The sequence below is a fragment of the Mesorhizobium sp. M0751 genome, assembly GCF_040320265.1.
Taxonomy (GTDB): Bacteria; Pseudomonadota; Alphaproteobacteria; order Rhizobiales; family Rhizobiaceae; genus Mesorhizobium.
Genome location: NZ_JAMYPH010000003.1, coordinates 107,537 through 216,164 on the forward strand (window position 1 = coordinate 107,537; position 108,628 = coordinate 216,164).

123 protein-coding genes and 2 pseudogenes (2 of these 125 cut by a window edge) are annotated in these 108,628 nt (G+C 63.0%); 77 read left to right on the forward strand and 48 right to left on the reverse strand.

The genetic code is table 11. The features are described from left to right. From NKI19_RS05780 to NKI19_RS05800, 5 genes are all read right to left on the reverse strand, one after another. On the reverse strand, positions 1–265 hold the 5' end (the start) of the coding sequence (locus NKI19_RS05780; protein WP_352490957.1) for a hypothetical protein. Its footprint begins 347 nt before the window's first position; only the first 265 of its 612 coding nucleotides appear in the window; the start codon lies at positions 263–265; its stop codon lies beyond the left edge, outside the window. A 43-nt stretch (positions 266–308) separates the two neighbouring features. Continuing rightward, complete coding sequence (locus NKI19_RS05785; protein ID WP_031211486.1) at positions 309–506, reverse strand: hypothetical protein; 198 nt, start codon at positions 504–506, stop codon at positions 309–311. A gap of 218 nt (positions 507–724) precedes the next feature. Continuing rightward, positions 725–907, reverse strand: a complete 183-nt coding sequence (locus NKI19_RS05790; RefSeq protein WP_352490958.1) for a DUF3606 domain-containing protein — start codon at positions 905–907, stop codon at positions 725–727. An 11-nt stretch (positions 908–918) separates the two neighbouring features. Continuing rightward, complete coding sequence (locus NKI19_RS05795; protein WP_352564252.1) at positions 919–1,227, reverse strand: hypothetical protein; 309 nt, start codon at positions 1,225–1,227, stop codon at positions 919–921. Then, positions 1,224–1,610 (reverse strand): hypothetical protein, encoded by a 387-nt coding sequence (locus NKI19_RS05800; protein WP_352490959.1) that lies wholly within the window; start codon positions 1,608–1,610, stop codon positions 1,224–1,226. Before NKI19_RS05800 ends, NKI19_RS05795 begins: the two co-directional genes overlap by 4 nt. Here NKI19_RS05800 and NKI19_RS05805 point away from each other — a divergent pair. After that, positions 1,609–1,770 carry a hypothetical protein gene (locus NKI19_RS05805; protein ID WP_352490960.1) on the forward strand — a complete coding sequence of 54 codons (162 nt, stop codon included), beginning with the start codon at positions 1,609–1,611 and terminating at the stop codon, positions 1,768–1,770. The genes NKI19_RS05800 and NKI19_RS05805 overlap by 2 nt on opposite strands. A 122-nt stretch (positions 1,771–1,892) precedes the next feature. Further along, positions 1,893–2,852, forward strand: a complete 960-nt coding sequence (locus NKI19_RS05810; RefSeq protein ID WP_352490961.1) for a prohibitin family protein — start codon at positions 1,893–1,895, stop codon at positions 2,850–2,852. 63 nt (positions 2,853–2,915) lie between these two features. On the opposite strand, the gene NKI19_RS05815 is transcribed toward NKI19_RS05810, so the two are convergent. Further along, complete coding sequence (locus NKI19_RS05815) at positions 2,916–3,482, reverse strand: RBBP9/YdeN family alpha/beta hydrolase (RefSeq protein ID WP_352564254.1); 567 nt, start codon at positions 3,480–3,482, stop codon at positions 2,916–2,918. A gap of 111 nt (positions 3,483–3,593) precedes the next feature. On the opposite strand from NKI19_RS05815, the gene NKI19_RS05820 reads away from it, so the two are divergent. Beyond that, a complete protein-coding gene (locus NKI19_RS05820; protein WP_352490963.1) occupies positions 3,594–4,067 on the forward strand; it encodes an Lrp/AsnC family transcriptional regulator in 474 nt (157 codons plus the stop codon). A gap of 5 nt (positions 4,068–4,072) precedes the next feature. Here the strand turns inward: NKI19_RS05820 and NKI19_RS05825 are convergent, their stop codons facing one another. Beyond that, positions 4,073–4,549 carry an Lrp/AsnC family transcriptional regulator gene (locus tag NKI19_RS05825; RefSeq protein ID WP_352490964.1) on the reverse strand — a complete coding sequence of 159 codons (477 nt, stop codon included), beginning with the start codon at positions 4,547–4,549 and terminating at the stop codon, positions 4,073–4,075. 157 nt (positions 4,550–4,706) lie between these two features. Between NKI19_RS05825 and NKI19_RS05830 the strand changes: the two genes are divergently transcribed. The 4 genes from NKI19_RS05830 to NKI19_RS05845 all read left to right on the forward strand — a co-directional run bounded on the left by NKI19_RS05830 (position 4,707) and on the right by NKI19_RS05845 (position 6,906). Continuing rightward, entirely contained in the window at positions 4,707–5,459 is a 753-nt protein-coding gene (locus NKI19_RS05830; protein ID WP_352490965.1) for a tryptophan 2,3-dioxygenase family protein, read from the forward strand. A gap of 361 nt (positions 5,460–5,820) precedes the next feature. Further along, on the forward strand, positions 5,821–6,252 hold the full coding sequence (locus tag NKI19_RS05835) for a DoxX family protein (RefSeq protein ID WP_254819626.1): 432 nt from the start codon (positions 5,821–5,823) through the stop codon (positions 6,250–6,252). Beyond that, positions 6,239–6,433, forward strand: a complete 195-nt coding sequence (locus tag NKI19_RS05840; RefSeq protein WP_352490966.1) for a hypothetical protein — start codon at positions 6,239–6,241, stop codon at positions 6,431–6,433. Before NKI19_RS05835 ends, NKI19_RS05840 begins: the two co-directional genes overlap by 14 nt. A 119-nt stretch (positions 6,434–6,552) precedes the next feature. After that, positions 6,553–6,906, forward strand: a complete 354-nt coding sequence (locus NKI19_RS05845; RefSeq protein WP_352490967.1) for a hypothetical protein — start codon at positions 6,553–6,555, stop codon at positions 6,904–6,906. A gap of 52 nt (positions 6,907–6,958) precedes the next feature. On the opposite strand, the gene NKI19_RS05850 is transcribed toward NKI19_RS05845, so the two are convergent. The 4 genes from NKI19_RS05850 to NKI19_RS05865 all read right to left on the reverse strand — a co-directional run bounded on the left by NKI19_RS05850 (position 6,959) and on the right by NKI19_RS05865 (position 8,912). Beyond that, entirely contained in the window at positions 6,959–7,264 is a 306-nt protein-coding gene (locus NKI19_RS05850; RefSeq protein ID WP_023675713.1) for a hypothetical protein, read from the reverse strand. Positions 7,265–7,337: 73 nt separating this feature from the next. Beyond that, complete coding sequence (locus NKI19_RS05855; protein WP_352490968.1) at positions 7,338–7,550, reverse strand: hypothetical protein; 213 nt, start codon at positions 7,548–7,550, stop codon at positions 7,338–7,340. Positions 7,551–8,083: 533 nt separating this feature from the next. Beyond that, a complete protein-coding gene (locus tag NKI19_RS05860) occupies positions 8,084–8,599 on the reverse strand; it encodes a class I SAM-dependent methyltransferase (protein WP_352564529.1) in 516 nt (171 codons plus the stop codon). Beyond that, positions 8,529–8,912, reverse strand: a complete 384-nt coding sequence (locus NKI19_RS05865) for an SAM-dependent methyltransferase (RefSeq protein ID WP_352564255.1) — start codon at positions 8,910–8,912, stop codon at positions 8,529–8,531. The genes NKI19_RS05860 and NKI19_RS05865 overlap by 71 nt, the downstream gene beginning before the upstream one ends. A 513-nt stretch (positions 8,913–9,425) precedes the next feature. On the opposite strand from NKI19_RS05865, the gene NKI19_RS05870 reads away from it, so the two are divergent. The 8 genes and pseudogenes from NKI19_RS05870 (at position 9,426) to NKI19_RS05905 (ending at position 14,550) form a co-directional block, all read left to right on the forward strand. Continuing rightward, positions 9,426–9,833 (forward strand): hypothetical protein, encoded by a 408-nt coding sequence (locus NKI19_RS05870; RefSeq protein ID WP_352490970.1) that lies wholly within the window; start codon positions 9,426–9,428, stop codon positions 9,831–9,833. 3 nt (positions 9,834–9,836) lie between these two features. Continuing rightward, positions 9,837–10,235 carry a hypothetical protein gene (locus NKI19_RS05875; RefSeq protein WP_352490971.1) on the forward strand — a complete coding sequence of 133 codons (399 nt, stop codon included), beginning with the start codon at positions 9,837–9,839 and terminating at the stop codon, positions 10,233–10,235. Then, positions 10,213–10,830, forward strand: a pseudogene (locus NKI19_RS05880) (terminase large subunit domain-containing protein); the annotation flags it as partial. The gene NKI19_RS05875 and the pseudogene NKI19_RS05880, both read left to right, overlap by 23 nt. 318 nt (positions 10,831–11,148) lie before the next feature. After that, positions 11,149–11,289, forward strand: a pseudogene (locus NKI19_RS05885) (terminase large subunit domain-containing protein); the annotation flags it as partial. Positions 11,290–11,346: 57 nt separating this feature from the next. After that, positions 11,347–11,544, forward strand: a complete 198-nt coding sequence (locus NKI19_RS05890) for a hypothetical protein (protein WP_352490972.1) — start codon at positions 11,347–11,349, stop codon at positions 11,542–11,544. Continuing rightward, positions 11,517–11,834 carry a hypothetical protein gene (locus tag NKI19_RS05895; RefSeq protein ID WP_352564256.1) on the forward strand — a complete coding sequence of 106 codons (318 nt, stop codon included), beginning with the start codon at positions 11,517–11,519 and terminating at the stop codon, positions 11,832–11,834. Before NKI19_RS05890 ends, NKI19_RS05895 begins: the two co-directional genes overlap by 28 nt. Before the next feature lie 122 nt (positions 11,835–11,956). Continuing rightward, the gene (locus tag NKI19_RS05900) at positions 11,957–12,712 is read left to right on the forward strand and encodes a phage terminase large subunit family protein (protein ID WP_352564257.1); all 756 of its coding nucleotides are present in this window, start codon (positions 11,957–11,959) and stop codon (positions 12,710–12,712) included. A gap of 260 nt (positions 12,713–12,972) precedes the next feature. Further along, a complete protein-coding gene (locus NKI19_RS05905; RefSeq protein ID WP_352564258.1) occupies positions 12,973–14,550 on the forward strand; it encodes a glycoside hydrolase family 73 protein in 1,578 nt (525 codons plus the stop codon). A gap of 97 nt (positions 14,551–14,647) precedes the next feature. On the opposite strand, the gene NKI19_RS05910 is transcribed toward NKI19_RS05905, so the two are convergent. Continuing rightward, positions 14,648–15,133 carry a hypothetical protein gene (locus NKI19_RS05910; protein ID WP_352490976.1) on the reverse strand — a complete coding sequence of 162 codons (486 nt, stop codon included), beginning with the start codon at positions 15,131–15,133 and terminating at the stop codon, positions 14,648–14,650. A 500-nt stretch (positions 15,134–15,633) separates the two neighbouring features. Here NKI19_RS05910 and NKI19_RS05915 point away from each other — a divergent pair, with 500 nt between their 5' ends. The 5 genes from NKI19_RS05915 (at position 15,634) to NKI19_RS05935 (ending at position 21,950) form a co-directional block, all read left to right on the forward strand. Beyond that, entirely contained in the window at positions 15,634–16,221 is a 588-nt protein-coding gene (locus NKI19_RS05915; RefSeq protein ID WP_352490977.1) for a hypothetical protein, read from the forward strand. A gap of 476 nt (positions 16,222–16,697) precedes the next feature. Beyond that, positions 16,698–17,849, forward strand: a complete 1,152-nt coding sequence (locus NKI19_RS05920; protein ID WP_352490978.1) for an acyltransferase family protein — start codon at positions 16,698–16,700, stop codon at positions 17,847–17,849. A 268-nt stretch (positions 17,850–18,117) separates the two neighbouring features. After that, positions 18,118–19,854 carry a portal protein gene (locus NKI19_RS05925; protein WP_352564259.1) on the forward strand — a complete coding sequence of 579 codons (1,737 nt, stop codon included), beginning with the start codon at positions 18,118–18,120 and terminating at the stop codon, positions 19,852–19,854. Continuing rightward, on the forward strand, positions 19,851–20,171 hold the full coding sequence (locus NKI19_RS05930) for a Bbp19 family protein (protein WP_352564261.1): 321 nt from the start codon (positions 19,851–19,853) through the stop codon (positions 20,169–20,171). The genes NKI19_RS05925 and NKI19_RS05930 overlap by 4 nt, the downstream gene beginning before the upstream one ends. A 261-nt stretch (positions 20,172–20,432) precedes the next feature. Further along, positions 20,433–21,950 (forward strand): hypothetical protein, encoded by a 1,518-nt coding sequence (locus NKI19_RS05935; protein ID WP_352564263.1) that lies wholly within the window; start codon positions 20,433–20,435, stop codon positions 21,948–21,950. A 755-nt stretch (positions 21,951–22,705) separates the two neighbouring features. Here NKI19_RS05935 and NKI19_RS05940 read toward each other — a convergent pair. From NKI19_RS05940 to NKI19_RS05960, 5 genes are all read right to left on the reverse strand, one after another. Further along, complete coding sequence (locus NKI19_RS05940; RefSeq protein WP_352490999.1) at positions 22,706–22,924, reverse strand: hypothetical protein; 219 nt, start codon at positions 22,922–22,924, stop codon at positions 22,706–22,708. Between the two features lie 246 nt (positions 22,925–23,170). After that, positions 23,171–23,344, reverse strand: a complete 174-nt coding sequence (locus NKI19_RS05945) for a hypothetical protein (protein WP_023675754.1) — start codon at positions 23,342–23,344, stop codon at positions 23,171–23,173. Positions 23,345–23,512: 168 nt separating this feature from the next. Further along, positions 23,513–23,680 (reverse strand): hypothetical protein, encoded by a 168-nt coding sequence (locus NKI19_RS05950; RefSeq protein WP_352564264.1) that lies wholly within the window; start codon positions 23,678–23,680, stop codon positions 23,513–23,515. Positions 23,681–23,855: 175 nt separating this feature from the next. Beyond that, the gene (locus NKI19_RS05955) at positions 23,856–24,005 is read right to left on the reverse strand and encodes a hypothetical protein (protein ID WP_352564266.1); all 150 of its coding nucleotides are present in this window, start codon (positions 24,003–24,005) and stop codon (positions 23,856–23,858) included. A 173-nt stretch (positions 24,006–24,178) separates the two neighbouring features. Further along, positions 24,179–24,364, reverse strand: a complete 186-nt coding sequence (locus NKI19_RS05960; protein ID WP_352564268.1) for a hypothetical protein — start codon at positions 24,362–24,364, stop codon at positions 24,179–24,181. A gap of 152 nt (positions 24,365–24,516) precedes the next feature. Here NKI19_RS05960 and NKI19_RS05965 point away from each other — a divergent pair, with 152 nt between their 5' ends. From NKI19_RS05965 to NKI19_RS05980, 4 genes are all read left to right on the forward strand, one after another. Further along, entirely contained in the window at positions 24,517–25,803 is a 1,287-nt protein-coding gene (locus NKI19_RS05965; protein ID WP_352564270.1) for an N-acetylmuramidase family protein, read from the forward strand. After that, positions 25,788–25,991, forward strand: coding sequence for a hypothetical protein (locus NKI19_RS05970; RefSeq protein ID WP_352564272.1), 204 nt, complete (start codon positions 25,788–25,790; stop codon positions 25,989–25,991). The genes NKI19_RS05965 and NKI19_RS05970 overlap by 16 nt, the downstream gene beginning before the upstream one ends. Next, positions 25,991–26,314 (forward strand): hypothetical protein, encoded by a 324-nt coding sequence (locus NKI19_RS05975; protein WP_352564531.1) that lies wholly within the window; start codon positions 25,991–25,993, stop codon positions 26,312–26,314. Before NKI19_RS05970 ends, NKI19_RS05975 begins: the two co-directional genes overlap by 1 nt. 175 nt (positions 26,315–26,489) lie before the next feature. Beyond that, on the forward strand, positions 26,490–26,789 hold the full coding sequence (locus NKI19_RS05980) for a hypothetical protein (RefSeq protein ID WP_352564274.1): 300 nt from the start codon (positions 26,490–26,492) through the stop codon (positions 26,787–26,789). 14 nt (positions 26,790–26,803) lie between these two features. On the opposite strand, the gene NKI19_RS05985 is transcribed toward NKI19_RS05980, so the two are convergent. Continuing rightward, entirely contained in the window at positions 26,804–27,079 is a 276-nt protein-coding gene (locus tag NKI19_RS05985; protein ID WP_352564276.1) for a hypothetical protein, read from the reverse strand. Between the two features lie 187 nt (positions 27,080–27,266). On the opposite strand from NKI19_RS05985, the gene NKI19_RS05990 reads away from it, so the two are divergent. The 6 genes from NKI19_RS05990 to NKI19_RS06015 all read left to right on the forward strand — a co-directional run bounded on the left by NKI19_RS05990 (position 27,267) and on the right by NKI19_RS06015 (position 30,442). After that, positions 27,267–27,563: a hypothetical protein gene (locus tag NKI19_RS05990; RefSeq protein ID WP_352564277.1), complete on the forward strand. Its 297-nt coding sequence runs from the start codon at positions 27,267–27,269 to the stop codon at positions 27,561–27,563. A 343-nt stretch (positions 27,564–27,906) separates the two neighbouring features. After that, positions 27,907–28,212 carry a DUF1236 domain-containing protein gene (locus tag NKI19_RS05995; protein ID WP_352564278.1) on the forward strand — a complete coding sequence of 102 codons (306 nt, stop codon included), beginning with the start codon at positions 27,907–27,909 and terminating at the stop codon, positions 28,210–28,212. 124 nt (positions 28,213–28,336) lie between these two features. Further along, entirely contained in the window at positions 28,337–28,549 is a 213-nt protein-coding gene (locus tag NKI19_RS06000) for a hypothetical protein (RefSeq protein WP_352452715.1), read from the forward strand. Between the two features lie 86 nt (positions 28,550–28,635). After that, on the forward strand, positions 28,636–28,869 hold the full coding sequence (locus NKI19_RS06005; RefSeq protein ID WP_352564280.1) for a DUF2934 domain-containing protein: 234 nt from the start codon (positions 28,636–28,638) through the stop codon (positions 28,867–28,869). A gap of 269 nt (positions 28,870–29,138) precedes the next feature. Continuing rightward, the gene (locus NKI19_RS06010; RefSeq protein ID WP_352564282.1) at positions 29,139–29,600 is read left to right on the forward strand and encodes a hypothetical protein; all 462 of its coding nucleotides are present in this window, start codon (positions 29,139–29,141) and stop codon (positions 29,598–29,600) included. A gap of 167 nt (positions 29,601–29,767) precedes the next feature. Continuing rightward, positions 29,768–30,442 (forward strand): hypothetical protein, encoded by a 675-nt coding sequence (locus NKI19_RS06015; RefSeq protein ID WP_352564532.1) that lies wholly within the window; start codon positions 29,768–29,770, stop codon positions 30,440–30,442. A gap of 142 nt (positions 30,443–30,584) precedes the next feature. On the opposite strand, the gene NKI19_RS06020 is transcribed toward NKI19_RS06015, so the two are convergent. Next, the gene (locus NKI19_RS06020; protein WP_352564284.1) at positions 30,585–30,917 is read right to left on the reverse strand and encodes a hypothetical protein; all 333 of its coding nucleotides are present in this window, start codon (positions 30,915–30,917) and stop codon (positions 30,585–30,587) included. Positions 30,918–31,192: 275 nt separating this feature from the next. On the opposite strand from NKI19_RS06020, the gene NKI19_RS06025 reads away from it, so the two are divergent. The 10 genes from NKI19_RS06025 to NKI19_RS06070 all read left to right on the forward strand — a co-directional run bounded on the left by NKI19_RS06025 (position 31,193) and on the right by NKI19_RS06070 (position 40,007). Then, positions 31,193–31,447, forward strand: a complete 255-nt coding sequence (locus NKI19_RS06025; RefSeq protein ID WP_352491007.1) for a hypothetical protein — start codon at positions 31,193–31,195, stop codon at positions 31,445–31,447. A gap of 166 nt (positions 31,448–31,613) precedes the next feature. Further along, positions 31,614–32,339 (forward strand): GntR family transcriptional regulator, encoded by a 726-nt coding sequence (locus NKI19_RS06030; protein WP_352491121.1) that lies wholly within the window; start codon positions 31,614–31,616, stop codon positions 32,337–32,339. 3 nt (positions 32,340–32,342) lie between these two features. Continuing rightward, a complete protein-coding gene (locus NKI19_RS06035) occupies positions 32,343–33,383 on the forward strand; it encodes an ADP-ribosylglycohydrolase family protein (RefSeq protein WP_352564286.1) in 1,041 nt (346 codons plus the stop codon). Next, entirely contained in the window at positions 33,380–34,366 is a 987-nt protein-coding gene (locus NKI19_RS06040; RefSeq protein ID WP_352491009.1) for a PfkB family carbohydrate kinase, read from the forward strand. The genes NKI19_RS06035 and NKI19_RS06040 overlap by 4 nt, the downstream gene beginning before the upstream one ends. 39 nt (positions 34,367–34,405) lie before the next feature. Then, the gene (locus tag NKI19_RS06045) at positions 34,406–35,467 is read left to right on the forward strand and encodes an ABC transporter substrate-binding protein (RefSeq protein ID WP_352491010.1); all 1,062 of its coding nucleotides are present in this window, start codon (positions 34,406–34,408) and stop codon (positions 35,465–35,467) included. Positions 35,468–35,533: 66 nt separating this feature from the next. After that, positions 35,534–36,403 carry an ABC transporter permease gene (locus NKI19_RS06050; RefSeq protein WP_352491011.1) on the forward strand — a complete coding sequence of 290 codons (870 nt, stop codon included), beginning with the start codon at positions 35,534–35,536 and terminating at the stop codon, positions 36,401–36,403. Continuing rightward, positions 36,403–37,191: an ABC transporter permease gene (locus tag NKI19_RS06055; protein ID WP_031194613.1), complete on the forward strand. Its 789-nt coding sequence runs from the start codon at positions 36,403–36,405 to the stop codon at positions 37,189–37,191. Before NKI19_RS06050 ends, NKI19_RS06055 begins: the two co-directional genes overlap by 1 nt. Further along, positions 37,191–38,258, forward strand: a complete 1,068-nt coding sequence (locus NKI19_RS06060; RefSeq protein WP_352491012.1) for an ABC transporter ATP-binding protein — start codon at positions 37,191–37,193, stop codon at positions 38,256–38,258. Before NKI19_RS06055 ends, NKI19_RS06060 begins: the two co-directional genes overlap by 1 nt. 79 nt (positions 38,259–38,337) lie before the next feature. Then, positions 38,338–39,588 carry an aconitase X gene (locus NKI19_RS06065; RefSeq protein WP_352491013.1) on the forward strand — a complete coding sequence of 417 codons (1,251 nt, stop codon included), beginning with the start codon at positions 38,338–38,340 and terminating at the stop codon, positions 39,586–39,588. After that, positions 39,585–40,007, forward strand: coding sequence for an aconitase X swivel domain-containing protein (locus NKI19_RS06070; protein ID WP_352564288.1), 423 nt, complete (start codon positions 39,585–39,587; stop codon positions 40,005–40,007). The genes NKI19_RS06065 and NKI19_RS06070 overlap by 4 nt, the downstream gene beginning before the upstream one ends. Here the strand turns inward: NKI19_RS06070 and NKI19_RS06075 are convergent. From NKI19_RS06075 to NKI19_RS06085, 3 genes are all read right to left on the reverse strand, one after another. Beyond that, positions 40,004–41,086 (reverse strand): SIP domain-containing protein, encoded by a 1,083-nt coding sequence (locus tag NKI19_RS06075; RefSeq protein WP_352491015.1) that lies wholly within the window; start codon positions 41,084–41,086, stop codon positions 40,004–40,006. The two genes, NKI19_RS06070 and NKI19_RS06075, sit on opposite strands and share 4 nt — an antisense overlap. 2 nt (positions 41,087–41,088) lie before the next feature. Beyond that, on the reverse strand, positions 41,089–43,221 hold the full coding sequence (locus tag NKI19_RS06080) for a TonB-dependent hemoglobin/transferrin/lactoferrin family receptor (protein WP_352491016.1): 2,133 nt from the start codon (positions 43,219–43,221) through the stop codon (positions 41,089–41,091). A gap of 236 nt (positions 43,222–43,457) precedes the next feature. After that, positions 43,458–44,489: a LacI family DNA-binding transcriptional regulator gene (locus NKI19_RS06085; RefSeq protein WP_352491017.1), complete on the reverse strand. Its 1,032-nt coding sequence runs from the start codon at positions 44,487–44,489 to the stop codon at positions 43,458–43,460. A gap of 371 nt (positions 44,490–44,860) precedes the next feature. Here NKI19_RS06085 and NKI19_RS06090 point away from each other — a divergent pair, with 371 nt between their 5' ends. The 21 genes from NKI19_RS06090 (at position 44,861) to NKI19_RS06190 (ending at position 68,598) form a co-directional block, all read left to right on the forward strand. Beyond that, positions 44,861–46,474, forward strand: a complete 1,614-nt coding sequence (locus tag NKI19_RS06090; RefSeq protein WP_352564290.1) for an extracellular solute-binding protein — start codon at positions 44,861–44,863, stop codon at positions 46,472–46,474. Between the two features lie 78 nt (positions 46,475–46,552). Then, on the forward strand, positions 46,553–47,413 hold the full coding sequence (locus tag NKI19_RS06095) for a carbohydrate ABC transporter permease (RefSeq protein WP_292661980.1): 861 nt from the start codon (positions 46,553–46,555) through the stop codon (positions 47,411–47,413). After that, entirely contained in the window at positions 47,410–48,369 is a 960-nt protein-coding gene (locus NKI19_RS06100) for a carbohydrate ABC transporter permease (RefSeq protein ID WP_352564292.1), read from the forward strand. The genes NKI19_RS06095 and NKI19_RS06100 overlap by 4 nt, the downstream gene beginning before the upstream one ends. Next, positions 48,366–49,457, forward strand: a complete 1,092-nt coding sequence (locus NKI19_RS06105; RefSeq protein WP_352564293.1) for an ABC transporter ATP-binding protein — start codon at positions 48,366–48,368, stop codon at positions 49,455–49,457. The genes NKI19_RS06100 and NKI19_RS06105 overlap by 4 nt, the downstream gene beginning before the upstream one ends. Position 49,458: 1 nt before the next feature. Further along, positions 49,459–50,520 carry an ABC transporter ATP-binding protein gene (locus NKI19_RS06110; protein ID WP_352491022.1) on the forward strand — a complete coding sequence of 354 codons (1,062 nt, stop codon included), beginning with the start codon at positions 49,459–49,461 and terminating at the stop codon, positions 50,518–50,520. Positions 50,521–50,555: 35 nt separating this feature from the next. After that, a complete protein-coding gene (locus NKI19_RS06115; protein WP_352491023.1) occupies positions 50,556–51,659 on the forward strand; it encodes a Gfo/Idh/MocA family protein in 1,104 nt (367 codons plus the stop codon). A 26-nt stretch (positions 51,660–51,685) separates the two neighbouring features. After that, positions 51,686–52,600: a sugar phosphate isomerase/epimerase family protein gene (locus tag NKI19_RS06120; protein ID WP_352564295.1), complete on the forward strand. Its 915-nt coding sequence runs from the start codon at positions 51,686–51,688 to the stop codon at positions 52,598–52,600. A gap of 37 nt (positions 52,601–52,637) precedes the next feature. After that, positions 52,638–53,579: a sugar ABC transporter substrate-binding protein gene (locus NKI19_RS06125; RefSeq protein WP_352491025.1), complete on the forward strand. Its 942-nt coding sequence runs from the start codon at positions 52,638–52,640 to the stop codon at positions 53,577–53,579. 61 nt (positions 53,580–53,640) lie between these two features. Beyond that, a complete protein-coding gene (locus NKI19_RS06130; protein ID WP_352491026.1) occupies positions 53,641–54,645 on the forward strand; it encodes an ABC transporter permease in 1,005 nt (334 codons plus the stop codon). Beyond that, positions 54,642–55,424: an ATP-binding cassette domain-containing protein gene (locus NKI19_RS06135; protein ID WP_352491122.1), complete on the forward strand. Its 783-nt coding sequence runs from the start codon at positions 54,642–54,644 to the stop codon at positions 55,422–55,424. The genes NKI19_RS06130 and NKI19_RS06135 overlap by 4 nt, the downstream gene beginning before the upstream one ends. A 52-nt stretch (positions 55,425–55,476) precedes the next feature. Further along, positions 55,477–56,658 carry an aldose 1-epimerase family protein gene (locus NKI19_RS06140; RefSeq protein ID WP_352564297.1) on the forward strand — a complete coding sequence of 394 codons (1,182 nt, stop codon included), beginning with the start codon at positions 55,477–55,479 and terminating at the stop codon, positions 56,656–56,658. A 91-nt stretch (positions 56,659–56,749) separates the two neighbouring features. After that, on the forward strand, positions 56,750–57,838 hold the full coding sequence (locus NKI19_RS06145; RefSeq protein ID WP_352564298.1) for a fatty acid desaturase family protein: 1,089 nt from the start codon (positions 56,750–56,752) through the stop codon (positions 57,836–57,838). A gap of 44 nt (positions 57,839–57,882) precedes the next feature. Continuing rightward, positions 57,883–58,197, forward strand: coding sequence for a MocE family 2Fe-2S type ferredoxin (locus NKI19_RS06150; protein ID WP_292167569.1), 315 nt, complete (start codon positions 57,883–57,885; stop codon positions 58,195–58,197). Between the two features lie 37 nt (positions 58,198–58,234). After that, complete coding sequence (locus tag NKI19_RS06155; RefSeq protein WP_023675787.1) at positions 58,235–59,035, forward strand: 3-methyl-2-oxobutanoate hydroxymethyltransferase; 801 nt, start codon at positions 58,235–58,237, stop codon at positions 59,033–59,035. Between the two features lie 225 nt (positions 59,036–59,260). After that, positions 59,261–60,703 (forward strand): DHA2 family efflux MFS transporter permease subunit, encoded by a 1,443-nt coding sequence (locus tag NKI19_RS06160; protein WP_352564300.1) that lies wholly within the window; start codon positions 59,261–59,263, stop codon positions 60,701–60,703. Positions 60,704–60,984: 281 nt separating this feature from the next. Further along, positions 60,985–61,971, forward strand: a complete 987-nt coding sequence (locus NKI19_RS06165; protein WP_023675789.1) for an ABC transporter permease — start codon at positions 60,985–60,987, stop codon at positions 61,969–61,971. A gap of 57 nt (positions 61,972–62,028) precedes the next feature. Continuing rightward, positions 62,029–63,054, forward strand: a complete 1,026-nt coding sequence (locus NKI19_RS06170) for a sugar ABC transporter substrate-binding protein (protein WP_352564301.1) — start codon at positions 62,029–62,031, stop codon at positions 63,052–63,054. An 84-nt stretch (positions 63,055–63,138) separates the two neighbouring features. Beyond that, a complete protein-coding gene (locus NKI19_RS06175; RefSeq protein ID WP_352564303.1) occupies positions 63,139–65,262 on the forward strand; it encodes an ABC transporter permease in 2,124 nt (707 codons plus the stop codon). Continuing rightward, entirely contained in the window at positions 65,259–66,317 is a 1,059-nt protein-coding gene (locus NKI19_RS06180) for an SMP-30/gluconolactonase/LRE family protein (RefSeq protein ID WP_352564305.1), read from the forward strand. The genes NKI19_RS06175 and NKI19_RS06180 overlap by 4 nt, the downstream gene beginning before the upstream one ends. After that, entirely contained in the window at positions 66,317–67,813 is a 1,497-nt protein-coding gene (locus NKI19_RS06185; protein ID WP_352564306.1) for a sugar ABC transporter ATP-binding protein, read from the forward strand. The genes NKI19_RS06180 and NKI19_RS06185 overlap by 1 nt, the downstream gene beginning before the upstream one ends. A 377-nt stretch (positions 67,814–68,190) precedes the next feature. Continuing rightward, on the forward strand, positions 68,191–68,598 hold the full coding sequence (locus NKI19_RS06190) for a carboxymuconolactone decarboxylase family protein (protein WP_352564307.1): 408 nt from the start codon (positions 68,191–68,193) through the stop codon (positions 68,596–68,598). A 215-nt stretch (positions 68,599–68,813) separates the two neighbouring features. Here the strand turns inward: NKI19_RS06190 and NKI19_RS06195 are convergent, their stop codons facing one another. The 11 genes from NKI19_RS06195 to NKI19_RS06245 all read right to left on the reverse strand — a co-directional run bounded on the left by NKI19_RS06195 (position 68,814) and on the right by NKI19_RS06245 (position 78,879). Continuing rightward, complete coding sequence (locus NKI19_RS06195) at positions 68,814–69,701, reverse strand: amidohydrolase family protein (RefSeq protein WP_352564534.1); 888 nt, start codon at positions 69,699–69,701, stop codon at positions 68,814–68,816. Further along, a complete protein-coding gene (locus NKI19_RS06200) occupies positions 69,701–70,834 on the reverse strand; it encodes a vWA domain-containing protein (RefSeq protein ID WP_352564309.1) in 1,134 nt (377 codons plus the stop codon). The genes NKI19_RS06195 and NKI19_RS06200 overlap by 1 nt, the downstream gene beginning before the upstream one ends. Beyond that, a complete protein-coding gene (locus NKI19_RS06205) occupies positions 70,831–71,712 on the reverse strand; it encodes an AAA family ATPase (protein ID WP_352564310.1) in 882 nt (293 codons plus the stop codon). Before NKI19_RS06205 ends, NKI19_RS06200 begins: the two co-directional genes overlap by 4 nt. Before the next feature lie 9 nt (positions 71,713–71,721). Next, entirely contained in the window at positions 71,722–72,726 is a 1,005-nt protein-coding gene (locus NKI19_RS06210) for a xanthine dehydrogenase family protein molybdopterin-binding subunit (RefSeq protein ID WP_254820526.1), read from the reverse strand. A 1-nt stretch (position 72,727) separates the two neighbouring features. Next, positions 72,728–74,095, reverse strand: coding sequence for a xanthine dehydrogenase family protein molybdopterin-binding subunit (locus NKI19_RS06215; RefSeq protein ID WP_352564312.1), 1,368 nt, complete (start codon positions 74,093–74,095; stop codon positions 72,728–72,730). Between the two features lie 14 nt (positions 74,096–74,109). Next, positions 74,110–74,592 carry a (2Fe-2S)-binding protein gene (locus NKI19_RS06220; protein WP_352564314.1) on the reverse strand — a complete coding sequence of 161 codons (483 nt, stop codon included), beginning with the start codon at positions 74,590–74,592 and terminating at the stop codon, positions 74,110–74,112. 31 nt (positions 74,593–74,623) lie between these two features. Continuing rightward, positions 74,624–75,418, reverse strand: a complete 795-nt coding sequence (locus NKI19_RS06225; RefSeq protein ID WP_352564316.1) for an FAD binding domain-containing protein — start codon at positions 75,416–75,418, stop codon at positions 74,624–74,626. A 21-nt stretch (positions 75,419–75,439) separates the two neighbouring features. Further along, positions 75,440–75,892 (reverse strand): SRPBCC family protein, encoded by a 453-nt coding sequence (locus NKI19_RS06230; protein ID WP_352564317.1) that lies wholly within the window; start codon positions 75,890–75,892, stop codon positions 75,440–75,442. A gap of 107 nt (positions 75,893–75,999) precedes the next feature. Then, positions 76,000–76,827, reverse strand: a complete 828-nt coding sequence (locus NKI19_RS06235; protein ID WP_352564319.1) for a helix-turn-helix domain-containing protein — start codon at positions 76,825–76,827, stop codon at positions 76,000–76,002. A 279-nt stretch (positions 76,828–77,106) separates the two neighbouring features. After that, positions 77,107–78,105 carry an ABC transporter permease gene (locus NKI19_RS06240; RefSeq protein WP_254820532.1) on the reverse strand — a complete coding sequence of 333 codons (999 nt, stop codon included), beginning with the start codon at positions 78,103–78,105 and terminating at the stop codon, positions 77,107–77,109. 33 nt (positions 78,106–78,138) lie between these two features. Continuing rightward, entirely contained in the window at positions 78,139–78,879 is a 741-nt protein-coding gene (locus NKI19_RS06245; RefSeq protein ID WP_023675804.1) for an ATP-binding cassette domain-containing protein, read from the reverse strand. Between the two features lie 427 nt (positions 78,880–79,306). Between NKI19_RS06245 and NKI19_RS06250 the strand changes: the two genes are divergently transcribed. The 3 genes from NKI19_RS06250 to NKI19_RS06260 all read left to right on the forward strand — a co-directional run bounded on the left by NKI19_RS06250 (position 79,307) and on the right by NKI19_RS06260 (position 81,729). Beyond that, positions 79,307–80,296, forward strand: coding sequence for a sugar-binding protein (locus NKI19_RS06250; protein ID WP_023675805.1), 990 nt, complete (start codon positions 79,307–79,309; stop codon positions 80,294–80,296). A gap of 149 nt (positions 80,297–80,445) precedes the next feature. Further along, positions 80,446–81,225 (forward strand): FadR/GntR family transcriptional regulator, encoded by a 780-nt coding sequence (locus NKI19_RS06255; protein ID WP_352564321.1) that lies wholly within the window; start codon positions 80,446–80,448, stop codon positions 81,223–81,225. A gap of 285 nt (positions 81,226–81,510) precedes the next feature. Continuing rightward, the gene (locus tag NKI19_RS06260; RefSeq protein ID WP_352564323.1) at positions 81,511–81,729 is read left to right on the forward strand and encodes a hypothetical protein; all 219 of its coding nucleotides are present in this window, start codon (positions 81,511–81,513) and stop codon (positions 81,727–81,729) included. A gap of 250 nt (positions 81,730–81,979) precedes the next feature. On the opposite strand, the gene NKI19_RS06265 is transcribed toward NKI19_RS06260, so the two are convergent. Then, on the reverse strand, positions 81,980–82,918 hold the full coding sequence (locus NKI19_RS06265; RefSeq protein WP_352564324.1) for an NAD(P)-dependent oxidoreductase: 939 nt from the start codon (positions 82,916–82,918) through the stop codon (positions 81,980–81,982). A gap of 146 nt (positions 82,919–83,064) precedes the next feature. Here NKI19_RS06265 and NKI19_RS06270 point away from each other — a divergent pair, with 146 nt between their 5' ends. Beyond that, on the forward strand, positions 83,065–83,961 hold the full coding sequence (locus tag NKI19_RS06270) for an NAD-dependent epimerase/dehydratase family protein (protein WP_352564326.1): 897 nt from the start codon (positions 83,065–83,067) through the stop codon (positions 83,959–83,961). Positions 83,962–84,062: 101 nt separating this feature from the next. Here NKI19_RS06270 and NKI19_RS06275 read toward each other — a convergent pair whose 3' ends face one another. Then, positions 84,063–84,467 (reverse strand): VOC family protein, encoded by a 405-nt coding sequence (locus NKI19_RS06275; RefSeq protein WP_352564328.1) that lies wholly within the window; start codon positions 84,465–84,467, stop codon positions 84,063–84,065. A gap of 108 nt (positions 84,468–84,575) precedes the next feature. Between NKI19_RS06275 and NKI19_RS06280 the strand changes: the two genes are divergently transcribed. Next, a complete protein-coding gene (locus NKI19_RS06280) occupies positions 84,576–85,058 on the forward strand; it encodes a MarR family winged helix-turn-helix transcriptional regulator (protein WP_352564330.1) in 483 nt (160 codons plus the stop codon). Between the two features lie 152 nt (positions 85,059–85,210). On the opposite strand, the gene NKI19_RS06285 is transcribed toward NKI19_RS06280, so the two are convergent. The 3 genes from NKI19_RS06285 to NKI19_RS06295 all read right to left on the reverse strand — a co-directional run bounded on the left by NKI19_RS06285 (position 85,211) and on the right by NKI19_RS06295 (position 87,332). After that, on the reverse strand, positions 85,211–85,699 hold the full coding sequence (locus NKI19_RS06285) for a nucleoside deaminase (RefSeq protein ID WP_352564331.1): 489 nt from the start codon (positions 85,697–85,699) through the stop codon (positions 85,211–85,213). Positions 85,700–85,863: 164 nt separating this feature from the next. Beyond that, the gene (locus tag NKI19_RS06290) at positions 85,864–86,721 is read right to left on the reverse strand and encodes an EamA family transporter (protein WP_352564333.1); all 858 of its coding nucleotides are present in this window, start codon (positions 86,719–86,721) and stop codon (positions 85,864–85,866) included. Continuing rightward, positions 86,718–87,332 (reverse strand): nitroreductase family protein, encoded by a 615-nt coding sequence (locus NKI19_RS06295; RefSeq protein WP_352564335.1) that lies wholly within the window; start codon positions 87,330–87,332, stop codon positions 86,718–86,720. The genes NKI19_RS06290 and NKI19_RS06295 overlap by 4 nt, the downstream gene beginning before the upstream one ends. A gap of 110 nt (positions 87,333–87,442) precedes the next feature. On the opposite strand from NKI19_RS06295, the gene NKI19_RS06300 reads away from it, so the two are divergent. Together NKI19_RS06300 and NKI19_RS06305 are read left to right on the forward strand one after the other, a co-directional pair. Continuing rightward, entirely contained in the window at positions 87,443–88,444 is a 1,002-nt protein-coding gene (locus NKI19_RS06300; RefSeq protein WP_352564337.1) for a LysR family transcriptional regulator, read from the forward strand. A 30-nt stretch (positions 88,445–88,474) separates the two neighbouring features. Continuing rightward, entirely contained in the window at positions 88,475–89,248 is a 774-nt protein-coding gene (locus NKI19_RS06305; RefSeq protein WP_352564339.1) for a FadR/GntR family transcriptional regulator, read from the forward strand. Between the two features lie 21 nt (positions 89,249–89,269). Here the strand turns inward: NKI19_RS06305 and NKI19_RS06310 are convergent, their stop codons facing one another. The 5 genes from NKI19_RS06310 to NKI19_RS06330 form a co-directional block, all read right to left on the reverse strand. After that, complete coding sequence (locus NKI19_RS06310) at positions 89,270–90,376, reverse strand: Gfo/Idh/MocA family protein (protein WP_352564340.1); 1,107 nt, start codon at positions 90,374–90,376, stop codon at positions 89,270–89,272. 32 nt (positions 90,377–90,408) lie between these two features. Then, a complete protein-coding gene (locus NKI19_RS06315; protein WP_352564536.1) occupies positions 90,409–91,239 on the reverse strand; it encodes an ATP-binding cassette domain-containing protein in 831 nt (276 codons plus the stop codon). A gap of 14 nt (positions 91,240–91,253) precedes the next feature. Next, the gene (locus NKI19_RS06320; RefSeq protein ID WP_352456268.1) at positions 91,254–92,369 is read right to left on the reverse strand and encodes an ABC transporter permease; all 1,116 of its coding nucleotides are present in this window, start codon (positions 92,367–92,369) and stop codon (positions 91,254–91,256) included. A 148-nt stretch (positions 92,370–92,517) separates the two neighbouring features. After that, entirely contained in the window at positions 92,518–93,486 is a 969-nt protein-coding gene (locus NKI19_RS06325; protein ID WP_352516737.1) for a rhizopine catabolism ABC transporter substrate-binding protein, read from the reverse strand. Positions 93,487–93,566: 80 nt separating this feature from the next. Beyond that, positions 93,567–94,541, reverse strand: coding sequence for a polysaccharide deacetylase family protein (locus NKI19_RS06330; RefSeq protein WP_352564341.1), 975 nt, complete (start codon positions 94,539–94,541; stop codon positions 93,567–93,569). A gap of 363 nt (positions 94,542–94,904) precedes the next feature. Here NKI19_RS06330 and NKI19_RS06335 point away from each other — a divergent pair, with 363 nt between their 5' ends. Both NKI19_RS06335 and NKI19_RS06340 read left to right on the forward strand, forming a co-directional pair. Continuing rightward, entirely contained in the window at positions 94,905–96,149 is a 1,245-nt protein-coding gene (locus tag NKI19_RS06335; protein ID WP_352564343.1) for a DegT/DnrJ/EryC1/StrS family aminotransferase, read from the forward strand. Positions 96,150–96,318: 169 nt separating this feature from the next. Continuing rightward, positions 96,319–96,762 (forward strand): SRPBCC family protein, encoded by a 444-nt coding sequence (locus tag NKI19_RS06340; RefSeq protein ID WP_352564345.1) that lies wholly within the window; start codon positions 96,319–96,321, stop codon positions 96,760–96,762. Between the two features lie 29 nt (positions 96,763–96,791). Here the strand turns inward: NKI19_RS06340 and NKI19_RS06345 are convergent, their stop codons facing one another. The 5 genes from NKI19_RS06345 to NKI19_RS06365 all read right to left on the reverse strand — a co-directional run bounded on the left by NKI19_RS06345 (position 96,792) and on the right by NKI19_RS06365 (position 100,536). Then, a complete protein-coding gene (locus NKI19_RS06345) occupies positions 96,792–97,157 on the reverse strand; it encodes a GFA family protein (RefSeq protein WP_352564346.1) in 366 nt (121 codons plus the stop codon). Positions 97,158–97,347: 190 nt separating this feature from the next. Next, complete coding sequence (gene mocR / locus NKI19_RS06350; protein ID WP_352564348.1) at positions 97,348–98,814, reverse strand: rhizopine catabolism transcriptional regulator MocR; 1,467 nt, start codon at positions 98,812–98,814, stop codon at positions 97,348–97,350. Between the two features lie 4 nt (positions 98,815–98,818). Further along, positions 98,819–99,025 (reverse strand): LacI family DNA-binding transcriptional regulator, encoded by a 207-nt coding sequence (locus tag NKI19_RS06355; RefSeq protein ID WP_352453276.1) that lies wholly within the window; start codon positions 99,023–99,025, stop codon positions 98,819–98,821. A gap of 200 nt (positions 99,026–99,225) precedes the next feature. Next, a complete protein-coding gene (gene iolE / locus NKI19_RS06360; RefSeq protein ID WP_352564350.1) occupies positions 99,226–100,137 on the reverse strand; it encodes a myo-inosose-2 dehydratase in 912 nt (303 codons plus the stop codon). Positions 100,138–100,248: 111 nt separating this feature from the next. Continuing rightward, positions 100,249–100,536 carry a DUF3175 domain-containing protein gene (locus NKI19_RS06365; RefSeq protein ID WP_023675825.1) on the reverse strand — a complete coding sequence of 96 codons (288 nt, stop codon included), beginning with the start codon at positions 100,534–100,536 and terminating at the stop codon, positions 100,249–100,251. Positions 100,537–100,711: 175 nt separating this feature from the next. On the opposite strand from NKI19_RS06365, the gene NKI19_RS06370 reads away from it, so the two are divergent. The 7 genes from NKI19_RS06370 to NKI19_RS06400 all read left to right on the forward strand — a co-directional run. Beyond that, positions 100,712–101,944 carry an MFS transporter gene (locus NKI19_RS06370; RefSeq protein WP_352564351.1) on the forward strand — a complete coding sequence of 411 codons (1,233 nt, stop codon included), beginning with the start codon at positions 100,712–100,714 and terminating at the stop codon, positions 101,942–101,944. A 177-nt stretch (positions 101,945–102,121) separates the two neighbouring features. After that, positions 102,122–103,150 (forward strand): HTH-type transcriptional regulator GntR, encoded by a 1,029-nt coding sequence (gene gntR, locus NKI19_RS06375; RefSeq protein ID WP_352564353.1) that lies wholly within the window; start codon positions 102,122–102,124, stop codon positions 103,148–103,150. 297 nt (positions 103,151–103,447) lie between these two features. After that, positions 103,448–104,572, forward strand: a complete 1,125-nt coding sequence (locus NKI19_RS06380; RefSeq protein ID WP_352564355.1) for a sugar ABC transporter substrate-binding protein — start codon at positions 103,448–103,450, stop codon at positions 104,570–104,572. An 80-nt stretch (positions 104,573–104,652) separates the two neighbouring features. After that, on the forward strand, positions 104,653–106,194 hold the full coding sequence (locus tag NKI19_RS06385; RefSeq protein WP_352564357.1) for a sugar ABC transporter ATP-binding protein: 1,542 nt from the start codon (positions 104,653–104,655) through the stop codon (positions 106,192–106,194). Further along, positions 106,191–107,171 carry an ABC transporter permease gene (locus NKI19_RS06390; protein ID WP_352564358.1) on the forward strand — a complete coding sequence of 327 codons (981 nt, stop codon included), beginning with the start codon at positions 106,191–106,193 and terminating at the stop codon, positions 107,169–107,171. Before NKI19_RS06385 ends, NKI19_RS06390 begins: the two co-directional genes overlap by 4 nt. Continuing rightward, complete coding sequence (locus tag NKI19_RS06395) at positions 107,168–108,154, forward strand: ABC transporter permease (RefSeq protein ID WP_352564360.1); 987 nt, start codon at positions 107,168–107,170, stop codon at positions 108,152–108,154. The genes NKI19_RS06390 and NKI19_RS06395 overlap by 4 nt, the downstream gene beginning before the upstream one ends. A gap of 5 nt (positions 108,155–108,159) precedes the next feature. Further along, positions 108,160–108,628 carry the 5' portion of a gluconokinase gene (locus NKI19_RS06400; protein ID WP_352564362.1) on the forward strand. Its footprint extends 77 nt past the window's final position, so the window shows 469 of its 546 coding nt (coding positions 1–469); it begins with the start codon at positions 108,160–108,162; its stop codon lies off the right edge, out of view.

The window sequence follows — 108,628 nt, forward strand, 5'->3', positions numbered from 1 at the left end:
CTGGCCGGTCGTAGTTCTTCCATTCACCGTAAATCTGTTCATGCACGACCCCGGCAGGTCTGAGAAAATCGCCGTCGCGGTCCCTGAGGAACAAATGCAGGTCCATGGGATGGCCGGGCTCGGTCTCGACGATCATCGCCAGATCGGCGGCACCGTCGCCGTTCCAGTCGCCGGTCGCCGCCGTGATGATCTTCTGCGTCTCGATCGGCTCCGCCAGGGCGGCGGCCGGCAGCAGCAGGACCAGACCGAATATTGTCGATCGCATGTAAATCCCCCGAGCTTGGGCAGGCCTGAGACGCAAGCGCTTCTCAGGAGGCCCGGCTCTGCCGCGTCTCGGAACGGCTCGTCTCGTTGAGCAGCCGGCAGAGCGAAACCGCTTCACGACGGCTCAGGCCGATCAGCGCGATTTCCGAAAATTGCGCCGGCAGATCATGAACGATGTCCCACACCATCCATCGGCCGTTCGGCTCCATGACACATTCGTAGCGCAATAGTTGTTCCTGCATCCGACCCCCCGGCTTTGCTCACCGGACTGGTACAGTGTCGAGGTAAATGAGTTGTTGCGCCGCGAGAGTATTCCGCGGCTGTCAAAACCAGGCGTTGAATCCCGCAGCCGCGACGCGACGAGCAGCGGCCGGCACCGGGCCGATGGTGCCGATACGCTCGACAAGGCGGCAGGGCAGGGACACTTCTGGCGTGAACGGCGGCCGCCGCCAAAATTGGATCAGGCGTTGCGGCTAGCCATATGCGCGTCGAGCTTCCTCCTCGAGGGGCCGTAACGCTTGATGATGGTTGCGGCCTCGCTTTGCGGTATGCCGTATTTGCGGGCAAAGGCGGCGACCTCGTAAGGCTCTTCGCTGGAGACCAGTTTGCGATCCTGCTTGGTCTTGGATTTGTCGTCGGCCATGGCGTCCTCCATCACATCTGGTCGTTATAGGGCTCCTTGGTCCGGCCGACCATCCTGGCCAGTTCGGCAAAGGACGGCATGCCGGTTTCGCCCTGGGCATTGTTGGCCGCCTGCAGCAGCCTGAGCGGAAAGCAGACGGCGTCGCGGTTGGATGGCGACATGTCTTCATAGAGACGCTCGTCGCTGGTCATCGCCGCCTCGGCCCGGCGCAACGCCATGTCGACCTCGTCGACCGACAGCAGGCCCTTGTGGACCAGCGCGTTGTTGACGGCCGCGATCGCCATCATCAATCCTTCGAGCTGTAGATTGGCGACGTTCATCGTCTTGCGTCCTTGCCGGGCTTTTTGGCGGTGGGCTTGCCGTCTGGCCGGATCGCTGCGCGCGGCGGGTTCTGGCCCTCCGAATGCCGGGTCTTGTCGTCGAAATCGTCAGCCGGCCTGGTCAATCCCATGCCGCCGGGCGGTGGCTTGTTGCCGGCCGCGTCCTGCGAGAATTCGTCGGCCGCGTCGGGGCTCGTCTTTGCCGGATATTTCCTCGCTCCGGTCTCGTAGCGGTTCGGGTCGTCGGCCATGTCCTGTGCTCCGGTTGCAATGAGCAGATAACTTTCATGCGGCAGCAGCGGTTCCGTGGCGAAATCGACCTTGCCGGTGCGCAAGCCTTCGCAATCTGTCGGGTTTAGTGCATTCTTGTGCATGCCAACCATGCTTCGCTCCGACGCGCCGGCAAAATGCTGCTCCTACTGCGGCGGGCGCGACCACGACTACGAGGATTGCCCGAAGCGCAAAAGCGATGCCGAACGGCAGAAGGAGACGCCAGGCAACGCGCACCTGCCCGCTGCCGCGGCTGCAGGGGAAATCCGCTAGCCAGCCTGAACCACCCCGCCGGTCCGGCCGGCCGGCGCGAAGGTCCTTCCGTATCCAGAGGATTGCAATGCCGCCACTATTGTGGGCAAAAGCAGCACGGGCAATCAGGTTGGGGTGGGGCAATGACCGAAACGCAAGGCAGTTCAAGCCGTCCGCAGGGCAAGCCGGGGGCGGCATCGGGGTCGATCGGTTCCGGCCTGATCGCACTCGTCATCGTAGCGCTCGGCGTCTTTGCGCTGTTTGGGTCCTGGTATACGATCGACCAGGGCGACCGCGGCGTGCTCTTGACCAACGGAGCGCTGAGTTCGGTCGTCGATCCCGGACTGCATTTTAAGCTGCCGTGGTTGCAGCGCGTCGAGAAGATCAGCCTGCGCCAGCAGGTGCTCAAATGGGGCTGCGAGAACCAGAACGATTGCAGCGGCCTGCCGGCCATGCAGGCCTATTCGCGCGACCAGCAGCCGGCCGACATGCGCGTCACCGTCAACTTCCACGTGCCGGCCGCCGAAGTCAGCAACGTCTACACCAATTACGGGTCGATCGAGGCACTGGCCGACCGTGTCATTGCCAGGAAAGCACCGCAGGAGATCAAGACGGTGTTCGGCCAGTACGACGCGGTGTCGGTGATCCAGAACCGGGCGAAGTTCAACAAGGATGTCGCCGAGGCCATCGCGGCGGTAACCGACGGGCCGGTGATGATCGACAGCGTGCAGGTCGAGAACATCGACTTCTCCGACGCCTACGAGCAAGCGGTCGAAGCCAGGATGACGGCGCAGGTCGAGGTGCAGAAGCAGGAACAGAACCTGCAGCAGGAAAAGATCAAGGCCGACATCGCCGTCACCCAGGCCAAGGGCCGCGCCGACAGCGTCAAAGCCGAAGCCGAGGCCAGCGCCTACAAGACCAGGGTCGAAGGCGATGCGACCGCGGAAGCCATCAAAGCCCGCGCCGCGGCACTTGCCAACAATCCGCTGCTGGTCGAACTGACCAAAGCCGAGAAGTGGGACGGGGAGTTGCCGAAGTCGATGATCCCGGGTTCGACAGTGCCGTTCCTCGAACTCAGCACGCCCGCCGCAGCATCGAACTGAGGCGCGGCGTCGCGGCGCACAAACCAGGTCAGGGCGGCGGCGCGGTAGCCGTTCCCGGTGCGGTCACGGCTGAAGCACGGCGCCTTGGGCGATTGCTTGCGTTTTCCTGAGAAAAGCCGCCAGCAGTTCCGTCCCCGCCGGCCAGTCGCCGAGACCGCTGTCGCCATTGATGTGGCCAAGCGGCCCAGCGATATGGAGATCGCTGCCCCAGCGCTCGGAGTTCGCCCTGACATAGTCCAGCGAGCCGTAGGGATCGTTGGTGCTGGCGACAATCAGCGACGGAAAGCGAAGCCGTTGCTGCGGCGCGTCGGCGAAGGCCAGGGCGGAGGAGGGGAAGGCCGGCGACGCCGGGTCCGGAACCGCGACCAGCAACGCGCCGCTGATCTCGCGGGTGGAGATCCGCTGCCAGTGTACGACGAGCAGACAGCCGAGGCTATGGGCGACGAGCACGGGTGGTGTCTTTGCCAGGCCTACAGCGGTGTCCAGCGCAGCCACCCAGTCGTCGAAATCCGGCGCGTCCCAACTCGCCGGGTTGAACCGACGAATCGCCGGGTTTGCCTGCTGCCAATGCGTCTGCCAATGGGCTTTGCCCGATCCGCCGATGCCCGGCACAATGATGAAGTCGGTCATGCGAAGCCCTTCTTTCCTGATGCGGCGCGTGCAATTCTAGGTCTTCTCCCGGGCGGCGGAATGAGAGGTCATCGGAAAGCAGCGAAGAAATCCGATGGATTAAAGGCGATCATGCGAAACAGCGATTATCGGCCAAGGCTCGATCCTACCGATCTGGCGATCATCGAGATCATGCAGGAGGACGGCCGCATCGGCATCTCCGAGCTTGGCCGCCGCGTCGGCCTGTCCCAGCCCGCCACCTCGGAACGGGTGAAGCGGCTGGAGGAGCGCGGCGTCATCACCGGCTACAAGGCGGTGATCAATTCGGCAGCGCTCGGGCTCGGCACCATGGCGGTCATCCGCCTGCGCACCACGCATGTGCATATCCAGGCCTGCCTGAAGAAGTTCGCCCAATTGCCGGAGGTGGTCGAGGTGCTGCGGGTGACCGGCGAGGACTGTTTTCTGGTCAAGGTCGTGGTCCCGTCACCGCCCGATCTTGAAAGCATCGTCGACAGCATCGGCCACTACGGCACGGTGACGACAAATGTGGTTCTGCGCGCCGAGCAACCGAAGCGACTGGGACGCGAATTGATGACCAGGGCCTGACCGGTCTATCGCTTGGTCTGCGTATGCCCGACGGCATTGGCGAACGAGATGCCGCCCTTGATCTCGCGCATCGCCATCGAGGTGATCGTGCGCCGCACGCCGGGCAGCCGGCTGAGCTCCTCGCGCAGCATCCTGTCGAGCGCCATCATGTCGACGGTGACGATCTGCAGGAGATAGTCGGCCTCGCCAGTCGTGGCATGGCAGCGGCGGATCAGCGGATGCGTTTTGACCGCCGCCTCGAAGGCGTCCGACAGTTCGAAATCGATCGACACCTGGATGAAGGCCTCGATGCCGAAGCCGAGCTTGGCCGGGTCGATGCGGGTCGAGTAGCCGCGGATGACGCCGGCGTCCTCAAGCGCCTTGACCCGCTTCCAGCACGGCGTCTTGCTCAGGCCGACCTCATCGGCGAGCGCGGCAAAGGAGATGCGGGCCTCGCGTTCGAGCGCCGCGACGATCTTCCGGTCGACCGCATCCAGCATCATTCGTTCTTCCAATCTGCTTCAGAAACAATTTTCGTCCTTCGTTTCCCGCCAATCGAATAACAGAAAGGGACAATGTTCGGCAAGAAAGCGATTAGACTCAGGGGACCGGGATCCAATAAACGCCTGCGGTCCAACGGCCGCGGCAAGGAGCATGGCCATGGATAAGCAGGACTATTATGCCCGCATCGAAACGCCTGAGATGCGCGACTATGGCGTCTACCTCAAATGCGACAGGCTGCTCGCCTGCCAGAAGCCGTTGGCCGAGATGGTCAATGCCGACGAGCTGCAGTTCCAGATCGTGCACCAGGTCGAGGAGCTGTGGATGAAGCTCATCGCCTACACGCTGGTCGATGTCGTCGATTTCCTAGAAAGGCAGGACACGCACCGCATCGTCACGCTGATGGGGCGCGTGCACCGGCTGATGCGCATGATGACGGCGCAGCTCGACCTGCTCGAAACCATGTCGCCCAAGGAGTACCAGCAGATCCGGCTGCAGCTCGGCAATGGCAGCGGCCAGGAATCACCGGGCTTCAAGCAGCTGCTGCGCCTGCCGCCCGATCTGTGGCGGGCCTTCAAGGCGTCATACCTCGACGGCCGCGGCCTCTCGGTCGAGGACGTCTACGATGCCGGCTACGATCACGGCGACAGCTATGTCGTTGCCGAAGCGCTGGTCGAGTTCGACGAGCTGTTCCAGAAATTCCGTGCCAACCACCTCTATCTCATCCACCGCACGATCGGGCTCGGCGCGAAATCGCTGAAGGGCCGGCCGGTCGAATTGCTGGAGGCCGGCGCCCGCCACCGCTTCTTCCCGGAACTCTGGGACATACGCTGGGCGATGACCGACCGCTGGGGCAGCCAGTATGGAACGGTACGGGAGCCGATCAGCCAGCCAGGGGCCAAGGTGAGGTAGTCCTGAACCTGGTTGCTCGCCCCAATAGAGGCAGGCAATCGCATAGGGGATCCCCCTCATCCGGCCGCTTCGCGGCCACCTTCTCCCCGCTGGGGAGAAGAGCCTGGCACCAACGCAGGCGACCTCCTCTCCCCTCGGGGAGAGGTCGGATTGCCCCGAATTGCCGTTCGCAATTCGGTTGGCAATCCGGGTGAGGGGGCACTTGCCCATATGCGCCCTGCCTCCACTGGGCGAGGAACCCAATCCTGCAAGGCCTTCTCGCCCCGCGCTTGTATCTCTCAGGTTTTTCGGGGGATGATGTCGGGCTTGCGGCCGGTGGTGCGTCCTTGGGGCACAACCATCGCAACTCTGGGAGGACATCATGACCTTGGAAACCGCTCAATCAACCGTTCAGTCGCCGTGGCAGACCGCGGCAATCCTTATCGCCCGCCTGATCTTCGCTGCCGTCTTCCTGATGGCCGTGATCTTCAAATTCGTCGATATCGGCGCCACCGCCGGCTATATCGCGGCGGCCGGGTTTCCATTCCCGCTGTTCCTGGCCTGGTGCGCAGCCCTGCTCGAGGTCGTCCTCGTCCTATGCTTCCTGACCGGCGCCTTCTTCTCCTGGGCAGCACTCGTCGCCGGCGCCTATGTGTTGTTCCTGGGCTTCGCCTTCCATGGGCCGTCGCACTGGGCCGGCAACCAGGCGGAGTTCGGCTTCTTCGTCGATCACTTCACCTTCCTGGCCGGGCTGCTGTTCGCCGCCGTGCACGGGCCGGGCCGCGTCCTGGCGCTGAGGCTTGGCAGGGGGTGATCCGGAATTTCGCATCCGGCGTTCCCGCAAAGGCGCTCAGAAGGGTGGCTGCGACAATGGCGGTCGGGTCTATGACCGCGACCAGGGCCAGATCGGCAGCACGATCCGCACCAGCATCGTCGTGACGATCGAGAGCGGCCGGGTACCGCCATTCCGGCCATCCGCAGGTCGAGCGCAATAAAAGCGACAGCTAAAGTACGAGCGTTCGAGGTTTATGCTTTTAGTAGATGCGCCTGCATTCCCCTCTGTACTTCCAACTTTCCGCGGGCTAAGCAAGACACGGGTCTTGAGGGGGAATTCATGAACATCGCCACGCGTTTTGCTGCCGCCATGATCGGCGCGTCACTGCTTGCCGGCTGCACAACGTTGACCGAAGGCGAATTCAACACGATGCATGCCACGCTTGAAGGCAGCCCTGTCACCAAGCGCACGGCGATCAACGAATGCATTGCACGCGAGAGGTCCACCCCGCTCGCCGAAAGAAAGACTTTCGCGGCGTTCATGAATGTCAGTGTCGCCAAGCACGATAGCGCATTCTGTAATCGGCTCTATAATGCCGTTGCAAATGGCAGGCTAACTTATGCGGACTACCGCAGGCTGTCCTCACCGACCGCCGACAACAGCAAGGTGATCAAGATCCTGCAGGGGCGCTAGCCTGCCGGCCTGGCGCGTCGTTCCGATAGCGGCGGCAGTTCTGATCGCTGCGTCACATCTGGTCGTTGTAAGGTTCCTTGATCTGGCCGACCATGCGCGCCAGTTTCGAGAAGGACGGCATGTCCGTCTCCGGCTGACATTGATTGGCCAACTCCAGCAGTCGGATCGGGAAGTTGACGGCGTCGCGGCTCGACGCCGACATGCCCTCGGACCTTTCCTCGTTGGTCTCGCTGGCTTCGGCCTTGCGCAAGGCGATGTCTATCTCCTCGACGGAGAGCACGCCCTTGCGGACCAGGACCTGATTGATCGATGCGATGGCCATAAGCAGGCCTTCGAGTTGCAGATTGGCGACGTTCATGGCTTTGCTCCCATTGGCTAGGGTTCAAACGCGCCAGCGCGCGTTGCGATCCAGTGTGGGACGGCGGGCAGGTCTACGACCGGTCGGGTGGCGATGGCTCCGCGGCGTTCTTGGCCAGGCGAGCGTCCATGTCGCTCAGCTTCTGCGCAATGGCCTCGATAGCCGCGACTGACCCGCGCTGAACGCGAACGAGTTTCATGACGAAATAGCCGAACACCCCGAGCGTCAGAACCATCGGGAGCCAACTGATAATAATGCCGAGCAGAGAGCCCGAACCGTCTTCCATGTCGCGACCTTGATTCCCTGCCCTCAACCAAGGCGTGCAGCAAAGCATTGAATTGACCACGCAACAAGCCGGTTCCGGCCAAAATTTCTATTGCCGGTCGAAGGAACGAATTCAAAATGGTCCGCGCGGCGCCACCAAAGCGAGCAGGCGAGGGGTATTCTCACATTTTTTCGCGTCTTAGGTGAATTTTGTTCTTGCTTTGTGCCGGCAGCTATGCTACTAATCTGGGTATGGTGCTAATTGGCTCCAACGATCCGCCCGCCGAGGCGGGTTTTTTGTTTCAGGCTCCTTTTCGACCGAAACGTTGCGTGAGCTGCCGGCTGTGAAGTCGGCGCGAAGGAACACCACCTTGGCGACCGTCTTTTGAGCACAACCTCGCGGCGCGCAAAGGAAATCGCATTTTTTTGCCACCGCGCCACATTTTGTTCTTGCTTTGTGCCGGCAGCTATGCTACTAATTTGGGTATGGTGCCAATTGGCTCCAACGACCCGCCCGCCGAGGCGGGTTTTTTGTTTCAGGCCGGTTTGGAGGTTTCAGGCCGGTTTGGAGACGATCACGGCGAGTGAGGCGAGCTTTCCGTCACTCAGGCTTCGGATGTAGTTGCGGCGGCGCTGCAGGAATTCCGTGCCCATGACGATTTCATTTGCCTGCTGCTGGGCCGGCGAGGGCACGATGCCGGAATTGGCTCTCTTCAGCGCCAGCTCAACATGTTCGCCGGTTTCGTCGACGATTTCGTCGATGCGAAATCCGGCATCGACAAACAGGGTTTTCAAGGTTTCCCGATCGGCGAGGTGACTGGTCGCGGGTGAAACCGCCCAGGGCACGGGATAGTATGGCTCGCCACCCGCGAGCACGGCTTCGGTCCAGATCAGCCTGCCTCGCGGTTTCAGCACGCGCCGGGCCTCGTCGATGACCGCGGCCTTATTCTCGATGTTCATGCCGACATAGAAGCAGATCGCCGCATCGAAGGTGCTGTCGTCAAAAGGCAGTTTCGTCGCGTCGGCCTGATGGAAGCGAACCTTGTCTGCCAGTCCGCTGAGTGCGGTCAGTCGGCTCGACGCGGCGACAAAAGGCTGGAGTCAGGTCGATGCCGTCGACCTCGCAGCCATAGGTCGAGGCCAGAAACCTTGCCGGCCCGCCAATGCCGCTGCCGATATCCAGGATTCGATCTGTCGGCGAAGGGGCAAGACGGGCCGCATGCTCCTGCGTGGCGATCAGTTCGCGGCCATGGAACTGATCGAACGGATAGAGTTGCGCGGCCGCGAGTTTGCCGGCCGGGTCGGCGTCCGGGATCGCGGCCAATATGCGATCGACGATGCCGTCGCTGCCCTCGCTGCCGTAGTGACTGGTGACATTGCCCATGACGCGTTCCCCTCAAGCGCAATCACCATCCCATCAACGCAAGTCTCACGCAATGGCCCACCTTTTTCGCCCCTCCTTCCAGCCGTTCACCGACGAGGGTGCGAGGCCGTCAGTGCATTTTTTTCCGCCGGTGCCACATTTTGTTCTTGCTTTGTGCCGGCAGCTATGCTACTAATCTGGGTATGGTGCTAATTGGCTCCAACGACTCGCCCGCCGAGGCGGGTTTTTTGTTTCAGGCTCCTTTTCGATCGAATGATGTGCGTGCTGCCGGCTGTAAGTCGGCGGGACAGCGCCCCCCTCTGTCCTGCCGGACATCTCCCCCACGAGTGGGGAGATCGGCAGCTTGGGCGACAGCACTTTTTTGCATCCTACAAAATTGGCGAAAGCGGTGATGACAGCCAATCTCCCTCCTTGTGGGGGAGATGTCCGGCAGGACAGAGGGGGCGCGACGGAACGCGACCCCGACGATCCTCAGATTAACGCGCCCCGTGCGCCCACTTCAGAGAAGCCCCCATGTCCAACCGTTACGCCACCATCATCACCGACGATGACGGCCGAGAGGTCGTCAGTGCCATCGGCGAGTTCGCCGGCGCCGCACCCTATGCCCGCCATGGCCGCTTCGAGCAGGTCGCAGCCGGCGTGCGGATCGGCATGATGCGTGGCGGTACCGTTGATGCGGTCGGCGGCTTCGGCTTCCCGTCGGGAGCACCCGACAGCAAGGCGGCGGCAATTCTCAGGGCAAGGCTGAATGCCTTGCCCGACGCCGGTGCGATGAAGCCCGGCACGACCACTGATGCGAAACCGGCAAGCCAGCTGCGGAAGCCGAAGTCGGCACGCGTCGGCAAGAAGGCCAAGCCGCGCAAGCGCATCGTGCGGCCAGCCAACAAAAAGCCGGCGATCTCCGCCGGGAAGGCGGAGTAGGGCATGGCCAAGGCTCCCTCCACCGGCGATCCGCAGCAGCACGATCAGGCACCCGGCAAGCGAACCAGGCGGGCGAAGAAGACGCTGGCCGACGGTTTCCTCGAAGCGATCCGCGCCGATTTTCGCGCCCACGGCGCCGGCGTCATCGCCGAGGTGCGCGCCGAAAAGCCCGACCAGTACCTGAAGCTCGTGCTGTCGGTGCTGCCCAAGGATCTGAGTGTCAACATCAACAATCTGGATGCATTGAGCGATGACGAAATCAGGCAGCGCATCCGCGGCCTCGAGGCCGTCCTCCGGCCGTTTCTCGAAAGGCCGGGCGCCGCAAAAGGCCTCGCACAGCCGGGCGGCAAGGAAGGAATATCTCAGCCTGCTGGCGGAGCTGGACCGGAGGCGCCGCACTAACCAGCTTGCCGCCTATCGGCCTTATCCCCGACAGGCCGAGTTCCACGCCGCCGGCGCGACCAATCGCGAGCGCCTGTTCATGGCCGGCAACCAGCTCGGCAAGACCAGGGCCGGCGGCGCCGAATGGGCGATGCACCTCACCGGCCGCTATCCCGATTGGTGGCAAGGCAAGGTTTTCGATTGTCCGGTCCGGATGTGGGCGGCCGGCGTCACCGGCGAAAGCACGCGCGACAACCCGCAGCGCATCCTGATCGGCCCGCCGCAGCAGCAGGCGGCCTGGGGCACCGGCATGATCCCGGCCGACGCGATCCTCAACACGATGGCGGGACGGGCGCCGGGCGCGCTCGACAGCGTCGTGGTGCGCTGGGGCGGCGGTGGCGACGTCCAGGCCGACGAATCGGTGCTGTCGTTCAAGAGCTACGAGAAGGGCCGCGAGAAATGGCAGGGCGAAACGCTGCACGGCGTCTGGTTCGACGAGGAGCCGCCGCTCGACATCTATTCCGAAGGGCTGACCCGCACCAACGCCACCGGCGGCATCACCATCGTCACCTTCACGCCGCTGCTCGGCATGAGCGATGTGGTGCTGCTGTTTTTGTCGGCGGAGGAGGTGGGCGGGATGGGGAAGGGGTGACAGGGCTGCGAACTCGCACAACTCGCGTTCCTTCGCGCCCCCCTCTGTCCTGCCGGACATCTCCCCCACTTGGGGGGAGATTGGCAGTTTCCGCGTCCCGCCTGCCTGCAACCGTTGAAGATTGGCGAAGACCAGGATGACATCCAATCTCCCCCCTCGTGGGGGAGATGTCCGGCAGGACAGAGGGGGGGGCGCTGTCCCGCCATCATAAAAATCTTACCGAACAACAGCATACGTCCAGCGCCTGCCATCACGATTCAATGCCGCGAGGGTGAAACAATGACCCGACACGTCACCTTCATGACCATCGACGACGCCGAACACTATACGCCGCAGCAGCGCGCCGAGATCATTGCCGCCTATCCGGCGCATGAGCGCGAGGCGCCGGCCAAGGGCAGTCCGGTGCTCGGCTCCGGCCGCATTGCCAAGCCATGATCCGGAACTAGACTGACTGTCGTATCGCCAGAAGGCAACGTCGGCATGTCAGCAACTTTTCCTCCTGTCCCGAAATGGCGGCCATCGTTTTCGCAGCCCATCGATCGCATCGAGGAGCGCATTGGCTATTACTTCAACCAGGAGCGTGACTTTGCCATCCTTGAAAACGGCACCTGCGTGCTGCTGAGGCTGGCCTTGCCGATGGCGCTGCATCCTTGGCAGCCATCCAGACGCTTGCCATGATCTACAATTGCCACCCGGACATGGAACCGTCCGACATGGACGACGGCAACGTGTTGGTCAGTTACAACCATCCTGCCTTCAACGTCGTGCTGACCGATATTGCCAAGGCGCATTGGCCAGAGATCGAGGCTCGTCACCAGGACGGACTGACGGCCGATGAGGTGCTGATCACGCCGCTCGGGCAGAACGTGTTCGATGATTTTGGCAAAAAGGCGCTGCTCGGCAGGTGCTACATGTTCATGGATGCGCAGGCGCCGAAAGTCGTTCGCATCAAACGTCGGGCGATCTGACCACGATTTTTGGATCCGGGCTCGGTGGGCTGGCTGCCCCGGAGCGATGCAAAATTGACCCGCAAGGCAGGGCGCTGGAACCGCGCTTGCCAAAACCATTCAGGCTGCGAAGGTGAGAAACAATGACCCGACACGTCACCTTCATGACCATCGACGACGCCGAGCATTATACGCCGCAGCAGCGCGCCGAGATCATTGCCGCCTATCCGGCGCATGAGCGCGAGGCGCGGGCCAAGGGCATTCCGGTGCTCGGCTCCGGCCGCATCTTTCCGGTGGCCGAGGAGCTGATCGCCTGCGAGCCGTTCCCGCTGCCGCGCTATTGGCCGAGGCTGGGCGCACTCGATTTCGGCTGGGACCATCCCTCGGCGGCGGTTGAGCTCGCCTGGGATACGGGGGCCGATGTCGTCTATGTCACAAAGGCCTGCCGCGCTTCGCAGCAGACGCCGGCCATGCAGGCGCTGACGTTGAAACCATGGGGCGAATGGCTGCCATGGGCATGGCCGCGCGACGGCCGCCGCGAGACGCTGGAGGGTGCCGGCACCGCGCTTGCCAGGCAATATTCAGCGCACGGGCTGAACATGCTCGCCAGCCATGCGCAGTTCGCCGACGGTTCGGTCTCGGTCGAGGCCGGGCTGATGGAAATGCTCGACCGCATGCAGAGCGGCCGCTTCAAGGTGTTCTCGACGCTTCTGCCGTGGTTCGAGGAGTTCCGCCTCTATCACCGCAGGGACGGCCAGGTGGTGAAGCTGCGCGACGATCTGATGGCGGCCACACGCTACGGCGTGATGATGCTGAGGGAAGCCGTGGTCGACCCGGCGGTGTTCAAGGCGGCGCGGCGGAAGGCCGGGCAGGCCGATCCGCTAGGGGCGTTCAGGTGAAGGGCTGAGCGCCTATCGCGTCGTCATCCTCGGGCTTGACCCGAGGATCCATGCCGTAACTTCGGAGCGCTGCTGCGTGCGGAATTCTTCGACGCGGCACCGCGGCGCTTCTGGCGGCGGGATCCGCAATACCGGCAACCCCGCTGTCTCGCCAAAAATCTTCGATCCGACAAAGCGCGCGAATACGGCGGCCGGCATGCGATGCGATCAGCCGTGCCGTGATCTCCGTCGGAGGGCCCCTCATGACAGGAAACAACTAAATGGCGACCATACCTCTCCAGCTTGCGCAGCGCCGGCTCGATACCGGCAACGCGGCGCAATATCCGCAGGGATTGCCAATTGGGGGCGCCATGCAAGACCTGGGCGGCGAGCTTTCGGCCGTCGCCGAGCGCTTTCAGCAGCGCAAAGAGCAGCAGGAGGCGTTCGACATCGAAATTGCGCGCCGCAGGATGATGGATCAGATCGTTCAAGCCGAGGCCGATGTGGCAGCCAACGCAGCGCCCGATGGCGCCGGGCTGCATGACGCGATGTATGGCCAGGTCGATCCACGCAACGGCCGGGTGGTGAAGCCCGGTCTGTTCGACACGCTGTTCGACGATGCCCTGCCGAAAATACCGGAAAGCCAACGCGCCGATTTCGCCAGGCAGAAGAAAACGCTGCGCGAAACCGGCTCGTTGCGCATGGCGGCACGGCAGCTTCAACGGCGCAAGGACTATGAGCAGAATCAGTGGTCCGAGGTTCAACGGGTCGAACTCGACGCTATTGCTCAGAGCAATCCGAACGATGCTGTTGCCTTTGAGGCCGCTCGCCGGCGCGGCCTTGATATTCTCGACAGGATGGGCCTCGAGCCACAGGGCAAGTTGCAGGCCGAAGCCGCTTGGCGCGAAAGCACGGCAAAGACGCGCATTGAGGCAGTGATAGCCGCAAATCCGATCAAGGCTCTCAACCTGCTGAACAGGACTGCGTTTGCAGCGGATGCAAACAGCGGGACCGAGCACAATACGGACGGCATTTCTAGCGGCTCTGCTGCCCCGGCTAGTGGTTCTGATGGGCTGACGACAAAGGATGACCTCGCCAAAAGGCTCACACCAGATGAACGGGTGGGACAAGCATTTCAGGATGACTTGCCGACCGACGCTCTGCTTGCCGATCTCTCACCCAGTGCTGTTGATGACCTTGTCCAAGGGGCGCACGCCGCAAATGCGGAAAGTCTAGTCAACGCCGGCGTCAACGTCGACATTGCATCCCAGAACGCGCGAGCGGCCGTCGCCGATAGGGCTACCTATTCCGGCGGCAGGCCTGGTCCTGAGCAGTTCGCTGCCGTCTTTGGTGTTGAAGAGGCTGGAAAGCAGTTCGAGACATTTAAAGGGGGGGCTGGCAACTTCGGCGCGGACCTTCTCGCCGCCAAAGGTAATCGCAAGAAGTTCGTTAACGCCTTCTATCAAGCTGGCAAGAGTGCGGGCCTGACCGACACGCAAGCCCGCCTGATGGCCACTCAGGCAGCGCACGAAAGCGGCAGCGGCAAGCATGCCCCTGGCTTCAACTATTTTGGCATCAAAGCTGGGAAATCGTGGAAAGGTGAGACGCAACGCCTTTGGACGCATGAGGAAATCAATGGTCGCAGTGTGAGAGTTAAACAAGTTTTTCGCAAATACGCCACTCCTGACGAAGGCATTCGCGATCGCATCGCCTTCATGCAACGCAGATTCGGCAAGGCTAACGACGCCACGGACATCGACAGCGCCCTTGCCGAACTTCAGCATGGCAAGTTCGGGGCGTATGCAACCGATTCAAACTACGCCGGGAAGCTTCGGCCTTATCTGAAGGAATTACGGTGAGGACTCACAATATCACTCGCCAGCGCCGCAAAGTGGCTGCTTAGAGCGCGACAAGCGAATTGTTTTCGCAGGTTTAGTCGCCGAAGAGATATCCGGATCACCGATTTTTTCGGAATGACCGGGCGATGCGCTCGGCAATTGGCCCAAACATCGCCTGGTCTTCCTTGTCCCAGTGCATATCAAAACAGGTGACGATGACGTGTTTTTGACACATGCCATAGAAGATTCCTGTGCCATCCGCCGAGGTGCCGGAAATCGCGGCAAACGATGGCTTGTCAAGCTTGTATGTCACCTTTTCAGTATCTCCTACGAGCTCCTCCTTGAGGTACTCGAACGGGCGCTTGTTAGTGGTATCGGCTCGGTACTGACGAAGCTGGACGCCCGGATACTCTTCCGGTTCAAACGCTGTGCCGAAGTTTCCAGCGAATCCACCAAGCAATCGAGCATCGCCGTCAGCAAAGAAAACGGGAATCTCGATTTCGCTTCCGCCGCTGATGGAAACGGTCCATTCGCTGGCTTTCCCGGCGACGGCAAGCGGCGCCGACAACATCAATAGGCCAAGTGCAAAGCCAACTGCTCTCATGAGAAAGGATCGCCTCGTTATTAGGCAGCGTTAAGTTATGAAAACCACTCATCACCCTTCAACTACGGCGCGCAGCCAACATCAACAAAATTGAGTAGCGCTTCGACACCTTCATCGTCGCGGAGGGTATAGAATGCATCTAGATGAATGCGCGCTCGCCTTCATTTTCGCCCTTTAGCTCCGCCGCGGTGCCTGCCTGCAAGTGATCTCTTTCTTTCGTGAAGTAGGCTTTGCCGGAGCCTTGTCGAATAACGGTTGTGAGTGCTCCCGACTCAAGCGATTTGAAGAGCACCCCCTTCTGGAGATCTCCGACCGAGCCGGACCAAATGGCAACGCGCACACCGCTGCCACGGCGAGAATGAAAGGCCTCATGGTACCCTCTAAGGTTGTATTGTATTACTATCGCGTCAGCTTGGTTGTGGCAAGCACTGCGGAATCGGATGGCAGGATCCCGAGAGTCTCCGCCGCGCCGCCTCGCACCGGGATGACAAAGGATACGCATGACACTCCGCATCATTCCCGCCACATTGCGCGATCTCAGCTACATCGCCGCCAATCTGCGGCCCGAGGACCGGGCCGAGATCGATTGCCAGTTCGATGACTGGTCGCCGGCTTTGCTGGCGCTGACAGCGCTGCAGGGATTTGCCTATGTCGCCGAGCTCGACGGCAATCCGGAGGCCGGGTTCGGCGCCGCCGAGCAGCGCAGCGGGCTGTGGATCGCCTGGAGCTGGGGCACGCGCCGCACGAGGCGCTGCGTGCCTGGGATTACGGAATTCTTTCACGCCGTGCTCGGGCCTGAAGTTGCCGCGCGTGGCGCATGGCGGGTCGAGGCGCGAGCGCTGGCCGCCAATGATTTGGCGCTGCGCTGGCTTGCCCGGCTTGGCGCGACGCAACGTTGCCGTCTGCCGGGCTACGGCCGGAACGGCGAGGATTTTCTGCTCTACGACTGGACAAGAACCCTTGGAGAAAACCATGTGCCTTTTTCAAAAGCCGCCGGCGCTGAAGCCGTTGCCGCCGACGCCTACCATTGCCGACAAGGACGTGCAGGCGCGCGAAGCAGCGTTGCGGGCCCAGCTGGCGGCCAATGACGGCACCGCCGGAACCGTGAAGACCGATCTGTCGCCCGGCGATCTGAGCGGCCAGCGCCGCGTGCTGCTGGGGGTGTGACATGGGCGCGATGAGAAGAGTGTTCCGCAACCGGGTGCTGGCCTGGTGGTACTGGCGCCGGCATGCAAGGCTGGTGAAGAAGCGAGGCGGGTGATGCCGCCAATCTCCCCCCTCGTGGGGGAGATGCCCGGCAGGGCAGAGGGGGGCGCTGTCCCGCCGGCCTTGGTGATCAATTTGTAGTTGGAAACATCGGCTCATTCCGGTGGGAAACGAAAACAGAGGCTGGCGTTCCTTCGCGCCCCCCTCTGGCCTGCCGGCCATCTCCCCCACGAGGGGGGAGATCGCAGCTGCGGGGTTTTCCGTTACAACCAAGCGCAATTCGTGTTCCCTCCGCACGGTTGACATTCCTCCCTCAGCCGCCATGCTGCATTGCAACATGGCCATCGAGAAGTTCGGCATGACGGAAGCATCGCGCATCGAGTGCCTTGACGGGCTTCGGGCGCTCGCCGCGATCTGGGTGCTGATAGGCCATTGCCTGCTGTTGACCGGCTGGCAGATTCCTATCCTCGGCGAACCGGATCTCGGCGTCGATCTGTTCATCATGCTGTCCGGCTTCCTGATGGTGTTTCATTACCAGTTGCGCCAGGCCAAGGAGCCCTGGCAAAGGCCGGAAACCTGGCTGAAATTCTGGACCCGCCGCTATTTCAGGATAGCGCCGCTGTTCTACGTCATGCTGTTCGCTGCCCTGGCGCTTGGCCCCTATCTCTACCAGTCCAGGATGGTCATCGACGAGTTCCTGCTGCGGTCGCCGCAGGCGCCCGAACGTTATCTCGACAGCGGCCTGAAGAATATCGGCGCCCATCTGCTGTTCCTGTTCGGCCTAGTGCCGAATTTCGCCTATCGCACGCCGCTGCCGGACTGGAGCCTGGGGCTGGAGATGCAGTTCTACGCACTATTCCCGGCGGTTATGCTGGTGGTGCGCAGGCTTGATTGGATATGGAGCGGTATCCTGGTCGCGGCGATAGGCAGTGCGATCGTGTTCTTGATGGGACAATTGTCGGTTCATTTTCCGATGCCGTCGTTCCTGCCGCTGAAGATGCAGATTTTCCTGTGTGGGATGCTGCTGGCGGGCGTCGTCCATCAAAGGCAGAAGCGGCCTTTCGTGCATCTGGCATTCGCCATGGCTCTGGCCGCGCTGCCCTTCGGCGGCGGCTACGGGCTTGGCAAGTTTTTGATGCGCGAAGCGCTCGTCGTGGGTTTCTTTGCCCTGGTTCTCTACCGGATGCTGCCGGGAATGATGGGCATCGTGGCCAGAAAGATCGCCATGACGCTCGCCAACAGGTTCTTTCATTTGATGGGTGAGCTTTCCTTCAGCATCTATCTGATCCATCTGCTGGTTCTCCAGCCGGTTGCGGCTCTGGTCATTACCCAATTCGGCAACGAATTGTCGGCGCCGGTGCGCTTTGCGATTGTTGTTGCCGTCGTCTTGCCGGTGGTCTGCCTGCTGTCCTGGATCACCTACACGCTGATCGAAGTGCCCGGCCAGAAGATGGGCCGTTTCGTGGTGCAGCGCTTTGGCCGGAGCCCGGCGCTCGAGCCCAGCGCATGAAGAGCCGCCGGTGAAGCTGCCGATCTCCCCCCAAGTGGGGGAGACGCCCGGCAGGCCAGAGGGGGGCGCGAAGGATCGCCGCCCTTTGAGAATGCCTGCTTGAGTATTTCCTGCCGGCGGTGAGCCGGAACGCGCTGTTGTACTGAGAAGTCGGCTGGACAGCGCCCCCCTCTGTCCTGCCGGACATCTCCCCCTCAAGGGGGGAGATCGGCGGCTTCGGCGTCCCGCCGTTTTCCTTTTTAATCAAATCCATCAAGCGAGGCTGACCATGAGCGATTCCCGTGCTCGCGATATTCTGTCGCGACAGGCTGAACTGGAGAGCGAGCGCAGCCAGTACGAGCATGTCTGGGAGGCGGTGTCCGAATTCTGCGATCCCGATGCGCCCCATATGTGGAGCGGCGGCCGAAAGGCCGGCGCCGATTCGCAGGCCGAGCGGCAGGAGCGGCGCGGTGCGCGTGTCTATGCCAACACCATCAACTCGGCCGCCAACCGGCTGGCCGCCGGGCTGGAAAGCCTGATCATCCCGCAGTCGGAGAAATGGCATGGGCTGTCGACCGCGGCAATCAACGACGAGGAGACCGACGAGGAAAGGGAATGGGCGGAAGCGCTGCGCGACTTCCTGTTTTCGCTGCGCTACTCCGCCAGTTCGAACTTCGTGCCGGCGACGCAGGCCTGCCTGCGCAATGTCGTGCGCTACGGCCCGGCCTATCTCTATGCCGAGGAAGGTTTTGGCGGCACGCTGATGCGCTATGCCTCTATTCCCGTGGTCGAGGGCTATCTCTCGCGCAACCGCTGGGGCCAGGTCGATATCTTCCACCGCCGCTACGAGCGCACGGCGCGGCAGGCGGCGCAATTGCTCGGTTATGACAGACTGCCGGTGCGGATCAAAATACTGGTCGACGACCCCGCCAAATGCGAGACAAGAATCTCGCTGATCCAGTGTATCCAGCCGCGCGACGAGCGCAAGATGTACAGTCTGAGCGGCACCTACCAGTATCTCGATACGGCATTCGCGTCCTATCACGTCATCGAGGACGAGGAGGTGATCGTCAGGGAAAGCGGTTTTCGCTCCTTCCCGGTGTCGTGCTTCAACTGGCGCCGCTACGAGGGCGATCCCTATGGCATCTCGCCGACCATCGAGGCGCTGACGACGGTGCGCGAGGAGAACGCCGTGCGGCGCTCCGGCCTGCGCGCCCTGCAGCAGATCACCGATCCGGCGACCGCCTCCAAGGCCAGGCTCGACTATGTGCCGGTGCTCAATCCCGGCGAGAACTATCCCGGCCTCATCGACGATGCGGGCCGGCCGCTGATCGCGCCGATCGTCACCGGCCAGAACCCGACCTATGCCTTCAACTATGCCGACAGCCGGGCCGAGGAGATCCGCGACATGATGTTCGTCAATTTGTTCCAGACGCTGGTGCAGAACCCGCAGATGACGGCGACCGAAGCGCTGATCCGGCAGGAGGAAAAAGGCGCCCTGCTCGGGCCGTCCGGCTCGATCATCCAGGCCGGCTTTGCCTCGAATCTCGACCGCGAGTTGGGCATCCTCGAAGACAAGGGGCTTTACGAGGAAGACAGCCGCTTCCTGCCGCCGGCGAGCCTTGCCGGCAAGGCGCTGCGGCCGACCTTCACCGGGCCGCTCGACGTGCTGCGCCGTTCGGCGGAAGCGCGCGACACCATCCAGGTGGTCACCACCGCCATGCAGATGGCGCAGTTCGACCCCGGCGTCATGGACAATATCGACGGCGACGAGGCGCTGAAGATCGTGCAGGGCGCCGGCCGCAGCCCGCAGCGCATCTTCCGCCGCCAGGACGAGGTGGCGGGCATCCGCGATGCCAGAGCCAAGGCGCAGCAGGCCCAGGCCGGCATGGCGGCGGTTGCGGCCGCCGGCAAAGTGGCCAAGGATGCGGTGCCGGCGGCAGTGCAGGCGCGCGATAGCGGCCTGCTCGATGGGCTCGGCGGGCTGATGCCGCAGGGCGGCGACGTACAGGGTGGCGGGGCATGAGCCAAAAACGCTTCGCCCATTCCAGCCAGGCCGGCGGCCCGGCCAAGGCGCGGGACGCGCTGGCCAAGGCCTATCTCAGGGTATTCTCGGGCCAGGACGGCGAGATGGTGCTGGCCGACCTGACCGCTGCGACCGGCTATTACCGCCGGCCGTCCTATGGCGAGTGGCTGGCAAAGACCAAGACGCCGAACGGCTTCGAGCTGCACAGCGCGCTCAGCAACGCCCGGGCCGAAGTGGTGCAGCACATTATGGGGTTTTTGACGCTTGACGAGGCGCAGCTGGCGGCGCTGGAGAAGGCGGCGAGGGCGGAGGGGTAGGGCTTGGGAGCGCCGGCCTTGCCACAGTCACAGCCTGCTCCGACCGATCATTCCGGCGACCTCGGCCAGTTCACAGCAGGATCACTATAGGTTGCCGCGACCGAGCCCCGTTTAGCCGACGCCCGTCGGCCTTGAGCATCATTACTGCCGGCCAATCCTCATTGGCGACCTCTCCAAATTCATGACCCGACGAAGGGGGCCGGATCGCCGGTGCGGCGCACGACCGCGCGGTGATCTCGGCAGTTCGAGTCTGCGGGCTCCTTGGGCAAGGAATATCAAATGGCGACCATACCTCTCCAGCTTGCTCAGCGCCGGCTCGATACCGGCAATGTGCTCTCCTATCCCGAAGGATCGCCGGTCGGCAGGGCGATGCAGGGTTTTGGCGACGAGCTCTCTGCCGTCGCCGAACGCTACCAGCAGCAGAAGCAGCAGCAGGAAGCGTTCGACGCCGAACTCGCGCGGCATCGGTTCAACGGCCAGATCGCGCAAGCGGAAGACGAGGTGACGGCGAATGCGCCGGCCGACGGCAGCGGCCTGCATGACACGATGTATGGCCAAGTCGATCCGCGCACCGGCCGGATGATCGAAACCGGCCTTTTCGACACGCTGTTCGACGGCGCCCTGCCGAAAATGCCCGAAAGCCAACGCGCCGCGTTCGCCAGGCAGAAGGAGGCAATGCGCGATGCCGGCTCACTGCGGATGGCGGCGAGACAGCTTCAGCGGCGCGACGAGTATGAGCAGGCCGAGTGGACCAAGATCGATAACGTCTCAACCAGTGCCATCGCGCAAAGCAACCCGAACGACACCGAGAACTTCGAGGCGATCCGGCAGAACGGTTTCGACCTGATTGCCAAGATCGGCAACCCGCTTGCCCGGCAAGCGGCGGAAGTCGCCTGGCGCGGCAACACGGCCAAGGCACTGGTTCAAGCGATGATCGCCCAGGACCCGAAACGTGCCGCAGAGATGCTGGGTGCGGCGCAGGCGGAGAACCAAACCAAGGACGACACCGCCGAGGCCGTTGGTGGTTCCAGTGCCTCTGGTGCGCCGTATGCCGCGGCAGCGAAGGGTGACCGCGTCGGCAAACAGACGCCTGATGAAATGGTGGCGCAGGCGTTCAGGGACGACCTCTCGCAAGAAGAACAGGCAGCGCTAACCCGACAGGCGGAGGCGGCCAGAACCGCTCAGCAGATCGAGCTTCGTACCAACATCGGTCTCGCCGAGCAAAACGCGCCCGACGCCATCGCAAGCACTGGCGCCTATTCCGGCAAGATGCCTGGCCGGGACGCATTCAGGATCGTCTTTGGGCTCGACGAGGGCGACAAGCGCTTCAGGGATTTCGAGTGGCGGGCCGATGTTGGCAGGCAGGTTTTCGACATGCGCATCATGCCGAACCGGGCGATCCATGCCGCACTTCGCGACGCCGAACTTAGTCCTGCAGGTTCCCGAGGGGAGCAGGCGCGGTATCACGTCACGGCCGCCGCCGCGCTTCAGACGCTGGAAGCCAGACGGATAGATCCTGCCGGATACGTTCGCAAGGTTTTTCCGAGCGTCGATCACCACTCCCGACAGCGAGTCATGGAATCGTCGAGGAGAGCCGGACACTTACGACCCAGGAGCTTATGGCCGAGCAATCGCCGCTTCAGTTGCAGCACAAAAGCAATTGGGCATCGAGAACTATCAACCTTTGCCACAGCTTGTTCTGAAGAACATCGCCACGATATTCAAAGACAGGAGCGTGCCACAGGCGGACAAGCACACCATCCTGTACAGCCTCTTTGATGGGGCGTCCGATCCAGAGGTCCGAGCAGCCTTATCCCAACAGCTCTTCCAAGCCGGGCTTCCTCAATCTGTCGAAAGCCAACCGGCCAGGCCCGTTGTTGCACCAGTGATCGCCGGGAAGCAGAATCAACCGTCTGCTCCTTCAAGCCCTAGGGAACCTCAATCGAAACTGGAACACGCCGCGGAGGACTTCGGCAACTATCTCAGCGAAGGTTTCGAGGCCTTGGGGCGAGCCCCGCATGACATTGGGCTGGCCCTCCAGGATCTGCACGATTCTCCTTGGGATTTCCTTGAGCAACTGCCCGTCACCCCTGGCTCGGGGGCAGTTGCCGAAGGGCGCTTAGCATTAGAGACAGCTGGCGAGGCTGTTGCAAAAGGACTGGCCATTGTCCGTGGCGGGACGGGCAAGCTTGCTAAGCCACTCGAGAAGTTTGCCACTGGTGGTTCGCGCGCCGCATCAGAGCTCGCCGCTGAGCGTGCGGTGACTCGCCAAGCCGTCGAGACGAAGTCTCTAGTCAAAAGCGGCAGAGGATGCCGCCTACCGCTTGGGCACAGGCGCCAAGCCCGACAAGGCTGAGCTTCTTGAGATAATAAAGTCGATCGCCAGAGACCCCTCTAAGATTAGGTATCCGGCGCCAAGGGCCTCCGCCGCCCAACCGGCCGAGTCATGCTGGAAGGTAAAGCCCATGTCCTTCGTCGCGGGACCGGAGTTGATGCCGGCTAGGCGGTAGAGGAATGATGGAACGAATGGCATATCAGTTACGGTCGAAGTGCGGCTTTGACAACGTCTCAGCGAAAGGCTTTGCTTGCTCAAAGAATCTGAAATGCTTCCAATGCTGGTGTGCCCCTTCGAATAATGCCGGCGCTGCGTCTTCGATGTCCGTATCAATGATTTTGCGTGGGATTAGTTGCCCTTCGGCTAACTGAGCCGACAACCGAAATTGGTTCGCAATAAGCAGGTCAGTCTCTATCATCCATGCGACTCCTCACGGCCTAGGTATTGCGACAAGCGGCGGCGGTTTGCAAGCTTGCAGAGCGCCTGCGCCGCCAGTCTGGACGCCGCTTGAAAATCGCCGAAAAACGTCAGAAGAATTGCTCTGCGAGGCGTGATGCTGTCCGCACCAACATGGCACAGCGGGCCGACCAGAAATCCTACAACTGGGGCAGTATTTCGGAATTGTCAGGGTTCATCGCCGACGCAGACCGGCAGCGGCGGGCCGCTACCGTCTGCTGTCCTGCGGCTTCTGGTGAGGTTCCTGGCTTTTCGACCACCAGACAAAATATAGCGAGCCCATCTTCATCACAGGCACGCGGCGGTCGCGTTCCCGGGCTCGCAACTCACGATAGGTCTTCATCTTCAGAGTGCCGCCAGGCAACCTGATACGCACTGCCATCGGTCCAACTCCCGTTGTGCAACGCAGCAATTTTCGTGCAATGCGGTAAGTAGAGACCTTCCGTTGCGGAAGAGTCAACAGCACCCTCATCAACTTATTTTGCAAGCTGGCCTGCGGAGGCCGGGGCGGGCTTTCCCAGGCGCATCCCAGGCCGAAAGAATAAAGGCGTCACCCTGGCGACTGATCGTCAACCAGGCGCTGGCGGTTCGACCACCAGGTGAAATAGACCCGGCCGATCTTGACGACGGGTATGCGGCGGGCGCGCTCGCGATCGCGCAATTCGCGGTACACTTTCACCTTCAGCGTGCCGCCCGGCATTCTGATACGCACTGCCATCGGCCCGCCTCATTGTGCAATGCAGCATCAAAGACCTTCCGTGGCGGAAGAGTCAACGACTGCCGCTGACTTTTTCTGGGATTTGTCGAGCGGTCTCGGAAGTTTTGGCGCGCACGGCGGTTCCTGATCCTGCATGGAAGCGTCAATGCCCAGTCGGGATCGTCGGGTGCGCGGGCTACTTCCTGGGCGAGGATTTGTTGGGCGAGGATGGACGATCGGACATCCCGCTCGGCCACCAGATGACGAAGTAATTGCCGACCTGCCAAACCGGCACCTCGCGCTTCTGCTCGCGACGCCGCAGCTCGACCCTTTTCTTGATCTTCAAAGTCCCGCCTGGAAGCCTGATTCTTATTGTCACGTGTCCTCCCGTACCCGCTACAGGTACGAACGATAGACGGGAACAGTTTCATCCCGGCTAAGCAATTTCATCCAGGTCGAGCAATTTCGGGGCCGGTAAACGCAACGTGCCGGGCCGGCGCGAAATCGCCGGAACCGGCTTCATTTGAAGAAATCCGCAATGCCGTTGATGGCCAGCACCGCATAGACGATCGGTCCGGCGATAAACGCACAATAGAGGCAGAGGATCGCCGCCAGCACCGCGAGCAGCGGCTTGTCGCGGCCGACGGCGCGGAGTTCGGACTTCACCGACCAGCGCGCCGCGGCGGTTTGTTCATCATCAGACATGTGCACCATCCCGCGGCCATTTCACACGGCGGGTCGAAAACATCAACCTTCCTTGCCACATCGGCGCGCGCTGCCGCCCAATTCTGCTTTGCCGCCACGCATCTGTTTTTTCAACTTCAAAACCTTGCCCGCAAGGGCGGAAAGGACTGCCCATGGACATAACGTTCAAGGGCGCCGCCAGGCGCCTCGATGACATAGACTTGCCGAAACTCGGCGCCCGGATCGGCGTCGGCGAGGACGAGATGCACGCGTTCCTCGATGTTGAAACCAGCGGGCACGGCTTCGACGCCGTTGGCCGGCCGGTCATCCTGTTCGAACCGCACGTCTTCTACCGCAATCTGTCGGGTGCCAAGCGGGCTACAGCGGTAGCCGCCGGCCTCGCTTATCCGAAGTGGGGCGAGAAGCCCTATCCCAGGGATAGCTACCCACGGCTCAGGGCAGCTTGTGCGATCGATGAAACCGCGGCGCTCAAATCCGCTTCGTGGGGGCTGGGCCAGGTTCTCGGCGAGAATTTCAAGGCGGCCGGCTTCCTTACCGTGGAGGCGATGGCCGAGGCGATGATGGCGGACGAGGCGCTGCAGCTCGGCGCGGCGATCGACTTCATCGTCGAGAACCGGCTCGACGACAATCTGCGCAACCATGACTGGGCTGCTTTTGCCAAGGGCTACAACGGCGCCGGCTACCGCAAGAACGCCTACGATACCAGGCTTGCCGAGGCCTATCGCAAATGGTCGCGCATCAAGGATACGCCTTGGCCGTCTGCCGGCCCGGCGTCATCGGCGGTCGTCCCTGCAGCCCCGCCAGATCCCGCGAAGCCAATTGCCGTTCCACAACCGACCGCCACGCCTGCGCCCTCTGCGCCTCGTGTGCCTGCCGCCAGGCGCGGCCTCTGGGCAGCGCTGATCGCAGCCATCCTCAAAATATCAGCCATCCTCAATCTGTTCGGAAGGAAACGACATGTGGACCCGGATCAAGAGCTTCTTCCGCGACAGCGAGACAATATTCTGGGCGCGGCTTCAGACGGCCATCGGCATCGCTGCGACCATCGTCACCTATGTCGACCCGCAGGTGCTTTCGCCGATCATTCCGGGGGAATGGTTCCCCTGGTTTCTTGTAATCAACGGCGTTTTGACCGAGTTCCTGCGCCGCCGCCGCGCCGAGGATTTGTGATGGCAGCGCTTCTCAGCATTCTCAGCGCCATCATCGGCAACAAGGTCGTCATGACACTATTCGCTGCCGTGGCGGGCGGCATCGGCCTCTACGTTGCCGGCGGCATCAACCGGGCGAAGAAGGAGGCGGTCAAACAGGCAGAGGCAAAAGTCGCGGCCGCCGAAGACCGCCTCGAAATGAGGCGCGAGGCCGCCGCCGAAGCGCGCAAGGCTGCCGGCATGCCCGATGCGGCAGCAAGAGCGGAGGCTGCGAAATGGGCAAAGCGCTGATCCTGTGCCTGGTGCTCGCCGGCTGCACGACAACCGCGCCGGCCGGCAATCCGCGGCAAGTCTGGTGCGACCACAACCAGCCGCGCCGGCCATCCGCCCCGGTCGTCGCCGCCATGAGCCGGCCCGAGCTCGACGAGATGAACGCCTTCAACGGGCAGGGCGCCAGATGGTGCGGGTGGACGCCATGATGCACGAGCTGCTCCACGTCCTGGGCATCAAGGCGCCGGTGTTGGTCGCCGGCCTGTCCGGCGGCATTTTGCGGGCCTTGTCGCGCCATCGCTACAAGGTCCGCGAAATGGTGGCCTCGCCGATCTGCGGCGCGCTGGCGGCGGCCTATCTGACGCTGCCGGTCGTGCATTATTTCCGCGCCGCCGGGCTGCCCATTCCTTCTCCCGACGACGACACCACGACGCTGGCCGCGGCGTTCCTAATCGGCGTCTCGGCCATGTGGATCTCAGACATCGTCTTCGAAATGATGGTGCGCCGGTTCGGGCCGGTGAAGGAGGAGTAAGCCGCCCAAGCCCGACGAAATAGTGACGTTCAGTTGGAGCCCGCCGCGCCGAAAGGTGCGGCGGGCTTTTTGCATTTTTCCTCGCATTCTGTACGATCTTTCTTTCGCGACAGGGCGGCTCGATCCGGCGTTTGCCAGATCAAGATGCGCGTTAGGCTTCACGGGAGGTGGTTTCATGCTTGCCAGAGTCCTGACAAAAGCGGCAGTCCTGACAGCCGGGGCGCTTGTGTTTGCCGCGACGGCCGACGCCCGGCCGGACAGCCGCGCGATGACATGCGAACAGACACAGCTTCTGATCCAGAGGCATCGCTCGGTGGTGCTCACCACCGGCCAGAACACCTACGACCGTTACGTCCGCCAATTCGGCAATGAATGCGACTGGCCGCAGGTGCCGCGCGCCGCGTATATCAAGACGCGTGACGGCCAATGTCTGGTCTATCGCTGCCAGGAGCCGGTCTTCGACCTCCCGAATTGAAAGCAGGCGGCGGCTCATTCCTCGTCGAAAGAACCACCCTCGCTTGCAAGGTCGCGCGAAATGACGCGTTCGTCGGCATCGTCCGGCAAGGCCTCGTCGCTTTCCTGATAAGCGTTATCGTCATCTTCCTCCGGCAGTTCGCCGTCTTTCTCGACGTCATAGCGAATATCGCCGTTTTGCGGCACGCCGCCAGGGAGGATTCTCCCGCTCCCGATGGCATCCCAGTCCTGTTGCTGGATCGTCGGGCTCTCGGTCTCGTCGTCGGTTCGTTCTTTCCTGCGCGGTTCCATCGCCGGTTCTCCATAATGTCAGCGGCCCTGAATTGGCTCAGTGGTTGAACTCATAAGTCTGGCGGCCGGTTCCGGGCCGCTGCGGTCCGGGCGCGTTGCCGCACGACGGAACCAATCGCGCCCGCCTGCCTTCACATTCAGAAGATCTTGGCACATTCAGAAGATCTTGGCGCGAAAGGAGCTTGACATGAGACCGCTCATTTTCTTGCCGTATATGCTAGGTGCGCTGGTGCTGGCGGTGCCGGCGGCTGCGCAGCCGGGCGAACAGGCGCAATCCGACCGCTGCAAAGTCGAGCCGCCCGACAAGAACAGCCAGCAGCAGAAGCCGGCCGGCAACAATTTGTCCGATACGCTCGAGCCATGCGGTGGGGTCCTGAAGCCGCCGCCGACGGGCGATCAGGGCATGGCGGCGCCACCGCCGGATGAGGGCAGGACCCCGGTGATCAAGCCCGGCGAGGTGCCGCCACAGCCGCCAAAGCAGTAGCAGCGACGAGCGGCAACTTCGCGCCGCTTGCGCCGGCAGGTTTGTTGCACTCGCTTAGGAACATTAGCTTGTCCTAAATGTTATTTTAGACGCAGTAGATATCACCCCCCCTCCGGTATCGCTGCTGATCGGGAAACCGATCGGCCCGCGTCTTGCGACGCGGGCCACCGCCGTTCATTTGCAGTGCATTCGCCGCATCGCGCGGGCACTTCACCGTTATTCGATTAGCCGCCACTTACGGAACAACAAGGTGGCGTGGGCGTTTGCCTAGAGGGTTCGCCGCTTCGACCGGAATGCCGTGTCGCAATTGTAAGGGCGAGGCCCGTAACAACAGGAGTAGACGATGAAAATCCACCTCGTTCCTGCTGCGGCGGGATTGGCGTTGCTTGCCGGCGTCGGCGTGGCCACCGCGGACCAGGTGATTGTCACGCCCGAACAGCAGACAGTCATCCGCGAATACGTCCACAAGCACCCGCTGGCGTCGATCAATCTTCTGGGGGTGGAGCTCAATATCGGTTCCACGTTGCCCGATACGGTCGAGCTGCAGCCGATCGATGTTCCCGACGTACATTACAGATACGTTGTCGTCGGCAATCGCACCGTGCTCGTCGACCCAGGCACCCGCAAGATCGTGCAGGTCATCGAGTGATCGGCGTTCCCAAACCGCGAACCGGGTTTGGAAAGGTCACGGTCTAATAACCAAATCAGAGCTCCATCCCGAGCGATCGGGATGGAGCCGCTGTCGTCTCGAAACAAGGAAAGGAGCCATTCCCATGCTGCCGCATGTCGAGCCGGTCAACGTGGCCGCAGCCGTCGACAAACTGCTTGCTGAACGAGGCGATGGCCTGCTGTCGATGAAGGCGGCGATAGCACTGTTGCGCGAACGCACCGGAACCGAGCGCTCGGACGCCGACCTTGAAGGGCTAATCATCAAAAAGGCGGCGCTCCTCGGCGTCGCGGTCCTGTGTGACAGAGAGGTTCAATGACGCTGTTGCCTGCCACTCAAGACGCCGGTCGAAATTTCAGCTAAAACAAAGTTGTTTACGCATGAACCGAGTCGACGGAGGTATCAGTGACGGACAGGCAGGAACGGATTCGCCAGCGAGCACACGCGATCTGGGAACAGGCAGGCAGGCCCGACGGGGCGCATCAGCAGCATTGGGATCAGGCTACCGCCGAAATCGACGCAGAAATCGCCACGAAAGAGAAGACCGCCAGCCGGCCGAAGCCGACACCACGTCAGCCTAAAACGGCGCCCGCCACCAAGGACGGAAGCAAACCCAAGGCGCGACCACGTAATGCGTGAACTCGAGCGGATTTGATTCCAACGCTGGATCTCGCGGTTGGTTGGCCCATCAACTTGGCGCACGTCGTTCCGTGACCGGCAGCGGAACCAGTCCTGACCGGTCCGCTGCCGCAAGCCCACCTGCGATGGTAAGCCCGATTGGTGCGGGTAACTACTTACCGCAATTGTTGTCGTTGACAGTCGGTGAAACCGTCCCGGTAGGTTTGTTGGACGCATCGGGTTGAGCTCCTTGCGGGGTTGCAGGGCAGTTTTCATCCGCATTGGAGTTCATGGCACCTGTCGTACCCATCGTGCTGCTGGTCGTGCCAGGGTCAATACTGTTCGGCTTGGGCTGGACGACGATGCTCTTCTCGCTGCCAGGCGCGTTGTTGTCCGATCCGGCGTTCTGGGCCATCGCCGCGGTCGCCAGACCGGCTGCAAGTATGGAAGCTGTGAGGATTTTCATAAGCATGTTGATCTCCATCATTCGGCTATCATCATGTGGCGACTACAGAGAAAACAACCCGGGTGATGGAAAGGTTCCGGCAAAAATGACGCAGCAGGTGAAGCAAACCGGCGCAGCGCGGACCTTCTCGGCCCATTGTTCTATTGCCATGGGTCGGTTTGATGTTGTGGTTTGCAGATTAGGAATTCGCCTTCTTTTGGCCGCCGACCGTCGCGACGTTCGTCTGTTGCGGCGCTATCAGCTGATTCTCGCATCGCTTCAATCGGTAGAGGCCACCTCGAAGTAAAACTTTCGGAAAATTTCACTACAAATTTCACGCGGCTGTTTTTTGAAAATATACCATGAGGCCAGCGAGTTGATCGGCAAAGAAACCGATCATCTTCTTGCAAATTAGTAGGTATGCAACCGGCGACGTCGCGGGCTGTTCAGCGCAACTACAGCAAGGAGAGTGTTATGACCACCATAATCAAAACAATCACCGATGCAGTGGCAGGCAGCGCAGTTATTTTCATGCTCTCGATGCCCGTGAATGCCGCAGACGGAATTGCCGTTGGTGTTGGAACATCCATCGGCGACAACGGCGGCATCAAAGCCGGCCTCGGCGCGATGGTTGGCGGTCGCGGCGGCCTCAACGCCGGTGCCAGCGCAACGGTTGGTGGCAGCGGCGGCATCAAGGCAGGCCTCGGTGCCTCGGTTGGCGGCAGCGCCGGCATTAACACCGGTGCCGGCGCAACGATTGGCGGTTCCAGTGGCATCGCCGCGGGCGCCGGCGCATCGGTCGGGGGCAGAAGCGGCATCAACGCCGGTGCCGGCGCGACGATCGGCGGTCCAAGTGGCATCGCGGCGGGCGCCGGGTTAGGTATCGGCAGCGGCATTAACGCGGGCGCCGGGGTCAGGGTCGGCAGTGGCATCAATGTCGGCGCCGGTGTCGGGATCGGTGGGGGAAGCAATCCGGACAATCCGTCCAACCCGGGCAGCCCGTCCAATCCCAGCTTGCCCCAGGTCGTAGCCGACATGTCGGGCGACAAGTTGGCCAGAATGAAAAAGCGCTGCGTTGACGTGCTCAGCAGCGAAGGCACTTACGACAGCGATCTGCGCCAATTGTGCCTGCTTATCGCCCGCCGCTAAGGCGAATACATCGGATGAAATGTCGGACCGGGCCGAGAGGCCTTCGTCCACCAAACCTCCAGTAGTCCAAAGCCCGCCATTGCGGCGGGCTTTTTGCCGAGCACGTGGCGGTAGCATGGCTGGGCTCACAAGAGCACGCGCCTCAATGCGTTTGACGGCCAAGATCCGGCGAAGCGGACGCTCCGTCTTCCAGGGAGTCCCAGCCCACTGCGGGGCTGCTTTGCGTTGGCTGAGGGCACGCAAATTCCGCCAGATCGGTTTCCGCGAAGCCGTCGAACTCAATAGCCGCCCCGTAGAGCTGGGCTGCTTGCATGACGAGCCATTCGATGTCTTCGCGCGCAACATTCTCGGCGAGGTTCTGCAGTCGCGCGGCTTCGGCGACAGCAGTCAGATTGATAGCAATCCCGGACCGCAATGTAGCCCGAACTCGGGAACTGACGTCTTCGTGCAGGCGAACCGAAAATCCGTAGCGCATGGAAAAACCTTCCCTTCAGGAGCGGTTTGTCCCTCGTGTTCTACCATGCGCCCAGGTTCCGCGATTGGCAAGCGAAATCCTCAAAAACTCTTTTTATGTCAAATAGTTAGCGTATTTTGTTGATTACCCATTTGATGCTTGGTCCGCTTCATCTGACTTCTGCATGACTCGCTCATCTGAAGGCCTTGACGCATTCTGCTCACGTACCTAATTCTACAGAAAATTAGGAACATACTAACTCAGCTGCATTTAGGCTGGTATGACTGGAGGCCGAGATGTCCGAACTGGAACGCCCGGAACGATTGCAGATCATGCTGACCGTCGATGAACTGGCGGCGTTGGAGAACTGGCGCTTCGACAAGCACATGCCGAGCCGGTCGGCCGCGGTACGTGAGCTTTTGAGGCGAGGTCTCACAGCCGATGGTTTCCTGACGGCGGCGCATGGGACCAAGTCGCGCGACTTCGGCATTCTGCCGCATTCTGCAGATGGTGACGGGGCAGTCGACGGGTCTTCCAGCAGCGAACAGTGACATCTCCAGCGATCCGTTCGCCCGCCGCACCTCGCATGGCCTCATGGCCACTGGGTATCATCAAGTGGCTTGGTTATCTGTGTGGCCCCTCCCGCTGTTGGTTGACAGAGCTGGCTTTGCAGATACATTGCACAGGATTATACAGGTGCAATGAACAGGTATGCTTATGGTCCGCCGCGTGGTTCCATCGTCTCCCGGCACGGGCAAGCCCGAACAGATCGCCACCGTTCTCGAACAGGAAATCCGCTCCGGTGTCCTCGGCTTCGGCGACCGGCTGCAAAGCGAGAACGAGCTCGTCCAGCGTTTCTCCGTCAGCCGCAACACCGTCCGTAAGGGCCTCGAGGAACTGTCCAGCCGCGGGCTGATCACCACGAAAGTCGGCATCGGCTCTTTCGTCACCTTCGATGGCAAGCCCGTTGATGACTCAATCGGTTGGTCGCGGGCGCTCGCCAACGCCGGCGCCAATGCCGAGACGCGGACGCTGCGGCTCGAGGTGATCGAGGACCCTGATCTTGCCGCACTGCTTGGTATAGAAAACCCGTTTTTCATCGCTGTCGATCGGGTGCGCACCAATGCCAGCGACGGCCACGCTATCTCCATTGAGCGCAGCCGCCTGCCATTGTCACCCGAACTGGAGGACGTGCCGTTACGCGGTCTGCGCGAAGGCTCGCTCCACCAGACGCTCCGCGGCGCCGGTCTCATTCCAGACCATGGCGAGGAATGGGTCGGCATCGAAATGCTCAACCCAGAGGACGCCGCCATCCTCGGCTGCCCGCAAGGCACGCCGTTCCTGCGCGGTTGCCGCTTGACCCGCGCCGCCGATGACCGGCCGATCGAATATGTGACCAGCCTGCTCAACCCGGCGCATTTTGCGCTGCATATGAGGTTCTGAGTGATGCCGGACGACACCGGGAGCATAACCGATCGGGCCATGGGAGCGCTTGTGGGCGGGGCACTGGGAGATGCGCTGGGAATGCCGACGCAGCTTTTGTCGCCGGCACGGATTGCCGAACTCTACGGTCATGTCGAGGACTTCATTGCTCCTTTCGCTGACCATCCGGTGTCGAAGGGACTTCCGGCCGGGACGATCACCGACGACACAGAACAGGCGCTTCTGCTTGGCCGTATCCTGGTCGAATCCGGTAACCGGTTCGACCATGCGCGGTGGGTCAACGCGCTGCTCGACTGGGAACGCGATGTCATGGCGCGCGGCAGCTACGACCTGCTGGGACCATCAACCAAACGCGCCATCGACGCCATCAAAAGTGGCGTGGCGCCGGAGGAAGCGGGGCGCGGCGGCGACACAAATGGTGCGGCCATGCGCATCGCGCCAGTCGGCATCATGATGCCGCCGGAGCCGCTGGAAGCGCTGGTCGCCAAAGTTGCCGAGACCTGCCGTGCGACGCACAACACCTCGATTGCCATTGCGTCCGCAGCTGCAGTTGCGGCCGCCGTCAGTTGCGGCGTCGCCGGCGGCGACTGGCGCGCCGCTTCCGACAGCGCCATCGCCGCGGCGAGACACGGGGCAACGCTCGGCCATTGGGTGACCGGCGGTGACATCGCCGCGCGCATTGGGTGGGCGCAGAAGCTCGTACGAGGCAAGGAGACGAGCGACGCGATCCGGCTGATCACCGATCTGGTCGGCACCGGCGTCGCCAGTCAGGAGTCCGTTCCGGCTGCATTCGCGGTGCTGGAAGTCGTCGGCGGCGATCCCTGGCAAGCGGCAGTCATCAGCGCCAATCTCGGTGGCGATACCGACACGATCGGCGCCATCGCGGCCGGCATGGCCGGTGCCTACACCGGCCTTTCCCTATTGCCACAGAAACACATCACCCGGATCAAAGGCCTAGACATTGGGCGGGTGCGCGCGCTCGCCGCCGACTTGGTCGCCCTGCGGACGGCGAAGAGCAGGTCCGGCAAGGATACGGCGGCATGAAGGGGCGTCTCGTCCATGTCGGCAGCGCGGTGGTCGACTATGTTTACCGCATCGATGCCTTGCCGGCACCGGGCACGGAGAAGACTGCGTCGAGCTATGCGCGAGTCGCCGGCGGCGGCTTCAACATGATGGTCGCGGCCAGCCGCACCGGCATGAAGGTGGTGTTCGGCGGCCAACTCGGCAGCGGACCCAATGGCGACTTCCTGCGCAGCGCCTTCAACGCCGAGGGTATCAGTACTCTGACCCCGCCATCGCCCATGATGGACAGCGGCCATTGCGTCGCCATGATCTCGAGCGATGCCGAACGCACTTTCGTGTCTTGGCCGGGTGCTGAAAGCGTGCTCAGCCTCGACATGCTGGCGCCCGTGGTGGTCGCTGCAGACGACTGGGTGTTCACGTCAGGCTATACGCTGAGCTATCCCAAGAGCCACGACGCGCTCACCGACTGGATCGAGGCGCTTCCGGCCGACACACCGCTTGTCCTCGACCCTACACCTGTCATCACCGACATTCCCCGCCCTATCCTGTCGCGGATACTCGCCCGTACTACCTGGTTGAGCTGCAACACGACGGAAGCGGCCGCGATTGCCGGTCCGGGCGCCGTCGAGACACTCGCGTCACGGCTGCTAAGCGACCACTCCCCTAAGGCCATTGGCGTCGTCATTCGTGCCGGCGCGAAAGGCTGCCATGTGCGGCTGGCCGACGGCTCGGCGCAAACGATCGCCGGCTTCGAGGTCGACGCTATCGACACCAATGGCGCCGGCGACACTCATATCGGCGCTTTCGTCAGCGCGCTGGCGCGCGGCGTGTCGCCTTTTGAGGCGGCGCGCTACGCCAATGCGGCGGCGGCCATTTCCGTTACCCGCCACGGTGGTTCATCAGCGCCGACCGTCCACGAGATCCAGACATTTCTAAGCCATGCCGGCGGTCCGCCGATCGGCCTCCATGGCCCGAAGCAAGAGGCCAAACGCCCGACAGCCTGACAAAGCCCGGGAAGCGGGCAAACACAGAGAGGAACGAACATGCGCATGCCCGACTTGACTGCCCTGCTGACGGCGACCGCCGTCCTCACCTCCGCACTTGCATTTGCCGCCAGGGCCGACGAGGTGCACGTACTCAACTGGAAGGGCTATGGCGCCGACGAGCCCTGGGCCATAGCCGCCTTCGAAAAGGCGACCGGCAACAAGGTCGTCAACGACTTCTTCAATTCCGAACAGGAAATGCTGACCAAGCTCAGGACCAATCCCGGCCTCTACGACGTCGTTATGATCAACGCCGCCTTCAACAACCAGGCAATGGCGGAAAAGCTGATCCAGCCGATCGACACATCCAAGCTGCCGAACTATGCCGACATCAGCAAAGACAAGGCGAGTTCGCCGATGCTCGTCCATGACGGCAAGGTCTATGGGGTACCTTGGGTCTGGGGACTGACTGCGCTCGCCATCAACGACAAGTCCTTCGACAAGCCGCCAACGAGCATCGCCGAAATGTGGGATCCCGACCACAAGGGCCGCGTTACCATCCGTGACGATGCCGTCGAGGCCGTGCAGTTCGGCGCCATCGCTACCGGCCAGAACATCAACGACGTCAAGGACATGGAGGCGGTCAAGGCGAAGCTGACCTCGCTGATGCCGCAGATCAAGACGTTCTGGAGCTCGGAGAACGACTGGAACCAGATGGTTGCCTCCAACCAGATCGACATCGGCACCTATTGGAGCGGCTCGGCCGACCGCGCCAAGACGCATTTCAAGCTGCCGGTCTCGCTGGTCATTCCCCAGGAGGGTGCCGTCGCCTGGCTTGACGCCTTTTCCATTCCGGTCGGTTCCAAGAACGTCGCCGGGGCGCAAGCCTTCATCAACTACATGATCGACCCGAAGTTCTATGTCGAATGGGTCACCAAGGTCGGCGCGCCGGTGTCGGCCAACACCAAGGCGGTCGAAGCGCTGCCAGAGGGTTCCTTCAACCGCAAGGTGATGGGCGACCCGGCAGTCGCCAAGCGCATCCAGTTCCAGGCGCCGATTACTGACGCGCAGCGCGAGACCTATCTGGCGCTCTGGCAGCAGCTCAAGGTCGACGTGAAGTAACAGCAGAAGCCGCGATCAGCCGACCATCAATGTCGGCTGATCCTTCCTATCTTGGGAGGAGATGTCATGGCAGTACAGATCGCAGCCGCGTCGCGCAGCGGGCTGAGATCGGCCTTGCCGCTGCTGGCGCCTGCCTATCTCTGGCTGACGGTTGCAATTTTCCTGCCGCTCTCGGCCATGGTCTTCTTCTCCTTCATCACCGACCTGCCGCTGTCGGGCAAGCCGTGGGCGTTCACGCTCGAAAACTATGCCGCCTTCTTCTCGCAGAGCCTCTACCTGACGCTTCTGCTCACCTCGCTGCGCCTCGGCCTCGAGGTGACGCTGTGGTGCATCATCATCGGTTATCCTGCCGCTTATGTGCTGGCCAAGGTGCTGAAAGGCCGCAGCCGCGAGGCGATTTTCCTCCTCGTCATCCTGCCGTTCTGGTCAAACGGGCTTGTGCGCATCTTCTCCTGGGCGATGGTGCTGCGCGAAGGAGGCATTCTCGACACCGCGCTCAACGCCGTGCTGCCGTTCAAGATCAGTATCGACCTGATGTATTCTTATCCGGCCGTCATCATCGGGCTAGTGCACTCCTACGTGCCTTACATGGTGCTGACCTGCTATCTGACCCTGCAGGCCATCGATGACTCGCTGATCGAGGCCGGGCGCTCGCTCGGCGCCTCGCGGCTGCAGGTGCTGAAGCGGGTCATCATTCCGCTGTCGATGCCGGGGCTAGTGGCGGGCGCAGTACTCATCTTCGTGCCGGTCGTTGGCTCGTTCATGGAACCGCGCATCCTCGGCGGCCGCACCGGCACCTTCTACGGCACTGTCATCGAGGACCAGTTCGTTGCCGTGTTCAACTGGCCGCTGGGTGCCGCACTGTCCTTCATCCTGCTGGCTGTGGTGCTGGTCATCCTGGCGGTTACTTCGCCGGTGCTTCGGAGGGCCGCTTAGTGGCGACGACCCGAATCCTGGAATGGCTCGGCCGGGTCTACATTCTGATGCTGCTCGCCTTCCTGTACCTGCCCATCATTATCATGGCGCTGATGTCATTCAACGTCTCGCCCTTTTACCAGCTGCCGTTCGAGTGGACGACGGAATGGTATGCCTCGCTCTGGCAGAACAATCAGCTGATCGCGGCCACGCGAAACAGCGTCGAGATCGCCGTCATCACTACCATCATCTGCACCGCGCTCGGCACCGCGGCGTCGCTAGGGCTCTATCGCTACGACTTCCGCGGTAAGAAATTCCTGCAGGCGCTGCTGTTTCCGCCGATCGCCATACCGTGGCTGATCACTGGCACGGCGATGCTGATTTTCTTTTTCGGCGTTGGCATCGGCCGCGGGCTGCATGCCATCCTGCTCGGCCACGTGGCGTTGGCACTGCCCTATGTCATCGTCGTCGTCTCGGCCCGGCTGCAGACATTTGCGCCGGAGCTGGAAGAGGCGGCGCGCTCGCTCGGCGCCAATCAATGGCAGGTGACGAACCGCGTCACGCTGCCCTGGATCATGCCGGGCGTCATTGCTGGCGGGCTGTTCGCCTTCGCCGTGTCCTTCGACCAGTTCGTCGTCTCCTACTTTCTGTCGACGCCCGGCCAAACGACGCTGCCGGTCGAAATCTACGCGGCGATCCGCAAGGGTTTCACGCCCGAGATCAATGCTGTCTCGACGATCATCATTGTCGTGTCGATGGCGCTGATGCTGCTGACAGCGCGCTTCTTCAAATTCGGCGGAGAGAAATAATGGCGGGCGTGCAGGTATCGAATGTGTCGCGCAGTTTTGGCGCGCACAAGGCGCTGGACGATGTCTCGATCGATTTCGCCGACGGCGGCTTCTACGCCCTGCTCGGTCCCTCCGGCAGCGGCAAGACCACGCTGCTGCGCCAGATCGCAGGCTTCGACTTTCCCGACTCTGGTCGCATCTCCATAGGCGGCGAAAGTGTTGAGCGGGTGCCGGTGGAGAAGCGGCGCATCGGCATGGTGTTCCAGAACTACGCGCTCTTTCCCAATATGAGCGTCGCCGACAATGTCGCCTTCGGACTGTCGGTGCGCGGCGAGCCCAAGGCGGTGATTGCCAGCGAGGTGCAGCGCGCACTCGACCTCGTGCAACTCGGCACGCTCGGTGGTCGCCGGCCGCACCAGCTCTCCGGCGGCCAGCGCCAACGGGTGGCGCTCGCTCGCGCGATCGTCACCACGCCGCGCGTGCTTCTCCTCGACGAGCCGCTCGGCGCGCTCGACAAGGCGCTGCGCGTGGACATGCAAATCGAATTGAAGCGTATTCAGCGCGAGATCGGCATCACCACGATCTTCGTCACCCACGACCAGGAAGAAGCGCTGACGATGAGCGACCGCATCGGCATTCTGCGCGATGGCAAGCTGGTGCAGGAAGGCCCTCCCGAGGAGATCTACGATCGGCCGAAGAGTGAGTTTGCCGCCACCTTCCTAGGCGACGCCAACATCCTTCGCGGCAACGCCACTGGTACGGGCATCCGGCTGCCTGACGGAACGGGGATTGCCGCAGGCGCGGGGGTTACGCTTGTCGCCGGCATGAAGGCGAGCTGCGCCGTGCGGCCTGAACGAATCCGCATCGCCACCAATGCCGGCAATCCGGACCGAGCCCATGCCAACATGCTCACGGGGCGGGTTTCCAAGCGCATCTTCGCCGGCAACAACAGCACGTATTTTGTCGATCGCGATGGCCAGACAATCAAGGTCATCGTGCAGAACACCGGCATCGAAAAGCTGGCGGAAGGACAACAGGTGGTGCTGCGCTGGTCGTCGGAGAGTACGGTGCTGATCGACGCGAGCTAGCAGATCCAATCCTTCAGTCTTGCCAGGCGGTCCGCAATCGGGGAAAGCATGGTCGGGCAAAGTGTGAGCGGAATACTCGATGTCGCTTGAATTGAATGCGGGCGACCAGTCGATGCTGCAGGGCGAGCAGGGTCCGGCCGTGGCCGCTGCGATGAAGATCCTGGTTGCCTTTTCGAAGGCGGTCGGCGCGCACAAATTGTTGGATATTGCCGGTGCCCATATCGACGGCTGCCTCTATCACGGCCAGGCCAGCCTCGATTTCGTCGAAAGGCTGATCGAGGGCGGCGGCCGCGTTCGGGTGCCGACGACGCTGAATGTCGGTTCGTTCGACCTCATCCATCCCGGATTGGTGAAGATGCCGGTGTCGCAAGAAGCGCCGGCGCGACGCCTGATGAAGGCGCATCTGGAACTCGGCTGTCAGGCGACCTTCACCTGCGCACCCTATCAGACTCGGTTCCGGCCAAGGTTCGGCGAGCAGATCGCCTGGGGTGAATCCAACGCCATCGTCTTTGCCAATTCGGTGATCGGCGCGCGGACCAACCGCTATGGCGATTTCATCGATTTGTGCTGCGCAATCACCGGGCGCGCGCCGGCCTGGGGGCTGCATCTGAGTGAAAATCGACGAGGCCAGATCCTGTTTGAGCTGATTGACGCTGCTTTCGAGCCTACCGACGCCCTGTTTGTCGGCGTCGGGCTGATCGTCGGGCAAAGGGCTGGCGACCGCATCCCTGTCATATCGGGCCTGCCGCAGCCGCGCGACGAAGACCAACTGAAGGCGCTGGGGGCGGCGGCGGCAACGACGGGTGCGGTGGCGCTATTTCATGCCGTCGGCATCACGCCGGAGGCGGAGACGCTGGATGAGGCCTTGCACGGCCTGGTGCCGGAGGAAAAAATCCGGATCTCTCGGGCTGACATCCACCATGCGCTGGTCAGGCTGTCGAGCGTCCCCGACGGCGTGCAGCTTGCAGCCGTGTCGTTAGGCACGCCGCATTTCTCCCATGAAGAGTGGATGCGCCTGTTGCCGCTGCTGCGCGAAGTTGCGCCGGGCAGGGGCGTCCCGATCTACGTCAACACAGGGCGTGCCACGCTGACGCGACTGCAGGACGAAGGCGCACTGGCCGGCATGGAAGAGTTCGGCCTCGTTCCGGTCACCGACACATGCACCTATGTCACGTCGATCCTCGAGCGTCTCGATGGCGTGGTGATGACCAATTCGGGCAAATGGGCGCATTACGCACCTGGCAATATCGGTGTCTCGGTGGCCTTCGGTGACATGGAGGACTGCGTCCGCTCGGCTGCGGCCGCCCGCGTCGTGCGAGCCGCGCCATGAAGGCGCCGGCCAGAACCGGTACATTCCACCTTTCCGGCCCGGCACAAGGCCCGGCGCTGGTGCTTTCGCAGGCGCTCAGCTTCTGGGGCGGGATCGACGTCGAAACGGGCGACATCATCGACTATTCGCATCCGGACCTGGGCGGCAATATCGCCGGCAAGATCCTGGTGATGCCGAGCGGGCGGGGGTCGTCGTCCTCGTCTTCGGTTCTGGCCGAAGCGATCCGCAGGGGCACGGCGCCGGCCGGCATTATCCTGGAGCGGCCGGACCCGATCCTTGCCGTCGGCGCCATCGTTGCCGAATTCCTCTACGACATCAGCATGCCGCTGGTCGTCTGCGACACATCAGGCATTGTCTCCGGCGACCGGATCGCCATCGGTCTGGGCAAAGATGCGCAAGCGATGGTAAGCAAGCTCTAGCCGGCCATCAGTCCCGCCGCGCCCCGCCGCCAGTAGGCTGCCGCCAGTGTTTCGTTGCGGCCGAGCGCCAGTGTACCGCGCCAATGTTCGCGCACCGTCCTGGCGGCGGCTGCTTCGGCGGCGAACCAGCCGAATGCCGAACCGGTCGGCCATGCGACCGACCGGATGGCGCGCGCCAGCCTGTCGTCGGTGCCGGCCTGCACGCCATTTCTCGGCAGCCAGTGCAGCTCAATACCGGTCGCGTTGTCGATGACTAGCCGTTCGCCATCGTCGGCGATCTCGACGAAGGCCATGCCTTTGGTTTCGGCGGGCAGCGTTCCCAGCATGCGGGCCAGCGCCGGCAAGCCGGTTTCGTCGGCGCCCATGAGATACCAGGACGCCGGACGCACCGGACGGCCGACCGGCCCCATGATGCCGATCTTCATGCCGGGCGCCGCCTGCATGGCCCAGCGGGCGCCGACGCTGTCGCTGGGATGGATGAGGAAGTCGACCTCGATGATGCCGTTTTCGACGTCGAGGGCCCGGATGGTGTAGACGCGCGCTACCGGGCGCCTGTCGTCCGAGGGCCAGGCCGGCAAGCCATTGCTGCCGAGCACCGGCCAGAGCGGATCGGGGACGTCCCTGGTCGGAAACAGCATGCGGATATGCATGCCGCCGAATTTCGCAAAACGAAAGAGATCCTCGCCGGCGAAGCGGATGCGGCGCATGTGCGGCGTCAGGTCGCCGACCTGGGTGACGACCATCTCACGGAACTGCGCGAGGCGGGTTTCTTCGGCGAGATCGCCGGTCCATACAATCTCGGGACTTTCTTCCTTGGCATATACGTCTACGGCGGTGGCCAGCAGGTCCTTGATGCGGGCCAGCCCATCGCGGTCGGCGGCGTTGGCCCGCATGACCAGCCGCTCCATGTAAAGAGACGCGTCGCCGAAGGCGAAGCGGAAGTCGAGCCGCTGCCCCTCCCGCGAGGCATCGGCATCGAAGCTCTGCAGCCTGTCGCTGATGCGGTCGATGTAATGCGGCAGGTTGCGCAGGTTCAAGCGCGCTTCGCAGGCCAGTCCGCTCGCCGATGGGTCCCTCATTCTCAACCTCCGATCCTGCCTGTGAGCGCCACCTTGAAGGTGCGGCCCTTGCCCTGTTCCGTCGCCGCCGTCGTCGACCAGGCGCTTTGCGGGTCGGTGTAGGCGGTGTTGAAGACGTTATCGACACTGAAATCGAGTTTGGCGTGGTCGTTGATGCGCCAGTTGGCAAAGACGTTGACGAGGTCGAAGCCGTCGTCGATCACTGTCGGCGCGTCGGGATTGGTGCGGCTTGTCCGGGTGATCTTGCCGACGCTGAGATATTGCGCACCGACTGTGAGCTGGTCTTCCAGCATGCGGAAGCCGACGGTCGCCGAGAAGCGGTCGAGCGGCGTGTTATTTAGCGCCTGGCCGGAATAGACGCCGGTGACGACCTTGGCGTCGATCAGGGCGCCGGCGAAGTTCGCGAACCCCCAGCCATAGTCATAGACGGCTTCGGCCTCGATGCCCTTCAGCCGCGCGTCGCCGATGTTGATCGCCATACACGGCAACACGGTGAGGTCGACGTCGATATAGCCTTCGACGGCGGTGTGGAAGACGTTGACCTTGGCACGAACCAGGTCGCCCGCGGCCAGCACATCGTCATATCTCAGATTGACGCCGGCTTCCCAGCTCTTCGCCGTTTCGGGCTGCAGAAGCAGGTTAGGCTGGTAACTGTCGCCACCGCCATGCGCGCCGCCGCCGCGATAGACGTCCTGCAGGCCCGGTGCCCGGTAGCCTTCGGAATAGGTGCCGTAGAGCTGGAAGCCATCCAACGGCGTTACGCCGACGGTGAGGCGAGGCGACCAGCGATCGCCCGAAATCGAGGTTTCCGCCGGCGGCACGGTCTTCGTTTCGCCGTCGAGCTGGTAGCCGTCATAGCGGACGGCGGCGATGAGCTGCAGCCAGTCGCTGTAGTCGCCCTGCCATTGCAGGAAGCCGCCATAACCCTGCTGCTCGCCCGAACCGAAATGCGCGGCCTCCGACGAGGCCTCCAGACAGTAGTAATCGAGGCCGTAGGTGAGGGTGTGAGCGATCTCCCAGGCATCGAAGCGCGAGGAATTCTTCAGGTTGAAGCCGGTCGTGGCGACGTCGTAGTAGCGGAAGTTGCGGATCGCCGTTGCCGGCCAGACCTGCGTCTGCTCGGCGCGCGTGCGGTTGTGATAGGCGTTGACACTGAGGTCGATCAGCTCGTTGTCGTCCGGCCTCCACGTATAGGCAGCCGTGTAGGTCTGGTTGGTGGTGTCGGTGTCGTAGCGGCTCAGCGTCGGTGAGGTCGAGCCGCTCGATCCGGTGATCTGGTCGTTGTAGCGCTGCAGGATCGCGCCGAGCTTGAGCTCGTGGCCGTCGGAGGGCCGCAGCGTCGCCTTCATGTAGCCGCTAGTGATGCGCTCGCCGGTCCATGGCACGGTATCGCCATTGCCATCGGCGTAGCTGTCGCGGTCGCGATAGATGAGGTTGCCGATGATATCTGCGTCGTCGCTGAAACGGTATGCGCCGGTGGCGCTGGTGGTGAAGCCGTCGCCATTGGTCTCATAGCCGAGCTTCTCGCTCAGCGCCCAGCGTTCCTCCTGCTTGAGGAAATCGCCGGCACCCCTGCTTTCGAAGGAGACGACGCCGCCGATGCCGCCCGAGCCATAGGCGTTCGAGACCGGGCCGCGAATGACGGTTGCTTCCTTGATCAGTTCCGGCTCGACATAGAACGAGCCTGAGCCGTGGCCGACGCGCCAGTAATCCTGGCGGGCGCCGTCGAGCGTCACCACCACGCGGCCATACTGCTCCAGTCCGCGAATGTTGATGGCGGTTGCCGGATCGTCGCCGTTCATCGAAGCGGCAACGCCGGGGGTGGTGCGGAAAATGTCGGCAGCGCTGTCAGGCTGGATGCGTTCGAGCTCTTCCTGATCGACGGCGCTGATGGCGGCCATCGATTCGATGATCGCGGTCTTGATCATCGTCGCCGAGATGGTGATCAGGTCAAGCACGGTCGGCTCGTTCTGCCCAGTTCTAGCCTGCTGGGGAGGCTTGACCGCCCGGTCGGCCTCGGCGGCGATACCCTTCTTCTCCGGCTCCTGCGCGGCGGCTAGCGGCGCGGCGCACAGGCCGAGCGCGAAGGCGAGCGCGGTGCTCGCCATCAAGGTCTTGTTGCTTGTCAGTTTCATGCGTGCAGCCCCCGGAAAAGCAAAGATTGCTGGCGGCGGCCGTTGGCGCTGGCTGGCATGATGGAGAAGCCTCGACACACGGGCCGGGCAGGGGTACTTATTAAAACATGATGACAATAGTCAACTTAATTTTGCAGGCCTGAGCCGGATCGAAGATTCTCAGTCGGCCCCTTGATCTGGCCGCCAAGATCTCGCCCGGGCGATCATGAATTTGTGACGCATCTGCTTCACCTGGTTCAGATCTCCGGGATGCTCTCCCTGAAGATCACCTGCAGCCGTGGCTGGTGCAGTTCGTAAGGCAACCCCCTGACCGCATGGCTCAAGGTGTTGAGCGCCTCGCGGGCTTCGACGCGCGGGTTCTGGTCGATGACCGCGTCGAGCGTGCCGTCGAGCAGAAGCTCCTTGGTGCCTTCCGTCACCTCATGGCCGAGAAAGACCGTCGACAGCGCGCGCCCGCGCTCCTTGAGTGCGCGGGCGATGCCGGTGTTGCCGGCGCCGACATTGTAGATGGCGGCCAGGTCCGGGTGCCGATCCAGCAGGGCGGAGGCCTCAGAATAGGCTTTTTCGCGGTCATCGAGCATTTCGCGCATCTCCACGATCTGCAGATTGGGCGATTCTTCCGTCAGTATGTGGCGGAAGCCCATCTCGCGCTCTTCGTGGCCGCGATAGGAGAGCGAACCGGCGAACAGCGCGACCTTGCCCGGACGCCCGGCGCCCATGAAGCGGTTGAGCAGGTAGCCGGCGAGCCGGCCGGCGGCGCGGTTGTCGATGCCGATATAGGCAACCCTCGGCACATGCAGGATGTCGGAAGCGATGGTGACGACCTTGACGCCGCTGGCCGAAAGCGAGCGGATCGCCTCACGCACCGTTGGATGGTCGAGCGCGATCACACCGACGCCTTGAGTCTGCCCGTGCAGTTCCTGCAGCAGACGCGCAAGCCGGTCCGGATTGAAACCTTCGATGGTAGCGACGCGGACGTCGAGGTCCGGCCGCGCCTGCGCCTGAGCCTCAATCTGGCGGTGCAGCATCTTGATGAAGGAATTGGTGCCGGCGGGCAGGGCGAAATCGAGCCGCATTACCTCACCGCGCAGCGCGTTGAGCGAGCTCGGATTATTCGAATTTTCAGCGATATAGCCAAGCCGCTGTGCCGTTTCGAGCACGACCTCGCGGGTGCGCGCCCTGACCCCGGCGCGGTTGTTGAGCACACGGTCGACCGTGGCGGCGGAAACGCCGGCTTCCCGGGCTATGTCTGTCAGGGTGGACCGCACTGTCGATCACCTCATTCCAAAATGCACCAACGGCGCATCGAGATTACGCATTTCATGGGTCCGATGTCGCAGAGCGGCTTCATCGCCGCCCATGATTCTGATGGGAAATGATGTAACCGGCCTTGGCCGATGCGCAAGCCGCTGCGCTACACCAAAATGCCGAAGCGGACCAAAGCCGGGAGGTGGGCAGCCGGGCTCCCTCAAATTCAAGCACCGGCTTCAGTGTGAGAGCCTTCACAAACGCCATTCCTCCCCTCCCATGAGATGTTATGATGTATCTTGATTATTTATGATGTTGACAGCCTTCGTATAGTGCCGTCAATATCCATCATAGGGCCGTGGAGGAACAAGGCCCTGAGGGAGGAGTTCCAATGTCGAATTTGATCCGCGTGTCGCGGCGCCGTTTGCTGGCGTCCGGTGGAAAGGCGGCAGTCCTTGTTGCCGCCGCAGGTATTGCACCGAAATTCATTCGCCCGAGCCGTGCCTATGCGGCCGATGCCCTGGCGCCCGGCATGATCGGTGGCCCAACGGGCTTCGACGGCTCGGAGCGCTATCAGTATGGCGCCGATACGCCGGAGGGCCGCGCCATCGAGGCGGCCAAGGCGATGAAGGGCGCCGGCAAGGCGCCGGCCAAGATCGTACTTGGCCTGTCCGACGGCTCGATCGGCCAGCTAACCCAGCCGTTTCCGGCCGGCGCGCCGTCGATCAAGGATCTCTGGGAGAAGGAAACCGGCATTCCGCTAGAGATCGTCGGTGTGCCGAACGGCCAGGAATTCACCAAGACGATGCAGGACATCTCCACCAAGGGTGGGGCGTATGACATCTACGCGGTCGAATGGAACCGCCTTGGCGACCTCGCCGAAACCGGCGGCATCCTCAAGCTCGACGACTTCGTCGCGCAATACAAGCCGGAATGGGACGATCCCGAGCGCGGCTATGTCGACGGCGCCAAGGGCGTCTCGCTGCTCAATCAGTATCGCGGCTCGACCTATGGCGTGTCGCTGGATGGCGACTTTCAGACCTGGGTCTACCGTACCGATCTGTTCGGCGACGCAAACGAGAAGAAGGCCTTCTCCGACAAATACGGTTATGAACTGGCGGCGCCGAAGACCTGGAAGCAGCATGACGAGATCGCGGCCTTCTTCCAGCGCCCGGATAAGGGCTTGTTCGGCTCGACCGATCTGCGCAACCAGGGTTGGGGCTACACCAACTGGTATCAGCGTTATGTCTCAATGGCTTCGCCCAATCAGTTCTTGTTCGACGATACCGGCAAGCCGCTGATCAATTCGGAGCAAGGTATCGCGGCGACCAACGAGTACATTGCGTCGCTTTCGCATCATTCGCCGGATGCGATCTCCTGGGGCTGGCCGGAGCAGTACGGCAATTTCGCCAAGGGCGGTGCGGCCATGACCTGCGCCTTCTCCAATTTGCCGAAATTCCTCGACAATGCCGGCAACAAGGATTCAGCCGTCACCGGCAAGATCGGCTCGATGCTGCCACCCGGCCGCGAGATCGACGGCAAGCTGGTCAGCCGGTCGGTGCTGTGGCTCAATTTATCGGCGTCGGTGTCCTCGCAAGCCAAGAACCCGGAGGCCTGCTACCTGTTCCTGCAGTGGCTGGGTTCAAGCCGCATCTACGCCTGGATGACTGCCAATCCGGGCGGCTACTTCGATCCGTTCCGGCTATCGGATTTCTCGGATCCGCTGGTTCGCCAGACCTATCATGCTTACCACATGGACGTGGTGCGAGAGACGGTCGCCCGCACCGTGCCCACCATCAACTATCCCGGCGCCACCGCCTTCCACAATGCGCTGGACGAGAACCTCGTCGCCGCGCTGACCAAGGCCAAGACAGCCGAGCAGGCGATGGCCGACACCGAGGCCGAGTGGAAGAAGATTGCCCGCCGCACCGGCGAGGAGAAGCTTCTCGAGGCCATCAAAACCAACAAGGAGGCCTGGCCGACCGTCCTCGACCCGATCGCCTGATCCTTGCAGGATCTTACCAAGAAGGGGAGGAGCGGTCGCCCTTCCCCTCGGCAACGAAGGACCCAGCAAAGCCGCAAGATGAAGCGTTCAGTTCCTTTCGAGATATTCCGCTATGCCGCGATCTTTGCGGCGATGGCGGTGACGCTGGTGCCGATCCTGTGGATGGTGTCGATGGCGTTCAAGCCGATCGCCGAATGGTCGGCGACCGGCGCCGACCTGACATGGTGGCCGAAGAACCCGACACTCAGCAATTTCCGCTTCGTCTTCGGTGAATCGACCAACAATCTGATCGTCGCGCTCGACCGCACAGCTTTGAAGCCGATCCTGTCGTCGCTGCTGTCGGCCACATTCGGCACGGCAATCGCCATGTCGGCGGGCACAGCGGCGGCCTATGGGCTGTCGCGCTTCGGCTCGGGCCAGAACCTGCCGCTGGCACTGATCCAGCTTCGCCTGTTTCCGCCGATGGCGGTCATGACCCCGGTGATGATCATGTGGGCCTTCCTCAACTTCACCGACAGCTGGTGGGGGCTGTCGCTGATCTATGGCATCGTCACGCTGCCTTTCGCCTTCTGGCTGATGAAGACCTTCTTCGACGACATGCCGCGCGAGATCGAGGAGGCGGCACTGGTCGAGGGCTGTTCGCGGTGGCGCGTCTTTACCCGCATCACGCTGCCGATGATGCGCGCGCCGCTGGCCAGTGCCGCGCTGTTCGTCTTCATCCTCAACTGGTCGGACTATCTGATTGCATTGCTTCTGACGACGCGCGAATGGGTGACGGTCCCCGTCTACATGGCCTCGCTGTCCTCCTCGATGACCGGACAGCTTTACGGCGCCAAGGCAGCGCTCGGCCTGATCGCCGCCGTGCCGCCTGTCATCATGGGGATCGCCATCCAGCGCCACCTGGTTCGCGGGCTGACCTTCGGGGCGCTCAAGCAATGAGCGCGGTGACAGCCACGATTTCGGAGGGCGACATGCAGGCCTCTAAAGCGACGTCGGTGTTGCCGGACGAGGGCGCACGGCTCGGCTTCCGGCTGACCCTACCGGCGCAGATCCTGGTGCTGTTCATCGCCGTCTTCCCGTTGTTGATGCAGCTCTATATCAGCCTCACCGACTGGTCGCCGCTGTCGGGCACCGGCTGGTGGAACGCCTGGTCGATGTGGAACAGTTTCGCCAACTACACCGACCTTGCCGCCGATGCGCGCTTCTGGAGTGCGCTGAAGCGCACGGCCATCGTCATGATCGTCTGCGTGCCGGCGGAGTTCCTGCTCGGCCTCGCGCTCGCGACACTGTTTGCCGACGAGTTTCCCGGCAAGCGGATATTCTACTCGATCCTCTTGATGCCGATGATGGTGGTGCCGGCGGTGGCCGGCTATATGTTCTTCATGCTGTTTCAGTCAGGCGGACCGGTCAACGACATCCTGTCGGCGATCTCAGGCTCTCCCGTCACCATCGCCTGGCTGTCGGACCCGACGCTGGCGCTCATCGCGGTCATGGTCGCCGACATCTGGCAGTGGACACCGCTGATGTTCCTGATCCTGCTTGCCGGCCTGGTCGGCGTGCCCGAGGACCAGATCAAGGCGGCGACGCTGCTCGGCGCCAACCCGTGGCAGCGCTTCGTCACCATCGTGCTGCCGAAGATGAAGACGATCATCATCATCGCGCTGGCTATCAGGGTGATCGAGAACTTCAAGATCTTCGACACGCTTTATATCATGACAGGCGGCGGTCCCGGCGTCGCTACCGAAACCATCTCCGTCTACATCTACAAGCTCACCACTCAGGACCTGATCTGGGGCTATGTGGCGGCAATCGCGCTGGCCATACTGATCGTGCTGTCCATTGCCGCGGTGTTTGCCATGAAACGCATGGCCCGGGTGCGCGAGGTGGCGGCATGAGCACCATCCATCTGCAGAACCTGGTCAAGAAATTCGGCGACTTCACCGCGCTGAAGACGATGGACCTGGCCATTGCCGACGGCGAGTTCATGGCGCTGCTCGGGCCGTCTGGCTGCGGCAAGTCGACGACGATGAACATGATCGCCGGCATGGAAGAGCCGACCAGCGGCAAGATCCTGTTTGGCGAGCGCGACATGGCCGGCGTGCCGATGGGGCGGCGCGGCGTCGGCTTCGTCTTCCAGAACTATGCGATCTTCACTCATATGAGCGTGCGGCAGAACCTCGCCTACGGGCCGAAAATGCGCGGCGCAGCAAAGGCCGAGATCGACCGCCGTGTCGGCGCCATTGCCGAGATGCTGCAGCTGACGCCGCTGCTCGACCGCAAGGCGGACAGGCTGTCGGTCAACATATTGCAGCGGGTGGCGATCGGCCGCTCGGCGATCATGGAGCCGGCGATCTTCCTGCTCGACGAGCCGCTTTCCAATGTCGATGCCGCCTTCCGGGCGGTGATGCGGACCGAACTGAAGCAGCTGCAGCGGCAGTTCCGGCAGACCATGGTCTATGTCACCCACGATCAGCTCGAAGCGATGACCATGGCCGATCGCATCGCGGTGATGGACCATGGCGTGCTGCAGCAGGTCGGCACGCCACTGGAAGTCTACAACAACCCGGCCAATGTCTTCGTCGCCCGCTTCATCGGCGCGCCGGGCATGAACCTGCTCAAGGGCAGGCCGGCGGAAAGCGACCGTGGCCTGGTCATCGATCTTGGCCCACTCGGGGCGACGCCGCCGCTGCCGGTCGAGATCGCCGATGCCGCACGCCGGATGCGCGGCGAGGTGTTTTATGGCTTTCGACCGGAGCAGGTGACGCTGACTGAAGGCGGCCGTGGCCTCTCCATGCCGGTGAGTTTCGTCGAGCGGATCGGCGCGCGCACCATCATCCATCTTGGCGAGGGCGAGACTGCGGTGAAGGCGGTGTTCGACAATGATGTCGGGCTGGCGATCGGGCAGACAGCCGTCGTCGCGCCTGCGGCGGAGGCGGTGCGCGTCTTCGACGCCGCCACTGGCGTTGCGTTGAGAGCAGCTTGAGATGGCCGATATCGTCTTTCGCAATGTCACAAAGCGCTACGGCAACACGCTGGCCGTCGACGATGCGTCGTTTGCGGTGAACGACAACGAGTTCTTCTGCTTCTTCGGGCCGCCGCTGTCTGGCAAGTCGACGATACTACGCCTGGTACTCGGCCTGGAAACGCCCGACATGGGCGAGATCCTGATTGGCGGCAAGCCGGTCAACACAGTGTCGCCGGCGGAGCGCAATGTCGCCATGGTGTTCCAGAATTTGGCGCTGTTTCCGCATATGAGCGCGCGCGACAATATCCGCTTTCCGCTGGTCGAACGCCGGGTCGCCGAAGCCGAGATCGAAAAGCGCGTCGCCGACGTCGCGGCCAAGCTGCATATCGGCCATATCCTGCACAAGCCGCCGGCACAGCTTTCGGGCGGCGAGCGGCAGCGCGTCGCGATTGCCCGCGCGCTGGTACGGGATCCCGCCGCCTATCTGATGGACGACCCGATCTCGGCACTCGACGCCCGGCTGCGCGAGGAGACGCGGGTCGAGCTTAAGCGCATCCAGCGCGAGCTCGGCAAGACGCTGATCTATGTCACGCACGACCAGGAAGAAGCGATGTCGGTCGCCGACCGAATGGCTATACTGGAGAACGGCAAGATCAGGCAGATCGGCGCGCCGGCCGAGATCTATGACCGGCCGGTCAGCACCTATGTGGCGCGGCTGCTCGGCTCGCCGATGATGAATATATTGAAGTCGGTGCACGGCGCTGAAGTCGTGGAGGCGGCGGAAGGCACGATCCGCATCGCGGATACCGGCGCCCCGGCCGATGCCGTGGAAATTGGACTCAGGCCGGAAGACATCAAGGTTAGGGCCTGGGCGGAGGGGGGCGCGGGCCGCCCGGCGCGAGTGTTCGAGGTCGAGCCGCTCGGCGGCTACACCGTTGTGACGCTCGCCGCCGGGCAGGCGCGTCTGCGGGCGCTGTTGCGCGGCCAGCCGGACATCAGGCCGGACGCGATGGTGGCGATATCCTGCGAGCCGGGCAGGGTGCATTATTTCGGGCAAAGCGGGGGAGCGCTGGCAAGATGACGTCGGCTGCAAGGAACGAGCTTCGGGAGGAACATATGGCAGGCGAAGAAATAGCGGGCAACGGCTTCCAGCCGGACGTCAAAGTCCGCACCAGGGAATACAGGATCGGCTGCGTCGGCGCCGGCATGATCATGGCCGAATGTCACCTTGCCGCTTACAAGGAAGCCGGTTTCCCCGTGGTGGCGATTGCCTCGCGGACCAAGGCCAGTGCCGAGAAGGTCGCCAAACGCTGGGGTATCCCGACCGTCCACGACACGCCGGAACAGCTCATCGAGGACAAAAACGTCGAGATCATCGATCTTGCCTTTCCGCCCGACCAGCAGCCGGCGCTGATCCGCCATGCTCTGAAGCAGGCACATATCAAGGCGATCCTGGCGCAGAAGCCATTGGCGCTGTCCCTCGAAGAGGCCGTCAAGCTTCGCGACGACGCGGCCAAGGCAGGCAAGATCCTCTCGGTCAACCAGAACATGCGCTACGACCAGTCGATGCGCGTCTTGAAGCAGATCATCGACAGCGGCGCGCTCGGCGACATCGTCTTCGCCCAGATCGACATGCATGCGATCCCGCACTGGCAGAGCTTCCTCGAGGACTATGACCGGCTGACGCTCGCCAATATGAGCGTCCACCATCTCGACGTACTGCGCTTCCTGTTCGGCGATCCCCTGGAGATCACTACCCTGACCCGCAGGGATCCGCGCACCCGCTTCGATCATTCGGACGGCATCATCGTGTCGACGCTGCGGTTCCCGTCCGGCGTGCTCGCCGTATCGCTGGAGGATGTCTGGTCCGGTCCGCGCCAGGAGGGCTACAAGGACGACCAGCACATCAACTGGCGCGTCGACGGCACCAAGGGCGTCGCCAAGGGCACCATCGGCTGGCCGACTGGCGCTGCCTCGACACTGACCTATGCCTCGACCGAGACAACCGGCGGTGAATGGGTGACGCCAAGCTGGGACACGATGTGGTTCCCGCATGCCTTCATCGGCGTCATGGAGCAGCTTCAGCACGCGGTCAAGACGGGCGAGCCGCCGGCGCTGTCCGTCGCCGATAACGTCAAGACCATGGCGCTGGTCGAAGCGGGCTACCGCTCGATCGATAAGGGCCGGACAGTCAAGCTTTCCGAAATATCAACAGACTGAATCACTTACAGGGAGGAATTCACACCATGATGCAGGCAGGTATCTTCACGGGTTATTTCCCGTATGGCCTCAAGGAAACCGCGCAGAAGATCCGTGCGCTCGATTTCAACACCGTGCAGCTCGACCTGCATTTCAGGGACATCGACATGTCCGCCGGGCAGATCACCAGGGACAAGGCCAAGACCGTCCGCGATACGTTTCGCGACCACAATCTGCCGATCTGCTGCGTATCGGGCTACACCAACATCATCCATCCGGACCTGGGCGAGCGCGAGAGGCGCGTCGGCTATTTGAAGGAGATCATCCGCAACGCACGCCATTTCGGCACCCCTTACGTGATCTCGGAAACCGGTACCTACAACACCGAGTCCGACTGGGTGCATCATCCGAAGAACAAGACCGAGGAAGGTTTTGAGGAATGCCGCAAGGTCATCGCCGACCTTGCCCAGACCGCCTATGACCACGGCGCGGTCTTCCTGCTCGAAACCTATGTCAACAATGTCGTCGGCTCGGTCGAAGAGACGGTGAGGATGTTCGCGCAGGTCGACCACCCAGGCCTCGGCCTGCTGATGGACCCGACCAACTATTTCGAAACCCACAACATCGACAGGATGGACCAGATCCTGAACCAGGTGTTCGACACGCTGACCGACAAGATCAAGATCGCCCACGCCAAGGACGTCAAGCGTTCCGGTGGCGACAAGTCGGAGAAGCACGCAGACATCGGCGACGAGGACGCGCTGGAGAGCCACACTTTCCGCGGCGTCGGTGAGATCGAGCTGCCGGCGCCCGGCCTCGGTTCGCTGAACTACGACCTCTATCTCAAGCGGCTGGCCGAAAAGCATCCGAACATTCCGGTCATTATCGAGCACCTTTCGGAAGACGACGTGCCGCGCGCCAAGAAATTCCTGGACGGAAAATTCCGCGCCAACGGTCTGTGATGGCACGGTTCAGCTACGAAACAAGGGAGGAAGAGAAATGTTGAAATTCGCGTTGAAAATCGCGGCCGCGGCGACGGTTCTCGCCGGTGTTGCGCTGGGTACGCCGGCGCTGGCCCAGGACGCCCAGAAGACGTTCTACCTGTTGTCGCATGGCGGCCCGTCGGATGCCTTCTGGATCGACTGGAATGCCGGCGCGACCAAGGCCTGCGACCAGCTCAAGGTGACTTGCAAGATCTCGTTCAGCGGTGGCGACATGGCGGCGCAGAAGGAAGCCTTCAACTCGGCTCTTGCCGCCAAGCCGGACGGCATTGCCACCACGTCAGCGCAGCCCGGCCTGTGGACCGAGGAGGTCAAGGCAGCGAAGGCCGCCGGTATCCCGATCGTGTTCTTCAACACCGACGATCCGGCGACCGGCCGGCAGGCCTATGTCGGCGCCGATCTTAGGGAAGCCGGTGTCATCTGGGCGAAGTATCTGGTCGACCACAAAATGGTGAAGCAGGGCGATAAGGTGTTCCTGCCGGTCGAAGTGCCGGGCGCCAGCTATCAGCAGCTCGAGACCGAAGGCATCGCCAGCGTCTTCGATCCGCTCGGCATCAAATATGACGTGGTCGATTGCGGCACCGATCCGGCCGGCATCATCGCCAAGATGACCGACTACATGGTGGCCAACAACCCGCCGGCGATCATCGCGCTCGGCGATTCCGTTGCGGCCAGCGTCAAGCGGGTGTTCGACGGCGCCGGCGTGCCGGCCGGCAAAATCCCGGTCGTCGGCTGGGGCAATTCGAAGGAAACGGCCGAGTCCGTCAAGGCCGGTTTCGTCAACGCGGCTGCCTGGCAGTTCCCGTCAGCGCAGGGCTTCATGCCGGTGGCGCTGCTCGGGTTGGCCGCCGCTGGCGAACCGATCGGCTACGACATTCACACGTTCAGCCTCTACGACGCCTCGAGCGTCGAACCGATCCTGAAACTCTACAACAAGTGATTGGAACTGACGTTCGCCGCGCAGGCGGCGGGCGTCACCCTGAGATATGGTCGAAACAGTCATGACAATTGCCGCGGAAGAGGAAATGCCGCATGCCAAACGCAGGTCGAGCCTGATCCGCTCGCCGCAGTTCTCTTCGCTCGTCATCCTGATCGTCCTGCTGGCGGTGTTCGCGATCGCCGACGCGAATTTCCTGTCGCCGCTCAACATCTCCAACATGATGGCGTTCCTGCCCGAGCTCGGCATCATCGCGCTCGGCATGACGCTGCTTCTGACGGCGGGCGAGTTCGACCTTTCGGTCGGTGCCGTATTCGGACTGGCGCCGGTCGTCGTCATGCTTCTGGTCCAGAACGGCGGGTTTGATATCGGCGTCGCGCTGCTGGCCGGCCTGCTGCTCTGCATAGCGATCGGTGCGATCAACGGGCTGATCGTCACCAAGATCGGCATCTCCTCCTTCCTGGTGACGCTGTCGATGCTGCTGGTGGTGCGCGGGGCAGCGCTTTACATCACCCAAGGCTTTCCGCTGAAATCCTGGAACCAGCCAGGCTTCTTCGTGACGCTGCTGGCCGGCAGCTTCAATATCGGAACGTTCCGTTTCTATACCTCGCTGTGGTGGTTCATCGGCCTGTCGCTACTGGCGATCTATGTGCTGCGCTACGCCAAGCTCGGCAACTGGATCAGCGCTATCGGGTCGAACCGTAACGCCGCCGTGGCGCGTGGTGTGCCGGCCGATGCGGTCAAGATCTGGCTGTTCATCCTGACCTCGGTGCTGGCCGGTCTCGCCGGCATGATCAGCGCCTTCCGCATCTCTGCGGCCTCGCCGGTAGCAGGCACCGGCTACGAACTCGAAGTGATCGCCATGGTGGTGGTCGGCGGCACCGCGCTGACCGGTGGGCGAGGCACCATTTTAGGCACCATCGTCGGTGCGCTGATGCTGCGCAGCATCCGCAACGGCATCGTGCTGATCGGCGTGCCCGGGCTCGCCTACAACATCTTCGTCGGCGTCATCATACTTGCCATGCTCATCCTGCACGCTTTGCTGCAGAAGAACGCTGCCAGGAGCTGATCATGGAAGTGCTTCGGCTGCAGAACCTGCAAAAGTCCTTCGGCAGCGTCCGCGCCCTGAAGAGCGCCTCCTTCACGCTCAACGAGGGTGAAGTGGTGGCCTTGCTCGGCGACAACGGCGCCGGCAAATCGACGCTGATCAAGGCGATCTCCGGGGTCTTTCAGGTCGATCGCGGCGACATCTATGTGCGCGGACAGAAGGTCTCCATCCACTCGACCCGCGACGCGATGGATCTCGGCATCGAGACCATCCACCAGGACACCTCGCTGGCTCCCGACCTCAGCATCGCGCGCAATCTTTTCCTCGGCCGCGAGCCGGTCAACCTCAAATGGCTGGGTGTGTTCGCGCCGCTCGATCTCGCCCAATTGCGCGATGCTGCCTCGGCACTTTTGAAGCGCGTCGGCATTTCGAAAAAACTCGACGCCGATGCGCTGGTCAGCACGCTGTCGGGCGGCGAGCGCCAGTCGATCGCCATTTCGCGCGCCATGCAGTTCGCCGCCAAGGTCATCATCCTCGACGAGCCGACCAACAATCTCGGCGTCGAGGAAACGCACGGCGTGCTGCGCTTCGTCAAGGAGGTGCGCGATGCCGGTCACTCGGTGCTTTTGATCACCCACAACATCCATCACGTATTCCAGGTCGCCGACCGCATCATCGTTATGCGCCGCGGCGAGATCGTCGCCGAGCAGACGGTCGCCGATACCGATCTGCTGACCGTGGAAAGCATCATCACCGGCGCCGACATGTCGGCCCTGCTCAAGGAGACGAGAGCGAAGTGAAGGACAGGAGCAAAGTGAAGGACAGGAGCAAAGTGAAGGAGCTGGCCGTCACATGGTAGAGCTCTACGGCAAGACGCTGTCGCGCCGGCAGGTCTCGGAGCGCTCCGGCATGTTGTCGCAATTCGCCGGCGTGCGGCTGATGACGCTTGGCGACGGGGTCGAGCGCGGCATCCGCATGCTCGAATTCCGCACCGGCTCCGGCCTGCGCTTCACCGCGCTGGTCGACCGGGCGCTCGATATCGCCGATTGCGATTTCAAGGGCCAGGCGATCGGCTGGCATTCGCCGAGCGGCTTTCGCCATCCCGGCCTGCACGAATACGAAGGCGAGGAGGGATTGGCCTGGGCGCGGTCGTTTTCCGGTCTTCTGCTGACCTGCGGCCTCGACCATATATTGTTCATGAACGAGGTACCCGCCGACACCTACAACTACCCGCCGAAGAAGACGGTGCGCCATTCGCTGCATGGCCGCATCAGCACCATCCCGGCGCGGCTGACCGGCTACGGCGAGACCTGGGACGGCGACCGCTGCGTATTGTGGGCCGAAGGCATCGTCCAGCAATCGACCGTATTCGGCGAGGATCTGCATCTGCTGCGGCGGATCGAGGCCGATGTCGGCAGCAACGAGATCCGGCTTTCGGACCGTGTCGTCAATCACGGTTTCAACCGGACGCCGCATATGTATTTCTACCACATCAATGTCAGCCATCCGGTGCTCGACGAGGGTTCGCGCTACCTGGCGCCGATCCGCGACGTCGTCTGGGCCGGGCATGCCGGCGAGCACTATGAAGCGCAGAAGGTCGGCTACCGCACGGTGCCGGCGCCGCAACCGGGATTCACGGAACAGGTCTGGCAGCACGAGCTCGGTGCCGACAGCACCGGCGAAGTCCCTGTGGCGGTGGTCAACGACAGTCTCGGTCTCGGCTTCGAGGTGGTCACGCGCAAGGACCAATTGCCTTGCGCCTATCAATGGCAGAATTTCCAGGCCGGGCAGTACGCGCTTGGGATCGAGCCGTCGACGCATCATGTGCTTGGCAATCTGGCGGCGCGCGAACGCGGCGAGATGATCTGGCTGGAGCATGGCGAGAGCCGCTCCTACAATGCCGTTTTCCGGGTTCTCGACGGCGCTGGCGAGATCGCCGCCGCCGAAAGCCGGATCGCGGCGATTGCCAGACAGCCGCGAGAGGACTACCCGCGGCCGTCGGGCCATTTTCCTGTTCTTGGAGGCAGGTCGTGATAATGGCGAAGAGGATACGGGACACCAGTTGGGAGGCTGGCTCAGGCCGGAGCGGGGAGGGCTCGCGGTCGAGCTGGAATTGGAGGTCACAATGGCTGGCACGGTAAAGCGCGATTACAGCCTGGTCGGCGAGAGCACGCGCAGGGCGATCGAGACGGGACTGGCCTCAGCGGAGTGGTACCACACGGATGTCCCCCGCAAGGCGATCAAGGAGTTGATGCAGCGCTCAGACGGTCCGGCGATCCGCGACACGATCATCTGGATCGTCGCCATCCTCGGCTCCGCCGCCGGCGCCGTCTACTTCTGGGGCACCTGGTGGTGCGTGCCGTTCTTCTTCGTCTACGGCGTGCTCTACGGCTCGTCCAGCGACTCGCGCTGGCACGAATGCGGCCACGGCACGGCCTTCCGCACGCGCTGGATGAGCGATGTCGTCTATCAGATCGCCAGCTTCATGCTGATGCGCAATCCGGTGACCTGGCGCTGGAGCCATGCCCGGCACCATACAGACACCATCATCGTCGGCCGCGACGCCGAGATCGCCGTGATGCGCCCGCCGGATCTTTTGCGTGCCGCGCTGGCCTTCACCGGTATCCTCGATTTCCGCTATTCGCTTCCGGCGCTGGTACGCCAGGCGTTCGGTAAGCTGACGCCCGACGAGAAAAGCTACGTTCCCGAGATGGAACAGCACAAGGCCGTCATCGCGGCGCGCTGGCATATCGCCATCTACATCGCGACGGTCGCGCTCGCCGTTTTCATGCGGTCGTGGATACCGGTGGTGCTCATCGGCGTGCCGCGCCTCTACGGCACCTGGCACATGGTGCTGACCGGCCTGCTGCAACATATCGGCCTGGCCGACAATGTCGTCGACCACCGGCTCAACACCAGGACCGTGTACATGAACCCAATCAGCCGGTTCATCTACTGGAACATGAACTACCACGTCGAGCATCACATGTTTCCGATGGTGCCTTACCACGCGCTGCCCAGGCTGCATGAACTGATCAAGCACGATCTGCCGGAGCCGAATCCATCGATGTGGCATGCCTATCGCGAGGTCTGGCCTGTCCTGCTCAGGCAGCTCAAATACGAGGATTATTTCCTCAAGCGCGAACTGCCACCAACGGCGAGGCCCTATCGTGGCGAGTTCCACGAAGTGAACATGTCGGCGGCGGCTGAGTAGGTACTGCGCATCAGCGCAACGCAGAAATTTCAGGAGAGATAGAAATGGCCGATTGGGTCGAAGCGTGCGCCGTGGACGATGTCGAAGAGGAAGATGTCATCCGCTTCGACCATGGCGGCCGCACCTTCGCTATCTACCGTTCGCCGGACGATGAATTCTTCGCCACCGATGGGTTTTGTACGCATGAGAAGGCGCATCTGGCCGATGGGCTTGTGATGGACGACATCATCGAATGCCCAAAGCACAATGGCCGCTTCAATTACAAGACCGGCCAGGCCAAAGGGGCTCCCGTCTGTGTCAATCTGCAGACCTATCCGGTCAAGGTGGAAGCTGGCAAGGTGATGATCCAGATCGCCTGACCGGCCTTCTGTCACGTAGCAAAGGGGACCAAAATCCATGAGCCGGAAAAGACCGACCGTCGCAGACCTGCGCGCCATGAAGGGCAAGCGGCAGCTGACCATGCTGCGCGTGCTGACGATGGACGAGGCCGAGGCCGCCGAACGCGCCGGCGTCGATATCGTCTCGGTGCCGCCGGAGCTGGTGCTCAATCCGCAATACCGCGATGCGGCACCCAGCCTGTTTACCATGCCGGGTGAGAATTTCTTCGAGATCGGCACCGCCGATGATTTCGTCCGCTGGGCGTTCCGGCTCTACAAGGCCAGTGCCGATGCGGTCTATTGCAGCGCCGGCTACGCCACCATCAAGCGGATGGCCGACGACGCCATTCCGGTGATCGGCCATGTCGGCCTCATCCCGTCACGTGCCACCTGGACAGGCGGATTCAAGGCCGTCGGCAAGACCGCCGACACCGCCATGCAGGTGTTCGAGGCGGTGAAGCAACTGGAGGCCGCCGGCGCGATCGGCGCCGAGATCGAGGTGGTGCCGGTCGAGGTGGCCAAGGCGATTTCGGAACGCACGTCGCTGATCATGTTGTCGATGGGAGCGGGCACCGGCTGCGACGCGCAGTATCTGTTCGCCGACGACATTCTTGGCCAGAACCGTGGCCACATGCCTCGCCATTCCAAGGTCTATCGCAATTTCGCCGCCGAATACGATCGGCTGCAGGCCGAACGCATCGCCGCCTTTTCCGAATATGTCGCCGATGTAAACAGCCTGGCGTATCCCGAAGATAGGCACGTCGTGCACATGGACCCGGACCAGCTTAGCCTGTTCCTGGAGAAGATCGAAGCCGCATGAGACACGCCTGCAACAGCGCCAAGCGCCATGGCGAATCGTAGAAGGCCGGATCGGCGGCAGGGCCGGGTCATCGCGTAGCCGGCTGCGATGCCACACGAAAGTTTGTTGGTCCATGTCTGGACGGCACCGGCCAGATGCTGTTGAAACCGGTGCGTCATCGGTTTGCCGGACAATTGTGCGGTTGCCGATGGAGCGGGTGGAAATTCCCTTCGGATAGTTCTGCGCATGACCGCCATTCCCGAAAACCAAGCCTTGCCCGAAACCGCGACGGCGGCGCCGCAAGCCCGGCGGGTGGCGCTGATCGTCGCCGTCGCCTTCTTCATGCAGCTTCTGGATTCGACGATCATCTCGACCTCGCTGCCGCAGATGGGAGAATCCTTCGGCGTGCCGGCGGTGGCGATGAGCATCGGCATCACCGTTTATATGCTGACCTTGGCGGTGTTCGTGCCGCTGTCCGGCTGGCTCGCCGACCGTTTCGGCGCGCGCAACATCTTCCTTGTGGCGATTGCCCTGTTCACCCTGGCCTCGCTCGTTTGCGGCATCTCGCAGAACCTGAGCCAGTTCGTTGCGGCGCGTGCGGTGCAGGGCTTGGGCAGCGCGCTGATGACGCCGGTCGGCCGCATCCTGGTGCTGCGCAATGCGCCGAAATCCGAGCTTCTCAACGCCACGGCGCTGATCACCTGGCCGGCGCTGTTTGCGCCGGTGGTCGGGCCGGTGCTTGGCGGCTTCATCACCACTTATCTCTCCTGGCACTGGAATTTCTTCATCAACATTCCGCTTGGGGTTGCCGGTTTGGCGCTGGTCGCCCGCTTCATTCCCGGCGACCGCGAAGCCGGGGCCAAGCCGCTCGACTGGCCGGGCTTCCTGCTGACCTCGGTGGGGCTCGCCGCGATGCTCTACGGCCTCGAGCGCATCGCACATCCGCAAGAGGGTATGTTGCCGACCGTGGCACTGCTCGGCACGGGCATTTTGGTCGGCTGGCTGGCGGTGCGGCATCTGCGACGCACCAACCATCCGCTGCTCGATCTCACAGCTTTCAAGGTGCAGACCTTCGCCATTTCGACGCTGTCGGCCGGCACGATTTTCCGCATCGCCATCAACGCCACGCCATTCCTGCTGCCGCTTTTGTTCCAGGTCGGCTTCGGCCTGAGCCCGGTCGATGCGGGCATGATGATCCTGGCCTATTTCCTCGGTAATCTCGGCATGAAGGCGGTGACGACGCCGACGCTGAGGCGCTTCGGCTTCCGTTCGGTGCTGATCGTCAACGGGGTGATCGCTTCCTTGTCGATCATGGCCTGCGCGGCGCTTTCGCCGCAGACGCCGCAAGCGTTGGTGGTGGTGCTGATGCTGATCGCCGGCCTTTCGCGCTCGATGCAGTTCACCGCGCTGAACACGCTGGCCTTCGCCGATGTGGCCTCACAGCAGCGCAGCTCGGCGGCGACGTTGTCCAGCATGCTGCAGCAGGTGGCGATGCTGTTCGGCGTGGCTGTTGCGGCGGCACTGCTCAACCTGTCGCAGATCGCCAGAGGCGCGGAAGCGCTCGATCTCGTCGACTTCCGCCTTGCCTTCCTGGTGATCGGCGCAATCGGTCTCGTCGCCTCGTGCCGCTTTCTGGCGTTGCCGAACGCTGCCGGCGCCGAGGTCTCGGGCCATGTTTTGCGGATTTGACGCAGGAACTCCGCGGCGAGCGAAGACATAAATTTCTGCCGGCTCCGCTCGTCCTGGAACAAACTTTTGCCAGCGGTTCGATCGGCGCAATCAGTTGCAAAAGTGCTTGAGTTCCAGGCATTGCGCCAGCCTCGCCAATCGGTGCGTCCAACCGCAGAATTTCCTCGCAAGCCGGCCTCCAATGCACGGATTCATTTGACGAATTGGTCTTGAGCCGATTAGCTTTCGTTCCGATGGCCGCAGAGGGAGCAGGGCGTAGCCATCGCGGGTGAAAGCGGGCAATGAACGCGACCGGCTGGCTAAACTGGAGAAGCCTGAACCAGGAGGGCATTGTCTTTGCCATCGCGGTTGTGCTGTTCATTGCCGCCGCCATCGGACTGCCCGGGTTTATCAACTCGAACAATCTCGTTGCCATCGTCCGCTCGGTCTCGGTGCTGGGCATATTGGCGCTCGGCATGGCGGTCGTCATAATCGGCAGGGGCATCGACCTGTCGGCGGTGGCGATCATGGCGATGTCGGTCGCCTGGTATCTGCAACTGCTGAATTCGGGAACATCCGACGGGCTGGCCTTCGCCTACGTGCTCGCCGGCGTCCTCGCCATCGGGCTGTTGAACGGAATCCTGGTCGCCTACGCCGAGGTTCCAGCGATCTTCGTGACGCTGGCGACCGCGTCCTTCGTCTTCGGTTATGTGCGTTCACAACTGATCACGCAGGACGCCGTGCCGGTGCCGCCCGGCCATTGGGTCGAGCTTCTTGGCGGGCTGCGCTTCCTCGACATCCCGGTCGAGGTTTTTGTCTTCGCCGGGCTGGCTTTCGCCTTCTTCCTATTCCTGCGCTACACCAAATGGGGCCGCTACGTCTATTTCGCCGGCGACAACCCGGTCGCGGCGCGCAATATCGGCATTCCAGTGCGCCCGATGCTGGTGCTGCGCTACGTGTTGTCGGCCCTGGTCTCGCTGGTGGCCGGCCTGCTCACCGCCGCCAGCCTGCATTCGATCAACACCCGCATCGTCAATTCCACGCTGCTCTACGACATCGTCCTGGTGGCGGTGATCGGCGGCATCGGTCTGTCGGGCGGGCGGGGCGGGGTGCGCAACGTGCTGGTGGGTGCCGCGCTAATCGGCATCCTGCTCAACGCGATGACCATCATCGACATTCCGCTGCTCTATCAGAACCTGATCAAGGCAGCGATCCTGCTGGCGGCGATCATCGTCGATGGGTTCATCAATCCGCGCGACGAGCAGACTGCGCAGCAAGGCGATATCTAGACTGACGCGAACGGTTGGGGCCGGCCGCGAACGACATACCAAACCAGAGGATGTGACATGAAAATCATCAGGACATTTATGGCTGCCGCGACAGCGCTTGCCGTCTCCGCCTTCGTGGCGCCAAGCTTCGCTGCCGAAGATCCGGGTCCGGCCGCCTATTCGCAAGCGCTCAAGGGCAAGCGGGTGATGCTGGTGCCGATGGCGATGGGCTTCGACCTGGCACAGGGCTGGGCGCATTACCTGAAGACGGAGGTCGAGGCCTGGGGCGGCGTGTTCGAGACGCGTGACCCGAACTGGGTGGTCGACGCCGGCGCGCAGGCGATAACCGACGCAATCTCGTCGGACACCAGGCCGGACGTGCTGATCATCCACTCGCCGGACCTCAACTCCTATGCCAAGCTGATGAAGAAGGCGCAGGCGGCCGGCACCTATGTGCTTTTGGTCGACAATCCGGCGAACTTCCCGGCCGATGCCTTTGTCGGCAGCGACTGGGATCGGCTCGGCCAGCTGGAAGCCGAAGCGGCGATCAAGGGTTGTGGGCCGAATTCTTCCAAGAAGATCGGGCTGGTGCAGGGCGACCAGGCCAATTCGTCGAGCCTCTACCAGTATGCCGGCATCATGAAGGTGCTGGACAAGAACCCCGACTTCAAGGTCGTGGCCAAGCCTGACTCCAACTGGGATGCGACGACCTCGCGCAATGTGACGACGACGATGCTGCAGCAGAACCCCGACATCTGCGCCATCATCGATTTCTGGGACGGCGACGCGACGGGCGCATCGGCTGCGATCCGCGATGCCAAGCTCGAGGGCAAGGTGTTCCTGGTCACCACCGGTGGCGGCGAGAAAACCGCCGACTGCGACAAGCTGCAGGACGGCACCTATGGCGCGGTGGTGATGACCGACCTTGCCCGCCAGTCCGGCGACATGAACGCCGTCATCAAGTTCCTGCTGCAGAGTGGCCAGCCGGCCGGCACCTCGCACACCTACATCTACACGCTGGAGAAGGCGACGACCAAGGCCGACCTCAAGCCAGACAGCTGCTGGGACTTGAAAGCACTGCAAGCCCAAGCTGCGGCCAAGTAAACCGCAGGTCCGTTCCAAGCATCGACGAGGTGGCCGGACCGGGTTCGGCCGCCTCTTTCTCTCTTTGAGTGGCAGCAGCAACCGATGTCCTTTCGCGAACGCCTTCAATCCTGGCGCTACAATCTCGTGCCCGACCACCTCGTCGGCGAGATCCTGAGCAAACGCTGGACTGACAACGCCATTCCGTTCCTGGCGCTAGTGGCGACGCTTGGCGTGTTCGGTTCGATCATTCCCGGCTTCTTCAAGCCGATGTCGCTGCAGGAATCGACCCGCCAGCTCGGCGAGTTCTCGCTGGTCGTCACCGGCATGACCGTGGTCATGCTTGGCGGTGGCATCGACCTTTCGGTCGGCTCGATCTTCGCGCTGTCCTGCTTTTCCGCCGTGTTCGTCTTTTTCATCCTCGAACAATCGGTGTGGCTGGCGCTGGCCGCCTCGATCGCCACCGGCCTGCTGTTCGGCGCGATCAACGGTTATCTGATCGGCTATTTCAGGCTGCGCGCTTTCCTGACGACACTGGTCACCTTCATCTTCGGTCGGGCGCTGTTCGACATTTTGGTCACCACCTATGCCGCCGACGTCCAGCTTTCCGATGCCACGTCGGATGTGCTGGACTTCATCGGCGACGACACCTTCTGGGGCCTCTCGGTTGCGGTGTGGGCGGCGATTATCCTGGCCATCATTACCCATGTCGCGCTGACACGCTCGCGGCCCGGCTGGCATGTGCAGGCGGTGGGCGGGTCGCGGCGATCGGCCCACAATGCCGGCATTCGCGTGCGCCGCACCGTGTTTATGACCTATGTGTTCTCCGGTTTCTGCGCCTCGCTCGGCGGCTTCCTCATCGCCTGCCGGCTGAGCGGGGCGGGGCCGGGCACAGGCCTCAACCTCGAGGTCATGGCACTGACAGCGGCGGTCGTCGGCGGCGTCAGCCTGGGCGGCGGCCGAGGCTCGGTGATCAAGGGGCTAATGGGCGCGATCATCGTGCTGACCATGACCAACGGGCTGATCCGGCTGGGCTATGGCACCGGCACCAACCAGATGGTGCTGGGCATCATGCTGGCCGTTGCCGTCACCATCGACATTCGCTGGCTGAAGAACCGCCACAAGGTTCTGGACGAGGTCTATGTCGCACCGGTCTATTTGAAGATGGGCGCGACACAGTCGGCTGCACCGAGCTCGGGCACCCCTTACGAACTCGACAATCGGCTATCGGAGGCTGACCATATCGGGCTCGGCGAGTTGGAAGGGCCGGAAGACGTCATCCTCGATCGCGACGACCATCTCTATTGCGGCACTAGGCATGGCGAGATCGTCCGTTTCTTGGCGCCGGACTACAAGCGCTCGGAGGTCTTTGCGCATATTGGCGGCTTTCCGCTCGGCCTGGCGTTCGACAAAACAGGCAATCTGATCAGCTGCGTCGGCGCGATGGGCCTCTATTCGGTCTCGCCGCAGCGCGAGGTGAAGCGGCTTTCCGCGGAAACGTCGCGCTCCTGGACCTCGATCGTTGACGATGCGCGGCTGCGCGATCCCAATGATTGCGACATCGCGCCGGACGGCCGCATCTACTTCACCGATTCCACCAAGCGTTATGACGCGCACGATTGGGCGCTGGACTCGATCGAGAACCGTGCCACCGGGCGGCTGCTCGTCTATGACCCCAAGGACGGTTCGACGAAGACATTGCTCGACGGCTACCGCTATACCAACGGCGTCTGCATGGCGCATGACGGCAAGTCGCTGTTCTTCGCCGAAAGCTGGGCCTGCCGCGTGCATCGCTATTGGCTGGAAGGGCCGAAAGCAGGCACCGCCGAATGCGTCATCCGCGACATGCCGGGCTACCCCGACAACATCAACCGTGCCTCCGACGGCAATTACTGGATGGCTTGGTTAGGCATGCGCACGCCGAGCTTCGACCTGTCGCTGCGGCATCCCGACATGCGCAAGCGCATGACGCGGCGGCTGCCGCAGGACGAATGGCTGTTCCCCAACATCAACACCGGCGGTGTGGTGAAATTCAACGAGAAGGGCGGCATTGTCGAAGCGATGGGCGACCTGTCGGGCGCCGCGCATCCGATGGTCACTTCGATGCGCGAGCACAAGGGTTTTCTGTTCGTCGGCGGTATCCTCAACAATCGGATCGGCCGCTACAGGATTGCCAGCGCCGACCCGAACTGGACCAGCCCCGCTTCCTACTGGGGAGCGAAGCCTTGATGCTGGATCCTATCCTCGACATCTTTCGCGGCAAGGCGGTGACCATCCCGCCGCTCGACGGTGCCTTCAGGCCGAATACCCTGCTGGACGATGTTGCGGCCTTCGCCGAACTGCCCGAGCCCGATAATCTGCTGGTCGCCGACGGCCGGCTGCTGGTTTCCAGTGCCAATGCCGTCTACGCGGTCACCGCCGGTGCCGCCCCTGTTCTGGTCGAGACATTTCCGGCCGCGGTCACCGCGCTCGCGCGCTCGCCCGCCGGCGAACTGACCGTCGGGCTCGAAAGCGGCAAGCTGTTAGTCGCGGGCAAGGAGGCCGCCCTGCCGGCCGAGATACGCTGCATAACAGCACTCGCCTACGCAGAAGATGGCACGCTTTGGCTGGCTAATGGCTCGGCCGACCACGGGCCGTCGCAATGGGCCGCCGATCTGATGAAGAAGGGTGCGTCGGGTTCGTTGTGGAAGCGCGATCCGGCAGGCAGCGAATTCCGCAAGGTCGCCGGTGACATCGCCTTTCCCTATGGGCTGCATCCAACTGGCAAGGATGTGCTGGTCAGCGAGAGCTGGCGGCACCAACTTATCCGCTTCGATGGCGCGACGGGCAGCCGCTCGACGGTGCTGGCGCATCTGCCCGGCTATCCCTCTCGCCTGTCGCCTGCCGCCGGTGGCGGTGCCTGGCTGGCGCTGTTTGCGCCCCGCAACCGGCTGATCGAATTCGTGCTGCAGGAAAAGCACTATCGAAACGACATGCTGGCGCAAGTGCCGCCGCAGCACTGGATCGCGCCGGCGCTCGCCTCGAATCGAAGCTTCCTCGAGCCGCTGCAATGCGGTGGCATCCGCACCATGGGCATCCACAAGCCGTGGTCGCCGAGCCGCTCCTACGGGCTGGTCGTCAGGCTCGATCGGGAGATGCGGCCGCAGTACAGCCTGCACAGCCGCGCCAACGGCACGCGTCATGGCATCTGCAGCGTGGCGGAGAAAGACGGTCGCCTGTTCATTGCCTCGAAAGGCGGCGATTGCCTGCTGGCCATCGACCTGGCTCCAGAAGGGCATCGCTGATGGAACCGATCGTCCGCCTGGAGAACGTAACCAAGACCTATCGCGGCGTGCCCGCGGTGAAGAAGGTCAGCTTCGAGCTGCGCAAGGGCGAGATCCACGCGCTGCTCGGCGAGAACGGCGCGGGAAAATCGACGCTGACCAAGATCATCGCCGGCGTCGTCGACGCGACATCGGGAAAGATGTTCCACAACGGGCAGGAGATCGCCTACCCCTCGCCGCACGCCGCCCTTGAAGCCGGCATCGCCATGGTATTCCAGGAGACCAGCCTGGTGCCGTCGATGACGGTGGCGCAGAACCTCTATCTCGGCACCGAGCGCTTTCTCAACCGGCTGCGCGGCACCTACATCTCGGCGCAGCAGTTCCTGCAGTCGTTGAACTTTCCGGTCGACCCGAACGCCATGGTGGCGACGCTTGGCGCGGCCAAACGGCAGATGGTCGAGATCGCGCGCGCCGTCCACCACAATGCCGAGATCATCATCTTCGACGAGCCGACGGCGACGCTGACGCCGGAGGAGAAGCGGCACTTCTTCGCACTGATCCGCCGGCTCAAGGCAAGGGGCGTGTCGATCGTCTTCATCAGCCATGCGCTCGAGGAAGCGCTTGATATCGCCGACCGCATCACCATCCTGCGCGACGGCGAACTGGTGATCACCGACGACACAGCCGCCTTCGATCGCGACAGGATCGTCGCCGCCATGGTCGGGCGCACGCTGTCGGGGCAGCTCTACAGCCAGCGCGACGAGGCCAGGCTGCGCAAGCCCGGCAAGAAGGTGCTGTCGGTGCAGGACATCTCGATGAGCAATGTCGTGCGCAACAATTCTTTCTCGATCTTCGAGGGCCAGATCACCGGCGTCTTCGGGCTGATCGGCTCGGGCCGCACCGAGACGTTCAAGATCGTCTCCGGCATCTACAAGCGCGACTTCCTGCGCGGCGGCACCATCGAGCTGGACGACCGGCCGGTGCGTTATCTCGTGCCCAGCGAGGCGGTGGCGGACGGCATCGTCTATGTCACCGAAGACCGCAAGAGCGAGGGGATTTTCGAGACGATGGACGTTGCCGAGAACCTGTTCGGCGGCTTCCTGGCGGCTGGACGGGAAAAGAGCTGGGTGATCGATGCGCAGGAGATGCGGGCGCTGTCGGCGGAGTGGACGAAGACGCTGAACGTCAAGGCGATCAACGACAATGCCCGGGTGGTCGAGCTTTCCGGCGGCAACCAGCAGAAGGTGGTGATCGGCAAGGGGCTGGTGCAGAAACCGCGCATCGTCATCTTCGACGAACCGACGCGCGGCGTCGATGTCGGCGCCATCGCCGAGATCCACCAGATCATCAACCGGCTGGCCGACGAGGGCCTGGCCGTCGTCGTCATCTCGTCGTACCTGCCGGAGATCATGAACCTGTCCGACCGCATCCTGGTCTGCCGGCAAGGCCGCATCGTCGAGGAGTTCTCGCCGGTGGAGGCGACGGAGGAGAAGATCATGTATGCGGCGGTTCATTAGGGCTTGGCTTAGAGGGTCGACATGTCCGATGGTCGTTGGTGCATACTTTGGAGATTGGCAGAAACGTCCACCGCTTCGTCATCCTGGGGCGAAGCAAGGAGCGAAGCGACGCGGCGCAGACCCCAGGATCCATGCCGTGACTTTCAAGCGTTGCGACGGTCCGGAATTCTGCTCCGCTGCACCCCTCGCGAGAGGTCACGGCATGGATCCCAGGGTCTTCGCGACGCCGCTTCGCGGCTGCTCCGCCCTGGGATGACGACGCTGAGGTGCTTCGGCCAACCTCCACGATTCTACGCTACTCCGCGGTAGAAACTGAATCGGTCGAACCGGTTAGCCGCCTTTGCTCAAAACCTGATTCAAACGAAAGGAGCCTGCCCATGGCCACCACAAGACTTCTGACCGATGCCGAGGTCGAGGCGATTCCCGCCGTGAAGGCCGTGTTCGACGACATCCGCGCGACGCGCAAATCCGATTTCGTCAACAATTTCTGGCGAGGGCTGGCCAATGATCCGGCATCGCTGAAGCGGGTGTGGGAGCAGCTCAAGGCGGTGATGGTCGCCGACAGCGCCATCGACCCGCTGACCAAGGAGATGATCTACATCGCCGTCTCCACAGCCAATGGCTGCTCCTACTGCGTCCACTCACACACGGCGGCAGCACGGGCCAAGGGCATGACCGAGGCGCAGCATGGCGAGCTGGTCGCGATCATCGGCCTGGCCGGACAGACCAACCAGATGGTCACGGCGATGCAGATCCCGGTCGATCGAGAGTTCGAGGTGAGGTGAGGCGTGGCGCCTTCCCTTCTCCCCTTGTGGGAGAAGGTGGCCGAGCGAAGCTCGGTCGGATGAGGGGTGCTGGAAGGGTCGCTACCTTGGAGACGTAAGTGCTTCAAATCGCCGAGATTTCCTCCACCGAGTTTCTTCCAGCACCCCTCATCCGTCTCGGCGCTACGCGCCGATCCACCTTCTCCCACAGGGGGAGAAGGGAAGGTCTGCGCGCCTCACACCGGCCGGTAGACCCGCTCCGCCGTGTTCCAGAAAATATCCGCCTCGGCGGTCGCGCCGTGTTTTGCCACGGCCTGCCGGTGCGTCCTGATCAGCTCGGCATGGCTGGTCCACAGCTTCTCGATCGGGAAGTTCGAGCCGAACATCAAATGGTCGCTGCCCAAAATAGCGATCGCGGCGTCGACGATATAGCTGATCAGCGCCGGGTCGTTGCGGTGGACGAAGGTGCCGAGCCCGGAGAGCTTCGCATAGAGGTTGGGTGCCGCTGACAGCGTGCGCAGGCCGGTCTTCCACGCCTCGGTGGTCTCCGGCTCCATGTCGGTCAGCATGCCGGCATGGGTGAGAACGAAATTCGTCTCGGGGTTGTCGCCGACAAGCGTCAGCCCATCCTTCATCTGGGCGGGGAAAAGCTGCAGGTCGAAGGACAGGCCGTAATCCTTCAGCCGGGCGATATTGGCCCGCACCTTTGGGTCGATGACCTGATCGGCCGAGGCGGCGAAGCGGAAGGCCGGCGTTTGGTGCCAGTGCAGCTGCATACGCACGCCGCGCAACAGCGGATATTTTTTCAGCCGGTCGATCTGGGGACGCACATCGTCGACCGTCATGTCGGCATAGCCGACGATGGCGTGCGGCCAACCGGTTTCTTCGGCGGTCTTCTGCAGGAAGGCGACCTCTTTCTCGAAATCCTCCTTGGCCCAGTTGGTCTGGACATAGACCGCCTTCTCGACGCCTGAACTTTGCTGGTCGGCGAGGAATTCCTCGATCGGATAATCGCGGCGGATCGGCTCGTAGGGGCCAAAGATGCGTGGCACCATCGGTCCGACAAGCCAGGGCTGGTCCTTTTGGCGCCAGATGTGGAAATGCGCGTCGATCGCCTTCTGCATCACGAAACCCTTTTCCAGATTGCCGCGGCCGCCGGAGCGGGGCGGGCGAGCGACAGGATGAACTCGGTGAGACTGGCAATTGAAGAGCCGTCGATCAGATCGTCGAGCACCGGCAGGATCGCGCGAAGTGCCGCCGTTGCCGGCCGGAAGCGTGGATCGCCGGCCAGCGGCGTCGCCAGCGAAAGCCGAAAGGCGCGGGCGCTCAGCCGGCGCATCGCGATTTCCAGCTCGGCATGGTCGCCGCGCTCCAGCGCATCCGACAGGATGACGATCGCCGCCCCGCGCGCAAAGGCGGAGAAGCGCGGCACCGATAGAAACGCGAGCAGCGTCGGTCCCATGCGGGTGCCGCCGTCCCAGTCGTCGACCTGGGCAGCGGCGCGGGCCAGCGCCTGGTCGCGGTCGCGAATGCGCAGCGCCGAGGTGATACGGGTCAGCCGTGTGCCGAAGGTGAAGACCTCCGCCCGGTCGGCGCCTTGCACGGCCGCATGTGCCAGCTTGAGATAGTCCGATGTGTAGAGCTTCATCGAGCCGGACACGTCGATCAGGATGAGAAGCTTGCGCGGCACTGTCTGCCGCCGGCGCAGCAGCGGCGAGGGGATATCGCCGTCGGCACTGACGATTTCGCGCAGCGAGCGGCGTAGGTCGAGCTTGCCGCGCGCATGCGTGCGCACGGTGCGGAAGGAGCGGCGGGCGGGCAAAGCGGTGGCGAGCTTGCGGCGGAAGGCGGCAAGCCTGTAGCCATCGCGCTGGAACTCGCGGACGCTCAACTGTTCGCTGGCCGAAGACAGTTCGCCGCCTTGCTCCTGGCGGACCACTTCGCTCTCCTCATCGCTCGTTCCGCCATCGTCCTTGATGCGGGTTTCCTGGTCGGCCTCGCCTTCGACCAGCGCCGCGGTGTCCCCATAGAAATGGTTCCGGAAATGCGCCTCGAATTCGTCGCGGCGGTCGGGCGGCGGCGCCAACGTGGCAAGGGCCGCTTCGCGGATGTCGGTCATCGAACGGGGACCGAGCAGCGTCACCGCTTGCATGAAGCCGGAGACCTGTTCGGGCGCCACCGCAAAGCCGTAGCGGCGCAGCAGCCGGCCGAAGCCGAGGAACGGCGTCGCCCCTCGAGGCAGAGCCGCGGGGCTCACGCCAGCGCCTCCTCGACAATTTTGCCGAGCTCGGGCGCGATGCAGGATAGATCCTCCTCGTCCTTGATCAGCACGCCGATGGCGCGGCGAAACGCTTCCGGCCACGGGCTGCCGCCCTTTTCGAGGATCGTCGCGGCGTTGGCCCATTCGACCGCCTCGGCGATGCCGGGCGGCTTGGCCAGCGGACGGGCGCGAATATCGCGCACGGCGGCAGCCACCGCGCGCGCCGTGGCTTCGGCGACATCGCCGGCGCGCAGCATGATGATCTCGGCCTCGCGCCCGGCGTCGGGATAGGTGATCCAGTGGTAGACGCAGCGCCGCCGCAGCGCTTCGGCCAGCTCACGGGTGCGGTTCGAGGTCAGGATGACGATCGGCTGCGCCGTCGCGCGAATGGTGCCGCGCTCGGGAATGCTGATCTGGAAATCCGACAGGAATTCCAAGAGCAACGCTTCGAATTCATGGTCGGAACGGTCGATCTCGTCGACCAGCAGCACGCGCTTTTCCGGCGCCTTAAGCACCTGCAGCAGTGGCCGCGCGATCAGGAAACGGTCGTCGTAGATGTCAACCTCATGCTCACCGGCGTGGCGGATGGCGAGCAGCTGGCGCTGATAGTTCCACTCGTAAAGCGCATGTGCTGCGTCGATGCCTTCATAGCATTGCAGCCGCACCAGATCGCGCCCGAGCACGTCGGCAATCGCCTTCGCCGCCTCCGTCTTGCCGACGCCGGGTGCGCCTTCGAGCAGTAGCGGCTTGCCCAGCCGGATCGCCAGGAAGATGGCAGTTGCCAGGCTCTCATCGGCGAGATAGTGCGAGGCGGCGAGGCGCGACGCCACCGCCTCCGGCGAGGTCGCGACTGTCTCGGCACGTCTCTTGGCCATTTCCAGCACTCAGTTCGACGCTTGCGCCTTCAGCGCCCGCAGGATGCGCTCCGGCGTGATCGGCAGCGTGTCGATGCGCACACCGACGGCGTCGAAGACGGCATTGGCGACCGCCGGGATCTGCGGGTTGGCGCACATTTCGCCCGGCCCTTTGGCGCCGTACGGCCCGTCCGCCGAGGGTCGTTCCAGCACGATGATCTCGGTTTGCGCGAGATCGCCAGGACCCGGCATCAGATACTGGTTGAAGTCGGTGCCGCCATGGTCGCGGTTGGGATAGTAGGGCTCGGTCGTTTCGTAGAGCGCATGGCTGATGCCCATCCATGAGCCGCCGACGAGCTGCTGTTCGACCATTTTCGGATTCAGCGCGCGGCCGATCTCAAACACGTTCTTCACCGTCAGCACGGTGACCTCGCCGGTCTCGTCATCGACCTCGACCTCGGCAACCGTGCAGGCGTGCGCGTAGCAGGTCGAGGGCTTCATCGCGCCGGTTTCCTTCTCCGGATAGGAGCGCGGGATCAAAAACATGCCGCGGCCGGAAATCGAACGGCCGCGCTTGAAATGCGCCGACAGCGCGACATCGAAGATCGAGATCGACTTTTGCGGCGCCCCCTTGACCAGGATGTTGCCTTGGCCGTCGGTCTCGAGGTCCGAGGCGTTTACCTCAAGTTCCTCGGCCGCCACTTCCAGCATCACCTGGCGGGCTTCCCTGGCCGCCTGGATAACCGCATTGCCGGCGCGATGGGTGCCGCGCGAGGCGAAGGTGCCCATGCAATGCGGACCGGTGTCGGTGTCGGCGGTGTCGACGACGACGCGGTCGGTCGGCACGCCGATCGTCTCGGCGCAGATCTGCGCCATGATCTGCTTCATGCCCTGGCCGAGATCGACACTCGACAGCGTGACCATGAAATTGCCGGTAGGCGTCGAATGCACCAGCGCCTGCGTCGGGTCGCCGCCGAGATTCATGCCGGTCGGATAATTGATCGCGGCGACGCCGCGTCCGCGCCTGATCGCCATCTCAAGCTCCCTTCGCGTAAGACGACATCGCCATGAATTGTTCCGCCACGGGCCAGTTGGCGGCGCGCGAGGCTTCCTGCATACACTCGATCAGCGCCGCCCCCTCGGTCGGCTGGCGATGCGCCTTGATGTCGCCGTCACGGTAGGCGTTGATGAAGCGGAATTCGAGCGGGTCCATGCCGATCAGCCGGGCGAGCTTGTCCATCTGCACCTCCAGCGCGAAATCGCCGATGGTGACGCCGAAACCGCGCATCGCCGAGGAGGGGGTGCGGTTGGTGTAGACGCAGTAGGTGTCGATCCAGACATTCGGGATCGTATACGGGCCGGGATAATGCCCGGCGCCCTTCTGCGCTCCGTAGGGCGAATGGCGCGAATAGGCGCCGGCATCGGTGTAGCCGGTCACTTTGCGCGCGACGATGCGGCCGTCCTTCATCACGCCGTCCTTGATGACGACTTTTTCGGCGGCGCGCGGCGAGGAGATTTGCATCTCTTCCTCGCGACTGTAGATAAAACAAACCGGTCGTCCGGTTAGTTTGGCGCCGAGGATGGCGATGGGTTCGACGATCACGTCGACCTTGCCGCCAAAGCCGCCGCCGACAGTGCCGCCGACGAAATGCAGCTTGTTGCCGGGCATCTGCAGGATAATCGAGGCGTTGTCGAGGGTGAAGAACATCGCCTGCGTGTTGGTGTAGCAGGTGAAGCGGTCGTTGCCCTCGGGGGCGACGATGCAGCCTGTCGTCTCGGTCGGCGCATGCTCGATCGGTGAAGACTGGTAGGTCTGTTCGAGCACGTGGTCGGCCTCGGCAAAGCCTGCCTCGACATCGCCGAAGCGCACCTTGCGGCATTCGCCGCTGTCGTAGAGGTAATAATTCCGGCCGTGATATTCGTTGACGATCGGCGCGCCGGGCTTCAGCGCTTCGTCCATGTCGAAGACGGCCGGCAGCACCTCGTAGTCGACCTTCACCTTGGCGGCGGCCTCCTGCGCGGCGCGCTCGGTCTCGGCCAGCACCGCCACCACGGCCTCGCCCTCCCAGCGCACCTTGCCGTCGGCCAGCACTGTCTCGTCCTCCGGCCCGATCTGGATCAGGATCAGGATGGTGTAGACATTGTGCGGCACATCCTTGGCGGTCAGCACCTTGACGACACCCGGATGCCTTTCCGCCTCGGACGTATCGATGCTGCGGATGCGGGCGTGATGGTGCGGGCTGCGCACCATCTTCAAATGCAGCATGCCGGGAAAATTACGGTCGGCGAAATAGGCGGTCTTGCCGGTGACATGGCCGGGTGAATCCGAACGCGGCCGCGGCTGGCCGATCTCGTGCAGATCGTCCTTGCGCTGGTCGGCGAAATAGCTCTTGCGGAGTTCCATTTTCTTAACTCCCCTCAAGCCGGGTTCTGCGAATTGGAGCGTGCGGCGGTCAGCACCGCCTGGATGATCGGCTCGTAGCCGGTGCAGCGGCAGATATTGCCGGACAGCGCCTCGACCACATCCTCGCGGCTGGGGTTCGGGGTTTGGTCGAGAAGCACCTTGGCGGCCATGATCATGCCCGGCGTGCAGAACCCGCATTGGGTCGCGAAGGCGTCGAGGAAAGCGCGCTGCAAGGGATGCAGAACGCCGCCTTCCGCCAGTCCCGAGGTGGTGGTGATGGCGGCGCCATTGCAGGTCTCGGCCAGCGTCAGGCAGGACAGCCTAAGCTCGCCATCGATAATGACCGAGCAGGCGCCGCAGGTGCCTTGATGGCAGCCGCCCTTCGGCGAGGTGTCGCCGATCTTGTCGCGCAACGCATGAAGCAGCGTCGTGCCGCTGTCGATGAACTCGGCTTTCTCCGCACCATTGAGCGTGAACTGAATCGGGACCTTTGCCATCTTTTTACTCCTTGCGCCGCGGCCAGGGCTTTCAGGCGAGCAGCAGCCGGCCGAGATGGACCGGCAGGACTTCGTTGCGATACCAGGCACTGGCGATCGGATCGGTTGGCGGCGAAGTGCCGTCGCGGGCAACAGCCAGTGCCGGTGCGATGCCGTCTGCCGTGAGTTTCCGGCCAATCAAGGCTTTCTCTGCCGCGCTGGCACGGATCGGCCGGTCGGCCATGCAGCCGAGCGCGATCCGCGCTGACGTGACAGTGCCGTCCGGCGCCTGTTCCAGCACGGTGGCGATGCTCAGCACCGAAATGCCCTTTGGCTTGATCCGCGACACTTTCAGGAAGCGAAAGCCGCCTTCCTTCGGAAGCGTGAAGCCGACCGCAGTGACGATGGCGTGGTTGCTTTCGCGTTTTGCGAGGAAGGCTTCGATCGGCTTCTCGCCGTCTTCGGTGCTGACAATTGCCTCCAACGCCAGCAGCGCGACGGTGAAATCGCCATAGGGCGCCGGCGCGAAGAGATTGCCGCCGACTGTCGCCATGTTGCGGATCGCCGGGCCGCCGACGGCGCGCGCGGCGTGGGCCAGCAGAGCGAGATCGGGGTGACGGGCGATCGCCGCCATGGTCACTGAAGCGCCAATGCGGACCTCGCCGCCGGAAATGCGGATGACCGACAGCGCCGGTTCGGTCGACCTGACGAAACCGGAAATCGACACGTCGCCTTCATTGGCGGCGCGCACGACCAATGTGCCGCCACCGAGATAGCGGGCGCCGACGACTTTCAGCGCCGCGCCGGCATCCTTCACCGTCGGGAAAGTCTGCAATGCAAGCGCCATGGAACGCTCCTGTTTGTCAGCTCAATTCAGCTCAACCTTGCCCGCGAAATGCGCCTTCAGGGCGTTGAAGCCGCCCTGGAAGACGTTGGCGCCCATGCCTTCGGCCAGCTTGTCGGCTTCCTCTGGGGGCGCATCGAAGCTGGCGGTCCATTCTGCATAGGTGCGGTCGCCGTCGGTTACCCGCCGCAACTGCAGCGTTGCCTTGTGGTTGGTGAGCGGTTGCGGCGTCTCCAGGATGGAGTAGCTGACGAGGAAATTCTCGTCGGAAAAATCGAGCAGCTTTTCGCGCAGGCGGGCACCGCTGACGAGCTGGAAATTGCGCACGCAGCCGATCGTGCCAGCGTCCTTGCCGTCCTCGATATGACTTTCGACCATGCGCGGGTGCCAGGTCGGCAGACCGTTGAAGTCGCGTATACGCGCCCAGACCTTTTCGACCGGCGCGTCGATGACGCTGGAGATGGTGACTTTCGCCATATGATCGTTCCCTTGCAAATCAGCTGCTTGGGAGGGTAGGGCGGCAGGCTCGGCAGCGCTTATCAATGCGTCTTGAACGCCTATCAAATAGTCTGAAAAACGGGCGCTCAGCTGATCGCCCGCGCCGCCTCGCGGTAAAGCGTCGGCGGGACGCCGACATGGTCGCGGAAGAAACGCGAGAAATTGCCCTGGGTGGTGAAGCCGAGATTGCAGGCGACCGAGATCAGCGGCTCCTGCGACCACTGCAATTGCCGCACCGCTTCCTCCATGCGCAGCGTGTTCCAATAGACGTTGGGCGTCAGATTGGTCTGTTCCTTGAACAGCGCGAAGAAATGCGGCCGCGACAGGCCGACGCTGCGCGCCACGTCGTCGAAGCAGATGCGCTCGCAGACATTGGCTTTCATCAGCTGGATCGCCTTGCGGACGCGGAAATCCTGCATGGTGTTGACGCGGGCGCGCACCGTCTGCGGTGCGGACGCGTCGGCGGCATCGAGCACGCTGTCGATGAAGCGCTCGATCTCGTAATTGGCGATGTCGTCGATGCTCTCATTGTCGCTGAGATGATCGAGGAGGTTAGCCGCTGCCTTGTGCAGCCAAGGCTCGAGCGTGATTGCCGGGCTCGAGAACAGTGGCGCAGAGGAAGGCAGCTCGCGGCGTTTTCGAGCCCAGTCCGGATCGATGTAGAAGGCGAGGAACAGGCCGGGCGTGCCGTCGCGGGACAGAGCGTGGCTGTGCGGCTGGAAGGAATTGATGCCGGCGGCGGTGCCCGGTCCAAGCCGCACCGTCTCGCGGCCGATAGTCATCTCGCCGGCCGTGCCTTCCAGCCAGATGATGATATGCGCCTCGACATGGGCATGGGTGACGAAGTCGCTGGCGACGTTCAGGACAGAAACATGTCCGAACCGGCCCCAGTAGAGCCTGATCGCTTCCGTCATGGGTATATCCTCCCGCAGGCGACTGGCCTCCCTTCGCCTGCTGCGAGCGATTGTGCGGCTCAGTTTGGGCTTGCGTCAAGACGGATGTGCACGTCGGGGCGCCGGCCATGCGCCGCAGCGGCGGATTTTCAGACTCGGCGATAGGAGGAAGGCGAGCGTTTCCAGGCCGGTATGGCAAGACCGTCGCGGTCGGCCGGCGACCAGCGCCAGCGAGGCCTCGAGGCCGGCAATTCGACCGGCGAACGATCTATGATTCAGCGCCGAGATCCGGCCGAAAATTCAGTCGTTGCGCCTGAAATTGCGGATGCGATCGAACAGCACGGCGAGCAGGATGGCGCCGCCGATGAACACGCCTTGCCAGAAGGCATTGATGCCGAGCAGGCCGAGGCTGTTGCGGATGACCTCGATCAGCGCAGCGCCAACGACCGCGCCGAAGGCTGTGCCCATGCCGCCGGCTAGGTTGGCACCGCCGATGACGGTGGCGGCGATCACCTGAAGCTCCATGCCGTTGCCGAGATTGGTGGTGACCGCGCCCAGCCAGCCGGTCTGGATGATGCCGGCAAGGCCAGCCGCCAGTGCCGAGATCATGTAGACGACAACCTTGATCTGGCGCACCGGAACGCCGGTCAGCGTTGCTGCATGCTCGTTGCCGCCGATGGCGAAGATGTGCCGGCCGAATTTCGTCCAGCGCAGCACAAAGCCGGTGATCAACGCCAGCACGATCATGTAAAGCACCGGATTAGCGATGCCGAACACCCAGGCGCCGCCGCCCAGCGCCAGCAGCTTGTCGTGGTCGGGCCCGAACTGGAAGACGACTGTGTTGTTGGAGGCGACCATGGCAAGGCTGCGCGCAATCGACAGCATGCCGAGCGTCACCACGAAGGGCGGAAAGCCGAGATAGGCGATCAGAACCCCGTTGAAGGCGCCGATGATCAGCGCTGTCGCGATTGCAGCGCCAATGCCGATCTCGATGCCGTAGCCGGCATGCATGGTCACGGCCAGCACCATCGAGCACAGGCAAAGCACCGAGCCGACCGACAGGTCGATACCGCCGGTGATGATGACGAAGGTCATGCCGAGCGCCACGATGGCGACGAAGGTGACGTTACGGGTGATGTTGTAGAGGTTCTTGGTCGTGGCGAAGGAATCCGTGGCCACCGACAGGAACAGGCAGGCGAGGATGACCGCGATTACCACCCAGAAGGTCTGGCTGGCAAACACCTTGCTCAGCAAGGTGTGCTGCTTGTGCGCGATCGTCTGATCAAGGGTGACTGCCATTATCGACCTTTTTTACTCTGGTTGAGGCGTCAATCATACCTGTTCGATGGCGCCGGTGATGAGTCCGGTGACTTCTTCCGGCGAACTCGATGCGATCGTCTTGTCGGCGACCTTGCGGCCGCGCCGCATGACGATGACGCGGTCGGCAACGTCAAAGACGTCGGGCATGCGGTGGCTGATCAGCACGACGGCGATGCCCTGGTCGCGCAAATGGCGGATCAGGTTCAGCACCTCGGCGACCTGGCGGACCGAGATCGCCGCGGTCGGCTCGTCCATCAGCACGATCTTGGCCTGCGAAAGCATGGTGCGGGCGATCGCCACCGCCTGCCGCTGGCCACCCGACATTTGTTTGACCAGGTCGCGCGGGCGCGTTTCGGATTTCAGCTCGGCGAAGATTTGGCCGGCACGCTTGTACATGGCGGCATAGTCGAGGATGCGAAGCGGCCCGAGGCCGCGGCGCAATTCACGGCCGAGATAGACGTTGGCGGCGGCCGTCAGATTGTTGCACAGCGCCAGGTCCTGATGGACGATTTCGATGCCGTGCTGGCGCGCCTCGACCGGCTTGTGCAGGATCAGCTCCTTGCCGTCCATCTGCATCGTGCCATGGCTCGGCGGGAAATTGCCGGCGATCATCTTGACCAGCGTCGACTTGCCGGCGCCGTTGTCGCCCATCAGGCCGACAACCTGTCCGGCCTCGATCGACAACGACACGTCGTTGACCGCCTGAATGGCGCCAAAATGCTTCGAGATGTTGGTGAGTTCGAGAACCGCCACCAGCCTTCTTGCCTCCCCGTGCTTTGCGGCCTGCGGTTCTGCCGCGGCCTTTCGCTCTCCCCAGTTCCTCCCGGAAGCAGCGATTTCGCCCATTTACGCATAAGCCTTCTTGGCGTCAACCACGGCTTCTTTCGAAAAATCAGTTTTGTAGGACAAATAGCATTGACGTCGGTGACAAGGCGATATTAGCTAAGTGTCGGAGGAGCTTGCACCGATGTCCCGGGTTGCCGGAAGGAATCGGTGAAGGTTTGTCGGTCAGGGATTTGGTAACCAGCAGTATCTGTCGGTGCCGGTCTGAGACTGAATATGAAAATGCTTATCGACCTGGCTTGGCGACACGAGTGCGACGTCCTCTGTCATCTTGCTCCGGGTCGATCTGTGTGTGGCGGGCACGCGGTGTCCGTTTGTTTCAAAAGGGAGGACTGACATGAGGAAATCACTATTGCTCGCTGCCGCCGCCGTCATGGCGTTGGGTGCCGGGCCGGCCATGGCCAAGAAACAGCTCGTCATCGTCGTGAAGGGTCTCGACAATCCATTCTTCGAGGCCATCCACCAGGGTTGCGAGAAATGGAACAAGGAAAACGCCAGCTCGGAATATGAGTGCTTCTACACCGGACCGGCATCGACCTCGGACGAGGCCGGTGAAGCCCAGATCGTCCAGGACATGCTGAGCAAGCCCGACACGGTGGCGATGGCAATTTCGCCGTCCAACGCGCCATTGATCGCGCAGACGATCAAAAGCGCCAATCCGTCGATCCCGATCATGACCCTCGACGCCGACCTCAGCAAGGAAGACGCGGCGCTGCGCAAGACCTATCTCGGCACCGACAACTACCTGATGGGTCACAAGATCGGCGAATACATCAAGAAGGCCAAGCCGAATGGCGGCAAGATCTGCACCATCGAAGGCAATCCGGCGGCCGACAACATCCTGCGCCGCGCGCAGGGCATGCGTGACGCGCTTTCGGGCAAGGACGGCCTCGCGGCGCTGGCGGGCGAAGGCGGCTGGACGGAAGTTGCCGGCTGCCCGGTGTTCACCAATGACGACGGTGCCAAGGGCGTGCAGGCGATGACCGACATCCTCGCTGCCAATCCCGACCTCGACGCCTTCGGCATCATGGGCGGCTGGCCGCTGTTCGGCGCTCCGCAGCCCTACCGCGACCTGTTCAAGCCGATGGCCGACAAGATCGCCAGCAACGCCTTTGTCATCGGCGCCGCCGACACCATCGGCGACGAGGTGGCGATTGCTCGTGACGGGCTGGTGACCGCACTGGTTGGCCAGCGGCCGTTCGAGATGGGCTACAAGGCGCCCTCGGTGATGATCGACCTGGTCGACGGCAAGCCGGTCGCCGATCCGGTGTTCACCGGCCTCGACGAATGCACCAAGGACACCGTCGACACCTGCATCCAGAAGTAGGTTCGCAGTTTCGGGGCGCCCGTTCAGCGGGCGCCCCGTTACGCATCGTCCATACAAAACGCACGAGGCGACGCTGCTTTGGAGCGTAGGCCGTTGCTTTGTCGTGTCCTGAGTTCAGGCTTTCGACAAGCAGCTGCCGGGGAATACGAATGCCGGACGCGACATCAAAAAAGCGACCCGCCAAGTTGAAGGCCGAGGCTGCGCGGCCGGCCGGCGTTCGGCGTGCCGACGCCGCACACTTTCCCGGCTCGAGCGTGCATGCGTCGCTCGCCAACGAAATCGGGCTGAGGATCGTGCGCGGCGACTATCCGCCGGGAACCATCCTGCCCAACGAAGCCAAATGGTCCGAGACCTTCGACGTCAGCCGCTCGGCGGTGCGCGAAGCCATCAAAATGCTGATGGCGAAAAGCCTGCTTGCGTCGCGCCCGAAGATCGGCAGCTGGGTCGAGCCGAAGGAGCGCTGGAACCTGCTCGATCGCGATGTGCTGGCCTGGTACGCGACCTCGCCGGACCGCGAGGTGTTCCTGAGAACCGTGCAGGAATTCCGCCACATCATCGAGCCGGAGGCCAGCGCTTTTGCCGCGATGCGGCGCACCGACGAGCAGATGGCCGAGATCAGCCAGGCCTGCCGCGAGATGGGCGAAGCGACCAACCTGCAGGAGCGGACGCGCGCCGACACGCGGTTTCACCTCGCCATCCTGCGCGCTTCGGGCAACGATCTGCTGGTGCCGCTCGGCGTGCTGATCGAATCGGCGCTCGATCACCTGTTTGTCTTCGTCACGCGCGAAACCAGCGACCAGCAGCATGCGCAAAGGCTGCACGAGGCGATCGAGAAGAACATCCGCCTGCAGCGGCCCGCCGCAGCCCGCGCCGCGGTACACAGGCTTCTCGCCAACACCGACGATGTCATCGGCCGTTCGCGGCGGTGATTTAGGCGCCGAGGCGGGCGCCAGCCTGGCCCTGCTTTATGTTAGTGATTGGCGAAAGCAGAAGCGTCATCCGATCTCCCCCCTTGCGGGGGAGATGTCCGGTAGGACAGAGGGGGGTGGGAAGGATCGCCAACTTGGCCCTCAGCATTCCAATCGAGATTCAGCATGAGGACTTGACTGCGGCTGGTTCACAGGTCGGCGGGACAGCACCCCCCTCTGCCCTGCCGGGCATCTCCCCCGCAAGGGGGGAGATCGGCAGCTTCGCCGACGGCGCCCTGCTGCGGCATGTTTGAGCGCAAGCTCGCGGCGGTGAAGGAAATCGCGTTTTTTGTGCGACCGCAGCGTATTTTGTTCTTGCTTTGTGCCGGCAGCTATGCTACTAATCTGGCTATGGTGCTGATTGGCCCCGACGGCCCGCCCAACGAGGCGGGTTTTTTATTTCTGGCTTTGAAAGTTTCGGTGTTGCCGAGGACTGAGGGACAGCAAGGCAGGGCAATCGCATAGGGAGTCCCCCTCATCCGGCCGCTTCGCGGCCACTCTCCCCGCTGGGGAGAAGAGCCCTGGCATCAACGCAGGCGACCTCCTCTCCCCTTGGGGAGAGGTCGGATTGTCCCGAATTGCCCTTCGCAATTCGGTTGGCAATCCGGGTGAGGGGGCTCTTGCCGACGTGCGATGGCACTGCCTCAGGGAGGTCGGCAGCTTCGCCGGTGCGCTTACCCCGGAATGTTGCGTGGCCGAAAGCTGATCGGCCGCCTCAGATCGTCTGCTTTTTGCCATCCCTGGTCGGCATGAGATCGACGCCGTTGACCTTGCCGATATGCGTGGCCAGCATCGGCACGTACTGGTCGGCGGGGCCGGCCGCGAAGGCGCCGGCGAAGGCGTTCTTGGTGGCGTTGCCGAGCGGGTTGGCGATGCCGGCAGCACCTGCCATCGATTCGAGATAGGTGAGATCCTTGAAGGCGTTGGCGATGGTGAATTTGTGCGCGTCGCGGTCGCCTTCCAGCGTCCAGCGCATGAAGGTCTGGTAGAAGCCGCAATCCATGCGGCCGTTGCGGATGACGCTGTCGAAGCGCGGCGGCGAGATGCCGACCTTCTGCGCCAGCGCCAGCGCCTCGGAATAGATCGCGGCGTAGCCGAGCGAAATGAAATTGTTGAGCAGCTTCATGCGATGGCCGTCACCGGTGTCGCCGATATGGACGATGCGCCCGGCCCAGGTTTCGAGCACCGGCTTCAGCCGGGAAAAGACCGCGTCGGGCGCGCCGACCATGGCGTCGAGCGTGCCTTCCCAGGCCTCCTTCGGCGTGCGGCTGAGCGGGGCATCGACATAGTCGACGCCGAACCCCTTGAGCTCGGCGGCCAGCGCCACCGTCGAGACAGGATCCGAGGTCGAGCAGTCGACGACAACCGATCCCTGCTTCAGGCCTTCCCTGAGGCCGCCTGGGCCGCGGATGATGGCTTCGACCTCGCGCGAGCCGGTGACGCAGATGAAGACGATATCGGATGCCGCCGCGACGTCGCGCGAGGTCGCCGCTTCCCTGGCGCCGCGGCCGAGCAGGTCTTCGGCCGGCGTGCGGTTCTTGCGGCCGAGAAACGTCAGCGGATAGCCCTTGTCGACGATGTTCTTCGCGATCCCATGGCCCATCAGGCCAAGCCCGATGAAGCCGATCTTTTCGCTCGCAGCGGTCGTGTTCATGTCGTTTCGTCCTATTTTGCAATGATGGATGACGGCGCTGCACCTTGCCGGCGAATTGTTGAAGCGGGTTTTTGCCGCATGCCATGGCAGGCGATTGCAGAGTTCGATATTGTCTGACAATACACATGAATTCCAGGGAGAGCAAAATGACGAAGCGGATCATGTTCACCGGCGGCAGCGGCAAGGCCGGGCGCCACGTCGTGCAGTATCTGGTCGAGCAGGGCTGCCAGGTGCTCAACATCGACACCAAGCCGCTCGATAATCCCAAGGTGCGCACGCTGATCACCGACATCACCGACAGCGGGCAGGTGTTCAATGCGCTGTCGAGCTATATGGGCCTGCATGAATTCGACCCGTCGCTGCGCACGCAGCCGGTCGATGCCGTGGTGCATTTCGCGGCGATCCCGCGCATCATGATCACGCCCGACAACGAGGTGTTCCGCATCAACGCGCTCGGCACCTACAACGTCATCGAGGCGGCGGTGAAGCTCGGCATCCGCAAGGTGGTGATCGCCTCCAGCGAAACGACCTACGGCCTGGTCTTCGCCAATGAGCCACGCGATCCGACGCATTTCCCGCTTGACGAGGAGTACGACGTCGATCCGATGGACAGCTATGCGCTGTCCAAGGTCGTCAACGAGAAGACGGCGCGCGCCTTTGCCCTGCGCAGCGGCTTCGACATTTACGCCTTGCGCATCGGCAACGTCATCGAGCCGCATGAATATTCGCTGTTTCCGAAATGGTTCGCCGATCCGGGTTTCCGCAAGCGCATTGCCTGGAGCTACATCGACGCGCGCGACCTCGGCCAGATCACGCTGCGCGCCATCGAGAAGGATCGGCTCGGCTATCAGGTGTTCAACGCCGCCAATGACGACACCTCGTCCGACCTGCCGACAGCCGAACTGCTGAAGCGGTTTTATCCCGATGTGCCGGTCAAGGGTGAAGTTGGCGAATACGAGACGCTGCTCTCCAACCGCAAGGCGCGGGACATGCTCGGCTTCCGGCCGGAGCACAGCTGGCGGAAATATGTCAAGACGACCTGACGGGCGCAGCTGATGCGGAGCCGGCACTGGGCCAGCACCGAATTGCTGGTCACGACTCCAGGCTCAGGAACCGCTACGGCCGATGCGCCCGCACCCGACGTTCAGGTGTTCGCCGTCGGGTTCATCCACACGATTTCCCAGACGTAGCCATCTGGGTCTTCAATGTGGCGATTATACATGAAGCCAAGATCCTGTGCCGGGTTGGGATCGGCGCGACCGCCCGCCGCAACTGCGCTGGTCAGTGTTGAATCGACGGCGTCGCGGTCATCGACAGTGAGGACGATCATTGCCTGGCTATCGCGCCTTGCGTCGCCGATTGGGCGTGTAGTGAATTCGCGGTAGTGGTCATGGGTCAGCAGCATCACCCCGATCGTGTCCGAGAACATGATCGAGGTGGATTTCTCGCCCGAAAACTGCGGGTTCACAGTGCCGCCTAGCGCCACGTAGAACGCCGTTGACGCCGACAGGTCACGGACAGGCAGGTTCACGAAAATCATTTTGGGCATCGATTTCGCCTTCTCCAGGAATGCGCGCTGCGCTATTATCTTACTATAATGTTAGTAGATGCAATGTATCTTGATTGCAAGATACATTTTGCCGAGGGAATATTTGCCATGGATCGCGCCGAGGCCGCAGCTAAGGAATGGACCCGCGAGCGCCCCGATCTTCCGTTGTTGCCTGTTGAAACGGTAGGTCGTCTGCTTGATGCCGCCGCGCGGGTTATCCGCGATCACATGAACCCGTTGCTCAAAGAAGCAGGCCTGAATGTAGGTGAGTTTGATGTGCTCACGCCGCTCAGGCGCGCCGGTGAACCGTATATGCTCTCACCTACTCAGCTCTACGAATCGGCAATGATCTCCTCGGGCGGCATGACGAGCCGCCTGGACCGGCTGGAGCGCGCCGGGCTGGTTGAACGACGCCCCGATCCCGCCGACCGGCGCGGCAAGCAAATTGCGCTGACGACTGGCGGCAAGCGCGCGATCGACGATTTGATCGGTCCAATGGTGGCGCTGGAAGAGCAATTAATCTCCGTGCTGACGCTGGCGGAGCAGGAAACTCTTAACGCTCTGCTTAAGAAATTGCTGACAGGCCTTTAAATTAGAACGATTTCATCGTTTCACGGAACGCCGAACCGATCTATCTTTTTGTTTTGACGCAAATTCCGGACGGAAAACCGTTTCACACTTTTCCTGGAATTGCATCAGGTGGCAGTCAGTCACCTCTGCCTCTGAATCAACGAGTCCCGACCCTACTTGTCTTTCCAGAATTCGGCCTGGAGTTGCGCCGCTTCATCGGCAAGCAGCGGGCCGATGACCTCAGTCGGACGCTGCCCGGCTTCGAAGACGATCCTGCAGGGCAGGTCGAGTGTGGGATTCTCGACATGTGCGCCCGTCAGCCGCTTGAGGTCGTGTTCGCTCTGCCCAAAGACGACCCGTCCGATGCCCGCCCAATAAATCGTCCCGGAGCACATCGCGCAAGGTTCGGCCGAAGTGTAGAGGGTGCAGGAAGCCAGTTTTTCGAGACTGATATTCATCCCCGCCCAGGAGGCCAGCAGCCTTTCGGCATGAGCGGTGCGGTCGCCCCCGCCGGCTTTGTAACCGTTGGGCTGCTCGCGCAACACATTGCCGTCCTTGTCGGCGAGGAGCGAACCAAAGGGATGTTCGCCGGCATCGCGGGCTTTGCGCGCGACGTCGAACGCCTGACGGAGCAGGCGCTCATCATAGGGGCGTTGTGGCATCGGCAGATCCTCCGCCGCTTGACCATAGTGCCGAACAATCCGCCGACACAAGTCGGCGGCCTAAAGCGCGTCGCGTTCGACCGGCCTCCATGCGACGCGCTTTAGGTTCTTGTTTGATGCATGTCGTAATCGCAAAACCGCTGCACACTTTTGCGCGACATGCATTAGGACTCGTTGCGACTAGGGCGTTGAGCCAGCCAGATGCTGCCGATGACGAAAACGACGCCGGCGATTTGAGGCAAGGTCAGCGTCTGGTCCAGGAATACCCATCCAAGCAGCACGGCGGTCACCGGGCTGAGGAAAAGCAGCGACGACACCACCGCAGATTCCAGTCGCGCAATGCCCCGGAACCAGAGGACGTAAGTCAGCGCCGCGCCGACCAGGCCGAGCCACGCCAGTCCAAGCAGGTTGGCCGCAGTCGGGAACGGGATGGGTGGTTCGAAAAGCACGACCACCGGAACGAGAAGGAGACCGCCGGCAGTCAGTTGCCATGCCGTGAAGGTAAGCAGCGATACTGGCGGTTGCCACTTACGGGCCAATACGCTTCCGAAGGCCATGGAGGCCGCCCCGGCGAGGCCGGCGGCAACGCCGACTAAATCGAGCGTCGCGTTCGGGGTCAGCACCAGCAATGCAACACCGGCGATCCCGACAAGGGCAGCGACGATCGCTAACGGTCGGACGGCGCTGGCAAGCAGGGCAGCGGCAAGGAAAATCACGATCAACGGCTGGACCGACAGTACCGTCGCCGCGACCCCGCCAGGAAGCCGGTAGGCGGCGACAAACAACATGCTCAGGAAGATCGAGATGTTGAGGGCTCCGAGCACGAAACTGCGCAGCCACCAGATGCCCGTCGGCAGTTTCCGGACGATCGCGAGCAGCAGCAATCCGGCGGGCAAGGCCCGCAGCATCGCAACCGTCATCGGCGAGAGGTTCGGCAGGAACTGCGTCGTGACAATATAGGTGCTGCCCCATATCGCGGGTGCAATGGCTGTAAGCAACAGATCGGAACGGTGCGTTTTCATAAGATTTCCAGAACTTCGGCAAGAGGGCGGCGCGGCTTTTGCGGCCAGTTTCCGGGCGTGGCGCGGCCGACCGCGATGAGCATCACCGGCACTTCATTCGTTCCAAGGCCAAACTCGCGGGCCACGCCTTCGGCATCGAAGCCTCCCATAGGACCAGCGACGAGCCCCAGCGCTTCGGCTGCAAAAATCAGCGTTGCAGCGCCAAGCGTTGCCGAGCGCACGGCTTCGTCGCGGGCCGCTCGAGGATCGGCATATTGGGTGCGGGCGCCTTCCTGCCAGCCCGAAGCCATATCCGCCGGCATGAAGCCGGCTTCGACGAAAGGACGCAGCCTGGCATTGAGGGCAGCGTGGTCGGGCAGTACGCCGCAGATGATGAAGGTGACGGCTGCGTCCTGCACCTTGGCCTGGCCGTGGGCCACGCTGCGCAACCGTGCCTTTGCTTCCGGCGTCCGCACGGCGATGAACCGCCAATTCTGAAGGTTGTAGGCGGTTGGCGCGCGCGTTGCGAGGCGTGCCAGTTCCTCGACCTCGGCATCCGTCAACGCGTGCGAGACATCGAACCGATTGGCCGACATGCGTCGCTCGATAAGGGAGATTGTGGGGTTGGTCATCATGTCATTCCGAAATTGAGTAAGCCGTTCGGGAAGCAGATATGGAATTTACCAACAGACGATAATATGTGAGAAATGAAAGACATTGTTTACTGGAAGAGAATGGTGCGATGGATCGCCTGACTGCGTTGCAGGTTTTCCGCCAAGTGGCTGAACTGAACAGCTTTGCCGAAGCCGGGCGGCGGCTCGGCCTCTCGCCTCCGGCGATCAGCAAGAACATCGCCGAGCTGGAGGCGCATCTGGGGGTACGGCTCATCAACCGGACGACGCGGCGCATGGCGCTGACCGAAGAAGGCAGGATCTACCTGGAGCATGTCACGCAGGGGCTCGATGCGCTGGCCAGGGCCGACCAGGTTCTCGGCCCGATCAAGACGGCGCCGAGCGGGACGTTGCGGGTCAGCGCGCCGATGACTGTCACGTTGACGCGGCTTTCGGCTGCCATTCCCGCGTTTCTATCGCGCTATTCCGATTTGAAGCTCGATCTGCATCTTGATGACAGGCGCGTCGACATCGTGCGGGAGGGATTTGACCTGGCCATTCGCGGCAGCGACAATCTCGAGGATTCCAGCCTGGTCGCCAGAAAGCTTGCTGTCATGCCGCACGTGCTTTGCGCAGCTCCGGCCTATTTCGCGACGCATGGCCGGCCCAAAACGCCTGCCGATTTGAAGGCGGCCAATTGCATCCGGTTCAGCCTCTCGGGACATGCGGACATATGGGAGTTCTGCAAGGACGGCCGCAGCGAGCGGATCGCCATCGACGGACGATATTCGGTCTCCTCGAGCCTTGCCGTGCGCGATGCGTTGCGCGCCGGCTTCGGCGTCAGCCTGATCCCCTATCCCTATGTCGAGAGCGATCTGAAAGCAGGCCGGCTGCAATCGGCCCTGGATGACTGGGAAAAGGTCGAAACCACGCTCTACGCGGTCTATCCGGCACGGCAGCATCTCGCCCCGAAAATCCGCGTCTTCCTTGATTTCCTGATCGAGGAATTCTGTCGGGACAAAGAGAAGCCGTTCGTGCCGCTCCGGCGTGAGCGCTCGGCAAAGCGCGGTGTCGGCGAGGCGACGGACGCGGAAAGTCAAACGGAGATATTGCCGTCGATTTCATCTCCTTGACATGCCTCCAAATCCGGACTTTGTGGAGCTATGCAGGACGCGAAGCCGAATAAGCGAAAGACAGCGGCCGAGGCGTTCGCCGAACGCACCAGCGGTGTCCGCCGGGCCGATGCGGCACGCGTGCCGGGGTCGAGCGTGCATGCGTCGCTGGCCAACGAGATCGGGCTGAGGATCGTGCGCGGCGACTATCCGCCGGGAACCATCCTGCCCAACGAAGCCAAATGGTCGGAGACTTTCGACGTCAGTCGCTCGGCGGTGCGCGAGGCGATCAAGATGCTGATGGCCAAGAGCCTGCTTGCGTCACGCCCGAAAATCGGCAGCTGGGTCGAGCCGAAGGAACGCTGGAACCTGCTCGATCGCGATGTGCTGGCCTGGTATGCGACCTCGCCGGACCGCGAGGTGTTCCTGAGAACCGTGCAGGAATTCCGCCACATCATCGAGCCGGAGGCCAGCGCTTTTGCCGCGATGCGGCGCACCGACGAGCAGATGGCCGAGATCAGCCAGGCCTGCCGCGAGATGGGCGAAGCGACCAACCTGCAGGAGCGGACGCGCGCCGACACGCGGTTTCACCTCGCCATCCTGCGCGCTTCGGGCAACGATCTGCTGGTGCCGCTCGGCGTGCTGATCGAATCGGCGTTCGATCATCTGTTCGCTTATACCACGCGGGAACTCGACGATTTGCAGCATGCGCAGCGGCTGCATGAGGCAATCGAGAAGAGCATCCGCCTGCAGCGGCCGGACGCGGCGCGCAATGCGGTGCGCAAGCTGCTGGCCAATACCGACAGCGTCATCAAGTCCCGGTAGCTGCCGTTCGGCTACAGGCACTCAGTCGATGGGTGCGGTCGCCAGATGCCGCTGGGTCAGCCCGATCAGCAAGGCCTGGTCGCGGGCGGCGTGCTCGGGCGGGTTGACGACGGCATCGCCATTGACGATCGCTGCCCAGAAGCCACGCATCTCCTCGACGAAGGCTTCTGCATAGCCGGCACGCAAATCGTTCTTCGACAGCGTGTGACCGTCCGCGGTCGTCACCGTCAGCCGGGTCGGATGATGGTTGAGCCAGGGCGAGGGGAATTCGAGCTCCAGGCTGGCATCGTCGAAAAACAGCGTGATCCGCTCCTTGTAGTCGGCGAGCTTGGGTACGGTGAGGTGGGTCATGGTCCACAGTGCCTGCCCGTCCAAAAGCTTGACGGCGCCGTGGCCGCCGTCGCCATTGGCGAAGATCTGTGCGCCGACGACCTCGCCGTCCGGCACGCCGAGCGCATCGAGCAGGCCATGGACGGCATTGACGTCGTGAATCAAGGCCGAGCTGTAAGCGCCGGTAAATCCACGGAAAGCGAGATCGGTCAGATGCACGCCGACGGCCTCTTCGACCTGGCGCTTCTGCCTGGCGGCGACGGCGGCGATCATGTCCTTGGGTATATCGGTGCCGCGCCTGTAGGGCTGATGGGCAATGAACGGCCAGGCGTCGGGATCGTTTACCTCCACCGAGACCGAACGCAGTGTGCTTGATGTGCCTGGCAGCGAAGCGAGCGCCAGCCGATAGCTCGGGTCGAAGCGCTTCATGTAGCCGACTTGCATGACTTTCCTGGCGGCATCGCGCGCGGCGACGATCTCCAGGATTTCCGCCGGCGAATAGCAGAGCGGCTTTTCGCAAAAGACATGCAGGCCGCGCGCCAGCGCCGCCAGCACCTGTTCGTGGTGCAGCGGGTCCGGTGAGCCGATCACCACCGCGTCGAGGCGCTGGTCGAAGAGCTGGTCGATCGTTTCGAAATTGGCAACGCCATGGGTGTCGGTGACGAACTGCCGCGAAATCCTCGAGGGATCGGCGACCCCGACGACCTCGAACAATTCACCGAGGCGCAGCAGATTGGGGATATGCTCGACCTGCGAGATCATGCCGGCGCCGACGACCCCGACGCGTATCCTGCTCATGCCATCATTCCCCGCAATGTCCTGATGTCAGCTCAAGGCGCCGCAGGCGGCCGGTTGCCGATCTGGGCGAGCAGGCCGGCAATCTCCGCCTCGACCGCTTTCAAATCCTCGCCGCCCGACATGATCGAGATGACCTCATCGCGCGAAATCTCGGACTTGGCGTAGGTGCCGCGATTGCGGCCGCGGTTGAGCAGCGTGAAGGTGTCGCCGACCGGATAGGCATGGTGGATGTTGTGGCTGATGAAGATCACGGCCAAGCCCCGCATGCGTGCTTCGATGATGAACTTCAGCACCATCGCCGCCTGGTGGACGCCGAGCGCGGAGGTCGGCTCGTCGAGGATCAGCACGCGCGCGCCAAAATGCACGGCGCGGGCGATCGCCACCGACTGGCGCTCGCCGCCCGACAGCGTGCCGACGGCTTGCGTCGGATCGCGCACGTCGATGCCGATATCGGCCATCGCCTGCCTGGCGATGGTGTTGGCGCGCTCCTTGTCGATGCGCGAGAAGGGCAGGCTGCTTTTGGTCGGCTCGCGGCCGAGGAAGAAGTTGCGGGTAATCGACATCAGCGAGATCATGCCGAGGTCCTGGAATACCGTTGCCACGCCGAGCTCCTGCGCGTCGCGCGGGCTGCGGAAGGTGACCGGTCTGCCGTCGACCAGGATTTCGCCCTTGCTCGGCCGGTAGACGCCCGACAGAACCTTGATCAGCGTCGACTTGCCGGCGCCGTTGTCGCCGAGCAGGCAGTGGACCTCGCCCGGATAGACCTTGATGTCGATGTCCTGGAGCGCGCGCACCGAGCCGAAATTGACGCTGACGCCGCGCAGTTCCATTGCCGGTTCGGTCGTTCGGGCCGGTTCGCTCATTTGGGCTGGCGCAGTCATTTGCCACCTCCGCGGCCGAGCGCCTTCAGCCTGATGTAGTTGTTGACCAGCACGGCCATCAGGATGACGATGCCGAGGAAGACCTTGAACCAGTCGGTGTCGATGCCGGTGTAGAAGATGCCCATCTGCACCAGCCCGAAGATCAGCGCGCCGAACAGCACGCCATAGACGGTGCCGTAGCCGCCGGTGAGCAGCACGCCGCCGATGACAGCGGCGATGATCGCCTCGAATTCCTTGAGCAGGCCGCGCGTGGTGTCGGCGGAGCCCGCCTCCATCACCTGGATGGTGGCGAGCAGCGTCGCCGCGCAGGCGGTGTAGACGAACAGGCTGATCTTGACGCGATCGACCGGCACGCCGACGTTGCGGGCTGCGATCAGGTCGCCGCCGGTAGCGAAGATCCAGTTGCCATATTTCGTCTGGGTGAGCACGTAGCCGGCCAGCGCCGTCAGGCCGAGCCACCAGACGATCGACATCGGAATGCCGGCGACGAAGGGAATGCCGTCGCTGCGGGTGGCGATCCAGCCTTGCGCGCCCATCCAGTGGAACAGGCCGGTGAGCAGATGACCGTTGAAAATGCCGGCCGTCGCCGGGTCCGGTGCGCCTTCGAGGATGTAGGGGATCTGGGTGCGCCCGGTGACGGCGCGGGTGATGCCGATCGACAGTCCGCGCAGGATATAGAGCGTGGCGAGCGTGACGATGAAGGAGGGCAGGCGCGTCTTCACCACGATCAGGCCATTGAGATAGCCGGTGAGGATGGCAACGGCGAAGGCACAGGCGATGCCGCCCCATAGCGGCAGGCCCCAGTACTTCACCGTCAGCCCGATGACGACACCGGCAAAGCCGACCATTGAGCCGACCGAAAGGTCGAACTCGCCGGCGATGATGAGGAGTGCCGCCGCGGTGGCGACGATGCCGAGCTCCGCCGACAGCGTCAGGAAGGTCATCGATCCCTGCAGCGAATAGAGGTTCGCCGCGCCTGGCAGCAGGGCAAAGATGATGATCGTCGCAAGCAGCCCACCGGCAGCACCGGCTTCCGGCCGGCGCAGCCACTGGGTCAGCTTGCCGGTGCTGGCCAGCCGCTCGTCGGCGCCGGCGGCCCGCTTCGACGTCATGCCGAAGCGGTCGGCCGCCTTCAGTTCGCCCGGAGGTATCGCCTTGTCTTCCACGACCGCCATTAGGCTCTCCAATCGCTCAATTCGCAATCTTCGAACGGATCGGGAGAGCGCTTGGCGCATTCTCCCGTTCCGTCGGAGCGCTTGCCTAGCGGATGCCCTCTTTGGCGAGCGCCAGGATCGCCTTGGCTTTTTCCGGCGAGTCTATGAACAGCGGTCCGGTATAGGCGTTGTTCTGCGGCCAGAAGCCATGCGTCGCCTGCTCGACCAGATAGATCACCGGCAGGTAGCCCATCAGATATTGCTGGGCGTCCATGCCGAAGCCCATTTCGCCGGCGACGACAGAGTCGAGGACCTCCGGGCTGATGTCGAAGGTGTAGAGCTTGAGCTTGCCGAACAGTTCCTTGTCGCGGAACATCGGGATCAGCGGGTTGGCGGCGGTGGCGCCGAGCGCGAAGACGGCCTGCGTATCGGGATGCGCCGACAGATAGGCTTCGGTGCGGCGCTGGATATCGGCGGGATCCGGCGCCACGGCCAGAACCTCGGTGCCGCCGCCGGAGGGCTTCAGCCCGTCATTGAGGCCTTGGCAGCGCTGGTCGAGGCTGACATTGCCGACCTCGTGGTTGATGCAGACGACCTTCAGCGTGCCTTCCTTGGCCAGCCGCTCGCCGGCCTTCTTGCCGGAATCATATTCGGAAACGGTGCCGACATAGAGCGTCGTGCCGAGCTCGGCGCCTTCCTTCTCGCCGGAATCCAGAACCACCATGGGAATATTGGCGGCAAGCCCGGATTTGACCGATTTGCCGAGTGCATTGGCGTCGGCGATGGAGACGGCGATACCGTCCGGCTTGGTGGCGATGGCGGCGTCCAGAAGCCGGGCCTGCTCGACCACGTCGAAGACCTGCGGCGCGTAATATTCGACCTTGGCGCCGGTGAGGGCGGCCGCGTCATCGACGCCGCGCTTGACCACCGACCAATAGGGATCGGACGCCGACCCGTGCACCACGAAGGTGATGCGGACGTCCTTCGGATCCTTGAGGCCCGCGGCATGCGCGATACCTGTCATCAGGCCCGCCGAGACGAAGGCGCCCAATGCCACTTTCAGAAGAGCTTTCATCTTATTCTCCCATTTATCGTTGCAGTTCCAATCCCTTGTCCAATCCCTCTGGCGCCGTTTTTCCGGCCGCGACGATCGGCTCATGTCGCGGATCGGGTGGCCGCTTTGCGGGCCTTTGCCGACGCCAATCGCTGTTCGCCCGCGCTGCTGCCGCGGGCCGTTGTTGATGCTCGCCCGGCCGAGAGCGTGGCGCGAAGCTCCTCGCGCAACGGTTTCATGCCGATGACGTCGATTGGCTGTGCGGCGAGCCAGTCGCGAAAGCCCTGGTCGCGGAACAGCTCGTACTCTTCGGTGCGGACATAGGCGGAGCGCGGCTCGATCAGCTCGAGTTCACCGGGCGCGTTGCAATGCAGGCAAAAGAAGGTCAGGCCCTCGCGCACACCCTCGATGAGCGCTTTGTAAGCGGGCCCGATCGGCCTGGAACGCGGCCGGCCCCAGGTCGTCTGGATGGCGGCGTCGAAAATGGCAAAGCCGCCGGCGCGGGCCAGCGCCACGCCGCGCTGGAACGCCTCCTCGGTAACCCCGACCAGATTGTCGTTGGGGGAATAGGCGGACAGGGTCTTGGTCAGCAGCACGGGCAGCTGATATTCGAGCCCGAGCTTGATGTAGATGTCGCAAAATTCCGGCGACAATGCCGCGCCCATATGCGCGTCGAGATGGGTGACGTCGATGCCGGCGCGATAGGCGGTGTCGATCTGGGCCCGAAGCTCGGCCTCGACCGCCTGCGGCACCGCCTTGCGGCGCGTGGTCGCCACATCGGGCCACAAGAAGCCGAACTCGTCGGTCAGGCCCGCCGCCCGCGACGGCGCGGTCAACGGCCGCCATTTGTAATGCTGCTTCTCGCTGTTCAGTGTCAGGTGAACGCCAAGGTCAAGGGCAGGGTTGGCTGCAGCGCTCTCGGCCATTTCGAGGAACCAGGGGCACGGCACCATCACCGCGCCGGAACTGCAGACACCCAGCCCGCTCAATTCGAGGAAGGCGCTGTTGGCGCCGTGGCACATGCCGACATCGTCCTCGTGGAGCACGATCCGTTTGCTGGAGCCGGCGGCGTTCACGAATGGCCGCCTTCCCGCCGGCATACCGGCTTCGGGGGTCTTCCAAAGTGTGTCCCGTCTTTCATGGAACCAACCGTTTGCCCAACTGGCCGGAATGGAACGCCGAAACCTGCCTTTCCGACAGGGCCACTTTGGCGAATTCGGATGGGTACAATTTGCCTGCCGGCTGAGACACTTAGCTGCCGATTTCCCCAATCAGGGTTCAAAACCAGTCATAGGAACCGTCTTCCGGGCGCAGATGGCTTGGTCGAATAGCGGCGGAGTGGTTCTTTCAAACTGTGCCGACAAGCCTACAGCTGTCCACACCATCAAGCGACCACATTATCAAGTGACCCAAACTACCAAGTAACTTGGAGGCCTGTCATGTACACCGCCGGCGAAGAGGAAATCGAAGCCATTGCCAGGGTGATCCGCTCGGGTGCGCTGTTTCGTTACGGCAAGGACAGCGAATGCGACCGCTTCGAGGCCCGCTATGCGCAGCATCTTGGCGTCGAGCATTTCGCGCTGGCCGCCAGCGGCACCTATGGGCTCGCCGCAGGCCTGATCGGGCTCGGCATCGGCCCCGGCGACGAAGTGCTGGTGCCTGCGCACACCTATATGGCGACCGCGACCGCGGTGCTGTCGGTCGGGGCCATTCCCGTTATCGTCGACATCGACGAGAGCCTGACCATCGATCCCATCGCCTTGCGCGAGGCTATCGGGCCGCGCACCAGGGCGGTCATCCCGGTGCATATGTGGGGCGCGGCCTGCAACATGAACGCGATCATGGACATTGCTGCCAAGCGCGGCTTGCTGGTGCTGGAGGATGTCTGCCAGGGCATCGGCGGCGGCTATGAGGGCCGCAAGCTCGGCTCGATCGGCCATGCCGGTGCCTATTCCTTCAACTACTTCAAAAACATGACCTCGGGCGAGGGCGGCGGCATCGCCACCAGCGACCCGAAGGTGGCGGAGCGGGCGCGCTGCGCCATCGACCCTTGCCATTTCTATTGGCAGGGCAGAAGCGACAGCATCAAACCCTTCGCCGGCATCGGCGCGCGTGCTTCCGAACTGATGGGGGCGATGCTCAACGTCCAGCTCGACCGGCTGGACGGCATCATCGAGGCGATGCGGGCCGAGAAGAAGACGGTGCTGGCCGGCACCCGCCACCTTAGCAATCTCGGGCTGACGCCGTCGCCGATGAACAGTCCGGACGACGATTGCGCCGCACAGGTGATGTACCTGCTGCCGAGCGAGCAGGCGTCGCAGACTTTTTCGAAGACCATTCCGAGCGTCGTTGCCGGCAAGACCGGCCGCCATAATTTCACCCAGTGGGACCAGGTGCTGATGCATGAAGGCGCGCATCATCCGGCGCTCAATCCTTACGCACTGCCCGAGAACCAGGGCCTGCGGTTGGATTATTCCGACGACCTCGGCAAGCGCTCGCTCGACATCCTCAACCGCACCGTGATGGTCGCCATGAACCCGGCGCACAGCGATACCGACATTCAGGACATGATCCACAACATCGATGCGGCGGCGCGGGTGGCGCTGGAGAATGCTTCGCTGGATGATGTCGAATTGCGCAGGGCGGCACCGGTTGATCTGCAGAAGTTCGATAGTGTGAACTAGACCAGATCCGGCGCGGTTTGCTACCCTGGGGCCGAGTTCCTTGTCCGGCGGCCGGGCGAGGATTCCGGTCGGCATAACCGGTAATCAAAAAATCGGCAGGCCCGTGTCGGATAGGCCGGGCTCCGCTCGTCCTAGGGGGCATCGATCACCAATACGGAGGAATAACGATATGCCCGGCACCGTACGTCTGCACCGCGTTCTGACAACCAGCCCGGAGAAAGTCTACCGCGCGTTCGTCGAAGCGGATGCACTTGCGAAATGGCTTCCGCCGAACGGCTTCACCTGCACGGTTCATCACTTCGAGGCGAAAGTCGGCGGTACGTTCAAAATGTCCTTCCGCAACTTCACCACCGGCGACAGCCATTCGTTCGGCGGCGAATATGTCGAGCTCGTGCCCAATGAGCAGCTGCGCTACACCGACCGGTTCGACGACCCCAACCTGGCCGGCGAGATCGAGGTGACCGTGACATTGAAGAAAGTGTCGGTCGGCACCGAAGTGAATATCACGCAGGCCGGTATTCCAGACGTCATCCCGGTTGAGGCCTGCTATCTCGGCTGGCAGGAGTCGCTGCGAAATCTGGCGAAGCTCGTCGAACCCGAGATCAACCAGTAAGATAAAGCTGCCCTGGCGGGTTGGCGTCGCTAACCGGAAACCCAGTGATGACGCCGTTCTTCCCACCCAACATGCGCTGGGGCCGGAAACGCGGGATCGGCGAAGCAGCCGACCGCGACGGCGATCCATTCAGGCTTTCGCTCGGGCTCCCAGAAGACGCTCGAGCCGCAGCCCGGGCAGAAATGGAAAGTGACGTGATGGCCGCTCCGAGCCGATCGCCTGTAGGTACTGGCGTTGCCTTCGGCTTCTACCTTGTCGCGCGCGAAGAAGGCCGCGACGCCGTATGTGCTGCCGGTCCGTTTCTGGCAGTCGAGGCAGTGGCATTGCGCGACCAGTCGCGGGTCTCCCTCACAGGAGATCCTCAGTTGCCCGCAGGCACAGGATGCGGTTCTCATGGCAGTCCTCACGGTCAGACGAATGCGTTGCTCCGCCAATTTCGGCGGTTAGCATGCTTCTGGTTTTCGGGGAGATTCGGCCTGTGAGTGGCTCCTTGCGCGAACGCGGCGAAGGACCAGGACCGATGCCGTATTTCTAATCGCCTCGGGCGAATGTTGCAACCGCGGTGAACGAGATGACGCGCTTGCCCTAGCTTCTGTCCAACCTCAGAAACGCGGCGCGCAGGGCAAGCACGGCGCGCAGGATCTGGCGTTCGTCCATTGCCGCATAGCCGAGCAGGAGGCCGTGCTCGGGTTCAGTAGAGTGATAGTTGATGGAGATGCCCTGGACGTCGAGCCCCTCCTTGACGGCGGCGGCAACCACGTCGCTGTCCTTATAGGGCCTGACGAAGGTCGCCAGCAGTTGCATGCCGGAATCGTTTTCCGTGACGGTCAGCCATTCGGCCAGATGCTCCTGGCACAGCTTGACGAAGTTCGCCTGCCGGCGCGCATAGAGCCGGCGCATGCGCTTGAGGTGCGTGGCGAAATAGCCCTGCGTGATGAAGTCGTTGACCGTTGCCTGCAGGATCAGCGGCGCGAATTGGCCGGTGATGCTCACTGCCCGGTCGAACGGCACCGACAGTTCGCGCGGCACGATCAGATAGCCGATGCGCAGCGCCGGGATCAGTGTTTTGCCGAAGCTGCCGATATAGACGACGCGGTCGGCATGATCGAGCCCGCGCAGCGCCGGCACCGGCCGGCCGCGGAACCGGTATTCGCCGTCATAGTCATCCTCGGCGATCCAGGCGCCGTTGCGTTCGGCGATGTCGAGCAGCTGCAACCGCTCCTCGATGCGCATGATGGTGCCGAACGGCCATTGGCAGGATGGCGTCACATAGATCAGCCGCGGCGGCGGCAGCTCCGGATCGGCAAGATGCCAGCCGCGCCGGTCGACCTTCAACGGTGCCAGCCTGGCGCCGCTGGCGAGAAAGGCGCTCTTGGCGCCGAGATAGCCGGGCTCCTCCATCCAGACATGGTCGCCTTCGTCCATCAGCACGCGCGAGACGAGATCGAGCGCTGCCTGCGCGCCGGTGACGATGATCACCTGGTCGGCGGTGCAGCTGATGCCGCGCGACAGGCCGATGGTCGAGGCAATAGCCTGACGCAGGCCGGGGTGGCCGGCAAAGGAGAGATAACCAAGCAGGCTCTCGTCGCGGCTGCGTGCATTGCGCACCAGAAGGCTTGACCAGATGGTGAACGGAAACGATGCCGTTTCGGGGACGCCCGGATGGAAATTGATGACGCCGGCATTGCGTGGCGGTTGCGGGCCGTTGACGATGGTCTGGCCACGCCGCGACAGCTTTTGCGGCGCTGCCAGTCCGGCGCGCAGCGATGCCAGGGGACGGTTCTGCTGGATCGGCGCCACCCAGGTGCCCGATCCGGCACGCGCCTCGATGAAACCTTCGGCAAGGAGCTGGTCATAGGCGGCGATGACCGTGTTGCGCCCGACCTTCAGATCTTCGGCCAGCGAGCGCGTCGACGGCAGCAGCGTGTTCTGCGGGATCTGGCCGTCAAGGATGAAGCGTCGCAACGCGCCGTAGATCTGACGATGCATCGGTTCTTCCGAAGCACGGTCGACCGACATGATGTCGAGGGAAAGGCGCATCTGGTCGGCCACGGCACTATCCCCCGACGAACCGGGCGGCGCGGGCGATCTTTTCCTCGTTGAGCCGGCAGACGGTGTCGAGCACCAGTCGCCTGGTTTCAGGGCGGATCTCGCGGCTGTTCTTCAGCGCGCGATGCACGGTGGCGGCGCCAAGTTCCGCCTTCTCGGCGATCTCCCGGATGGTGCAAAGCCGTTCCATGCCAAGCGCAGCTTCGAAAGCCATGTCGCTCCTCCTCGGTTGCATCAAGGCACGGCTTCCGGCCGGCCTCAAGCTTGAAAGTCGGGGTTTGAAATCCAGAGCCGGGATTCTGCGATCCGCGCCGCACAGGGAGCAAGACGGCGCGGATCGCCGGGCGCTTTCGCGTCGCTAACCCCATCGAGGCGCGCGCCCATCATGTTCCTCCGGCTAGCAATACGGTCCGGTCAGTCTGCCTGTCGCGTCGCCACTTCGAAACCGGCTTCGCGGGCGGTGGCGAGCAACGAGAAATAGCCTTTGCTGGCATAGGTCAGCGGATGCGCCTTGGCCGGATCCTGCTCGGCTTCGACAACGATCCAACCTTCATAGCCGCGCGTCGCGAGGGGTTTCAGCAACGACAGGAAATCGACCGAGCCATCGCCGGGCACGGTAAAAATGCCGTCCATTACCGCCGCCATGAAGCTCATGTCCTCGCGGCGTGCCCGTTCCAGCACCGCCCTGCGAACATCCTTGCAATGGAAATGCACGATGCGGTCGAGATGCCGTTGCAGCAGCGATTGCGGGTCGCCGCCCGAAAACAGGCAATGGCCGGTATCGAACAACAGGCCGACGCTTCGGCCCGTCGCCGTCATCAGCCTGTCGACTTCATCGTCCGTCTCGACAATGGTGCCCATGTGGTGGTGGAAGGCCATGCCGACCCCGAATGCGGCCATGCGGTCGGCGAGTGCGGTCAGTTTCTCGCCATAGGACGGCCAGTCGCTGTCGGCGAGGCGCGGACGCTCGGAGATCGGTGCGAAAATGCCGTCATGGCGACCGCGAGAGGTGTCGGCGTAGACGACGATCCTGGCGCCAAGGTCGCGCAACAGCTGCAGATGTGGGGTAATCGCCGCGAATTCCTCGTAGACCGTGCGGTCGAGAATGCGGCCATCATACCAGCCGGAGACGAGTTCCAGGCCATAGGAAGACAGGAGCGGCCCAAGCACTTCAGCCTGGCGCGGAAATTTGCCGCCGAGCTCGGTGCCGCGGTAGCCGGCCTGCGCGGTTTCCGACAGGCAGGTCTCCAAGGGCGTATCGCCGCCAAGCGCCGGAACGTCGTCATTGCTCCAGGTGATGGGATTGATGCCGATCTTGACCGTCATGACGCCAGGCTTTTGCAGGCTTGGGAATACAAGCCGAGCCTGCAAACTGGCGACAAAGAGGCCCTGTCACTAGGTCCAGTTCAGCCGAATTTGGCAGAACCAATGTTAACCCTAGTCCTCTTTGGGGCGCCCGAAGAGGGCACGCAGCTCGTCCTTTGCGTCCTCCAGCACTTTCTTCTGCGCCGCCGGCAGGTTCTTGCCGGCGCGGTTGATGTAGAAATTCAGCATCGACATGGCGGATTGAAACGGCCCTGCCTTGCGTCGATCGCTGTGCTCGGCCGATCGCTTCAAAGAGGCGGCAATCTTTTTGGGATCGTGGGATTCGAAGATGTGTTCCTCGAGGTCCAGCGCGTCGCTATGCTCGGTGACGTCGGCGGACCATTTCCGTTGAGCGGTCATGGCAAACTCCTTCCACTAGGTCGTTGCCGGGAAAACGCCTTGTGGCGCACCCCTGTTCCACCTCGGCCCGAATCCCTGGAGCCACGGATTTGCCTGTCGTGGCGCTGCTCGGCGATGCGAATGCGCCGATAGTGGTCAGAACCGCCGATTCAAGAACTGCGGACAGGAAACGCTCTTGACCCCAATCGTCTCAAGCCAGGCAGGAAGTTCCGGCATCGACAGTGCCTATGCCTGGATACGGCTGGGCATCTCGATGCTGCTGGCAACGATCGGCGGGGTCGGCATGTGGGCGGTGGTCGTGGTGCTGCCCGCCGTGCAGGCAGAATTCGGCGTTGATCGCGCCGCTGCCTCGATGCCCTACACCGCGACCATGGTCGGCTTTGCCGCCGGCAATGTGCTGTTCGGCCGCGCCATCGACCGCATGGGGTATTGGATCCCGGCACTGATTGCCGCGATCGCGCTTGGCGCCGGCTTCCTGCTGGCGTCGCTTACCAGTTCTATCCTGCAGTTCACCCTCGTCCAGGGCCTGTTGATCGGCGTCGGCTCGTCGGCGATCTTCGGCCCTTTGATCGCCGACATCTCGCACTGGTTCAACCGGCGCCGCGGTGTCGCGGTGACGGCTGCCGCGTCCGGCAACTATCTCGCCGGAGCGATCTGGCCGACGGCGATGCCCTATGTCATGCAGACCGAAGGCTGGCGCTTCACCTATGCCGCGATCGGCCTCGTCTGCCTGGTCACCATGGTGCCCTTGATCCTGCTGCTCAGGCGCGGCGCACCGCCCCAGGCGGCTCCGGGATCGCCGGGCAGCCGCGTGGTCCAGCCGATCTCGCTGTCGCCGGCGGCCTTGCAGGCGCTGCTCATCGTCGCCGGGCTCGGCTGCTGCGTGGCGATGTCGATGCCGCAAGTCCATATCGTCGCCTATTGCATGGATCTCGGCTACGGCGTGGCGCATGGCGCCGATATGCTGTCGATCATGCTGGCCGCGGGCGTTGTCAGCCGGCTTGGCTCGGGCTTCCTTGCCGATCGCATCGGCGGCGTGAAAACCCTGCTGATCGGCTCGGTGCTGCAATGCCTGTCGCTGTTGTTTTATATCCCGTTCGACGGGCTTGCATCGCTTTATGTCGTCTCGCTGGTCTTCGGCCTGTCGCAGGGCGGCATCGTGCCCTGTTATGCGATCATCGTGCGCGAATATATGCCAGCCAAGGAGGCTGGCCAGCGCGTCGGCATCGTCATGATGGCGACCATCTTCGGCATGGCTATCGGTGGCTGGATGTCGGGCTGGATCTACGATTTGACCGGTTCCTATGCCGCCGCGTTCCTCAACGGCATTGCCTGGAACCTGCTGAATATTTTGGCCATGGTGCTGCTGCTGTGGAAGGCCCGGCGCAGCGCTGCCGTGACGGCCTGAAGCACGGCGGTACGGATACGGTCTCTCCGGCCGTCGCTTGACAATAGCCGAAGGCTGCGCGACGCCAGACAAGGGTGTGGCAACGGGCCAGGTTGGCATGGCAGCAGCAGTGGCAAAAACGCTGAACATCGTCTCACGGTCGCGTCCGGGCGGTTGCCCGGCTTTGGGACCAATACGGTGATCAAGCCGCGCTCACGCCGCGGCGGCGGCCGCCCGACCATCGCCGATGTCGCCCGCAAGGCCGGCGTCGGCGCCATTACCGTATCGCGTGCCTTGCGTGAGCCGGGACGTGTCTCAGAAGATCTGCGCCGCCAGATCGAGTCCGCCGTGAACGAGCTCGGCTATGTGCCCGACCCGAATGCGCGGGCGCTGGCTTCGGCGCGCGCCGAGGTCTTTGGCGTCCTGGTGCCCTCGCTTACCAACAACGTCTTTGCCGAAGTGGTGCGTGGCATCTACGACAGCCTGTCGGACGGCCCTTTCCGCATCCAACTCGGCAACACTCACTATTCCGGCCTCGAGGAAGAGCGGCTGCTGCAGGTGTTTGGCCCGCAACGCCCGGCGGCGCTGATCGTGGCCGGCATCGACCAGACTCCGGCGTCGCGAAAACTGCTGGAAACGGCAGGCTGTCCGGTGGTGCAGGTGATGGAGACCGGGCCAGATCCGGTCGACATGATGGTCGGGTTCTCACATTTCGAGGGCGGCAAGGCGGCTGCGGAACATCTGATCGAGGCAGGCTATCGCCGGATCGGTTTCATCGGTGCGCGCATGGATCCGCGTTCGCAGCGGCGCCTGGCCGGCTATCGCGCAGCGATGGAGGCGGCCGGGCTGTTCGATGCGCGGCTCACCACCACGACGCCGGTGCCCTCCAGCGTCACCCTCGGCCGCGAATTGTTCCGCGACGCGCTGGCCAAGGTGCCGAGCCTCGACGGGGTGTTCTGCAACAATGACGATATCGCCCTCGGCGTGCTGTTCGAATGCCATCGCGCTTCGATCGCGGTTCCGAAGACGGTCGGCATCGTCGGCTTCAATGATCTCGACATGATGGAGGTAGCTTTCCCGTCGGTCACCAGCGTCCGGACCTATCGTTACGAGATCGGCCGGCGGGCTGTCGCCATGGCGCTTGCGGCGATCGAGGGCAGCAGGCCGGAGCAGCGGGTCGTCGACCTTGGCTTCGAACTCAAGCGACGTGAAAGCACGGCGCGCTGAAGCGAGCTTCAACGCAATGGCGCTTTACACTACGTCATGGTAGCGCTACCAGTTGTCGCCGGGCGGAACGTCGCCCCGAAGATGGTAGGCTGTTTATTATACATAAGCGACAGCTCACGCTTGTTTATTATGTATAATATGATAGTTTTTGCGGGACTAGCCGGAGCAACAAGGGAGGGGATCGGGTCGGCATTCGGCCACCTGAACGCGCAACGGGTACGGCGGGAGGTGCCGGGCCGGAAACGCGAAAATTCATCGGCGTAAGAACAAACAAAACTGCAACTGGGAGGAATATCGATGATCAAGTCACTCGTTGGCGGTATCGTTGCCGCCACTGCTTTCGTCATGCTGAGCTCGTCGGCGATCGCCGAACCTGAAATCGTCAAGGGGCCATCGGCCGAGCCTGACTGCTTCGCGCCCTGGTCGGCCGATACGCAGTTCTTCAAGTTTCCCAAGAAAGACGGCCCGTACCGCATCGCTCTGGCCAACGGCTACATCGCCAACACTTGGCGCATCCAGATGGTGCAGACGGCAAAGGCCTATGCAGCGCAGCCGGAGGTCGCGGCCAAGCTCAAGGAATTCAAGGTGGTCTCGACCGGCGAAGACGTGCCGGCCCAGATTTCGGCAATCAACAATTTCATCGATTCCGGCTATGACGCGATCGTCGTCAACGCCCAGAACCCGACCGCATTCGGCCCTGTCATCAAGCGGGCCAAGGAAGCCGGCGTGGTGCTGGTCGCCTTCGACAACATCCTCGACACCAAGGATGCCATCAACGTCAATGTCGACCAGAAAGGCCTTGGCGAATTGTGGGGCAACTGGCTGGTCAAGCACATACCGAACGGTGGCAAGGTGCTGGAAGTGCGCGGCGTCGCCGGCACGTCCGTCGACACCGATCGCCATAGCGGCATCCACGAGGTTCTCGACGCTTCCGGCAAGAAATGGGATGTCACCGAGGTCGTCGGCAAGTGGGATGACGGCGTTGCGCAAAAGGCTACGGCCGATGCCATTGCTACCAACGGCCCCTTCGACGGCATTACCGGACAGGGCGGCGATACCGGCATCGTGCAGGCGATGATCGATGCCAAGCATCCGTTTGTGCCGTTCGGCGGCGAGACGGAGAATGGCTTCCGAAAATTCTGCGCCAAGTTCGCCGCTGACGGGCTGAAATGCTCGTCGGCCGGCACCGGCCCGGCTCAGGTCGCGGTTGCCATCAAGACGGCGATTGCAGCACTTGAAGGCCAGGTCGTGCCGCAAGCGGTCAAGCTGCCGCTGGCGATCGTCGAGGATCCGAACTTCAAGGCAGGCCAGGATTTCTTCCCCGACCAATCCGACAATTTCTTCGTCGGCAATTCCTTCCCGACCTGCGGCATCAATTTCACGGCGCAGGAAATCATGGGCCAGAGCAAGGAAAACCAGTAAACTCCAACAGCCCGACGCCGCGGGAAATCCCGCGGCGTCGGCGCTCGACATCCTGATTGCCAAGCGCCTGGGGAGGGCCGATGGACGGTGCGGTTCCGCTCTTCCGGATGGAAGGCATATCCAAGCGCTATGGCGGCGTGCGGGCGCTGGAGAAGGCTGAACTGTCGGTCACTCCAGGCAGCATCCACGCCATTCTCGGCGAGAACGGCGCCGGCAAATCGACGCTGATCAAGGTCATGGCGGGCGTTGTCGCGCCCGACGAGGGCCGCATGATGCTGGACGGAAACGAAGTGAGCTTCGCTTCGCCGGCCGCTGCCAACCAGGCCGGCATCGTCTGCATCTTCCAGGAACTGTCGCTCGTCCCCGAACTCAGTGTTGCCGACAACATCGTCATTTCCGATCCGCCGAAGCGTTTCGGCATGATCGACCGCAAGGCGCAGCGCCGCATCGCCGAAGAAGCCCTTGCTCGCGCCGGCGCCTCCGATATCCATCCGCTGGCGCTGGTCAAGGATCTTCCACTTTCGAGAAGGCAGATGGTCGAGATCGCCAAGGCGCTGGCGCGCAAGCCACGCATCCTGATCCTCGACGAGGCGACCTCGGCGCTGACCGCGGCTGACGTCGCCAGGGTTTTCGCCGTGTTGAAGCGGCTGCGTTCGGAAGGGCTGGCGCTCCTCTACATATCGCACCGCATGAACGAGATCGCCGAGCTGGCCGACCAGTGCACGGTATTCCGCAATGGCCGCAATGTCGCCAGCTATGCGGCCGGCACCAAGAGCGACAACGAGGTCGTCGAACTGATGATCGGGCGCGAGTACAGCCACATTTTTCCGCCCAAGCCCGCGCGGGCGGCTGCTGCAGCCACGCCGGTTCTGGAGGCGCGCAGCCTGTCCTGGACGGATCGGCTGCACGATGTCTCGCTGTCGGTCGGGGCGGGCGAGGTGGTCGGCCTCGGCGGCCTCGATGGCCAGGGCCAGCGCGAATTGCTGCTCGCCTTCTTCGGTGTGCTGCGCGGCCTGTCGGGCCAGATCCTGATCGACGGCAGGCCGGTGGCGATCGCCAGTCCGGCCGCGGCGCGTGACGACCGGATCGGCATGGCGCTGATCCCGGAGGATCGCAAGACGGAAGGGTTGATGCTGCCGATGACGGTGCGCGAAAACCTCTCCTTCGCCGCCCTCGACCGGCTGTCCAGGGCCGGCATCATCGATCGCGCCGCCGAGCAGCGGCTGATCGACGACATGGTCGGTCTTCTGGCGATCAAGACGGCCGGCCTCGACATTCCGGTCGGCGCGCTGTCCGGCGGCAACCAGCAGAAAGTCGTCATCGCCAAATGGCTGATGCGGCAGCCGCGCATCATCCTGCTCAACGATCCGACGCGCGGCATCGATGTCGGCACCAAGCAGGAGCTTTACCAGTTGATGCGCAAGCTTGCCGACCAGGGTGCGGCGATCCTGTTCTATTCGACCGACTATGACGAGCTGATCGGCTGCTGCGACCGGGTGCTGGTGCTCTATGACGGTGCGGTCAAGCGCGAATTGGTCGGCGCCGAAATCACCGAGCGGGCGCTGATCGCCAGCGCGCTCAACATTCACGAAGAGATGCCAAGGCAAGGAGCGGACGCGTGAAGGATTGGCGCTACTGGCTTGCCGAACAGCGCGGAACGCTGCTGGCGTTCGGCATCTTCGTCGTCATGTTCGTCATCTACACCTCGAACCATCCGGCGGGTTTCACCGCCAACGTCGTACAGACGGCCTCGAACAAGGGCGTGCTGCTCGCCTTCGTCGCCATGGCGCAGACGCTGGTGGTGATCACCGCCGGCATCGATCTTTCGGTCGGCATGATCTTCACGCTGACCAACTGCCTGGCGTCGTGGCTGGTCGTCGGCACCGGCATCGAGACCGCCTTCGGCGTCATCGCCGTGCTCGGCACCGGGCTGCTGTGCGGGGCAATCAACGGCGCCATCGTCATCTATGGACGCCTGCAGCCGATCGTCGCCACCATCGCCACCGGCGCGGTCTATTTCGGCATCGCGCTGCTGCTTCGGCCGTTTCCGGGCGGCTCGGTCAATGAAGGGCTCGCCGATGCGCTGACCGGGCGCCTGTTTGGTTTTGTGCCGGCGAGCCTGGTGACGCTGCTGGCGGTCGTGCTCGTTGTCTGGGTGCCGTTCAGCCGCTCGGTGCTCGGCCGGGCCGCCTATGCAGCCGGCTCCTCGGAGATGGCGGCCTACATGTCCGGCGTGCCGATCCGGCGTGGAAAGTTCGCCGCCTATGCGCTTGCCGGGCTGCTTGCAGCGATCGGCGGGCTGTTCCTGACGTTCTTCACCTATACCGGCGATGCGGCCTATGCCAGCGGCAACGCCTATACGCTGTTTTCGATTGCCGCGGTCGTGCTCGGCGGCGTGTCGCTGTTCGGCGGCAAGGGCAGCGCCATCGGCGCGATCTTCGGCGCGCTTGCCTTCCGCACCATCGGCGACCTGCTGTTCGTCTTCGATTTCGATCCGCTCTGGCAGCCCCTGTTCCAGGGCGTCATCCTGCTGATCGCGGTCAGCCTCGGCGCCTTCGCCCTGTTTCGGGTCCGCAACCGGCTGGAGTGGTTCCTGTGAGCGAAACGACTGTGAGCGGTCTCGCCGGCCGCATGCCGAAATTCCTCCGCCGCGCCGATCCGGCGGTGCTGACGGCGTTCGCCTGTATCGTGCTGCTGCTGTTCCTCGGCAGCCTCTATTCGCGCAGCTTCCTGTCGCCTGAATACCTTTTGCAGCAGCTCAAGGTGGCGTCGTTTCTCGGCGTCATCGCCACCGGCATGATGCTGGTCATCCTGCTCGGCCAGATCGACCTGTCGGTTCCCTGGTCGGTGGCGGCCGGCGCCATGATGGCCTGCGCTGCGGCCGCATACGGTCCCGTTGGCGTGGCGCTTGCCATTCCGTTCGGCATCTTCTGCGGCGTCCTGATCGGCATCGTCAACGGCATCGGCGTAGCCTATCTGCGCATTCCCTCGATGATCATCACGCTTGCCACCAACGCCGTCGCGCAGGGGCTGATGGTGGTCTATACGGGCGGTTTCTCGCCGCAGGATTCCGCGACCGGTGCGATGCGCTATGTGGCGACCGGCTTTGCCGTTCCTGGCGTGCCCAATGCGGTCCTCATCTGGGCGCTGATCGGCGCCGCAATGGTGTTCGTGCTGACCCGCACTGGCTTCGGCCGCACCGTTTACGGTATCGGCAATCGCGAGCGTGCCGCCTATCTTTCCGGCATCGATACAAGGCGGGTGGTGATGATCGCCTTTGCGGTTTCGGGCGGGCTCTCCGCCTTCGGCGGCGTGCTGTTGGCCGGCTATGCCTCCAAGGCGGCACAATCGATGGGCGATGCCTATCTGCTGCCGTCGATCGCCGCGGTGGTGCTCGGCGGCACCTCGATCCTCGGCGGGCGCGGCTCCTATCTCGGCACCGTCGCCGGCGTGATCCTGATCACGCTTTTGCAATCCATTCTCTCTGTCATGCAGATGCCGGAGGCGGGACGGCAGATCATCTACGGCGTCGTCATCGTCGCCATGCTGCTGCTCTATGGCCGCGCGCCGGCAAGCCGCTGACCTGCATGACCGGGAAAGACGTGGCATATAAGCCGGCGAGCACTGGACGAGCGACATCCGCCATCGTGGTGATGGGCGTCGCCGGCTGCGGCAAGTCGGTCGTCGGCGAAGCGCTTGCAGCGGCATCGGGCGCCGTCTTTATCGAAGGCGACAGGCTGCATCCGCCCGAAAACGTCGCGCGCATGGCGAGCGGGCAGCCGCTCACCGACGCGCTGCGCGAGGGCTGGCTCGACGCGATCGGCCAGCGCATGGCAGCATCGGTCGCAAGCGGGCAAGGTGTGGTCGCCGCCTGCTCGGCGTTGAAGCGCAGCTATCGCGATCGCCTGCGCGGCTTTTGCCCGGATATCGTTTTCGTTTACCTGGAGATCGACCCGGCAACGGCAAAAAAGCGCGTCGGCGATCGCAAGGGTCATTTCATGCCGGCAAGCCTGGTCGACAGCCAGTTCGCCACGCTCGAGCCGCCAGCGGCGGACG

Excerpts from the sequence above, each read along its gene's own strand:
- NKI19_RS05915 (WP_352490977.1), top strand. The coding sequence starts at position 15,634 with ATGACACTCCGCATCATTCCCGCCACATTGCGCGATCTCAGCTACATC.
- NKI19_RS06250 (WP_023675805.1), top strand. The coding sequence starts at position 79,307 with ATGAGGAAATCACTATTGCTCGCTGCCGCCGCCGTCATGGCGTTGGGT.
- NKI19_RS06260 (WP_352564323.1), top strand. The coding sequence starts at position 81,511 with ATGTTTGAGCGCAAGCTCGCGGCGGTGAAGGAAATCGCGTTTTTTGTG.
- NKI19_RS06385 (WP_352564357.1), top strand. The coding sequence starts at position 104,653 with ATGGACGGTGCGGTTCCGCTCTTCCGGATGGAAGGCATATCCAAGCGC.
- NKI19_RS06065 (WP_352491013.1), top strand. The coding sequence starts at position 38,338 with ATGTCGCTTGAATTGAATGCGGGCGACCAGTCGATGCTGCAGGGCGAG.
- NKI19_RS06100 (WP_352564292.1), top strand. The coding sequence starts at position 47,410 with ATGAGCGCGGTGACAGCCACGATTTCGGAGGGCGACATGCAGGCCTCT.
- NKI19_RS05875 (WP_352490971.1), top strand. The coding sequence starts at position 9,837 with ATGGCCAAGGCTCCCTCCACCGGCGATCCGCAGCAGCACGATCAGGCA.
- NKI19_RS06045 (WP_352491010.1), top strand. The coding sequence starts at position 34,406 with ATGCGCATGCCCGACTTGACTGCCCTGCTGACGGCGACCGCCGTCCTC.
- NKI19_RS06025 (WP_352491007.1), top strand. The coding sequence starts at position 31,193 with ATGTCCGAACTGGAACGCCCGGAACGATTGCAGATCATGCTGACCGTC.
- NKI19_RS06140 (WP_352564297.1), top strand. The coding sequence starts at position 55,477 with ATGGTAGAGCTCTACGGCAAGACGCTGTCGCGCCGGCAGGTCTCGGAG.
- NKI19_RS05790 (WP_352490958.1), bottom strand. The coding sequence starts at position 907 with ATGGCCGACGACAAATCCAAGACCAAGCAGGATCGCAAACTGGTCTCC.
- NKI19_RS06195 (WP_352564534.1), bottom strand. The coding sequence starts at position 69,701 with ATGCAGAAGGCGATCGACGCGCATTTCCACATCTGGCGCCAAAAGGAC.
- NKI19_RS06255 (WP_352564321.1), top strand. The coding sequence starts at position 80,446 with ATGCCGGACGCGACATCAAAAAAGCGACCCGCCAAGTTGAAGGCCGAG.
- NKI19_RS05855 (WP_352490968.1), bottom strand. The coding sequence starts at position 7,550 with ATGGAAGACGGTTCGGGCTCTCTGCTCGGCATTATTATCAGTTGGCTC.
- NKI19_RS05925 (WP_352564259.1), top strand. The coding sequence starts at position 18,118 with ATGAGCGATTCCCGTGCTCGCGATATTCTGTCGCGACAGGCTGAACTG.
- NKI19_RS06285 (WP_352564331.1), bottom strand. The coding sequence starts at position 85,699 with ATGCCACAACGCCCCTATGATGAGCGCCTGCTCCGTCAGGCGTTCGAC.
- NKI19_RS05890 (WP_352490972.1), top strand. The coding sequence starts at position 11,347 with ATGTCAGCAACTTTTCCTCCTGTCCCGAAATGGCGGCCATCGTTTTCG.
- NKI19_RS06280 (WP_352564330.1), top strand. The coding sequence starts at position 84,576 with ATGGATCGCGCCGAGGCCGCAGCTAAGGAATGGACCCGCGAGCGCCCC.
- NKI19_RS06060 (WP_352491012.1), top strand. The coding sequence starts at position 37,191 with ATGGCGGGCGTGCAGGTATCGAATGTGTCGCGCAGTTTTGGCGCGCAC.
- NKI19_RS06235 (WP_352564319.1), bottom strand. The coding sequence starts at position 76,827 with ATGACGGAAGCGATCAGGCTCTACTGGGGCCGGTTCGGACATGTTTCT.
- NKI19_RS06175 (WP_352564303.1), top strand. The coding sequence starts at position 63,139 with ATGTCCTTTCGCGAACGCCTTCAATCCTGGCGCTACAATCTCGTGCCC.
- NKI19_RS05850 (WP_023675713.1), bottom strand. The coding sequence starts at position 7,264 with ATGAACGTCGCCAATCTGCAACTCGAAGGCCTGCTTATGGCCATCGCA.
- NKI19_RS05815 (WP_352564254.1), bottom strand. The coding sequence starts at position 3,482 with ATGACCGACTTCATCATTGTGCCGGGCATCGGCGGATCGGGCAAAGCC.
- NKI19_RS06320 (WP_352456268.1), bottom strand. The coding sequence starts at position 92,369 with ATGACGTCGAAGCGGGCCGCCGGCGCCGACGAGCGGCTGGCCAGCACC.
- NKI19_RS06300 (WP_352564337.1), top strand. The coding sequence starts at position 87,443 with ATGGATCGCCTGACTGCGTTGCAGGTTTTCCGCCAAGTGGCTGAACTG.
- NKI19_RS06335 (WP_352564343.1), top strand. The coding sequence starts at position 94,905 with ATGTACACCGCCGGCGAAGAGGAAATCGAAGCCATTGCCAGGGTGATC.
- NKI19_RS05810 (WP_352490961.1), top strand. The coding sequence starts at position 1,893 with ATGACCGAAACGCAAGGCAGTTCAAGCCGTCCGCAGGGCAAGCCGGGG.
- NKI19_RS05940 (WP_352490999.1), bottom strand. The coding sequence starts at position 22,924 with ATGATAGAGACTGACCTGCTTATTGCGAACCAATTTCGGTTGTCGGCT.
- NKI19_RS05825 (WP_352490964.1), bottom strand. The coding sequence starts at position 4,549 with ATGATGCTGGATGCGGTCGACCGGAAGATCGTCGCGGCGCTCGAACGC.
- NKI19_RS05835 (WP_254819626.1), top strand. The coding sequence starts at position 5,821 with ATGACCTTGGAAACCGCTCAATCAACCGTTCAGTCGCCGTGGCAGACC.
- NKI19_RS05805 (WP_352490960.1), top strand. The coding sequence starts at position 1,609 with ATGCTTCGCTCCGACGCGCCGGCAAAATGCTGCTCCTACTGCGGCGGG.
- NKI19_RS06290 (WP_352564333.1), bottom strand. The coding sequence starts at position 86,721 with ATGAAAACGCACCGTTCCGATCTGTTGCTTACAGCCATTGCACCCGCG.
- NKI19_RS06345 (WP_352564346.1), bottom strand. The coding sequence starts at position 97,157 with ATGAGAACCGCATCCTGTGCCTGCGGGCAACTGAGGATCTCCTGTGAG.
- iolE (WP_352564350.1), bottom strand. The coding sequence starts at position 100,137 with ATGACGGTCAAGATCGGCATCAATCCCATCACCTGGAGCAATGACGAC.
- NKI19_RS05985 (WP_352564276.1), bottom strand. The coding sequence starts at position 27,079 with ATGGAACCGCGCAGGAAAGAACGAACCGACGACGAGACCGAGAGCCCG.
- NKI19_RS06205 (WP_352564310.1), bottom strand. The coding sequence starts at position 71,712 with ATGGCCAAGAGACGTGCCGAGACAGTCGCGACCTCGCCGGAGGCGGTG.
- NKI19_RS06040 (WP_352491009.1), top strand. The coding sequence starts at position 33,380 with ATGAAGGGGCGTCTCGTCCATGTCGGCAGCGCGGTGGTCGACTATGTT.
- NKI19_RS06230 (WP_352564317.1), bottom strand. The coding sequence starts at position 75,892 with ATGGCGAAAGTCACCATCTCCAGCGTCATCGACGCGCCGGTCGAAAAG.
- NKI19_RS06185 (WP_352564306.1), top strand. The coding sequence starts at position 66,317 with ATGGAACCGATCGTCCGCCTGGAGAACGTAACCAAGACCTATCGCGGC.
- NKI19_RS05845 (WP_352490967.1), top strand. The coding sequence starts at position 6,553 with ATGAACATCGCCACGCGTTTTGCTGCCGCCATGATCGGCGCGTCACTG.
- NKI19_RS05980 (WP_352564274.1), top strand. The coding sequence starts at position 26,490 with ATGCTTGCCAGAGTCCTGACAAAAGCGGCAGTCCTGACAGCCGGGGCG.
- NKI19_RS05900 (WP_352564257.1), top strand. The coding sequence starts at position 11,957 with ATGACCCGACACGTCACCTTCATGACCATCGACGACGCCGAGCATTAT.
- NKI19_RS06160 (WP_352564300.1), top strand. The coding sequence starts at position 59,261 with ATGACCGCCATTCCCGAAAACCAAGCCTTGCCCGAAACCGCGACGGCG.
- NKI19_RS06125 (WP_352491025.1), top strand. The coding sequence starts at position 52,638 with ATGTTGAAATTCGCGTTGAAAATCGCGGCCGCGGCGACGGTTCTCGCC.
- NKI19_RS05965 (WP_352564270.1), top strand. The coding sequence starts at position 24,517 with ATGGACATAACGTTCAAGGGCGCCGCCAGGCGCCTCGATGACATAGAC.
- NKI19_RS06070 (WP_352564288.1), top strand. The coding sequence starts at position 39,585 with ATGAAGGCGCCGGCCAGAACCGGTACATTCCACCTTTCCGGCCCGGCA.
- NKI19_RS05865 (WP_352564255.1), bottom strand. The coding sequence starts at position 8,912 with ATGGGCAATGTCACCAGTCACTACGGCAGCGAGGGCAGCGACGGCATC.
- NKI19_RS06155 (WP_023675787.1), top strand. The coding sequence starts at position 58,235 with ATGAGCCGGAAAAGACCGACCGTCGCAGACCTGCGCGCCATGAAGGGC.
- NKI19_RS05960 (WP_352564268.1), bottom strand. The coding sequence starts at position 24,364 with ATGTCTGATGATGAACAAACCGCCGCGGCGCGCTGGTCGGTGAAGTCC.
- NKI19_RS06305 (WP_352564339.1), top strand. The coding sequence starts at position 88,475 with ATGCAGGACGCGAAGCCGAATAAGCGAAAGACAGCGGCCGAGGCGTTC.
- NKI19_RS06310 (WP_352564340.1), bottom strand. The coding sequence starts at position 90,376 with ATGAGCAGGATACGCGTCGGGGTCGTCGGCGCCGGCATGATCTCGCAG.
- NKI19_RS06145 (WP_352564298.1), top strand. The coding sequence starts at position 56,750 with ATGGCTGGCACGGTAAAGCGCGATTACAGCCTGGTCGGCGAGAGCACG.
- NKI19_RS05970 (WP_352564272.1), top strand. The coding sequence starts at position 25,788 with ATGGGCAAAGCGCTGATCCTGTGCCTGGTGCTCGCCGGCTGCACGACA.
- NKI19_RS06165 (WP_023675789.1), top strand. The coding sequence starts at position 60,985 with ATGAACGCGACCGGCTGGCTAAACTGGAGAAGCCTGAACCAGGAGGGC.
- NKI19_RS06015 (WP_352564532.1), top strand. The coding sequence starts at position 29,768 with ATGACCACCATAATCAAAACAATCACCGATGCAGTGGCAGGCAGCGCA.
- NKI19_RS06220 (WP_352564314.1), bottom strand. The coding sequence starts at position 74,592 with ATGGCAAAGGTCCCGATTCAGTTCACGCTCAATGGTGCGGAGAAAGCC.
- NKI19_RS06095 (WP_292661980.1), top strand. The coding sequence starts at position 46,553 with ATGAAGCGTTCAGTTCCTTTCGAGATATTCCGCTATGCCGCGATCTTT.
- NKI19_RS06115 (WP_352491023.1), top strand. The coding sequence starts at position 50,556 with ATGGCAGGCGAAGAAATAGCGGGCAACGGCTTCCAGCCGGACGTCAAA.
- NKI19_RS06210 (WP_254820526.1), bottom strand. The coding sequence starts at position 72,726 with ATGGCGATCAGGCGCGGACGCGGCGTCGCCGCGATCAATTATCCGACC.
- NKI19_RS05950 (WP_352564264.1), bottom strand. The coding sequence starts at position 23,680 with ATGGCAGTGCGTATCAGAATGCCGGGCGGCACGCTGAAGGTGAAAGTG.
- NKI19_RS06270 (WP_352564326.1), top strand. The coding sequence starts at position 83,065 with ATGACGAAGCGGATCATGTTCACCGGCGGCAGCGGCAAGGCCGGGCGC.
- NKI19_RS06170 (WP_352564301.1), top strand. The coding sequence starts at position 62,029 with ATGAAAATCATCAGGACATTTATGGCTGCCGCGACAGCGCTTGCCGTC.
- NKI19_RS06050 (WP_352491011.1), top strand. The coding sequence starts at position 35,534 with ATGGCAGTACAGATCGCAGCCGCGTCGCGCAGCGGGCTGAGATCGGCC.
- NKI19_RS05870 (WP_352490970.1), top strand. The coding sequence starts at position 9,426 with ATGTCCAACCGTTACGCCACCATCATCACCGACGATGACGGCCGAGAG.
- NKI19_RS06020 (WP_352564284.1), bottom strand. The coding sequence starts at position 30,917 with ATGCGCTACGGATTTTCGGTTCGCCTGCACGAAGACGTCAGTTCCCGA.
- NKI19_RS06105 (WP_352564293.1), top strand. The coding sequence starts at position 48,366 with ATGAGCACCATCCATCTGCAGAACCTGGTCAAGAAATTCGGCGACTTC.
- NKI19_RS06365 (WP_023675825.1), bottom strand. The coding sequence starts at position 100,536 with ATGACCGCTCAACGGAAATGGTCCGCCGACGTCACCGAGCATAGCGAC.
- NKI19_RS06225 (WP_352564316.1), bottom strand. The coding sequence starts at position 75,418 with ATGGCGCTTGCATTGCAGACTTTCCCGACGGTGAAGGATGCCGGCGCG.
- NKI19_RS05785 (WP_031211486.1), bottom strand. The coding sequence starts at position 506 with ATGCAGGAACAACTATTGCGCTACGAATGTGTCATGGAGCCGAACGGC.
- NKI19_RS05820 (WP_352490963.1), top strand. The coding sequence starts at position 3,594 with ATGCGAAACAGCGATTATCGGCCAAGGCTCGATCCTACCGATCTGGCG.
- NKI19_RS06325 (WP_352516737.1), bottom strand. The coding sequence starts at position 93,486 with ATGAAAGCTCTTCTGAAAGTGGCATTGGGCGCCTTCGTCTCGGCGGGC.
- NKI19_RS06355 (WP_352453276.1), bottom strand. The coding sequence starts at position 99,025 with ATGGCTTTCGAAGCTGCGCTTGGCATGGAACGGCTTTGCACCATCCGG.
- NKI19_RS06035 (WP_352564286.1), top strand. The coding sequence starts at position 32,343 with ATGCCGGACGACACCGGGAGCATAACCGATCGGGCCATGGGAGCGCTT.
- NKI19_RS06380 (WP_352564355.1), top strand. The coding sequence starts at position 103,448 with ATGATCAAGTCACTCGTTGGCGGTATCGTTGCCGCCACTGCTTTCGTC.
- NKI19_RS05905 (WP_352564258.1), top strand. The coding sequence starts at position 12,973 with ATGGCGACCATACCTCTCCAGCTTGCGCAGCGCCGGCTCGATACCGGC.
- NKI19_RS06030 (WP_352491121.1), top strand. The coding sequence starts at position 31,614 with ATGGTCCGCCGCGTGGTTCCATCGTCTCCCGGCACGGGCAAGCCCGAA.
- NKI19_RS06150 (WP_292167569.1), top strand. The coding sequence starts at position 57,883 with ATGGCCGATTGGGTCGAAGCGTGCGCCGTGGACGATGTCGAAGAGGAA.
- NKI19_RS05945 (WP_023675754.1), bottom strand. The coding sequence starts at position 23,344 with ATGGCAGTGCGTATCAGGTTGCCTGGCGGCACTCTGAAGATGAAGACC.
- NKI19_RS05795 (WP_352564252.1), bottom strand. The coding sequence starts at position 1,227 with ATGAACGTCGCCAATCTACAGCTCGAAGGATTGATGATGGCGATCGCG.
- NKI19_RS06080 (WP_352491016.1), bottom strand. The coding sequence starts at position 43,221 with ATGAAACTGACAAGCAACAAGACCTTGATGGCGAGCACCGCGCTCGCC.
- NKI19_RS06090 (WP_352564290.1), top strand. The coding sequence starts at position 44,861 with ATGTCGAATTTGATCCGCGTGTCGCGGCGCCGTTTGCTGGCGTCCGGT.
- NKI19_RS05830 (WP_352490965.1), top strand. The coding sequence starts at position 4,707 with ATGGATAAGCAGGACTATTATGCCCGCATCGAAACGCCTGAGATGCGC.
- NKI19_RS06120 (WP_352564295.1), top strand. The coding sequence starts at position 51,686 with ATGATGCAGGCAGGTATCTTCACGGGTTATTTCCCGTATGGCCTCAAG.
- NKI19_RS06075 (WP_352491015.1), bottom strand. The coding sequence starts at position 41,086 with ATGAGGGACCCATCGGCGAGCGGACTGGCCTGCGAAGCGCGCTTGAAC.
- NKI19_RS05990 (WP_352564277.1), top strand. The coding sequence starts at position 27,267 with ATGAGACCGCTCATTTTCTTGCCGTATATGCTAGGTGCGCTGGTGCTG.
- NKI19_RS06240 (WP_254820532.1), bottom strand. The coding sequence starts at position 78,105 with ATGGCAGTCACCCTTGATCAGACGATCGCGCACAAGCAGCACACCTTG.
- NKI19_RS06010 (WP_352564282.1), top strand. The coding sequence starts at position 29,139 with ATGGCACCTGTCGTACCCATCGTGCTGCTGGTCGTGCCAGGGTCAATA.
- NKI19_RS06295 (WP_352564335.1), bottom strand. The coding sequence starts at position 87,332 with ATGACCAACCCCACAATCTCCCTTATCGAGCGACGCATGTCGGCCAAT.
- NKI19_RS05975 (WP_352564531.1), top strand. The coding sequence starts at position 25,991 with ATGCACGAGCTGCTCCACGTCCTGGGCATCAAGGCGCCGGTGTTGGTC.
- NKI19_RS05995 (WP_352564278.1), top strand. The coding sequence starts at position 27,907 with ATGAAAATCCACCTCGTTCCTGCTGCGGCGGGATTGGCGTTGCTTGCC.
- NKI19_RS06190 (WP_352564307.1), top strand. The coding sequence starts at position 68,191 with ATGGCCACCACAAGACTTCTGACCGATGCCGAGGTCGAGGCGATTCCC.
- NKI19_RS06340 (WP_352564345.1), top strand. The coding sequence starts at position 96,319 with ATGCCCGGCACCGTACGTCTGCACCGCGTTCTGACAACCAGCCCGGAG.
- NKI19_RS06315 (WP_352564536.1), bottom strand. The coding sequence starts at position 91,239 with ATGAGCGAACCGGCCCGAACGACCGAACCGGCAATGGAACTGCGCGGC.
- NKI19_RS05910 (WP_352490976.1), bottom strand. The coding sequence starts at position 15,133 with ATGAGAGCAGTTGGCTTTGCACTTGGCCTATTGATGTTGTCGGCGCCG.
- NKI19_RS05800 (WP_352490959.1), bottom strand. The coding sequence starts at position 1,610 with ATGGTTGGCATGCACAAGAATGCACTAAACCCGACAGATTGCGAAGGC.
- NKI19_RS06000 (WP_352452715.1), top strand. The coding sequence starts at position 28,337 with ATGCTGCCGCATGTCGAGCCGGTCAACGTGGCCGCAGCCGTCGACAAA.
- NKI19_RS06130 (WP_352491026.1), top strand. The coding sequence starts at position 53,641 with ATGACAATTGCCGCGGAAGAGGAAATGCCGCATGCCAAACGCAGGTCG.
- NKI19_RS06265 (WP_352564324.1), bottom strand. The coding sequence starts at position 82,918 with ATGAACACGACCGCTGCGAGCGAAAAGATCGGCTTCATCGGGCTTGGC.
- NKI19_RS06275 (WP_352564328.1), bottom strand. The coding sequence starts at position 84,467 with ATGCCCAAAATGATTTTCGTGAACCTGCCTGTCCGTGACCTGTCGGCG.
- NKI19_RS05920 (WP_352490978.1), top strand. The coding sequence starts at position 16,698 with ATGACGGAAGCATCGCGCATCGAGTGCCTTGACGGGCTTCGGGCGCTC.
- NKI19_RS05930 (WP_352564261.1), top strand. The coding sequence starts at position 19,851 with ATGAGCCAAAAACGCTTCGCCCATTCCAGCCAGGCCGGCGGCCCGGCC.
- NKI19_RS06215 (WP_352564312.1), bottom strand. The coding sequence starts at position 74,095 with ATGGAACTCCGCAAGAGCTATTTCGCCGACCAGCGCAAGGACGATCTG.
- NKI19_RS06110 (WP_352491022.1), top strand. The coding sequence starts at position 49,459 with ATGGCCGATATCGTCTTTCGCAATGTCACAAAGCGCTACGGCAACACG.